Here is a 112,807-nt window from a genome sequence, read left to right as displayed (position 1 = left end):
TGACGCTGCTGAAGCCGGACGAGGGCACCATCAAGCTCAACGGCGAATACCTCACGCACGAGGAGAAGGGCGGCAAGCTCGTCCCCGCGAGCGACCGGTACAGCCGTGAGGTCCGCAAGAACATCGGCATGGTCTTCCAGCAGTTCAACCTCTTCCCCAACATGAAGGTGCTGCGGAACATCACCGAGGCGCCGGTGCACGTGCTGGGCCTGGAGAAGGACGCGGCCGAGGAGCGTGCCCGGGAGCTGCTCGATCTGGTCGGCCTCACCGAGCACCTCGACAAGTACCCGAGCCAGCTCTCGGGCGGCCAGCAGCAGCGGGTCGCCATCGCGCGGGCGCTGGCGATGCGGCCGCAGGTGCTGCTGCTCGACGAGGTGACCTCGGCGCTCGACCCGGAGCTGGTGGCCGGCGTGCTGGACGTCCTGCGGGATATCGCGCACACCACGGACATCACGATGCTCTGCGTCACGCACGAGATGAACTTCGCCCGCGACATCTCCGACTGCGTGATGATGTTCGACGCCGGCCGGGTCATCGAGTTCGGGCCGCCGGAGCAGATGTTCACGGACCCGGAGCACGAGCGGACCCGTGAGTTCCTGAGCGCGGTGCTCTGACACCGCACGCCCGCCGGAGCCCGGCCCCCCACGGTGGGGGGCCGGGCTCCGGCGCGTGGGGAAGGTGCCGGTTGCGGGCACTCCCACGGACACCGTTCGGCGACGCCCGCCGTCCCCCGAAGGGGTTTACCGTGCCATGGTCATATGCCAGGGTGGCGCGCGCCTGGACAGACGCGTGTCCGCCCACGCTTTTCGGTCAAGACCCCCTCCATCGAGGGCCGTTGACCGCTATCGTGAGACGAGCCCCGTTGTACGGGAACGGTCGCGGGCCAAGCGTCGACCGCGTCCAGTACGACGACGGTCACGACGCAAGCGGTAACAACCTGCTAGGGGGACACCGTGGCGCTGAAGCCCGAGCCGACCGCGCCGTTCCATTCGGTGCAGTACGCCCTTCGCGTGCTCGAAACGATCTCCAGGCACGCCCACGGCGTGACCGACGTGCAGATCGCACGCGAAACAGCCATGTCCCCGGACCACCTCTCCCACATGCTGTCGATGCTGCAGCGCGAAGGCTATGTGGAGCAGGTCGGGGACGGGGCGTATGTGGTCGGCGATTCACTGCTGCTGTTGGGATCGGGCGGTGAGCGCACCCAGGCCCTTCGGGACAAACTGCAGGTGACGCTCGACGAACTGCGGGACTCCGTGGGCGCGGCGGTCTACATCAGCCGGTACATCGACGGCGAGGTCAAGATCCTCCACTACGCCGACGGGCCGCTCGCCCCGAAGGTCAACGAGTGGGCCGAATTCCGCCGTACGGCACATGCCAGCGCGGTCGGAAAATGCCTCCTCGCGCAGCTCGACCACGACGGCCGCAAGGACCACCTCTCCCGTCACAAGACCGCCCGGCTCACCTCCCGGACGATCACCAACGAGAAGGTGCTGTTCCACAAGCTCGACAGCCAGCCGCCGACGGTCCCGGTTCTCGACCTCCAGGAGTACGCCGTCGGTACGGTCTGCGCCGCCGTACCGATCACGGCAGGCTCGACGGTCGGCTGCCTCGCGCTGTCCATGCCGCTGGAGCATGCCCACCGTCTGCGGCAGGCCGCCGATGCCCTCAACCGGCGTGCCGCTCCGGTGCTGCTCTCGCTCGCGATCTGACCGGCGCCGCCGGGGGCGGCCCGGCGTGGTCCTCAGCACCCTTTCGGACCAGGTAGTATTTCTTTCGTCAGCGCGCGCCGCTAGCTCAGTTGGTTAGAGCAGCTGACTCTTAATCAGCGGGTCCGGGGTTCGAGTCCCTGGCGGCGCACCTGTGAAGTGGGCGTTCTCGGTTCTCCGGGGACGCCCACTTCGTCGTTGCAGGGACCGGCCTCGGCCTGGGCACTCACCGGTCCAGCAGATGGTCCCGTTCGTGGTCGCGGTAGAGGGTCAGGAGCGCGGCGCGGTCCCCCGCGGTGAACGGCCGGTACCTCCACCCCGTCGCCCCCGGGGATTCGCCGCCTCCCGCTGCGCCGCCCCCTTGTGGCGACCACCACACCGGCTCGGGGCAGCGGAATCCGGCCCGGCGCAGCGCGACGCGGTGCACCTTGTTGGTGGCGGTCACCGGCAGCGCGGCCACCGGCCGTACGAAGCGCGGCGCCATCTTCGTCCCCAGGTCCGGCTGGGCGGCGAGGAATGCCGCGAAGTCGTCGGGGTCGAAGGCCGTGCCCTCGCGCAGGGCGAGGGCCGCCATCACCTGGTCGCCCGCGATGGGGTCGGGCACGGCGTACACGGCGACTCCGGCGGCCGGGGCGTAGCGGGCGAGGATGTTCTCGATCATCGCGGCGGCGAGATTCTCACTGTCGACCCGCAGGCGGTCGTCCGTGCGTCCGGCGAAGTGGAAGAACCCCTCGGCGTCCCGGAAGAAGAGGTCGCCGGTCCAGTACCAGCCCGCGCCCCGGCCCGCGGCGCGGCCCCGGGTACGGGCGGCGGTGGCCTCGGGATTGCGCCAGTACCCCTCGAAGGGACTGCGGCCGCGGTTGACCAGCTCCCCTATGGCTTGCTCGCCGTTGAGCAGGCGCCCTGCCGGGTCCAGGCGGGCGGGCGGCAGCTCGACGCCGGTCTCCGGGTCGACGACGGCGAGGTCGTCCCCCGGTGCGGGCCGCCCGATGGCGCCCGGTGGGGTGTCCGGCGAACGCTGGAGCGCGGCGCCGCCCTCGGACGAGCCGTACCCCTCGGTGAGGCGCACACCGAAGCGTTCGGTGAAGCGGGCGGCATCCACGCTGCCGGCTTCGGTGCCGAACCCGGCGCGCAGCCGGTGGTCGCGGTCGTCGTGGCCCGGCGGGGTGGCGAGCAGGTACTGCACGGCACGGCCGACGTAGGTGAAGTAGGTGGCGCCGTAGCGGCGGACGTCCGGGAGGAAGGCGGACGCGGAGAAACGGCGGCGCAGCGCGACGGCCGCGCCGCCGGCCAGCGCGGGGGCCCAGCCGGCGATGACGGCGTTGCCGTGGAACATCGGCATGCAGAGGTAGTGGACGTCGTCCCGGCGCACGCCGAAATATCCGGCCAGCGAACGGCCGGCGGCCGCCAGTCGGCCCTGGGTGCACAGGGCGGCCTTCGGCGCGCCGGTGGATCCGGAGGTGAAGCACAGCAGCATCCGGGTGGCCGGGGTGGGCGTTCCTCTCCGGCCGGTGCCGGTGACCTCGGCGGGGCGGACCCCCTCGTACGGCGCGAGCAGGTCCCGGTAGGCCGGATCGTCCACGACGAGCACCCGGCCCGGCGGGACGGGCAGTCGCAGCCCGGTCAGCAGCGGGAGGTGGGCGCGTTCGGTGATCACCAGCGCGCAGTCGGTGTGGGCGATGTCGCGGGCGAGTTCCGGGCCGCGGCGGGTGGGGTTGATGCCGGCCACGGCCGCGCCGGTGAGCGCCGCCGCGCTGAGCCACAGCGGGTATTCGGGGACGTTGTCCAGCAGCACACCGATGTGCGGTGGTGCGGCGGGTGGCAGCAGATCGCCGAGCAACGCCGCTCGGGCGGCGGCTCCGGCGGCCAGCTCGTGGTGGGTCAGGGTGCGATCGCCGCAGAGGACGCCGGGCCCGTGGTCGTCCCACTGCGCGAGCACGAGTTCCGCGACGGTGGCGGCGCCGTCGCCTGCGCGGGAGGCGCCGCCGCTGCTGGTGCCGTTGGCTGCCATGGCGCCGCAGCGTAGCTGACGTATCGTCAGTTGTGGAGAGTGATGCGGGGGAGAGACGGTGCATGCCATGGGCGGTACGGGACGCGTGCGGGCGTCGGGGCCGGGACGCGGCGAGGGCCTCCCCGGGGGAAGGCAGGGAGGCCCAGCGGTACCGCGCCGCCACGGTCGGGCGGACCGGACGTCAGGAGACGTCGACGTCCGAGCAGGCGTAGAAGGCGTTGCCCGTGTCCGCGACGTTCCAGACACCGAGGATCAGGTGGCGGCCGGACTTCTGGGTGGGCACGGTGCCCTGGTGCTGGACCGTCTGACCCGGCTGCGCGCCGCCCATCGGGACCGTCATGAACGGCTCGGGTTCGAGGTCGGCACGGGTGAGCGGCTTGCTCGGGTCGTAGCCGTCCTTGGTGATGAAGTACTGGAAGTCGGCGGTCGAATGACGTGCGGTCAGTCGCCAGGTGAAGGTGTAGCCCTGCCCTGCGGAGAGCTTGGTGGCGGGCCAGTCGCCGCCCCGTGGGTCGTCCAGCTCGGCGAAGTTGTCGTGTCCGCCGGAGCAGATCTTGCCGTCGGCGGGGCCGGCGGCGGGGAAGCCCTTGGGTGCCTCGACGCTCTGCGGTTCGTACTGGATCGCACCGCAGTCCTTGACGGTGCCGTTGGCGCAGAGCGCCTGCCGGCTCGGGGGCGCGTCGCTGTAGCCGTGGCTGGAGGCGCTGCCGGTCGACAGGAAGGAGACACCGACGATGCCGAGACCTATCACGGCGGCACTGAGCTTTTTGCGCATGCTTCGCTCCTGAAGAACGTGGGGGGAGTTCCGTGAGCTGGAAGTGCGGTCTAGACCAAAACGCAGACTAGTGAGCGGTGTTGGACATGTCCAGACCAATAACAACCGGACTCCGGGCTCCCCCTGTCGCTCTCCTCAGCCGCCCCGCGACCCGGCCGCTGCCCACGGCCCCACCGGCAGAGGTCAGGCCGCCGCGGCGAGGGGGCCGGATTCCGGGCGGGCGGCCGTGTGCACCAGCGCGGTGTAAGTGCGTCGGAGCGCGATCAGCGACTCCTGGGCCTCGCGGTAGACCGCGGCATCGGGACCGCCCCGGTGCGCCAGGGTGCGCACCGGCGCACAGTGGCGGTCCATCGCGCTGAGCCAGGCGCGGTGCTGCGCCGGAAGGTGTCGGCGCTGGTACTGGCGCCCGCCCTCACCCACGCGTCGCCCGCCGATGCCCAGCACCGCGTCCGCGGCCTGCAGGACCGGCGGCTCCAGGGCACCCTGTTCGGCGAGCGCCGCGAGCACCGCACTCTGCGGCGTGGTGGCCGCCGGAGCGTCCGCCAACTCGGCTGTCTCGGCGCGCAGCTGGGCACGCAGGGCGTGCTGGATGCGGACCAGGCGGCGCAGCGCGGTGGGCGTGGAGGAGTCGTCGGGCGAGCGACCGGCCAGGGTCTCGGCGAGCCGGAAGAGCCAGATGCCGTGCGCCTCCAGCCGGGTCGCTGCGAGCATCAGCCGGTCCAGGCGGCTCAGCGGCTGCCCCTCCGGCGCCCAGCGGACGATCGGTACGAGCGGTTCCGTGCGGGCCAGCTGGTCGATGGGGATGTGCCGGCGCGGCTTCCGCTCGGGGGCCCAGTTGTGCAGCGCGAGGGTGGGCAGCGCGACGAACTGGTCATGGTCGATCCGCTGCGCGATCGCCGCCCACAGGTCGAGGAACGCCTCGTCGGCGACCTTGCGCGCGGCCGGCGCGAGCGGGTCGAGACCGCCCCAGCCGCAGGCCACCGCGATCACCGCGACCCGCATCGCGGCGGCCTCGGCGTTGCGCGGCGAGAGTCGCGAGACACGCTGTCGCAGGGCACTCAACTCCTGGGCGTGGTGAGCACGTTCGACCAGGTCGACGGCGCTCTCGCGGCCGGGGGCGAGTGCCGCGGCGCGGGCCATGGCGTCCAGCCGCGTCCACGTACCGATCATGGAACGGACAGGGGGCCGCTCGGGGAGGAAGCCGTGCGCCCGCGGGTCGTGCGGCGCGTTCGGGGAGAGGGCCTGCCCGTCATCGGCGGCGGTGTGGACCGGGGCACCGCGGGGCGCTCGGGTCCGCCCGTCCTCCCCGGGCGCGGCGGGGGGCGCGGCCTGCCGAGGGGACGGCACGACCGCGCCGGGACCGGTCACCGTGGTCAGGGACGTCATCAGCACTTCCCCGCGAGCAGCCGGGCCAGATGGGTGTCCATGTCGAGGTAGTCGTCCTCGTGTCCTGGCGGCACGATCGCCGCCGTCTGCTCCAGCCATGCGGTCAGCTCCGTCGCGCGCACCGACAGCTCGCAGACGCTGTCGTCGGTGGACAGTTCGATATGCGCGCGCCGCCGGCCGCCCGGCTCCCCGGAGGGCCACACCCGTACGTCCCCCTCGCCGGCTTCGCCGCACAGCCCGGCAAGGAGCAGGTCGCGGGCGAACAGCCAGGTGGCGATCGTCCGGCCGCGACTGAGGAAGGCGACCTCGACCTCGTACGGACGGTCACTGCGGTAGCTGAAGCGGCCGGCCACCGGAACCGTTTCGTCCGGCCCGAGGAGGAACTGCATCTCAAGGGTGCGCTTGGCTGTCGACACCACGACGATCAACCTTTCCGAGGGAGGGGACGGGTCCCGGTGGACCCGGGCCTGGGCGCGCGTCCTACCAGACGCCGCCGTGGAGGTCGGGGTTGCGGGGGGTGAAGAAGGAGTGACGGACGCCATGCCGGGGCGGCCCGCGCCGTCACCTCCGGACCGGGTCCGGGTTCGGCATGCGGGCTCATGCGCACGCGAGGGCACACGAGGTGTCCCAGCACCGCCATCTCGGGGCCTCCTGTGTTCCGGAACCCGTCGGCTCTCGCCTCCGCGTTCACCTGAAGCCTCTCAACCGGCGGGAGATACCGCATGCTGACGGGGCATCTGGTTCACAACAGGATGGATCAGAGTGTTCCGGGCGATACCGGTCGAGTCGTCACCCAAGCCGCACCCTTCAGTCGGAACGTACGTTCGTTTCGTCGCCGGGTGGGCCGTTCGGCAGGGGCGGGGTGGTACCGAGAACCCGCGCACGTGTGCTGAATCACACTGCTCGACCGCGTGAGCAGCCCGGTTGTGGGTACGGGGCACGTCCGGAGTTCGTGTAAAGTTCTTCAGGTCAGCGCGCGCCGCTAGCTCAGTTGGTTAGAGCAGCTGACTCTTAATCAGCGGGTCCGGGGTTCGAGTCCCTGGCGGCGCACGTAGCACTGAGGCCCCTCGCCATGCGAGGGGCCTCAGTCGTTGTCGGGCCCGGTTGCGGCAGGGGCCGTTCCTTGCGCGGAGCAGCCGGGTACCCCGGGGCCGAGAACCCGGGACCCGGGCCCCACCGTCGTCAGGCGGCCGGCTCCCCGGCCACCACAGACTTGGTCTCCGCCGCCTTCGCCGGGGCGAGAAGACCGCCGAACATCCAGACGAAGAATGGCGCGGCGACGGCCGCCATGGCCGTCCAGACCCGCCAGCCGCCGTCCGCCGGAAGCAGCAGCGCGCCCGCGGCGGCGACCGACACGAGAAGGCCGAGCAGCACGGACACCGGAACCGTACGGGGCCAGAGACTGCCGAATTCCAGGAGCCGGACCTGTCGGCCTGCGTCGATCGCGACCGGCCCGCGCGGAGGGGCGGCGACCCGCGCGGCCTCGGCGCCGGGGACGCGGCCGGGCAGCTGCCAGCCCTCGTCCGCGACGTAGTCCGCGGTGACCTTCTTCCCGGTCGCGGCCGGGTCCCACACCAGCCAACCCGCACGGCCGACGAGCAGCGGGGTCGCGCGCTCGTGCGACGCGGCAAGGCTGAGCGGCACATCACCCGCCTCGGTGTTCAGGGTCAGGCACTTGTAGCGCGAGGTGCTCTTCGCGTCCTTCCCGGCGTCGCTGCCGGACGGCGGTTCGACGTGCTCGGCCGCGCCGGTGACGGTGGCGCGGAGGGCGACCCAGTCGCTCCGGACGCGCCGGGACCCGCGCGGCGGGGACGCGACACAGAGCATCGCGAGCGCGACGACGGCCCATCCCACCGCGGCGAAGAGGGAACTGCCCCGCGACAGCGTGCGGCCCGCGAGCTGTGCCTCGACCTCGGTCGGCGTGAGGGCGCCGACGGCCCCGAGGCGGGGCTGCTCGGGCACGTAGGCGACAGGGAAGGTGCCCCCCACCTCCCGGGGGCCCCTCCTGGTCTCCGTGTGGAAGGTCGCGGAGACCTCCTTGGCGTCTTCGGCCGACGGCAGCCTCACGGTGTAGTCGGCGGTCGCCGCGGAACGGCTGCTGCTTCCGGCGCGCACCACATTGCCGACGGCGGCCACCGGCAGTTCCTTGATCACGTAGTGCGCGTCGGCGATCCGGGCGGCGGTGGGGCTGCGGTCCGGGTCGGCCGCGCCCAGGCAGACGGACAGCACCAGCGCGGTGGGTACCGCGACCGCTACGGCCGTGATCCTGGCCCAGGTCCAGCGGGAGCTGTGGAGGACCGCGGGCACCGGAGCACCCGGACGCCCCGCGGCGTCGCGCACGGCGTCGAGCGCGCGGGCGTACGCCTGTTCCGGAGAGGTCCGGCCCGCGGTGAGGACGTAGCCGATGAGCGTCAGCACGCACGCGGCCACCACCGCCAGGGCTCCCCACACCACGCCCGTACGGACCGGGCCGGCGCCCAGGAACAGCCAGCCACCGGTCAGAACGATGAGCGCGGACGGGCCCACCACCGTGACGCAACGACCGAGCCGCATCACCCCGGCGCTCATCCGAAGGCCCCGAATTCGCTGGTGCCCTGCTTGTCGTTCACTCGCTCCGCGCCCTTCTCGTTGCCCTCGGCCGGGTCTTCCCGCGCGTCCTTGATGTCGTTGCCGGCCTCGCCCGCGCCCATGTCGAGAGCCCCTGGCGCGTCCCCATCTCCACGAGAAACGCTGCCACTTGCCGGCCAGGGCGAAAGATCTGGACGCCGCGGCACCGTGGGTGTGCAGAGCCGGGGGCGGAGGTCGCGGGCCGGGCCCTTCGGGCGATCACCTCGACACCGAGTTCTCCGTCCTGCACGCCGTCCAACTCAATACGGAAGGAGGCGTTTTCTTCGGATTCGGCGAGAATTCCGAAATCACCGTGGATCCTCCCCATTCCGCCGACCCGCCGCTCCGCGACGCCATTCGGGGCGTCACTTTACCAATTCGGGAGCACCGCTTTACCCGCCGCGTTCCTTTTCATCCGGGCCGTATCGCGCGACGAAATGCCGTCATATCGCTGGTCAAATCGCCGTCCCCGGGGCAGAGTCACCGCATGGCGCGCGACATTCAGAACCGCATCAAGAGGCTGATCATCGATGAGCGGCTGCCGTCCGGCGCCGCGCTGCCCACCGAGCCGGAGCTGATGGAGCTGCTCGGGGTGAGCCGCAACTCCGTACGAGAAGCGCTCAAAGGGCTGCAGGCGATGGGCATCGTGGAGATCCGGCACGGGTTCGGCACCTATGTCGGGCCGATGACGATGGCGCCGATGAGCGAGGGCCTGGCGTTCCGTACGGTCGCCGGGCATCTGCGCGGTGAGGACAGCCTGCGCCAACTGCTGGAGCTGCGCGAGGCGGTGGAGGCCGGGCTGATCGCGCGCCTCGCGGGTCAGGTGCCGCCGGAGGATCTCACCGAACTGGACGGGCTGGTGGCCCGGATGGAACGGGAGGCGGCGGCCGGGTCGGTGGCGGCGGAGACCGACCGGGCGTTCCACGCCGCGCTGTACCGGGGGCTGGCCAACCCGCTCCTCAGCGAGGTGCTGGACGCGTTCTGGGAAGCCTTTCACCGGGTGCGGACCGATCTGGCGGACGCGACGGCGGACCCGCGGGCCACCTGGCGAGAGCACGGGGAGATCGTGGCGGCCGTACGCGCCGCAGACGCGGGGCGCGCGGAACGGGCCGTGCGCAAGCACTTCGACAATATTCGCCGGAGGCTGCGTAGTTCCTGAGCACCTGTGCCACTGCGCGCCTGCGGTGGGTCAGCCGGCCACCGGGCGGGCCGGCTCGAATCCCGTCAGATGGGCGGAGACGACCACGTTCGTGGGGCTGTCGCCGGTCGCCGGGTCGGTGGTGCCGCCGGTGGCGATCAGCCGGAGTTCCGACCGGCCCGGCTCGTGCGCGCCGTAGGCCCTGCGGGCGTCGAAGTGCGTCCGGTCGTAGAGCTTGACGTCCTCGACGGTGAACTGGGCGGTGCTGCCGTCCGAGCGCTGCACCTCCACCAGGTTTCCGGGCCTGATGCTGCTCAGGCCGTTGAAAACAGCTCGGTCGGACGGAGCGGCGACCCGTCCGAGGAGCACTGCGGCACCCTTCTCGCCCGGTGGTGGCCCCCCGGCGTACCAGCCCACCACGTCCGGCGCCGTCGGGGGCGGTGGGGTCACCGCACCGTTCGTGGCAAGGCCGCGGGCGATGACGTCGGCCCCTACGCCCAGGGCGCCGATGGTGAGGTGGGTGGGCCGGACGGTACTCGATGCGGCCACCGGGGCGTGGGCGTGCGCCGGCGCGCCTGGCGGACGGCCGACGGCGGCGACATCGCCGGTGGTGGGCAGTCGGCCCGCGACCTCGTCCGTCAGGTCACGGCCCCACACCCACAGTCCCAGCAGCAACAGCGCCCAGGCAACACCGGTCAGCAGTTGACCATGGCCGGTGCCGAGCCGTTTCGCCCGGCTGCCGTCAGCTCTCATCCGTACCGCCCTCAGCTCTCATCCGTACCGCCTTGCCGTTCGCGCCGGAGGCGCAACCGCAGCCGCAGCAGCTGCCCCGCGATGACCAGGAGAACGCCCCCCGCGAGCACCAGCCCGACGGCGGAGGTGCTGCTCAGCTCCCCCGCGGGCGGGGCCTTGCCGTCCGGGTCGGCCTGTCCCGGTGGGGTCTCCCGGGTGGCCGGCCGGGCGCCGCCCCGTCCGGCCGCGCTCGGGGCGACGGGCGTGCTGACCTGCATCGTCCCGGTGACCTTGGTGGTCCGTCCGTCCGCACCGGGGCACGCGACGGTGACGGGGTGCGTGCCGGGCTGCGCGTCGGAGCCGATCCGGGCGTGGCCCGTCAGGTCGCCGGCGACCCGGGCGAGCGGAACGGTGCCGGCGAACGCCCCCGACAGGGCGGTGGCTTCGGCGGCCGGACAGCCGGTGACCCGCAGGATGACGTCTCCGCCGGGTACGGCGGAGACGGGGGTGACGGAGACCGTTCCGGTCCCCGCGCCGGGTTTCTCCCCGGCGTGGGCGGGCGCCGCCGTCACCGCGCAGGCCGCCACAGCGGCACAGAACGTGAGTTGCGGTGAGCGCATGGTGAACCTCCGATACTTCCGAAGGTCCGCCCGCGCGGGGCCGGCCGCATCCGGTGCGGCCCGCCACTGCGCCGTTGCGGTGAAGGGCCCGGGCCGCGGCGGTCCGCCGGGGCCCGGACGCGGCGTCAGACCAGGTCGACGATGTCCGCGATGGAGTCGACGACGCGGGACGGCCTGAAGGGGTGCCGTTCGACGTCTTCGGGGCGGGTCAGTCCGGTGAGCACGAGGAAGGTCTCCATGCCCGCCTCCAGGCCCGCCAGCACATCGGTGTCCATCCGGTCGCCGATCATGGCGGAGGTCTCGGAGTGCGCACCGATGACGTTGAGGCCGTGGCGCATCATCAACGGGTTGGGCTTGCCGACGAAGTACGGCTCGACGCCCGTCGCCTTGGTGATCAGGGCGGCGACCGAGCCGGTGGCGGGCAGTGCGCCCTGGGCCGAGGGGCCGGTCTCGTCGGGGTTGGTGGCGATGAAGCGGGCACCGGCGTTGATCAGCCGGATGGCCTTGGTGAGCGCCTCGAAGCTGTACGTACGGGTCTCGCCGAGCACGACGTAGTCCGGCTCGTGGTCGGTCAGGACGTAGCCGATGTCGTGCAGGGCGGTGGTCAGACCCGCCTCGCCGATGACATACGCGGTGCCGCCGGGGCGCTGGTCGTCCAGGAACTGGGCGGTGGCCAGCGCGGACGTCCAGATCGACTCCCACGGCACGTCCAGCCCGATCCGGGACAGCCGGGCGTGCAGATCGCGCGGAGTGTAGATGGAGTTGTTGGTCAGCACCAGAAAGGGCCGGCCCGATTCGCGCAGCCGCTTGATGAAGGCGTCCGCCCCGGGGACGGGGATGCCCTCGTGCATCAGGACGCCGTCCATGTCGGTGAGCCATGACTCGATCGGCTTGCGCTCTGCCACTGCCGGACTCCTGCCGTACGTGTTGACCAGGGCCGTCGTCCGTCCCGTACCGGGCGCGGGTCGCTGGGGGTGACCCGCTCCTCGTACGTACGGCCGACGCCCCCACCCTAAGTCAGCCCGTGACGGCGATACCCCGCCCGGCGGGGTGCGGTGCCGCAGGGGTCAACGCCGCAGGCGGCGGGCCCACGCCAGCAGCACGCCGCCGCTCAGGAGCAGGCCGGCGCCCAGCGCGCCGAAGCCGAAGACGGGGGCATGGCCGGTCGTTGCCAACTCCGAGGGCGGGGTGGGTTCGTGCGGTGCGGGGGTGACGTCAGGGGACGCGGGGGCTCGGGGCGGCAAGGACAGCGGGGGCGATGTCGGGGCTTTGGGCAGCAGGGGCAGCCCTGGGGCAGCGGAGGCGGCGGGCGCGGTGGGGACGCCGGGGGCAGGGGCGGGCGAGGCGTCGCGCGGCCGGACGGCGAAGCGGTAGTCGTCGGACTGCCCGACCCATTCACCGTCACTGCCGCGACGCTGCATGGTGGTGACCTTGGCGGTGAGATCGCCCTGCGGGGTGTCCGGGGCGAAGCGCATCCGGACGGGCAGGACCGTGGTGCCCTTCGCCGGTACGGTCACCCCGCGGCCCGCCGCCCGCTCCGCCGGGCTGCCCCCCGCACCGCCGTCGGCACCCTTGCCGAACACGCCGACCTGTTCGTCACGCTCGGTGGACTCGAACGGCACCGGACGCCAGCCGCCGCCCGCCGGGTCGCGGAACTCCAGGTGGATCTGACCGGAGCGCAGGCCCCGGTGAGCCGCGAGGACGACGACGACGGGGTGGACGTCCTTGCAGGCGGCGTCGGTGGTGTTGCGCAGCTCCAGTTTCCAGGTCTGCCAGTTGCCGCCGGCCGGGTAGGCACGCTGCCCGCCGGTCACTCGTGAATCGATGGGGAAGTGGACGCTGTCGGGCCGCCCGCAGGAGACGGAGGGGACCGGGGCGTGGGCGGCGGTTTCGCGGGCGGACGCGGCGGCGGGGGTCGCGTGGGCGGCGGCCGGCGCCGCGCCGAGCGTGGCGGCCACGCCGGCCAGCAGGGCGGCCGAGAGCCCGGTGGTGAGCGCACCGCGTGCGGGGCCGGCACCCCGGACGCCGCGGCGGCACCCGGCGCGTCCGGGATGCGCGGTGCCTGTGCGGCGAACGGTGGCTACGGTGCGCGTGAGTGCGCCGGACGGATGCATCGCGGTCCTCCGCTGCTCGGTCGGCGGGCAAGGGCGTCGGCCGGGCCGCGGGCGGAGGGCCCGCGAGCCCGGGCTGCTGGGCAGCACGACCTTCAGGACCCTGCCACGCACGCCTCGCCCTGCCGGAAGGTCCGGCCCGTGTGCACCCGACCAGCCGCCGATTCCCCCCTTATCAGCTGACTTTCCGCTCATCGTGATTAGCCGCCGTACGGGGCCCTCAGGGGTTCTCGCGGCGGCCCGCGAGTACGGAGCCGGACGCCCCGAACAACGGCGCGAGCACCAGTTGCGCCGCCCCGTCCGCCACCACCCGGGCGCCGCCCCGGGCCGGGGCCACCTGGACCGGCGGCCCGGCCCTGCCCCGCGTACCGGACTCGGCGGCGAGCACATGAGCCACACCGCCGAGAAACTCCTCCGGGCTCCCCAGTACGGTGCGCCCGCCGAGCAGCACCCGGTCGATGTCCAGCAGCTCCACCAGGTTGGCCGCGCCTACGCCGAGCACCCGGGCGGCCTCCGCCAGATCACCGCGCGCCACCGCCGCCAGGCAGAGCGCCTCGATGCAGCCGCGCCGACCGCAGTCGCAGGGCGGGCCGTCCAACTGCAGGACCTGGTGTCCGAATTCGCCGGCGCCGGTGCGCGGGCCGCGGTGCAGGGCACCGTCGAGCACCAGCCCGGCGCCGAGCCCGGTGCCCAGGTGCAGATAGGCGAACGAGCCCCGGCGGGTGCCCTGGGCCAGACCGAGGGCCGCCGCGTTGGTGTCCTTGTCGAGCACCACGGGGAGGCCGAGACGGTCGGCGAGAGCGTCCCGGAGGGGGAAGCCCTCCAGGGCGGGCGCGCCGGTGACACGGCCCAGCACGCCGCGCGTGTGGTCCAGCGGCCCGGGGCAGGCCACGCCGGCGCCCAGCACCGGGGGCCCGCCGGCCGCCGCGCGCAGCGCCGTGACCTCGCGTTCCGCGGTGGCCAGTACCTCCGCGGCACCGGCCTCGAAGGCGAGCGGCGCGCGGCGGACGGCGACCGCTTCGCCGGCGAGGTCGGCGAGCACCGCGGTGAGTTCGTCGCGGTCCAGGTGCAGCCCGACGGCGTGCCGGGCGCCGGGGACCAGTCGCAGGACGGTGCGGGGCTTGCCGCCCGTCGAGGCGCGGCGGCCGGCCTCGGCGGCGAGCCCTTCGGCGCGCAGCCGGGCGGTGATCTTGCTGACGGCCTGCGGGGTCAGCCCGGTGTGCTCGGCGAGCTCCAGCCTGCTGACCCCGCTCGCGCCCGCCGCGCGCAGCAGGCCGAGCACCAGCGCGGCGTTGTGGCCGCGCAGCGCGGGGAGATTGGCGCCGGGGTTGCCGGCCGGGGGGTCCGTACGGCTCGGCCCCTCCGCCGCAGGGGCGGCGCGGTGAGCGGGATCGTTGCTGGTCACCCACCCATTGTCCGCATAGCTTGCACTTTAGCAACAGCGTTGCTTAAGTGGGAGCATGAGCGACTCCACCGGCACCCCCGACCCCCACGCCCCGCTCCGCGTCGGCCTCCTCGGCTACGGCCTGGCGGGCTCGGTCTTCCACGCCCCGCTGATCGCCGCCACCGACGGCCTGGTCCTCGACACCGTCTCGACCGCGAACCCCGAGCGGCAGGCGCAGGCCCGCGCCGAGCACCCGCAGATCCGCGCGGTCGACACCCCCGAGGCCGTCCTCGACCGCGCCGCTGACCTCGATCTGATCGTGCTGGCCACGCCCAACAAGACGCATGTGCCGCTCGCCACCGCCGCGCTGGAAGCGGGCCTGCCGGTGGTCGTCGACAAGCCGCTCGCCGCGACCGCGGCCGAGGCGGAGAAGCTCGCCGCCCTCGCCGACGACCGCGGCCTGCTGCTCTCCGTCTTCCAGAACCGCCGCTGGGACAACGACTTCCGCACCGTCCGCAAGCTGATCGAGGACGGCGCGCTGGGCGAGGTGCAGCGTTTCGAGTCGCGCTTCGAGCGCTGGCGGCCGCAGCCCAAGGGCGGCTGGCGCGAGTCCGGCGACCCGGCGGAGATCGGCGGGCTGCTCTACGACCTCGGCAGCCACCTCGCCGACCAGGCGCTGGCCCTCTTCGGCCCGGTCGTCTCCGTCTACGCCGAGTCCGACGTGCGCCGCCCGGGCGCCGCCGCCGACGACGACACCTTCCTCGCCCTCACCCACGCGAACGGGGTCCGCTCCCACCTGTGGATGAGCGCCACCACCGCTCAACTCGGGCCGCGCTTCCGGGTGCTGGGCAGCTCGGCCGGCTATGTGAAATACGGTCTCGACCCGCAGGAAGCGGCTCTGCGCGAGGGCCTGCGGCCGGGCGAGGACCGCGACGGCTGGGGCGTGGAGCCGGAGTCCGGCTGGGGCCGGCTCGGCTCCGGCGAGTCGCCGTTGACCGGCGGCGGCGAGCCGGTGCCGACCCTCGCGGGCGACTACCCCGCGTACTACGCCGCCGTCGAGCGGGCGTTGCGCGAGGGCGGGCAGCCGCCGGTGACGGCGACCGAGGCCGCGGCCGCGCTGCGCGTACTGGAGGCCGCCAAGCTCTCGGCCGCCGAAGGCCGTACGGTCCGGATCGAGGCCGCGGCATGAGCGCCGGCGGCGGGACGGGCGGTGAACTCGCCGAGCTGGCCGCCCAGGAGGAGCGGCTGGTCTTCGACGCGTTCGGCCACGACGACGCCTGGCGGCTGGGCTCGCTGCTGGTGGAACTGGCGCGCGATCGCGGCGCCGCGGTGACGGTCGAGATCCGGCGCGGCGCCCAGCAGCTCTTCCACTTCGCGCTGGAGGGCACCTCCGCGGACAACGACGCCTGGCTCGCCCGCAAGTGCGCCGTCGTCGAACGCTATGCGGAGTCCTCCTTCCGCGTCGGCGCCCGCTTCCGCGCCAAGGGGAGCACCTTCGAGGAGTCCTCGCGGCTGGATCCGGACCGCTACGCCGCGCACGGTGGCGCCTTCCCCATCCGGCTGCGCGGCACGGGCGTGGTCGGGGCGGTCGCGGTGTCCGGACTGCCCCAGGCCGAGGACCACGCACTCGTGGTCGAGGCCCTGGAGCGCTTCCTGGCCGGCTGACCCGTCCGCAAAACGCGTACGGCCGGCGGCCCGTGGGGGTCCGCCGGCCGTACGTCCGGCAGGTCAGGCGTCCTTGAGCTCCTGGCGCTGGCGGCCGAGCCCGTCGATCTCCAGCTCCACGACATCGCCGGCCCTGAGGTAGGGCTTCGGCTCCGGCTGCCCCATGGCCACACCGGCCGGGGTGCCGGTGTTGATGACATCGCCCGGGTACAGGGTCATGAACTGGCTGACGTAGCGGACGACTTCGGCCACCGGGAAGATCTGCTCGGCGGTCGTGCCGTCCTGCTTGAGTTCACCGTTGACCCACAGCCGTACGCCGAGCGCCTGCGGGTCGGGCACCTCGTCGGCGGTGACCAGCCACGGGCCCAGCGGGTTGAACGTCTCGCAGTTCTTGCCCTTGTCCCACTGGCCGCCGCGCTCGATCTGGAAGGCGCGCTCGGAGACGTCGTGGGCGACCGCGTAGCCGGCGACGGCCGCCAGGGCCTGCTCATCGCTCTCCAGGTAGCGGGCGGTTCGGCCGATGACGACGGCCAGCTCCACCTCCCAGTCGGTCTTCACACTGCCGCGGGGTACCAGCACGGTGTCGTCGGGGCCGACGACCGTGTCGGGGGCCTTCATGAAGATGATCGGCTCCTCGGGGGTCGCGGCCCCCGTCTCCCGGGCGTGGTCGTGGTAGTTCAGCCCGATGCACACGACCTTGCCGATCCGGGCCACCGGCGGGCCCACGCGCAGCCCCGTGGTGTCGAGTGCGGGCAGCTCGCCGGAGGCGGCGGCGCGGAGGGATGCCAGCGCCTCGTCGTTGGCGAGCAGGGCCCCGTCGATGTCCGGCGCGTGGCCCGACAGGTCCCGCAGGACCCCCGTCTCGTCGAGCAGCGCCGGGCGTTCCGCCCCCACCGTTCCGACACGCAGCAGCTTCATCGGTACAACTCCCGTGGTCGAAGGGTCGGCCCTGGAAGGGGTCTTCCGGGCCGGCCGATGGGGGACGGCCATCGAGCGATTTGGCTGATCGTCCAAGAACGGGGTCCACTCCGCAAGACCCCGTTCACGGACTGGACCGTTACTGAGCGGTAGTAACGACCTCTCCCTCCGGCCCCGTTCCGCGGGCAGGACCGGAACGGGAGGCCGCGGAACCTGCTCCGGCCTGCCCCGTACGCGCCCTCGCCCTGGCCGCGCGCTGCCGCGCCGCCCGGGTCTTCGGCGCTCGTTGCCGTGCGGCGCGCGGCTGCGCCTTCGCGCTGTCCGGTTCCGCCCCGGACGATGCCGGCTCGGCGCCCGGCGCGGTCCCGGCCTCCGTGTCCGGCGCGCTCCGGCCGCGGTCACGGTGCAGCAGGGCCCGCTCGCAGGCCGTCCACGTCGTCGTCGTGACCATGTAGAGGCCGGCCGCCAGCGGGACCACAGCCACGGTGATCAGCGTGCCGAAGCACAGCAGCGGCATCATCTTCGCCACCCCGGCCATGCCGGGCACCGCGGCACCGCCGGCAGCGGGCTGCGGGGCCGCGGCCATGGAGGCCCGCGCGCGCCGGTAGTTCCAGGTGGCGACCGCCGCGATCAGGGCGAACAGCGCGAGATAGACCAGGCCGTGCGGGCCGAACACCCCGCCGTCGGCGAGTGCCTCGCTCCAGTGGCCGCCGAGCGGGGCGCCCAGCAGCGTGTGGTCGAGCAGCCCCCCGCCGCCGGTGGAGAAGAGGTGGTACATGACGAAGAAGACCGGCAGCTGGATCAGCGTCGGCAGGCAGCCTGCCAGGGGCGAGGAACCGGTTTCGGCATAGAGATCGGCCATCGCCTCCTTCAGCCGCTCGGGGTGGTCCTTGTGCTTGCGCTGCAGTGCGGCGAGTTGCGGGGCGAGCGCGGTGCGCGCCTTCTCACCGCGGGCCGCTGCGCGGGCCAGCGGGTGCAGCGCGGCGCGGACGATGAGAGTGAAAAGGACGATGGCGACGGCCGTGGCCGCGGCGCCGAACAGCGGGTCGATCGCCGCGGCGCCGCGCGCCAGCGCATCGCCGAGAAGGCCGAAAACGGACATGGATGAGCCCTCCACGGGTCTCGTCGTGCCGGAATGCGGATCCCTGCCGGCAGGGATCAGGGGAATTCGGCGTGACGGGCCGCGTGGGCGCAGCGGGACAACGAGGTTCGCCGGGAGGGCGGGATACAGCGGTGCCGGGAGCGCCTACGCGGCCGTCGGGAGGGGACGGCCCGGTGCTCGCGGACGCGGCCGGCCGGCGGCGTCCGGGTCCCGTTGCGGGAGGAAGGCGGTGCGCCGTTCGCGGTCGCGGATGGCGGTGCGGACCCGGCCCGGTGGCACCGGGCGGGCGTGGGCCGCGATCAGGAAGGCGCGGCACACCAGCACGACCGCCGCGGTGGTGGCTGCGGCGGTGAGGGAGGTCGCGAGGCCGCTCTGGGCGAGCAGCAGACCGGCGAGCACACCGGCGAGCAGGACGAGGAGCGCGGAGGTCCGGCGGACGCCGGTGGACGCCCTCCGGACGCGGCCGGGGAAGGAAGCGGCGATGCGGTGCATCCGGCGTCCTCCTTCCGTCGACTTCCGTTCAGCGTCCTGCGCGGACATGCGGTGGCGCGCCCGTCGCGATCATCTCGCGGCGGTCCGCGCCCAAGACTTGTCGTCTTCCGCTCAAGAGTAGCCGCACGCCTGGGCAGAGTGCGGACCTGCCGGTAACTTGCCCTCCCTGCCGCCGGGGCGGCGGCGGATCAGGGGGAACACCTAGGAGGTGCTGTGCGCGATTTCAGCGTCCCGGCCCTGGCGGCTCCGCTGCGCAGCGGAGGTCTCGCCGATTCCGTCTTCGACACCGCCGAAAGGCACCCGGACTTCGCCCAGCTCGCCCGCCGGGACCCGGCCGCTCCCGGCACCTGGCGGGAGGTGTCCGCCGCGGAGTTCCGCGACGAGGTCATGGCCCTGGCCAGAGGGCTGCTGGCCGAGGGTGTCCGGCCGGGGACCAGGGTCGCGGTGATGTCCAGGACCCGCTACGAGTGGACGCTGTTCAGCTATGCGGTGTGGGCGGTCGGCGCGCAGCTCGTGCCGGTCTACCCGACCGCCTCCGCCGAGCAGCTGCGCTGCATTCTCTCCGGGGCGCGGGTGGCGGCGATCGTCGTGGAGAACGAGGCGCACGCCATGACCGTGGCGGCGGCCTGCGACGAGGGCTCGGGGCTGCGGCGCATCTGGCAGCTGGACCGGGACTGCGTGCGCCGGCTGGGCGAGGAGGGCACCCGGCTGACGGACGCGGACGTCCACCGGCTGCGCCGTACGGTCACTCCCCAGGCCGTCGCCGCGATCGTCCACACCTCGGGGACCACCGGCCACCCCCGCGGCTGCATGATCACGCATGCCAATCTCGCCGCCGAGTGCGACACCATCTGCACCGGCTGGGGCGATCTGCTCGCCCGGCCCGGGGAGCGGCCTTCGCTGCTCGCCTTCCTGCCCCTGGCGCACGTCTACGGCCTGATGGTGCAGGTGGCCTGTCTGCGGGGCGGGGTGCTGCTCGGCCACCAGCCGGACCTGTCGGCGCACCAGCTGCTCCCGGCCCTCGCATCCTTCCGGCCGACGTTCCTCTTCGGGGTGCCGTACCTCTTCGAGAAGATCTGCGACCAGGCCCGCAGGGCGGCCGAAGAGACCGGCAGACGGCGGCTGTTCGACACCGCGATGGCGGTTGCGGTGCGCCACGCGGAGGCCGTCGCGGACCGGACCCACCGCTCCGGACGCGGCCCCGACCCCTTTCTGCGGGCCCAGCACGCCGTCTACGACCGGCTGGTGTACTCCCGTATCCGCGAGCTGCTGGGCGGCCGGGTGCGTACCGCGATCTCCGGCGGCTCGCCGCTGCGCCGGGAGCTGGGGCTGCTCCTCGCGGGCGCCGGGATCACCGTCTACGACGGCTACGGCCTGACGGAGACGACCGGGGCCATCACCGCGCAGCCGCCGGGCCGGGTACGGTTCGGGACGGTGGGGCGGCCGCTGCCGGGCAGCGCGGTGCATTTGGCGCTGGACGGCGAGGTGTGGGTGCGGGGCGCGGTGGTCTTCGCCGGCTATCTCGACGACCGGGGCGCCCCGGGCAGCGGGCTGTACGACGGCTGGCTGCCGACCGGGGACCTCGGGCACCTGGACGAGGACGGCTACCTCGTCATCACCGGCCGGAAGAAGGACATCATCATCACCAGCAGCGGCAAGAGCGTGGCCCCGCAGGCTCTGGAGCAGCGGCTGCAGGCCCATCCGCTGATCTCGCAGTGTGTGGTGGTCGGCGACAACCGGCCCCATGTGACGGCGCTGATCACGCTGGACCCGGAGTCGCTGGAGCACTGGCACCGGCTGCGCGACGGGCAGGGGCCCGAGCATCCGGAGCTGTCCCCGCAGGAGCAGGTGCGGGCGGAGGTGTGGCGGGCGGTGGACCGGGCGAACTCCTCGGTGTCGCGGGCCGAGTCGATCCGCGCGTTCCACATCCTGCCGGGCGAGTTCAGCCAGGAGGCCGGACTGCTGACGCCGTCGCTGAAGCTGCGGCGGGCGGCGATCGTGCGCGCCTACGCGGCGGAGATCGACGCCCTGTACGCGCCGGAGCGGCGCGAGGTCCGCCCGTCGCGCGGACACCGTCGCAGGCCGACGGCGGGCCACGCCGCGCGCTGAGCGCACGCGCCACCCGGGCACTCCCGACGTACGGGCCGCCCGTGCACCGTCCGGGCCCGCTCGCGGCACCGTAGCAGTGCCGCGGCGGGCCCGGCCGTTATTTGTCCAGGGGTGAGGACCCGGGGCCGCGGGCGCTTCGCGGCCCTTAGCGTCCGGTGACATTCCCGTGGGCGGCTGTCGGCCGTCCCACCGGGAGGAACCCAGTGGGACGAGAACCGGGAGGCCGTGTGCGGTCGTTCGTCATCAACTCCGCAATGTCCGGACGCACCATCGCGACCGGGCTGGTGGTCTGCGCGCTCGTGGCCACGCTCGCGGCCGTGCTGTTGCCGGTACAGCTGTTCGGGGAGAACGCGTCGGCCGCGAGTGCACCGGCCTACGAGGACGACGGCGGCGGCACCGTGTCCACCCGGTACGGCCCACTGACCGCGATGGACCGCGACTTCGTGCGCAAGGTCCGACTGGCCGGCCTGTGGGAACTGCCGGCCGGCCGGCAGGCTCAGGAGCGCGGCAGGAGCAAGGCGGTGAAGACCGCAGGCGACCATCTCATCGCGGGTCACACCGAGTTGGACCGGCGGTCGATCGAGGCCGGCCGGGCGCTGGGCATCCAGCTCTCCAACCAGCCCAGCGAGCAGCAGCAGGGCTGGCTGGCCCAGCTCGACGCCGCGCAGGGCGCCGCCTTCGACCCGCTGTTCGCGCAGCTGCTGCGCAGGGCGCACGGCAAGGTCTTCAGCTTGGTGGCGCTCGTACGGGCGAACAGCGGCAACACGATGGTGCGGAGTCTGGCGTCCCGGACCAACTCCGTCGTCCTGGACCACATCACGGTCCTGGAGAAGACCGGGTTCGTCGATTTCGGCAATCTCGCCGCCCCCGCGCCCGGCAGGCGCGCCGGATCGACGACATCTCACATCGGACGAAGCGAAGTGATCTCATGAGGCAGAAACAGCAGGCTCATAAACGCTCGCGGCTGACGAACAGAATGCTGGTCGCCGCGGCCGCCCTCCTGCTGGGCGGCGGCGGACTCGCGGTGGTCGCCACGACCGCTCTGGCCGGCAACTCCGGCACCGACACGGCGACGGACCAGCAGCGCACCACGGCGGCGACCACCGTGAAGTGTCCCGATGTGGGCGACCGGCTGCGGGAGGTGCCGCGCGGAGCCCAACTGCAGGTCTCCAAGGGGCTCGCCGCATTGGACGCCCAGGTGGCCGACGCCTACCAGCGGATGACCGAGGGCGGTGGCAGCACCGTCCTGAGCGATCTGAAGCAGAAGCGGCAGCGGACCCTCGGGACGATGGCCGACGCGATCGACCGGTCGGCGAAGCGGCCGGACTACCTGCTGCGCATGAGCGGCTGCACCTACCAGCCCACGGGCGAGGAGGGGGCGGCCGACCAGGACTCCGCGAAGTCCTACCAGAGCGGCCAGTACCCGAACAGCGACCAGGACCAGCAGCAGGACCAGGGGCAGGACCAGGGGCAGGATCAGGGTCAGGACCAGGGCGGCGACCAGGGCGACGGCGGACAGGGGCAGGTGGGCGGCCCCTCCCCGGAGGACTTCGTCGACATCACCTCCGTCCAGCCCAACGCCGGCGGGCCGCCGTTCGCCGCCCCGCAGGGCGACGGCGCCTCCACGGGCACCTTCGTCACCGAGTGCGGGCGCAACGAGGAGGGCCACTTCAACTCCGACAACGTCATCGTCACGCCGGGCGTGAGCAACGGCGCGCACCACGTCCACGACTACGTGGGCAACGTCTCCACCGACGCCTTCTCCGACGACCGCAAGCTCTCCGAGTCCGACACCACCTGCAACAACGGCGACCAGTCCACCCACTACTGGCCGGTGCTGCGCAAGCTCGACGGCACCTCGGTGCACGAGCCGGGGGCCGGGCACGACGGCAACATCGGCTCGGTGCTCCAGCCGGCCTCGGTGACCCTGCAGTTCCGCGGCAGCCAGCAGGGCCAGGTCCAGGCGATGCCGCGCTTCCTGCGGATCATCACCGGTGACGCGAAGGCGTTCACCAACGGCACGGCCAACGCCAACGCCTCATGGAGCTGCGAGGGCTTCGAGGACCGGCAGCTGAAGGACAAGTACCCGATCTGCCCCGACGGCGCGAACGTCGTACGGACCTTCGCCTTCCAGAACTGCTGGGACGGCCGCAGCACCGACAGCGCCAACCACCGTACGCATGTGACGTTCTCGGACGAGAACGGCGCCTGCCCCAACGGGTTCACGGCGATACCGCAGCTGGTGCAGCGGATCACCTACGACGTCCCTCAGGGCAACAGCTTCGCGGTGGACAGCTTCCCCGAGCAGCTGCACAAACCGGTGACCGACCACGGTGACTTCATCAATGTCATGCCGGACGACCTGATGAGCAAGGCGGTCAACTGCATCAACAGCGGCCGCAACTGCACCTGACGGCACCGGCACACCGACGCGGCGGCCCCGAACCGGGATTCGGGGCCGCCGCTCCGTGCTGTACGGGCTGTTCCGGCTGTTCCCGGCTGGGCCGGTCGAGCTGAGCCGGTCGGGCAGCTGCCGTACGGGTGCCGGCGGAAGGCAGCGCTTCCGCCGGCTCTCTCAGAGCCCGTTGACGCGCGCCTCGCGGGCCATGCCGAGCGGACGGATGGCGGAGGTGACGCCCCTCGCCCGGCGGCCGGCCCGTGCCCGGAAGCTGCGCACATGCGCCATCAGGCGGCGGCTGCGCAGCGCCATCTCCAGCTCGAAGCGGGTGCGTGGGTCACGCAGCGCCGGGCCGAAGAGCTTCTCGATCTGACGCAGGCGGTAGCGCACCGTCTGCGGGTGCACATGCAGCAGTTTCGCCGCCTCCGGCGCACCGCCGCCCTCCAGCCAGGCCAGCAGCGTCACTTCGAGGCGCTCGCTCTGCCGGGGCGTCAACTCGTCCAGCGGGCCGAGCCAGCGAGCGGTGAGCGCGTCGGCGAGGGACTCGTCCTGGAGGAGGAGCAACGCCGAGAGGTGGTCGTCGACGAACGCAGGCCGTACGTCGGGGCCGACCCGGCTGGGCGCCAGGGTCAGCAGATAGCGGCCCCAACGCAGCGACGAGGCGGCCTCGGTGGCGGACACGACGTGTCCCACCGCCGCCGCCCGGCCCTTGAGCGCCGCCTCGAGCCGGGCCCTGGTCTGGGTGGCCGGGTCGGGGACGAACAGGCAGGTGTCGCCGTCGACGGTCCCGATGAGCGCATGGCCCAGTGCGGCGGCGAGTTGGGGCGCCTCGGCGGGAGTGCCGAGGACGACGGCCTGGAGGGTGTCGGGGATCGGCCAGCCGGCCGCACGGGCCAGTTCGGCCAGTCCACCCTCGGGGACGTCACGTCGTCCGGCGAGCGCGTCGAAAAGGTCCTGGCGGGCCCTTGCGACGGGCATCGGCGTGACCACGGACGATACGGCCGGCCGTTTACTTTCCGATGTTGTTTGATAACCAAGGCATGTCAGCAGGGCCTGTTCAAGGGCCCATTGTGCCTCTTCCACGGGTGTATCCCCGAGAAGTGCGGACAATGCGGGAAATCCGCGTTGCAACTCCGCGACCACCTTCTCTGCGAGGCCCGGAAGTTCCTTTCTTACTATCCGGTTCCACTCGCCTCGGGGACGCGACCCGATGCGGTTCAGGAGATCACACATCGCTACCTCGATCCTGGCGGGGATGCGGCTGGGACAGGGCTTGGATACCGCCCTGGCGCTGAGTCGGCATCATCCGGAGTCTCCCTGCGCGACCGCGATGCCGGTGCAGGAATTTGTCACAGCGCGATAAACCTTACGAAATCTCGAACGTGTTCGTAGATGCTTTTGCACATCCGGATTACGGCCGTGTGTATCCACTTGGTGACAGAATGTTGACTGTTACCGGGGGTCACCCGAACAAATGCCCCGGTGCAAATACCGCCGCCGGGAGATTTCATCGAAATTCGGATCCCGCACCCGTGCCCTCCACCCCCGGGAGGATCGATGTCCGCACCCAGATTGCAGAGCCGCCACGCACACCGCGCCCGGCCCTCGCCCCCACCGCCCCGCCCCCGGCGACCACCCCACGAACCCGGCACGCCCCCGGCCCGGCCGGGTGGCGGCACCTCAACTGCTTTACTGCGACCGGCACTTCCCGCCGCGCTGCTGCTCTTCCTCGCCGTCACCCTGCACTCCGGCGCGATGAACACCGCAGTGCAGTTCCTGGACTTCGGCGCCGGCGTACTCGCCCTGGTCTCCCTGTCGGTCACGGTGCTCTGGGGACTCGCCGCCACCGACCGGATGGTGCTGCACTCCGGACACCGGCTGCTCGCCCAGGCGGTGCACCGGGGCACCGCCATGGCCGGACTCGGCTTCCTCGGCCTGCACATCTGGGTCAAGGTCGCCCAGGGCCACACCGGCGCCCTCTCCGTCGCGGTGCCCTTCACCGACGGCGCGCGCCCGTTCCTCATCGGCCTCGGCACCCTCGCCACGTACATCTTCGTGGCCGTCGCGGTGACCGGCGCGGTGCGCGGCGCGTTCACCGGCCACACCGCCTCCCGCTGGTGGCGCGCCCTGCACATGAGCGCCTATGCCGCCTGGGCGCTGGCCCTGGTGCACGGGCTGAAGTCCGGCCGGGAGGCAGCTGGTTGGGCGACCGCGGGCTACGCGATCTGCCTCGTGGCGGTGGCCGTACGGCTCGCCCTGCGGCTGCGCGGCCCGGGCCGCATTCCCGGAGGGCGCCCGTGACCGCCCCGGCCCCCACCCGTCCGCTGCCGGCCGTCCCCGGAGCGGACCCCGTACCCACCCTTGCCTCGCTGGGCCCGCCACGGCTGCTGGCCGGCCTCGACGAGATGCCGCGACTGGACCGGGTGGCACACCTGGCCCGGCACGGCACCCCGCCCCAGCTGAACCGGCAGGAGCTGGTCGCGCTGGCCGAGGACACCGATCTGCGCGGCCGCGGCGGTGCGGGCTTCCCCTTCGCCCGCAAGCTGAACGCCGTCCTGGACGGCATCCGCCGCTCGGACGGCAAGGCCGCCGTGGTCGTCAACGGCAGCGAGGGGGAACCCAGTTGCCTGAAGGACACCGCACTGCTGCTGCACGTACCGCATCTGGTGCTCGACGGCGCCCTGCTGGCGGCCGACGCGATCGGCGCGCAGGAGGTCGCGATCGGCGTGACCCGCCGGGACGTGGAGGACTCGGTACGCCGCGCCATCGACGAACGCGGGCCGGTACGCCCGGCCCTGCGGGTGACGCTGCTGACCGAACGGTTCGTCACCGGCGAGGGCACCGCGCTGACCAACGGGCTCAACGGCGGCCCCGGCCTGCCCTCCGGCCGCAAGGTCCGCTCCAGCGAACGCGGCCTGAACGGCGTGCCGACGCTGTTGTCCAACACCGAGACCTATGCCCAACTCGCCCTGGCAGCACGGCTGGGAGCACTCGGCTACCGCACCACCGGTCTGCCCGCAGAGCCCGGCACGCTGCTGCTGACCGTCTCGGGCCACCAGGTCGTGGAAGTCCCCTACGGCGTTCCCCTCGCCCGGGTCCTCGCGCTCTGCGGCTCGGGGCCGGGCCAGGGCGTCATGCTGGGCGGCTACCACGGCACCTGGCTGTCCCCTGAGGACGCCCGCACCGCGACCCTGTCCCGTGACGCACTGGCCGACCACGGCGCCGTCCTCGGAGCCGGGGCGGTGCTCCCGCTGCCCGACGACACCTGCCCTGCGGGCGAGACGGTGCGCGTCGCGCGCTGGATGGCCGCCGAGTCCGCGGGCCAGTGCGGCCCGTGCGTACTGGGCCTACCCGCCCTCGCCGACGCCCTCGCGCACGCCGTCCGGGGCGGCGGTGACACCGCCATGGACGCGGTCCGCGCCCGGATGGGCGCGGTGCGCGGCCGGGGCGCCTGCAGCCACCCGGACGGCACCGCCCGTTTCGTGGCCTCGGCTCTCGCCGCCTTCCCCGACGAGTTCGAGCGCCACGCACGGGGGTTCGGGTGCGGCCGCCCGGTGACCGGGGCCCTGCCGGTCACCGGGCACCTGCCACCGCCACCCGTCAAGCCTCCGGCGCCGCCACAGGAGCGGCTGCTGGTCGACTGGACGCTCTGCCGGGGCCACGGCCTCTGCGCGGACGTGGTGCCCGGCATCGTGCGGCTCGGCCCGGACGGCTACCCCGAGGAGGCCAGCATGCCGATGCCGGCCCGGATGCGGCGCCGCGCCCAGCTCGCGGTACGCCGCTGCCCCGCCCTCGCCCTGCGCATCCAGGGCGCCAACTGACAGAGCTGGCCGGGTTTTTGACCGCTGGGGAAAATCTGCGCGCGGATTGAACGGGGGCACCCCGCACCGCGTAATCCCCGGCAACACACCCGGCCGGCACCCGGACGCAAGCCCGGCCCGCCACCGAGCAGCACCGGCCGGGACCGGACAGCGGACCGGACCCACCACCGGACAGGCAACCGACTCAAGGAGACATCATGAGCACTCGACGTCGTGTGGGACTCGCGACCGCGGCCGTCGCCGCCCTGGCACTGACCGCCGGCTGCGGCAGCAGTGGCAACCAGGGTGCAACCACCCCCACCACCGACACCGTGCAGCCCGCGGGCCAGGGCACCAGCGACTACGGCTCCTCCGGATCCGCGGGAGACGGCGGCGGATACGGCCAGGCCGGCGGCGACGAGGGCAAGGAAGCTGCGGCCGGGCCCAGCGCGGGCGAGCTCGCCCTGCGCCAGGCCGACGAGCTCGGCCCGATCGTCACCGACGCCAAGGGCATGACGCTCTACCGCTTCGACAAGGACACCCCGAAACCGCCCAAGTCCAACTGCTCGGGCTCCTGCGCCACCACCTGGCCGCCGGTCCCCGCCGACGGCGCCGAGGCACCCGCTGGCATCGACAAGAGCGCGCTCGGCTCGGTGGCCCGCGCCGACGGCACCAAGCAGCTCACCATCGGCGGCTGGCCCGCCTACCGCTACGCGAAGGACACCAAGGCGGGCGACACCAAGGGCCAGGGCGTCGGCGGCACCTGGAACGCCCTGGCGGCCGACGGCAAGAAGGCGGGCGCCCAGGAGCCTGCCGATGTGTCCGTCTTCCCGCACCCCGATCTCGGCGAGATCCTCGTCGACGGCAAGAGCCGGACCCTGTACCGCTTCAACAAGGACAGCGCCTGGCCGATGAAGTTCGCCTGCAACGACGCCTGCCTGGAGACCTGGAAGCCCGCCAAGCCCGCCGACCGCTCGAAGCTCACCGGGATCCCCGAGGAACTGATCACCACCGTCACCCGCCCGGACGGCATCCGGCAGCTGGCCGTCGACTGCTGGCCGGTCTACTGGTTCACCGGCGACAAGCAGCCCGGTGACATCAACGGGCAGGGCAAGGACGGCCTGTGGTTCGCGGTCTCCAAGGAAGGCAAGAAGATCACGTCGACGCCGGAGGGCTGACCGCGCCCTCCCGGGGGAACTCGTCGTCCAGCGCGAGCACCTCCGAGTCCGGCCGCTCATCCGTGGCACGCGGCCCCAGCCAGGTGACCGCGAGCGCCACGACCAGATTCACCGCGAGGGCCACGATTCCCGCATTGAGTCCCCATACCGGGTCGTGACCGCCGAACACCAGCACACAGACGAGCGCGAAGCCCACCACGAGGCCGCTCACCGCGGCGTGCAGCGTCAGCCGCCGCCACACCAACCCCAGCAGCAGCATCGGCACGAGCTGTGCCATGCCCTCGTACGAGATCAGCGACAGCCGGACGAGGGTGTTGGGGGCGGTGTAGGTCAGCAGCAGCGCCAGCGCACCCGCGGCGACCACCACCAGTTGCGACCACAGCTTCTGACGGTGGGCCAGGCGGGGCACGGCGCCCAGCACGCTCCTCCCCCACATCGTGCCGATGACCAGCATGAAGACGGCCATCGGCACGATGGAGGAGAGCGCGGCGGCCACCCCGGTCACCCCCACGGCCCAGGCCGGCAGGGAGTCCACGACCAGTTTGAAGAGCGCCAGATTGGAGTCGGCGCCCACCAGTCCCGGCACCACGAACAGTGCGGCCAGGCCCAGCAGCATCGGGACGAACAACAGCACGTTGTAGAAGGGGAGGTACATGGCGTTGCGGCGGAGCGCGTCGGCGTTGCGGGCACCGAGGTAGCCCGCCACGGTGGTCGGGAAGATCACCACGGTGAGGGAGTTGACGAGGGTGGTGGTGATGAACCAGATCTGGCCGAGCCCGCCCGACGCGTGGCCGGGGAACGTCAGCCACTGCGGCTTCTCCGCCACGACGCGGTCCAGGAAGGGCCCGTAGCCGTCGAAGTAGTGCAGCGGTACGTAGATCGCGAGGAAGGCGAGGGTGACGATGACGAGGACGTCCTTGAGGACCGAGACCCACGCGCTGCCGCGCAGCCCGCTGACCACGACGAAGCCGGTGGTGACCGCGAAACCGATGAAATAGGCCCAGTTGAGGCTGATGGCTCCGTAGGAGATGGTCGAGACGACCACGCCCATGCCGGTGATCTGCAGCTGGATGTACGGCAGCAGGCAGACGGTGGCGAGGACGGCGACCGCGGCGCCGAGCCAGGGCCGTCCGTAGCGGTGCGCCACCATGTCGGTGATGCCGACCAGACCGTGCCGGCGGGCGTAGGCCCACAGCATCGGCCCGACGACGTACCCGATCGCGTACCCGCAGGACATGTAGGCCACGACATAGAGCACCGGGGCGCCGAAGTTGTAGCCCCAGCCGGCCGCGCCGAGGTAACTGAAGCTCGTATAGCTCTCCCCGGCCATCAGCACCCAGATGAAGACGGTGCCCAGGCTGCGACCGCCCACCGACCACTCCGTGAGGCCGCCGCCGGAGCCCCGGCCACGCACCGCGAGCAGGCCGAGCACCACGGTCAGCACCATGAAGACGCCGAAGACGGAGGTGGCGACCGCGGCGTTCACGCGCGGCCCCGCTTGAGGTCGGCGCGCCGCGCGAGCCACACCGAGACCGGCGTGAGCAGGGTGGCCACCAGCATCCAGAAGAACAGCAGCGGCAGGCCGAGCACGGTCGGCGTCACCCGGTTCACCAGCGGCAGAACCGCCAGGAACAGCACATAGGGCGCAAGCAGCCACAGCAGCGCGGGGCGCTTTCGAGAGCCCGGGGATCGCCCACCGGGGAACTGGTTTCGCACGGGGCGAGAGCCTAGAGGAGCACCCTCGGGCTCCTCGATCCGGCCTGAGCCGAACGAAAGCCCTGGGGCGGGTCCCCCTAGGGGACGCCGGTGCCTTCTGTGTTCGACTGTGTCGACCGCAACACCGCCCAGACCACCAGCCGGTAGGCGGAGCTGTACTCAGGCGTGCAGGTGGTCAGCGTCAGATACGCACCCGGCGCGCTGAAGCGGTAGCCGGGATGCACGCTGCTGTACGGCACTTCCGCGAGGACCGTGCCGTCCCGGGGAGTGGTCCGGGGCAGGATCTTGCGGACCACATAGGTGTGGCGCGCCTCGGCGGTGTCCAGGCGCACGGTGTCCCCGGGGCGCAGCCTGTCCAGCCGGCGGAACGGCTCACCGTGGGTGTTGCGGTGCCCGGCCAGCGCGACATTGCCGGTTCCGCCCGGCTGGGCCGTCCGCGGATAGTGCCCGACATAGCCCCTGTTGAGGACCGCGGCCTTGCCGACACCCTGCGCGACGGGCGCGGTGACGCCGATCCGCGGGATGCGCAGCACCGCGTACGCCAGGTCCGGCTGCGGCCCGGACGCGGTACGGGCGGGGCCGCCGCGGCGCGCGCCGTCCGGGGTTGCGCTCGCGCCGTCCCGCTGCTCGGAGCCGCCGTCGTCGGGCGCCTGGACGGCGGACCGCCGAGGTGCCGTCTCCCATTGCCGCTCCAGACGAGCCACCCGGTCGCGCGCGTCGCCCTGCGCCTGACGGTTGGTCCACCACAGCTGATGGACGACGAGCAACAGCAGCACCGCGCCGAGTGTCACGGCCAGCTCGGCGACGGTCCACAGGGCACGCGCCACGGGCGGGCGGCTGGTGCGCCGCCCCTGCACGACTACCGGTATCCGCTCCCGCACGCGGGCACCGTAAGCCCTGCGGGCGCAGGTCACCAGAGCCAGCGGCGCCCCGGCGTCACCGGGCGGGCGGGCCTCCCGGTCACCGGCGCCGGGTCAGCCGCCGAACGCCCGGGAGACGGAGTAGATGCACAGGCCGGCCAGCGCGCCCACGACCGTGCCGTTGATGCGGATGAACTGCAGGTCCCGGCCGATGTGCGCCTCGATCTTCTTCGAGGTGTGCGTCGCGTCCCAGCCGGCGACGGTGTCGGTGATCAGGGAGGTGATCTCGCCCTGATATGTCGTCACCACATAGACGGCCGCGCCCTCCAGCCAGCCGTCCACCTTGCGCTGCAGCCGGTCGTCGACCGCCAGCCGCTGCCCCAGGGACAGCAGCGCCGCCCGCACCCGCAGCCGCAGCTCGCTGTGCTCGTCCTCGGCGGCGGCCACGATCATGGCCCGCACCGAGCCCCACGCGGAGGCGATCAGGTCCTGCACCTCGCCGCGCCCCAGCACCTCCGACTTCAGCCGCTCCACCTTCTGCCGCGTCTCCGGGTCGGTCTGCAGATCGCCCGCGAAGTCCGTCAGGAAACGGTCCACCGCGCCGCGCGCCGGATGCTCGGGCATGTCCCGCATCTCCGTGACGAACCTCAGCAGTTCCTTGTAGACCCGGTCGCCGACCCTGCGGTCGACGAACCGCGGCGTCCATCCCGGCGCGCCGCCGGAGACGGCCGCCATGACCGAGTCGCCGTGCTCGACCAGCCAGTCGTGGGCGCGGCCGCACACCAGGTCCACCACCCGCCGGTGGCCGCCCTCGGCCACGACCCTCCCCAGCATCGCGCCGATGCCCGGCGCGATCTCCTGGGCGTCCGCCCGCCGGGTGATCGCCTCGCCGACGACCGCCTGCACATCGGAGTCACGCAGCACGGTCAGCGCGCCGCGCAGCGCGGTGGACAGCTCCGCGGTGACCCGGTCGGCGTTCTTGGGGTCGGCGAGCCAGCCGCCGAGCCGGGCGCTGATGCCGACCTGCCGCAGCCGGCTGCGGACGACATCACTCGACAGAAAGTTCTCCCCGACGAAATCGCCGAGACTCTGACCCAGTTGATCCTTTTTGGTAGGAATGATGGCAGTGTGCGGGATCGGCAGCCCCAGGGGCCGCTTGAAGAGTGCGGTCACGGCGAACCAGTCGGCCAGCGCACCGACCATGCCGGCTTCCGCGGCCGCCGCCACATAGCCGGTCCAGCCGCCCGCCCCGGAGGAACCCGCCCATTTCGCCAGCACGTAGACCAGCGCCACCACCAGCAGCAGGCCGGTGGCGAACGTCTTCATCCGCCGTACGCCGCGCCGCTTCTCCGCGTCGGCCTCGCTGTAGCCGAAGCCGCCGCCCGGCGCGCCCCGGCCCGCCGAGGGCGCGTCCGGCGCTCGATCCGCATTCGTTCGTTGCATCCGCTCCACCGTTCCCACCGAGCCCCGCCATCCCTGCGGCCGTACCCTGTGCCGCACGGCCGGCCCGCGGGGCGGTCCGATCCGGCCGTCCGCCGGCCGCCGGTTCAGCCGTATGTCCAACTGTGACCTACTCCCGGAACGAACCACGAGTTCCCCGCGTCCACGTCATGGGGGACATCGCCAGGGCGCCGGGCGGCCTCCCGAAGGCCCGTGGGATCATGGAGAACCGATCGGACCGCAACGGTGCCGCTGGTCATTCGCTGCCCTTGCCCACCCGGAGCGTGCCGCTCCGCCTTCCCCAGGAGACCTCTCCCGCATGAACAAAAGTGTGGGTTACGCCCTGCTCGCCGGCCTGGCGGCAGTGGTCGTACTGATCTCGACCGCGATATTCGTCGGCTTCGGCGGCGATGACGGTGGCCTGGGCGATTCCCCGCGCAAGCCGCGTGACCCCGCGAAGCCGGCGGTCTCCGGACAGTGGGTCGGCACCTGGGCGGCGTCCGCGGCGGCCGCCGAACCCGGCACCCTGGACGGGTACGCCGGCATGTCGATACGGAACGTCGTGCACACCAGCGTCGGCGGCTCCAGCGCGCGCATCCAGCTCTCCAACCTCTACGGCACGCGCCCGCTGCCGGTCAGTCACGCCTCGCTGGCGCTGGCCGCGGCGCCCAGCAACCCGACCGCCGCGGCCGGAACCATGCGCCGGCTGACCTTCGGCGGGCGGCCCGCAGTGAGCATCCCCGCGGGCGGCGCGGTCACCAGCGACCCCGTGCGCCTCGACGTGCCGCACGACGCCGATCTCCTGGTCACCACCTACTCCCCCTCCCCCTCCGGCCCCGCCACGTATCACCCGTATGCCCGTCAGACCTCCTACCTGGCACGGGGGGACCGCACCGAGGACGCCACCGGAGCCGCGTACACCGAGCAGAGCCCGTACTGGCGCTATCTGACCGGCGTGGACGTCTGGAGCACCGAGGCGCGCGGCACGGTCGTCGCCATCGGCGACTCGATCACCGACGGCATCACCTCCACCGCCGGCGCCAACCACCGCTGGACCGACTTCCTCGCGGCCCGGCTGCGCAACGAACCCGGCGCCCCCCGCTACGGCGTCCTCAACCAGGGCATCAGCGGCAACCGGCTGCTGGTCAACGGCAGCCGCTTCTCGCCCAACAACGGCCCCAGCGTGCTGTCCCGCCTGGAGCGCGACGCGCTCTCGCGCACCGACGTGAAGGCGGTCGTCGTCGAGATCGGCCTCAACGACCTGTTCAAGTCACCGCGCCAGCTCGACCCGCAGAAGATCGTCGCCGGCATGCGGCAGATCGTCCGCCAGGCGCACCTGCAGGGCCTGCGGGTGACCGGCAGCACCCTGACCCCGTTCGGCGGACACCGGGGGTACTCCACCCTGCTGAATTCCGTCCGCGAGCAGGTCAACCGCATCATCCGCTCCGGCACGGTCTACGACGAGGTGGTGGACTTCGACAAGGTGCTCCGCGACCCGGCAGCGCCCGTGCGGCTGCGCCCCTCCTACGACTCGGGCGACCATCTCCACCCCAGCGACGAGGGCTACCGGGCGATGGCGAACGCCCTCGACCTCGACCACCTCAAGCGGTCCGCGCCCGCCTCGCTCTGAGCGGGCCGTGCGCGGACGCCCCGCCGCGTCAGCCCAGTTCCCCGCGCCGCCCGCGCTCGTCCTCCAGGCGGCGCGCGTCGGCCTTGCGTGCCTTGCGCTCGATACCGACGCCGCCCATCAGCGCCAGCCCCCTGACGATCACCCGGGGCGCACCGGGATCGCCCGGCACCCCGTCCTCGCCGGCGTCGAATCCGCCCATGATGCCCAGTCCCCGGACATCGACCTCGACGCCCGGCGGCACCACCAGCTGCACCCCGCCCATGACGGCGTAGCAGGTGATGACGATCTCCGCTCCGGCGAAGTCCGCCTCCCGCAGGTCGATCTCACCGCCGCCAATGCAGCAGACCGCCGTGAAGCGGCGCCCGATCGTCCACCGCCCCTTGCGCTGGAAGCCGCCGAGGACGCCGACGCCGGTCGTGGAACCGTGCGCGCCGCTCACGATCCGCCCGGCCCAGGACCTGGCCCCGCCTTCCTTGCGCAGCGAGAGGGGCCCCGGAGCCGTCGGTGCGGTCGCGGCCGGCAGGTCGGCGGTGATCGGCTCCAATTCGCCGTACGTACGCGCCGCGTACGTCGCCTCCAGCCGCTCCTGGAACTCCTCCATCGCCAGCCGGCCCTCGGCGACGGCGTCGCGCAGGATCTCCGCCACCCGCTCACGGTCGGTGTCGGAAGCACGCAACTCGGGGCGTCTGTCAGTCATACGAACAGGTTAGGTCGTGTCCGGCGGTCCCGGGCGGATCCGGGGCAGCTCATCGCACACCGGGTCGCGCGCCGGGCACGGCAGGAGCCCCGGCCGGCCCGCCCTTGGCGTACAGCCGCGCGATGACGTCCTCGATGTCCGCCTCCCGCACCGAGAGGTCCACCAGCGGATAGCGCTCGGCGACTGCCGCCACCAGCGGCGCCGCGCTCTGCGCCGCTGGAAACGCCAGCCACTGCCGCGGACCGTCCACCTTGACCGTACGGGCCCCCGGTACGCCCTCGATCGGCGGCAGCTCCCGCTCCAGGTCCACCACCAGCGTGCGCTCCCCCTCCCCGGCCGCCCGCAGGCCGGCGAGCCCCCCGTCGTAGACCAGCCGACCGTGGTCGATGACCATCACCCGGCGGCACAGCTGCTCGATGTCGGTCAGATCGTGCGTGGTCAGCAGGACCGTGGTGCCCCGCTCGGCATTGACCTCCCGCAGGAAGGAGCGCACCTTCGCCTTGCTGATCACATCGAGGCCGATCGTCGGCTCGTCCAGATAGAGCACCTCGGGTTCGTGCAGCAGCGCCGCCGCGATGTCGCCGCGCATCCGCTGCCCCAGCGACAGCTGACGCACCGGCACCTCCAGCAGCGGTCCCAGGTCGAGCAGTTCCACACACCGCTCCAGCTGGTCGCGGTAGGCGGCGGACGGGATGCGGTACATCCGCCGCACCAGTTCGTAGGAGTCCTTCAGCGGCAGGTCCCACCACAGGGTGGTGCGCTGCCCGAAGACCACCCCGATCCGCCGGGCGAGGCGGGTCCGCTCGCGCGCCGGGTCGATGCCGGCCACCCGCAGCCGGCCCCCGCTGGGCACCAGAATGCCCGTCAGCATCTTGATGGTGGTGGACTTCCCGGCGCCGTTCGGCCCGATGTAGCCCACCATCTCCCCGCGCGGCACCTGGAAGGTGATGCCGTCCACGGCCCGCACCTCGTGTCTGACGCGCCGCAGCCGACCCGCCTTGCGCCGCACCGAGAAAACTTTCTCGATGCCCTCCACCTCGATCAGCCGCTCCGCCGCCGTACCGCTCACCACATGCCTCCCGCTGTCCGCCCCCGTGCCGATGCCGTGCCGTTCCCGGGCCGCTCCCTCCCGCTGCCGCGCCGCGCCGGGCGGGCCCCTGCCGGCCGCGTTCCGCCGGCCGTCAGCTCCCCGTACTGCGGTACGCCCGCAGCCCGTACCGCCACGCCACCCCGACGCCCGCCCACATCACCACGGCCACCACCGGCCCCAGGAAGTCCACCCAGCCCGGCAGCCCCAGCGGATCCGGATGCCCCAGAAGTCGCAGTGCGGGCAGCCAGTTCACGAAGGCCAGCGGAATGACGAAGGTGACCCCGCGCACCAGGTCCTTGGCGAAGACCGTCGGCGGGTACTGCAGCATGGCGTTGCCGCCGTAGGTGAAGGAGTTCTGCACCTCGGCGGCGTCCTGCGCCCAGAACTGGAAGGACGCCCCGGCGGTGAACACCGCCGCGAAGATGGCCGCACCGCACACCACCATCAGCGGCACCATCAGCACCCGGCCCGCCGTCCACGACACGTCGAGCGCCGTCAGCGACCAGCCGAGGACCAGCAGCGCCTGGGTGATCCGGCCCAGCCTGCGCAGCGCGAAGCGGTCCGCGGCGACCTGCGCGAAGACCGGTACGGGGCGCAGCAGCATGACATCGAGCGTGCCGTCCCGGATGCGGCCGCCGATCCGGTCCATGCTGCCCAGCAGCAGATCGGCCAGGCCCAGGGACGCGCTGGACGTGCCGTAGAGGAAGGCCACTTCGGGGAGGCCGAAGCCACCGAGCGCGTCGATCTGCGAGAACATGAGCATGATCGCGACGAAATCCAGGCCGCTGGCAGCGAAGTTGCCGACCGCCATCATCACGAACGACGCCCGGTAGGCGAGAGTGGAGCGCACCCACATCCGCACGAGCAACCCGTACGCGCGCAACCCCGCCGCCCATGGCACCGCTGCCGCCCTGTCGGCGGCCACCTGCCCTTCCGCCTTCGAGGTGTCAGCCACCGTGCACCACCACCTTGCGGGTGGCGGCGCGCTGCACCAGCCGGCCCAGCGCCAGCAGCGCCACGCCCCAGGCCGCCTGGAAGGCCAGGCCCTCGGCCAGCGTCCCGCCGGTACGCGCACCGAGCAGGACGTCCGCCGGCACCTGGAGCACGGCGGCCCACGGCAGCAGCTGGGCGACCTCGCCGAAGCCGCCGGGGAACACCCGCAGCGGCAGCACGAGACCCGAGAAGAACATGCAGGCCAGGCCGCTGATCATGGCCAGGCCCGCACCGTCGAGCAGCCAGAAGGACGCCAGCGCGACGAGATAGCGCAACGCGAAGCTGACCACCACCGCGAGCGTCACCGAGAACACGAAGCAGCACCAGGTCAACACGTCGCCCGGCAGTGCCAGTTCGAAGCACAGCGCGCCGACCGTCATCGGCACCGCCCCGCGCCCGATCAGCTGCAGCGCGGCCCGGCCGAGATCCCCGGCCAGCCACCACAGCTGCAGATCGGCCGGCCGGTAGAGGTCCACGGCGATGTCGCCGCTGCGGATCCGCTCCTGGAGCTCGTCCAGCCCCCCGCCGGAGAGCAGCGCGACCGCCGCGAGCAGCGCCTGCCCCACCCACACGAAGGTCAGCGCCTGCGCCTGGTCGTAGCCGCCCAGGTGCGGCCGCTCGGCCCACAGGGCGAGGTAGGCGTAGGCGACGATGAAGCCGAAGACGGTGTTGGTGAAGACGCCCGCCGCGGTGGCCATCCGGTAGGTGGCGTACCGCCGGAAGCTGCCGACCGCCACGGCCACCCACCACATGCCCGCGTCCCCCCGGCCCCGTCGTCGTCACCTGGCAAAACACCGGAGCTTAGCCCCGCCCCCGGGGACCGCACCATCGGTTTGTCACCGGTTCGGGTGAGCCCCGGGCGCCATTCAGCCGGTCACGTCGCGGTCACAGGAGCGCGCCAGCCCCCTTGACGACGACGCATGATGCGACAGTTTCTTATCGGGCGACAGTTCCCCTCCAGGCCCGGGGGATGCACCCCAGACCCGACACCGCTCCGCCGCACAACCATCGGCGGTGGCCGAGGAGTCCATACAGACATGAGCGACGATCCGCAGCACGACGGCCCGGAGAACACCGGCCCCCCGGAGTGGGGACCGCGTCCCGAGGCGCCGACGACGAGCGGTAAGGGCGCCGAGGGGAAGAAGCCCCGCCCCCGGCGCACCGGCTGGCGCCGTGTCATCCCCACCTGGCGCACGGTGCTGGGCACCGTGCTGCTGTTCCTGCTGCTGCTCGCGGGCGGCATGGTCGCCGGGTACCTCATCGTCGACATCCCGCCCGCCAACAGCGCGGCCAAGGCGCAGAGCAACGTCTACCTCTACTCCGACGGCTCGGAGCTGGCGCGCGACGGCGAGGTCAACCGCGAGAACGTCTCGCTCAGCCAGATCCCCAAATCCGTTCAGGAGGCCGTACTCGCCGCCGAGGACCGCGACTTCTACTCCGAGTCGGCGGTCGACCCCGCCGCGATGCTGCGGGCCGGCTGGAACACCCTGACCGGCAAGGGCAAGCAGTCCGGTTCGACGATCACCCAGCAGTACGTCAAGAACTACTACCTGGGCCAGGAGCAGACGGTCACCCGTAAGGCCAAGGAGTTCTTCATCGCGATCAAGCTGGACCGCGAGGTGAGCAAGGCCGACATCCTGGAGGGTTACCTCAACTCCAGCTACTACGGCCGCAACGCCTACGGCATCCAGGCCGCCGCGCAGGCGTACTACGGCAAGAACTCCGAGGACCTCACGACGGCCCAAGGGGCCTACCTCGCCACCCTCCTCAACGCCCCCAGCGCCTACGACATCACCGCCCACCCGGAGAACAAGCCCCGTGCGAAGGCGCGTTGGGACTACGTGCTGGACGGCATGGTGACGAAGAAGTGGCTGAGTGAGGCGCAGCGGTCGTCGATGAAGTTCCCCGCCCCGGGGCCTGCCAAGGCGTCCGCCGGTCTCTCCGGCCAGCGCGGCTACCTCGTCGAGGCGGTCCGGGACTACCTCATCGGCAACGAGATCGTCGACGAGGACACCCTGCGGGCCGGCGGCTACCGCATCACCACCACCATCGACAAGGACCGCGAGGACGCCTTCGTCGACGCGGTCGACAGCCGCATGATGGACAAGCTCGGCGACTCGCGGAAGGTCGACTCCTACGTCCGCGCCGGCGGCGCCTCCATCGACCCCGAGACCGGCCGGGTCGTCGCGCTGTACGGCGGCATCGACTTCGCCAAGCAGTACGTCAACAGCGCCACCCGGCACGACTACCAGGTCGGCTCCACCTTCAAGCCGATCGTCTTCGCCTCCGCCGTCCAGAACAACGCGACCACCCAGGACGGCGCGCGGATCACCCCGAACACCGTCTACGACGGCACCAACAAGCGCATGACGGTCAACGACGGCTCCCCCACCGGCTTCGCGCCGGCCAACGAGGACGACCGCTCCTACGGCCCGATCACCGTCACCGAGGCGACCGACAAGTCCGTCAACGCCGTCTACGCCCAGATGGGCATCGACGTCGGCCCCACCAAGGTCAAGAACACCGCCGTCGACCTGGGCATCCCGGCGGACACCCCCAGCCTCGCCTCGTCCCAGGGCGCGGTCTCGCTCGGCACCGCCACACCCAGCGTCCTGGAGATGACGCAGGTCTACGCCTCCTTCGCGCAGCACGGCAAACAGCGGCCGTACACCCTGGTCGACAAGGTCTCCAAGAGCGGCGAGGACCTGCAGCTGCCCGAGCGCGCCGAGGCGACCGCCCTCGGCCGGGAGGCCGCCGACACCACCACGTCGATCCTGCGCAGCGTCGTCGACGGCGGCACCGGCACCGCGGCGCAGGCCGCGGGGCGGCCCGCGGCCGGCAAGACCGGTACCGCGGAGGAGGACAAGGCCGCCTGGTTCGCGGGCTACACGCCCGAACTCGCCACCGTGGTCGCCGTGCTGGGGCAGAACCCGGTGAGCGCCGCACAGGAGCCGCTGTACGGCGCGGCGGGCCTGCCCCGGATCAACGGCGGCGGCTTCCCCGCCGAGATCTGGGCCGACTACACCGCCGCCGCCCTGGAGGACGAGCCGGTCCGCGACTTCGACCTGGAGCTGGAGGAGGGTGCCGGGTCACCGGTGCCGCAGCCGACCACCACCGCGCCGGTGCCGCCCACCGACACCGCGTCCCCGACGACGGAGCCGACCGGGGGCCCGACCATCACTCCGCCGACGGACTTCCCGACCCCGCCGACGATCGAGCCGCCCACCCCGACCTTCCCCACCGAGCCGACGCCCCCGGAGCCCACCGAGGACTTCCCGACGGTGGGGCCGGAGGACGGGGCCCTTGCGCGTCAGCCGAGGTGGGGCGGCTGAGTCCGCAGCGGGCGGCCGGGGCACGCCGGTCCGCCCGGGGCGTGAGTGACCAGGTCAGTGGCCGGACGTCGCCTTGAGGCCGACGACCGCCACCAGCAGCAGACAGATGAAGAAGATCCGGGCCGCGGTGGCCGGTTCACCGAGCACCATCATCCCGACCACCGCCGCACCGGCCGCACCGATGCCGACCCACACACCGTAGGCCGTACCGATCGGCAGGGTCCGGGCCGCGTACGACAGCAGCATCATGCTGACGACGATGCCCGCGCCGGTGAACACGCTGGGCCACAGCCGGGTGAAGCCGTCGGTGAACTTCATACCGATCGACCAGCCGACCTCCAGCAGACCGGCGACGACAAGCAGGATCCATGCCATGACGGCACCTCCGTGAAAGAGCTTCAACAGGGGTGCGTCGTCTTGTCGTGGCCCGGTACGGCGCGTCTCGTCGGGTACATCCGAGGCTAGCAAAAGACAGGAAAACGGGCGGTGACCCCGGTCACCGCCCGCCAGGCCCACCCGGCCCGCAAAGGGCCCGGGGCCGAAGTCACCGGGCCAAGAGATGCCGGAGATCTAGAGATACAGCCCCGTCGCGTCCTCCGCGCCCTCCAGCCGCTCCGCGGCCACCGCATGCAGATCGCGCTCCCGCATCAGCACATACGCCACGCCGCGCACCTCGACCTCGGCGCGGTCCTCGGGGTCGTACAGCACCCGGTCCCCCACCTCGACGGTCCGTACGTTCTGCCCGACCGCGACCACCTCGGCCCAGGCCAGGCGGCGGCCGACGGCAGCGGTCGCCGGAATGACGATGCCCCCGGAAGAGCGGCGCTCGCCCTCGGGGATGTCCGTCCGGACCAGCACACGGTCGTGCAGCATCCGGATCGGCAGCTTGTCATGGGTGTCGTGGGTGTTTTTCGGGCTCACGGCAAGACCGTACCTGCCCCGCACCGCGCCGCACGCACCGCCGCCCGAAGCCACCGATCCCGAGGGGCACCACCCGGGCGGCAGCGGGCACTGCGGGCGTTCGCGAACACCCCTAACGACGCCGCTGGAGGCGCAGCGCCAGCAGGCCCACCACGGCCACACCGACCACGGCCACCGGGACGATGCGCTCCAGGCGCGGCGCCCCGTCCTCCGACACCAACTGGCCGCGGGTATCCGAGATCACGCGCTGCACGGTCACATACGCCCGCCCCGCCGTACGGTCCACCGCCGCCGCGGTCTTCGCCTTCGCCTCGCCGATGATCGTCCTGGGGTGCAGCCGCACACCGATCTCGTCGAGCGTCACCGCGAGATCCTGCCGCCGGCGGACGATGTCCGCCTCGATCTGCGCAGGGGTCCTGGCTTCCGACACCGCGCTGCCTCCGTCGTCTCGGGCCGATGCGTACGAGACCGGGCACGAGGCCCCGTACGGAAACCGGCCACATATCCGTACCGGTTCGTGATGGACAGTCTGTCAGCTCCACCCCGCCCGCGCCCCGCAGCACCCCCGTTTCGCCCAGCCGCGGCGCCCCCGGGCCCGCCCCGCCGCCCGGCTGCGTAATCTCGGGGCAGACGGATCCACCCAGAAGGAGAGCCATGAGCGAGCGACTGCAGACCGGCGACACCGCACCCGCCTTCACCCTCCCCGACGCGGACGGCAAGCAGGTCTCGCTCGCCGACCACAAGGGCCGCAAGGTCATCGTGTACTTCTACCCGGCCGCCCTCACCCCGGGCTGCACCAAGCAGGCCTGCGACTTCACCGACAACCTCGAATTCCTCGCCGGCCACGGCTACGACGTCATCGGCATCTCCCCCGACAAGCCGGAGAAGCTCGCCAAGTTCCGCGAGAAGGAAGAGCTCAAGGTCACCCTGCTCGGCGACCCCGACAAGGAGATCCTGGAGGCCTACGGCGCCTTCGGCGAGAAGAAGCTCTACGGCAAGACCGTCACCGGCGTCATCCGCTCCACCGTCATCCTCGACGAGGAGGGCAAGGTCGAGCGCGCCCTCTACAACGTCAAGGCGACCGGCCACGTCGCCAAGATCATCAAGGACCTGGGACTGTAAACCGCCCCGGACCCGGGCCGACGCGCCCCGGCCGAGGAATCCCGGCCGAGGACTCCCGGCCGAGCGACCCGCAGCCGGCGCGCCCCGGGCATCAACCCCGGGACATGCCCTGGCCCACCGACCCCGCAGGCGCCACCGCCGCCCGGTCCGGCAGCTCCAGCACGGCCTCGGCGCCGCCCTCCGCGGCGGCGCCGAAGTCCAGCCTGGCCCCCAGCACCTCCGCCTGCCCCGCCGCGATCGTCAGCCCCAGGCCGTGCCCGGTGCCCCGCTCCGGAGCCGCCGTACGAAACCGCCGCGGCCCCTCCGCACACAACTCCGCCGGATAGCCCGGCCCGTGATCACGCACCACGATCCGCGCGCCCCGCACCACCACCTCGATCGGCGGCCTGCCGTGCTTCGCCGCGTTCGCCAGCAGATTCACCAGGACCCGCTCCACCCGGCGCCGGTCGGTCTCCACGATCCGCGGCTCCCCCTCGACCGTCACCGACACCTCGGCGACCCCCCGCTGACGGGCCGCCCGCCGCACGATCCCCCGCACCAACGACGGCAGCTCACAGGCATCCAGATCGGCCCGCTCCACCCCCGCGTCCAACCGCGACACCTCCAGCAGATCCTCCACCAGCCGCCGCATCGCCTGCGCCCGGTCCTGCACCATCTCCACCGCACGCGGCTGCGGCAACAACTCCGCCGCGGCCACCAGACCGGCCACCGGCGTCCGCAGCTCATGCGCGACATCCGCGGTGAACTCCCGCTCCGCCTGCGCCTGCGCCGCCAGCGACGTCGCCATGTGATGCACGCTGCGCCCCAACTCGGCCACCTCGTCCCGGCCATGACTGGCCAGCGCGTCCGCGTCCGGCGCCGCCCCCGCCGCGATCCGCCGGGCCGCCGCCGCACTCAGCCGCAACCGCCGCGACAACCGCTGCGCCACGAACCACGACACCACCGCCATCAGCACGACCGTGCCGCACCCCGCGATCAGCAACGCACGATCCAGCGCCACCCGCGCCGGATCGTCGTCCGGGAACGCCGCCGACACCGACAGCGAACGCCCCGGATCCTGCCCGCCCCCACCGCCGACCCCCGTCGCCGCCCACACCCGCGGATCCTCGCCCCCGCTCAGATACGTCCCCGACCTGCCCCGCAGCACCGCGTCCCGCAGCGGAGGCGGCAGCGTCGCGTCGTCCAGCTGCGCCCCCAGCGCCAAAGTGCCGTCCCGCTCATAGATCTGCAGCGCGGAACTCAGCCGGTCGTCCTGATACGACCGCGCCGACCGCTCCCGCTCCGCATCCGCGATGTGATGCACCGCGAACCCGAGCACCACCACGGCAAGCGCCGTCATACACGAAATGGCCAGTGCGATCCGGCCCCGTATCCCCATCACGCGAGGTTGTACATCTCCGTCGTGTCACCGAGCGGCGTGGAGCCCTCGTACGTCACCTCGAGCCCCGTGAAGGCCCGCCCGCCGGCCACCGGCTCGGGGCCGTAGAGCCGGAACGTCGCCGGGAACCCCGCGTCCGCACCCGCCCCCGCGGTCCGCTCCACCTGCACCACGCCCGTACCCTCCGCCTCCCGCGATCCGTACCGCTCCCAGGTGATCGCCGTCGCCACCATCCCCGCGTCCGCACACGTCAACGTGATCACCTGAGGCTTGATCTGCGGCTCCCCGATCCCGCAGTCCCGCACCCCCGGCAGACCCCCCGAGGGCTTACCGGGCGACTTCACGTCCTGCACCGCCGACGTCTTGGGCGCCGCATCCACCGCCGACGCGCGGTCCGCCCCCTGGCTCCACCACACCCCGCCCGCGGCAACCGCCGTCACCAGGGCAAACGCCACCAGAGCGGTACGCCCACGCGCCCAGCGGAACCGTTCACGCTCGGTCATCACGTTCTCCTCCCGGGGCCCGCGCCCCGTACCCCCACCCAGCTCACACCAACGCCGACACCTCCACCCGAAGGGGCCCGGCGCACAGCGACGCCTCGACGGAAACGAGCGGGATTCGACACGTCACTCTCCCGCCCCCGCCCCACGGGCTGATTGCCCGAACACTGCGATGACCGCGCGGCTGTGTACCAGTCCTGTAACAGCCCGCGTCGCGCCTCTGGCGCGCCGGAAAACCTCCTCCGTACGGCCCAGCGTCGCGTGACCTACATCGCGTTATCCGGCCAGAGTGGTTTGATCCGCGCTCCACTGCGCAGGCGCACCTGTCGTACCCCACCGCGCACCGCGCGCTGACAGACCGAGAGGACCGCCTCGTGCCGACCGGCAGCACCGAAGCAGACCAGGCTTCCGACAACGATCCGGCAGCGCGCAAGCGTCATCGGGCGCTCTTCCGTGCCGTCGCACGGCGCCGGAACCCCAAGCTACGGCGCACCGACATCACGATCACCGACGAAAAGGTGGTCAAGCGGGCCGTCAAGGCCGCCGCGCTCGGTAACGCCATGGAATGGTTCGACTTCGGGATCTACAGCTATCTCGCCGTCACCATCGGCAAGGTCTTCTTCCCCGGCGGCAGCGACACCACCAGCCTGCTGTCCTCCTTCGCCACCTTCGCCGTCGCGTTCCTCGTACGGCCACTGGGCGGCCTCTACTTCGGCCCGCTCGGCGACCGGATCGGCCGCAAGAAGGTCCTCGCCCTCACGATGATCATGATGGCGCTCGGCACCCTCTGTATCGGCCTCATCCCCTCCTACGCCACCATCGGCTTCTGGGCCCCCGTCCTGCTGATTTTCTTCCGCCTCATCCAGGGCTTCTCCACCGGCGGGGAGTACGGCGGCGCCTCCACCTTCATCGCCGAGTACGCCCCCGACAAGAAGCGCGGCTACTTCGGCAGCTTCCTGGAGATGGGCACCCTGATCGGCTACACCGGCGCCGCCGGCATCGTGCTGCTCCTCAACACCACCCTCGGCGACGACGCCATGCTCCACTGGGGCTGGCGCATCCCGTTCCTGGTCGCGGGCCCGCTCGGCCTGGTCGGTCTCTACCTCCGGATCAAGCTGGACGAGACCCCCGCCTTCCAGAAGCTGGAGGCGTCCCAGACCCACGTCGCCACCGGATCCGCCACCGAGGCCGATGCCGAGTTCTCGCACCTCTCGGAGAACGCCCCGAAGAAGAAGATCAGCGAGATCTTCATCCAGCAGTGGCCGACGCTCATCCTGTGCATCGCCCTGGTCGGCGCGTACAACATCACCGACTACATGCTGCTGTCCTACATGCCGACGTACCTGACCGACACCCTCAAGTACGAGGAGTCGCACGGCCTGCTGATCCTGCTGGGCACCATGATCGTCCTGATGTGCGTCATCAGCAGCGTCGGCAGGCTCAGCGACCGCTACGGCCGCAAGCCGCTGCTGATGGCGGGCATGCTCGGCTTCTTCGTCATCGCCATCCCCGCCTTCCTCCTGGTCAAGCAGGGCAGCGTCCCGGCGGTCATCAGCGGCATGGCCCTCCTCGGACTCTCCCTGGTCTGCCTCCTGGGCACCATGTCGGCCGCCCTTCCCGCCCTCTTCCCCACCAGCGTCCGCTACGGCTCGCTCTCCATCGGCTACAACCTCGCCGTCTCCCTGTTCGGCGGCACCACCCCGCTGGTGATCACCGCCCTCATGGACGTCTTCGACCAGAACGTCATGGTCCCCGCCTACTACACGATGGGCGCCGCCCTCGTCGGCGTCATCGCGGTGGCCTGCATGAAGGAAACCGCCCAGCAGCCCCTGGAGGGCTCCCCGCCCTCGGTGGCCACCAAGGAGGAAGCCGTCGAGATGGTCACAGCCCAGACACCCGACCCCAAGTTCTGACGCGCGACGGACACCTCAAGGGCCCCGGGGACTCCCCGGGGCCCTTCCGTTTCCATCCCCGTCCCTTTTCTCGCCACCCGGCGTAACCGACTCGACGTTCGATCGTTCTCCAGTTCGAGAAGGTCAAGAGCGCACGGGGAGGGCCCGGCGCGCGGGACAGGGGGAATCGATGCCACGCAAATACACCCGTGAGCTGCTGGCGGAGGCGGCTCGCGTATCGACCTCGTACGACGAGGCAGTCCGGTGGTGCGGCGGACGACCGACCCCGGGCAGCAGACGCCATATCCGCACCAGGATGCGCGAAGCGGGCATCGACACCACGCATTTCCCAACCGCGGGTGTGCGCCACACCGAGGCCACGCTCCGCGACGTCGTCTCCGGCTCGCACAGCATCGCCGAGGTCGTGCGCCGCCTCGGCATCAGCCCGGTCGGCGGCAACCACGCCCACATCGGCCGGCGCATCGCCGAACTCCGCATCCCCACCTCGCACTTCATTGCCGCGCCCCCACGAGGTCCACAGGTGGCGATCAGCGAGCGGCTGGTGCGCGGAACTCCGGCCGACGGCCGGATCAGCGGCAGCCGGCTGCGGCGCGAACTGCTGCGGCGGGGCGTCCCGGAGCACTGCGCGATGTGCCGGACGCCCGCGGAATGGAACGGTCGGCCCTTACGGCTGGAGGTCGACCACCGCAACGGTGACCGGTGGGACAACCGCCCGGAGAACCTACGCCTGTTGTGCCCCAACTGCCACGCCGCCACCGACACCTACCGCGGCCGCACGCGGCGCCGGAAGTAGGCACCGCGGATGGCCGGACGCCGACGTTATCCGCCCGACCTGCTCGCCCGTACGGCCGCAGTCTCCACGAGCGTGGTCGACATGCTCCGTCGCCTCGACGCGCCCCTGTGCAGCGCCACCCGCAGATACCTGCGCACGCGCCTGGAGCACCACGACATCGACACCTCCCACTTCGTCGACGAGCCGCCGCCGCACCGGCCGCGCCAGTCGTACTCCAAGGAGCGTCTCGCGGACGCCGCCGCGCGCTCCCGCAGTGTTCGTGAGGTGATGACCCACCTCGGCTGCCCGCCGCACGACAGCGCGTACAGCCACATCAGAAACCGCCTCAGCCGCTGCGGCATCGATACGTCGCACTTCACCGACACCGCGAAGGGCTCGCATCTGCTGCCCCGGGAGGAACTCACCGCGGCCGTGGCCGCTTCCGCGAGCCTGGCCGCCGTTCTCCGGCTGCTGAACATGCCCGTCAACACCACCTCCCGCAGAATCCTCCGGCGCAGCGTCGCGGCGTACGGCCTGCCGACCGCGCATTTCACCGGTCAGGCGCATGGCCGTGGCAAGCCGTCGCCGCACCGCAGAACAGCGCAGGAGATCCTGCGGCGCCTCGCGCCGGGCTCCGCGCGGACATCGACCGCGCTGCTGCGTCGCGCGCTCGACGAGAGCCGGGTACCGCGCCGGTGTGCCGCGTGCGGGACCGGAGAGACCTGGCAGGGCAGGCGCCTCGTTCTGGAAATCGACCACATCAACGGCGACCGGCTCGACAACCGTCGCGCCAACCTCCGCCACCTGTGCCCGTCTTGCCACAGCCAGACGAGGACCTTCGCCCGCGGGGGCCGCAAGAGGCCGGTCCGCACCGTCGCACGGCGCGGCACAGTACAGTAGTCGCCGCGGGCCCGTACCCCAGTGGCTAGAGGGCGCCGGTTTAGGTCCGGTGTGTCGTGGGTTCAAATCCCACCGGGCCCACCAGCAAGAGCAGCCTCTCCCTTCCCAGGGAGAGGCTGCTCTGCTTGGCTCCAGGCCGGGTGCTCGGCCCCGTACGTCTTCGGACCTCAGCCCAACAACTCCCGCACCACCGGCGCCAGTGCCCGGAAGGCCTGGCCGCGGTGGCTGATGGCGTTCTTCTCGTCCGCGGTGAGTTCCGCGCAGGTGCGGGTCTCGCCGAGGGGCTGGAGGATCGGGTCGTAGCCGAAGCCGCCGTCTCCGGTAGGGGCGTGGCGGAGGGTGCCTTCGAGGCGGCCCTCGACGACGCGTTCGGTGCCGTCCGGGAGGGCGAGGGCCGCGGCGCACGCGAAGTGGGCGGCGCGGTGTTCGTCGGCGATGTCGCCGAGCTGAGCGAGGAGCAGGTCGAGGTTGGCGCGGTCGTCGCCGTGCTTGCCCGCCCAGCGGGCGGAGAAGATCCCGGGGGCGCCGCCGAGGACGTCGACGCAGAGGCCGGAGTCGTCGGCGACGGCGGGGTGGCCGGTGGCCTCGGCGAGGGCGTGGGCCTTGAGGAGGGCGTTCTCGGCGAAGGTGACGCCGGTCTCCTTGACGTCCGGGACGTCGGGGTAGGCGTCAGCGCCGACGAGTTCGACGTCGAGTGCGGCGGCGTTCAGGATGGCCCGGAGTTCGGTGACCTTGCCTGCGTTACGGGTGGCGAGGATCAGTCGACGGGGGGATGCGGGTCGCCCGCCAGTTTGAGGCTGCATGGGCAGTGATTATCCCGGTGTGCAGATCGAGGTCAGCTCACCGGCCGCGTCGACGATGGGGGTGACGTCCGGGGCCTTGTTGTTGTCGAGGGCGGTGCGGGCGTCCTTGACCCCGTCGTTCATGTTGCCGATGGCGCGGGTGAGCTCGGGGTCGTCGGCCGTCGCCTTGACCTTGTCGAGGTTGCGGTCGATGTCGTCGAGGGCCTGTTGGGCTTCCTGGGGGTTGTCGACGTTGCGGGTGGCCCGCTGGAGTTTGTCGACGCTGTCGACGACGGCGGTGGCGGTGTTCGCGCAGTCCATGGCCTTCTGGACGGCTCCGCAGCCGGTGAGGAGCGGTATCGCGACCGTGACGGCGGCGAGGCCGGCGAGGGCGGCGGCGGTACGTCGGTGCGGGCGGGCGTTGCGCGGGACCATGGTGGGGTTCCTCCCCTGGAGGGCGTGCTCGGACAAAGGAAGAAACGCTGTACGGCCCGCCGCGGTTGCCGGGGCGCCCGGTCGGGGGCGTGGTCCGTCGAGCGGAACCGTGCCAGAGGGGTGCGTCTGCTGCGAAAAGGGTCACGGGGGCGGGGCTGGGCCCGGTGCGCCGGCGGAGGGCTGCCGATGGGGTTTCGGCGGCCCTCCGTGCGCTGTTGCTTCGCGTAACGGTCGCTTCGCGTATCCGTCGCTTCGCTGCGCTCCGGCCGGAGCTGGCGGGCGGGTCAGAGGGTGCGGGCGAGGGCCTCGCGCTGGGCGGTGTCGAGTTCCGCGCATCCGGCGACGGCGAGGTCGAGGAGGGCGTTGAGCTCGTCGCGGGCGAAGGGTTCGGCCTCGGCGGTGCCCTGGACCTCGACGAAGCGGCCGTCGCCGGTGCAGACGACGTTCATGTCGGTGTCGGCGCGGACGTCCTCTTCGTAGCAGAGGTCGAGGAGCGGCACGCCGCCGACGATGCCGACGCTGACGGCGGAGACGGTGCCGGTGAGGGGCTGCCGGCCGTGCTTGATGAGCTTCTTGCCCTGGGCCCAGGTGATGGCGTCGGCGAGGGCGACGTAGGCGCCGGTGATGGCGGCGGTGCGGGTGCCGCCGTCGGCCTGGAGGACGTCGCAGTCCAGGACGATGGTGTTCTCGCCGAGTGCCTTGAAGTCGATGACGGCGCGCAGGGAGCGGCCGATGAGGCGGCTGATCTCGTGGGTGCGGCCGCCGATCTTGCCGCGCACGGATTCGCGGTCGCCGCGGGTGTTGGTGGAGCGGGGGAGCATCGAGTATTCGGCGGTGACCCAGCCTTCGCCGCTGCCCTTGCGCCAGCGCGGGACGCCTTCGGTGACGGAGGCGGTGCAGAAGACCTTGGTGTCGCCGAAGGAGACGAGTACGGAGCCTTCCGCGTGCTTGCTCCAGGCCCGTTCGAGGGTGACGGGGCGGAGCTGTTCGGGGGTGCGGCCGTCGATGCGAGACATGGCGTAGACCCTATCGGCAATGGCGAGGGCCCCGTCCGGGGCCGTGTCGGCGGCCGGTGAGGGGCCCTGGTGGAGCGGGGGTGTCAGCTCACATCATGTCTTCGATGTCGGCGGCGATGGGGTCGGCGTCGGTGCCGATGACGACCTGGATCGCGGTGCCCATCTTGACGACGCCGTGGGCGCCGGCGGCCTTGAGCGCGGCCTCGTCGACGAGGGAGGCGTCGACGACCTCGGTGCGGAGACGGGTGATGCAGCCCTCGACCTCTTCGATGTTGTCGAGGCCGCCGAGCCCGGCGACGATCTTCTCAGCCTTGCTGGCCATGTCCACTCCTGCTTGTCTCGGCCGCCGACGGTTCCGTCGCGCGGTTTTCACACCGTAACGCACGTTTAGCCCAACTATCTGAGCGTTTGTCCGCTACGTGACGAAGGATGGCGATCACCCGGAGTGCGCGCCGGGGAACCGGAATCGCACCCACAAGTGGTCTACACCACCAGTATGCGGCACGTGCCAGGTCGGCTGTCGACGGGCCGACACGCGGGAGGGCCGAGATGAGTTCCCAGGCAGCATCGGAGGCGCCGCGGAAGAAGTGGGCGTCCACGCTCTTCCAGGGCATGCAGAAGATGGGTCGCAGCCTCCAGCTGCCCATCGCCGTTCTGCCCGCGGCCGGCATCCTCAACCGTCTCGGCCAGCCTGATGTGTTCGGCGCCGAGGGCCTGGGCTGGGACGACGTCGCCAAGGTCTTCGCGGGCGCGGGCGGGGCGCTGCTGGACTCGGGGCTGGGGTTGCCGCTGTTGTTCTGCATCGGTGTCGCGATCGGTATGGCGAAGAAGTCGGACGGTTCGACGGCGCTGGCCGCGGTGGCCGGATTCCTGGTGTATTTCTCGGTGCTGCACCAGTTCCCGGAGGAGTGCGACGCGGTTCAGAAGTACGTCCAGGCGGGTCCGTGGGGCGGGGTGTGCGTGGACCCGGAGGGGACGGCGGCGGCGGCCGAGTTCCAGAACCCCGGGGTGTTCGGCGGCATCGTGATGGGCTTTCTCTCCGCCTGGTTCTGGCAGCGCTTCCACCGCGTGAAGCTGGTGGACTGGCTGGGCTTCTTCAACGGCCGCCGCCTCGTGCCGATCCTCATGTCGTTCGTCGGCCTGGTGTTCGCCGTGCTGTGTCTGTGGGTGTGGCAGCCGGTCGGTGACGCGCTGACGAGCTTCAGCGAGTGGCTGACGGATCTGGACTGGATCGGCTCGGGCCTCTTCGGTGTCGCCAACCGCGCGCTGCTGGTGATCGGCCTGCACCAGTTCCTGAACACCTTCGTCTGGTTCCAGTTCGGTTCCTTCACCGAGCCGGACGGCACGGTCGTGCACGGTGACGTCAACCGGTTCCTGGCGGGTGACCCGACGGCGGGGCAGTTCACCTCCGGGTTCTTCCCGATCATGATGTTCGCGCTGCCGGCCGCGGCGCTGGCGATCGCGCACTGCGCCAAGCGGCATCGCCGCAAGGAGATCGCGGGCATGATGCTGTCGGTCGGCCTGACGTCCTTCGTGACGGGGGTGACCGAGCCGCTCGAGTACTCGTTCCTCTTCGTCGCGCCGGTGCTGTACGTGCTCCACGCCCTGCTGACGGGTGTGTCGATGGCGGTGACGTGGGCGCTTGGGGTGCACGACAGCTTCAGTTTCTCGGCAGGGCTGATCGACTACGTCATCAACTGGGGGCTGGCGACCAAACCCTGGCTGATCATTCCGATCGGGCTGTGTTTCGCGGTGGTCTATTACGCGCTCTTCCGGTTCGCGATCACGAAATTCGATCTGCAGACTCCGGGGCGCGAGCCGGACGAGGTGGGGGACGCGATGGAGCAGGAGAACGTCAAGTAGGCGCAGGCGCCGGGCCCGGAAGGCCCCGCCGTACCGCCCTCACCAGGCCCGACCGTCTGGTTTCGCCGGCCCCCCGGTCCATGGACCGGGGGGCCGGCCTTCGTGTGGTCCAAACCACTTGGAAGAATGGATTCCTTTATGTCGGGGCGACATGCTAAGAATGGTCTAAACCACTGAGTGGTGTAGACCAACAAGCGGGCCTTCCCCCCTTCGAGTGCCCGCCTCACCAGGAGGAATCCGATGAGTTCGGCCACTGCCGCCAAGGCGGCCCCCGCGAAGAAGCGGGGCTCCGGCCTGTACCAGGGCCTGCAGAAGATCGGCCGCAGCCTCCAGCTGCCGATCGCCGTCCTGCCCGCCGCGGGCATCCTCAACCGACTCGGCCAGGACGATGTCTTCGGCGAGAAGGGCCTGGGCTGGATCGACGTCAGCAAGGTCTTCGTCGCCGCCGGCGGCGCGGTGTTCGACAATCTGCCGCTGCTGTTCTGCATAGGCGTCGCCATCGGCTTCGCCAAGAAGGCCGATGGCTCCACGGCGCTCGCCGCCCTGGTCGGATTCCTGGTCTACAGCAACGTGCTCAAGGCGTTCCCCGTCGAGGAAGGCCACATCAAGGACGGCAAGTGGGTCGAGCCCGTCGTCAACAACCCCGGTGTCCTCGGCGGCATCATCATGGGGCTGCTCGCCGCGGTCCTGTGGCAGCGCTTCCACCGCAAGAAGCTGGTGGACTGGCTGGGCTTCTTCAACGGCCGCCGGCTCGTCCCGATCATCATGGCCTTCGTGGGCACCGCGGTCGGCGTGCTCTTCGTGCTGATCTGGGAGCCGATCGGCAACGGCATCTCCAGCTTCGGCGAGTGGATGACCGGCCTCGGCGCCGGCGGTGCGGGCCTGTTCGGTCTGATCAACCGCGCTCTGCTGCCCATCGGCATGCACCAGTTCGTCAACACCGTCTCCTGGTTCCAGATCGGTGACTTCACCGACGCCGCCGGCAAGGTCGCGCACGGCGACATCGGCCGCTTCTTCGCGGGCGACCCGTCCGCGGGACAGTTCATGTCGGGCTTCTTCCCGATCATGATGTTCGGCCTGCCGGCCGCCGCCCTGGCCATCGCGCACTGCGCCCGCCCCGAGCGCCGCAAGGCCGTGATGGGCATGATGATCTCGCTGGCGCTGACCTCCTTCGTCTGCGGTATCACCGAGCCGATCGAGTTCTCCTTCATGTTCATCGCCCCGGTCCTGTACGCGATCCACGCCGTGCTGACCGCCATCTCGATGGGCCTGACCTGGGCCCTGGGCGTGCACGACGGCTTCACCTTCTCGGCGGGCTTCATCGACTACGCGCTGAACTGGAACCTGGCCACCAAGCCCTGGATGATCATCCCGATCGGCCTGGTCTTCGCGGTCATCTACTACGTGCTCTTCCGGTTCGCGATCACCAAGTTCAACCTCACCACCCCGGGCCGCGAGCCCGAGGAGGAGATCGAGGACCTCACCAAGGCATAGACAGCGGCGCCGCACGGGCCGCTCGGCTCACGCTCCGTCAGCGACGCGGAAGGACCCCGGAACCAGTTGGTTCCGGGGCCCTTCGGCATGCACCGCGAAGAGCGGCGCGCCCTCAGATCTCGTACGACGCCCCCGCCTTGGCGACCTCGACCGGGCCGTCGTAGACCTTCTGCGCGTCGCGGAGGCTGATCTCCGGGTCGGTCCAGGGGGGAATGTGGGTCAGCACCAGGCGGCCCGCGCCGGCACGGCGGGCGTGTTCGCCGGCCTCCCGGCCGTTGAGGTGCAGATCCGGGATGTCTTCCTTGCCGTGCGTGAAGGACGCCTCGCACAGGAAGAAGTCGGTGCCGGCGGCGAGCCTGTCCAGCGCCTCGCAGGTGCCGGTGTCGCCCGAGTACGTCAGGGACCTGCCGCCGTGCTCGATCCGGAAGCCGTACGCCTCCACCGGGTGGCTGACCAGTTCCGTACGGATCGTGAACGGACCGATGGTGAAGGTGCCGGGCGTCAGGGTGCGGAAGTCGAAGACCTCGCTCATCGCCGACTCGTGCGGCACATCGGCATGCGCGGCGGTCAGCCTGCGCTCGGTACCGGCCGGCCCGTAGACCGGCATCGGCTCGCAACGGCCGCCGTCCGGGCGGTAGTAGCGCACGACGAAGTAGCCGCACAGGTCGATGCAGTGATCGGCGTGCAGGTGCGACAGGAGTACGGCGTCCAGGTCGTAGAGACCGGTGTGGCGCTGCAGCTCGCCGAGGGCGCCGTTGCCCATGTCGAGGAGCAGCCTGAAGCCGTCGGCCTCCAGGAGGTAGCTCGAACAGGCCGATTCCGTGGAGGGGAACGACCCCGAGCATCCGACGACGGTGAGCTTCATGCGGGCGTGAACCTCCGTGGGCGGGGGCGGCGGAATAGGGGCCTCCCCTGCTCGAACGCCGTGAGAGCTCGGGGAAGGGTCCATGCGGGTTACTCGGCGGTCCTTGCCGGTTTCTTGCCGGGTCCTGCTGGTCTTTACGGTGCCCACGAGCGTAAGGCGCAAAAGGTTGTGTGGCTCCTCCAGCGGGCCGAGCTGTGGGCGGAATCACCAGTCCGGGTGGGCTGTATCGGGCGCTGTTCCCCCGTGCCGTACGCGCGGTCGGCCGGTACGGGCGCGAGGGCCTCCGGGGGAGCTCACCGGGCGTGGCGTGCCCGTGGTGGCAGGGCGTGGCGGCGGTGGTGACATCGCCGCTGGTCCGGGCGCGGGACGCGGCGGTTGGCGCCACGCGTCTGCCGCATCGAGGAGTCCCGTCACCGGGTCCCTGCCGGACCGCGCCGGCGCCGGGCGCGACCTTCGCGCGGCGCGCCGGGCCGTCTCGCGGGGAGCGGCCCATCTGCCGACCTCCGGCGTGGCGCTCGCTCCCCGCCCTCGTCCACCGGAACGAGCGACGGGGGCAAGCGGTCCCGCCGCCGCATCACCCGACGGTGAGGGTCGCGGACTGGTCACGGACCATCGCCCCGCCGCCCTCGAACGCAAGACGCCGGCCGGTCCGATGGTGCGGTCCGGCCGGCGGAGCGGCGGGGGGGCCGGGGCGGCCCGGTGGTGCGGAGGGCTGGGTCCTGTCCGCGATGTCCCGTCGTCCGCCGGCGGGGCGGACGGGACGTTGCGGATACGACCTAGGCCCAGAGCTGGCCGTGCAGGGTGGCGATCGCCGCTTCGGTGGACTCGGCGGTGTAGACGCCCGTGGAGAGGTACTTCCAGCCGCCGTCGGCGACGACGAAGACGATGTCCGCGCTCTGCTCCGCGCGTACCGCCTTCCTGCCGACGCCGATCGCGGCGTGCAGTGCCGCGCCGGTGGAGATGCCGGCGAAGATGCCTTCCTCGGCGAGGAGTTCGCGGGTGCGGCGGACCGCGTCCTCGGAGCCGACCGAGAAGCGGGTGGTGAGCACCGATTCGTCGTAGAGCTCGGGGATGAAGCCCTCGTCGAGGTTGCGCAGGCCGTAGACGACGTCGTCGTAGCGGGGTTCCGCGGCGACGATCTGCACGTCGGGCCGCTGCTCGCGCAGGTAGCGGCCGACGCCCATGAGCGTGCCCGTCGTGCCGAGGCCGGCCACGAAGTGGGTCACGGAGGGGAGGTCGGCGAGGATCTCGGGGCCGGTGGTGGCGTAGTGCGCACCGGCGTTGTCCGGGTTGCCGTACTGGTAGAGCATCACCCAGTCCGGGTGCTCGGCGGACAGCTCCTTGGCGACCCGGACGGCGGTGTTGGAGCCGCCGGCCGCCGGCGAGGAGATGATCTCCGCGCCCCACATGGCGAGGAGTTCACGCCGCTCGGACGAGGTGTTCTCCGGCATCACGCACACGATGCGGTAGCCCTTGAGCTTGGCCGCCATGGCGAGGGAGATGCCGGTGTTGCCGCTGGTCGGCTCCAGGATGGTGCAGCCGGGGGTGAGCCGGCCGTCCTTCTCGGCCTGTTCGATCATGTGCAGCGCGGGCCGGTCCTTGACCGAGCCCGTGGGGTTGCGGTCCTCCAGCTTCGCCCAGATGCGGACGTCGTCGGAGGGCGACAGGCGCGGCAGCCGGACCAGGGGCGTGTTGCCGACCGCCGCGAGCGGGGAGTCGTACCGCATCTCAGACCATGCCGCCGGCGACTGCCGGGAGGATCGTGACGTTGTCGCCGTCGGCGAGCTTGGTGGAGATGCCCTCCAGGAAGCGCACGTCCTCGTCGTTGAGGTAGACGTTCACGAAGCGGCGCAGCTGCTCACCGTCGACGAGGCGCTCACGGATACCGCTGTGGCGGCTCTCCAGGTCGGCGAAGAGGTCGGCGAGGGTCTCTCCGTTGCCCTCGACGGCCTTCTGACCGTCGGTGTAGGTGCGCAGGATGGTCGGGATTCGGACCTCGATGGCCATGGGAGTGCTCCTGTCGGAGTGTGGTGGCGGGTGCTGTGCGTCCCGTGTGCACGGCGATGGGTGCGTCGGGTGACGCGGAAGTGCGGGGTGCGGACCGGCGGGCGCCGCGGCCGGTGTGGGGCAGCTCAGGCTGCGGCGCAGCGCGGACAGATGGCGCTGGAGAGGCGGCACAGGTCGATGTGCAGCCGTGCGGTTCCGCAGCCGAAGGCTCCCAGCAGGGCGGATGCGGAACGACGCGTCGCGAGGGGAGCGCGCAGCAGCATGCCCGTCCTCTTCTCGCTCACGTCGTGGTCAACCATGCGGTCATCGTATCGATTCCCGGTCCGGGTATTGGAACCTCGTCCCAAGATGCGGACGATTGGTGTACGCCAGATGGGACGCCGCGCCGGGCGGGCGACCGGCGGATGCGGCGGACGACCGGATACGCGCAGGTCAGCGCCGGATGCCCGGGCGTCGGGCGGGCCGGAGACCGGTCGGCCTGGGGCATGTGTCACTCGCGACGCCACCGGCACGGCCGCGGCCCCGCGCCGCACCCGGCCCCTCGCCGCGGCCCGCGGCGCCCGTCGGACTCATCGGACCCGTCGGACCCGTCAGGCGTACTCCGCCACGACCTCGACCTCTTCCTCCGTGACCACGCCGTCCACGATGCGGAACGAGCGGAACTGGAAGGGCCCGGCGTCGTCGGTGTCGGCGGTGGAGACCAGGACGTAGTGCGCGCCGGGCTCGTTCGCGTACGAGATGTCCGTGCGCGAGGGGTACGCCTCCGTGGCGGTGTGCGAGTGGTAGATGATCACCGGCTCCTCGTCCAGGTCGTCCATCTCCCGGTAGAGCTTGAGCAGGTCGGAGGAGTCGAACTCATAGAACGTGGGCGAGCGGGCGGCGTTCAGCATGGGGATGAACCGCTCGGGGCGGCCGCTGCCTGCGGGGCCCGCGACCACGCCGCAGGCTTCGTCGGGGTGGTCCTGGCGGGAGTGCTCGACGATCCGGTCGTAGAGGGCCTTGGTGAGGGTCAGCATGCGGAAAGGATAAGAGGAGCGGGTGCGGCGCTCCGTCGAAGGGGGCACACGGGCGGACGGCAACGGGCCCGTACGTACCGAGGAATGGTACGTACGGGCCCGAATGCTGGACAGCGGGCGGAAGGCCCGATCGGCCGTGGTGCGGCCGTCAGCCCTTCTCGGACGCCTTCGGGGTACCGGCCGCCAGGGCCTCCCCCGCGTCCCGCCGCTTGATGCAGAGGTAGCCGACGGTCAGGATGAGCGCCCAGACGGGGGCCGCGTAGAGCGAGATCCGGGCGTCCGGGTCGATGCCCATCATCACGATCACCATGCCGATGAAGGCCAGCGCGAACACCGAGGTGTACGGGCTGCCGGGGGCGCGGAACTCGGACTGGGGCAGCTCGCCGCGATCGGCCTTGGCGCGGTAGCGCAGCTGCGAGAGCAGGATCACGATCCAGGCCCACATACCGGAGATGGTGGCGAAGGAGACGACGTAGTTGAACGCCTCGCCCGGCCACTGGTAGTTGATCCAGACGCCGACCAGCATCATCGCGACGGAGACGCCGGTGCCCCAGATGGGCAGGCCGTTCTTGCTGAGCCGGGTGAAGAACTTCGGGCCCTGGCGGTTCAGCGCGAGGTCACGCAGCATCCGGCCGGTGGAGTACATGCCGGAGTTGGCCGAGGAGAGCGCGGCGGTCAGCACGACGAAGTTGACGATGCCGGCGCCGGCGGGCAGGCCGATCTGCTGGAAGGCGGCGACGAAGGGGCTGACGCCCGGCTCGAACACCGTCCAGCTGACGACGGACAGGATGATGATGAGCGCGCCGATGTAGAACAGGCCGATGCGCCACGGCACGGTGTTGATCGCCTTGGGCAGGACCTTCTTGGGGTTGGTCGCCTCGCCCGCGGTGACGCCGACGAGCTCGACGGCGAGGAAGGCGAACATCACGATCTGCAGCGTCATCAGCGTGCCGCCGATGCCCTTGGGGAAGAAGCCGCCGTGGGACCACAGGTTGGTGAAGGAGGCGGTGTCACCGGCGTCGGAGAAGCCGAGCAGGATCACGCCGAGGCCGATCAGGATCATGCCGATGATCGCGGTGACCTTGACCATCGAGAACCAGAATTCCAGCTCACCGAAGATCTTCACGGAGATCAGGTTGATACCGAAGAGCGCGACGGTGAAGACCAGCGCCGAGAGCCATTGCGGTATGCCCTCGTTCCAGTAGTGCACATAGGTGGCCGCGGCGGTCACTTCCGTGATGCCGGTGACGACCCAGAACAGCCAGTACGTCCAGCCGGTCACGAAGCCGATGAACGGGCCGAGGAACTCACGGCCGTACTCGGAGAAGGAGCCGGAGACGGGCCGGTACATGAGCAGTTCGCCCAGGGCCCGCATGATGAAAAAGATGACCAGACCCACGATGGCGTAGGCCAGGATGATGCTCGGTCCGGCCTTGGAGATGGCCTTGCCCGCGCCGAGGAACAGCCCCGTACCGATGGCGCCACCGATGGCGATCATCTGGATCTGGCGGCTCCCCAGACCTCGCTGGTAGCCCTCTTCCGAGGCATTCCCAGCAGCCTCACTGCCGTCGTGCTGCTTGTCGACCTGCACAGAGGTCATGAGTGGTGCGCCTTTCTCCATTCCGACCCGGTCTGTCCGGGTCGGGTCCCGACCCCCCGGATGGAGTTCCTGCACGCCGACGGTCGGCCGGCTCAGCGCTCCCGTGGCGACAGGGGTGGCGTCGCGCACGGCAGGTCGTGAACATTTATCACGGTCGTTACGAGATCAACTTCTGGAGAAGTGAGCCGGGTCACAGCGAAATTAGGACAAAAAAATGGAAGGCATCCCACAACACACGGGCGCGTTGATGCGATCGTTATCCGGATTTGAGCGTCCTCTGAGCGAACGTTCCGGGTGGTACGCCCGAAATTCAGCCCATCAGTGCTTCGACGAGGGTTTCCTGGAGGCCGCCGAGCCAGAGGTAGGCCATCACCATCGGCTTGCGCGGGTCGGTGTCGGGCAGCCGCAGCAGCTCTCCGCCGTCCTCCTCGTCGGTGACCTCCAGGCGGGTCCCGATGGCCAGCCGCAGGTCATTGAGCGCGCCGAGCCACTGGCGGCACTCGTCGGGCTTCAGGCGCAGCTCCGCGCCGCCCTCCTCGCCGGGCGCCAGCGCGTCCAGGGAGCGGACCAGCGCGAGGGCGTCGTCGCGCTTGCGGGAGCGGAGGTCGTTCTCGGTGTAGCGGCGGAATTCGGCCGCCGCGGCGCGCACGTCGTCGTCGGGGACGAGGTCGGGGCCGCCGTAGGCGTCGGGGAAGAGCCGGGCCAGAACGGGATCGGCGGGCGGCTCGCTGGGGCCGTCGTTGAAGACCGAGGCGAGCAGGTCGTCGCTCTCGCTGTCGGCCGGCTCATCGCCGGGTCCGATGAGCTCCAGCAGCTGCACGGCGAGGCTGCGCAGGATGGAGATCTCGACCTCGTCGAGGGGGACGACGGCGCCGCCGCCGGGCAGGGGCTCGAACTGGCCGCTCATCAGCGGTCCTGCTGGAGGGTCGCCCACAGGCCGTAGCCGTGCATGGCCTGCACGTCGCGCTCCATTTCCTCGCGGCTGCCGCTGGAGACGATCGCGCGGCCCTTGTGATGGACGTCGAGCATCAGCTGGTGCGCCTTGTCCTTGGAGTAGCCGAAGTACGACTGAAAGACGTACGACACATAGCTCATGAGGTTGACAGGGTCGTTGTGGACGATCGTGACCCACGGGACGTCGGGCTCGGGCACCTCGGCGGGTGCCTCGCTCGACTCGGGACGCTCGATCTCGACCGGAACACTGAGGGTGCAGCGGTGCGGCCGGAGAGTGATCGTGGGTGACGGGTGGGCGCTCACAGGCCCCATGCTGCCACCCGGGGGCGGGTGGCGCACAAACGGCCCTCCCGCGGCCGCGTCGACAGGGCCCCGCGGTACGGGTTCCACGGGCCCGCCCGGGAACTGACCGTGGAAATCGTCAGAGTGACGAGTATTCGGGGTAGCATCGCTTGCATGCCGCATCTCCCGGGGGTGGTGACATCGGCGGCTGCCGCCGTGCGCCCCCGGAAAACCGTCCACTGCCCGGTGCGGCGCGCATGGATCGAATTGCGAGGTATGCCGAAGTGAACGTTGCAGACCTGGGACTGCCGGTGGCCGTGCCGTCGACTGCGCTCTTCACCGACCAGTACGAACTCACCATGCTGCAGGCCGCGTTGCGGTCCGGGACGGCGGACCGGCGCTCGGTCTTCGAGGTGTTCACCCGCCGGCTGCCCGAGGGGCGCCGCTACGGGGTCGTCGCCGGCACCGGCCGGGTACTGGACGCGGTGGAGAACTTCCGCTTCGACGCGACGATCCTCGACTTCCTCGGCGAGCGCGGCATCCTCGACGAGCCGACGCGGCAGTGGCTGGCCGATTACCGCTTCCGCGGCGACATCTGGGGCTATCCCGAGGGCGAGGTCTACTTCCCCGGCTCGCCGATCATGCGCGTGGAGGGCACCTTCGCCGAGGCGGTGGTGCTGGAGACGGTCATCCTGTCGATCCTCAACCACGACTCCGCGGTGGCCGCGGCCGCGTCCCGGATGTCGGTGGCGGCCGGCAGCCGCCCGCTGATGGAGATGGGCGCCCGCCGCACCCACGAGCTGGCCGCGGTGGCCGCCGCGCGCTCGGCCTACGTCGGCGGCTTCCACACCACCTCCGACCTGGCGGCCGGCTTCCGCTACAACATCCCCACCGTCGGCACCAGCGCGCACGCCTTCACCCTGCTCCACGACAGCGAGCGGGACGCCTTCACCGCCCAGGTGCAGACCCTCGGCAGCGGCACCACGCTGCTGGTGGACACCTTCGACGTCACCGAGGCGGTGCGCACCGCCGTGGAAGTGGCCGGCCCCGGCCTCGGCGCGGTGCGGATCGACTCCGGCGACCTGCTGCTGATCGCCCACCGGGTGCGCCAGCAGCTGGACGAGCTGGGCGCGACGAAGACCAGGATCGTGGTCACCAGCGATCTGGACGAGTACGCCATCGCCTCGCTGGCCGCGGCGCCGGTGGACGCGTACGGCGTCGGCACCCAGCTGGTGACCGGCAGCGGCCACCCGACGTGCTCGATGGTCTACAAGCTGGTCGCCCGCGCCGAGAGCGACGCCGCCGACGCCCCGCTGCGTCCGGTCGCCAAGAAGTCGATGGGCGCGAAGACGTCGGTCGGCGGCCGCAAGTGGGCCGCCCGGCGGCTGGACGAGGAGGGTGTCGCGGAGGCCGAGGTCGTCGGCACCGGCCCGGTGCCGCCCGAGCTGGCCGACCGGCAGCTGCTGGTGCCGCTGGTCCGCGCGGGCGAGGTGGTGGCCCGCGAGCCGCTGGACGCCGCCCGCGACCGGCACATCGCCGCACGTGCAGGTCTGCCCCTGTCGGCCACCCAGCTTTCCCGGGGCGAAGTGGTCCTGCCCACCGAGTACGTGTGACCGGACGGCCGTCGCCCGGCCCCTGGCGGCCCGCGGTCCCGACCGCGGACGGGTGCCCGACCGGCGCCCACCAGGGGGCTCCCCGCCCACTCCCGCAAAGTGCGCCAAGTGGCTACCCTCGGTCACACACGCCGCGCCCCTCTCCCGATTCCCAGCCGGAAGGCACGCACCATGCACCGGGCATTGATCGTCGTTGATGTGCAGAACGACTTCTGCGAGGGCGGCAGCCTGGCCGTGGCGGGAGGTGCGGATGTCGCGGCGGCCATCACCGATCTCGTGGGCCAGGCGGCCGGGGGCTGCTACCGCCATGTCGTGGCCACCCGGGACCACCACATCGACCCGGGCGATCACTTCTCCGACCACCCGGACTACGAGCACTCCTGGCCGGTCCACTGCGTGGCGGGCACGGAGGGCAGCGGCTTCCACCCGAACTTCGCACCCGCCGTCGCCTCGGGGGCGATCGACGCGGTCTTCGACAAGGGCGCCTACACCGCCGCGTACAGCGGTTTCGAGGGCACGGACGAGAACGGAACACTGCTCGCCGACTGGCTGCGCGAGCGCCAGGTCACCGAGGTGGACCTGGTCGGTATCGCCACCGACCACTGCGTGCGCGCCTCGGCGCTGGACGCACTGCGCGCCGGTCTGCGCACGCACGTCCTGCTGGACCTGACCGCGGGCGTGGCGGCGCACACCACCGAGCGGGCGCTTGCGGCGATGCGGGCGGCGGGCGCCGAGCTGTCCGGCAAGCCGGTGGTCGCGGGCGGCTGACGCCGCCGGCAGCGGCCCGCCGGCGGCCCGACCGCCCGGGAGCCCGCCGTGCCGCCCGTCAGGCGCCGGCGGGCCGTACGACGGCCATCCCGGGCAGCGTGGGCACCGCGACCACCGTGGGAACCGCCGACGCCGCGGGCTTCGCGGGTGGCGAGCCGGCCGTGGCCGCCGCGGGGAGCGCGGAGGCCACGGACCCCGAGACCGGGGACGCCGCGGGCGCCGGGGGCCTGAGCAGGGCACGTATGGGGTGCCAGGACTCGGTGTCGTCGTCCGGCGCCGCGCGCCAGACCAGGCCGTCCGGGTGGTGCAGGACGGCTGTGACCTCGTCCGGCGTCGGCGGCTTGCTGTTGCCGCGCAGGTAGACCGCCCGCAGACCGAGGTTGCGCAGCCTGGTCAGGGCGCGCGGTCGGTTCACGGCGTGGACCAGGACCCGGACCCGGGAGCCGCCGTCGTACGGCCCCGAGAGCGGTCCCTGGCCCGGTCTGGGCAGTGAGAGGGCGACCACCACGCTTCCGCCAGGAAGCCTGATGAATCCGCCACCGGTCATCGTCATATCTCCCCCGTGAGACTCTTCGTCAACAAGGAACTGATGAACGCATCTAAACGCGAATCGGCCGCCGCCCGCTAGGGGCGACGGCCGATTCGCTTTTGACCTGCGGTTTTACCTTTTACTTACCGGCGGGGCCCACCAGGAGGGTCACGGTGGAGCCGTTCGAGGACTCCTTGGTGATCTTGATCCGGGTGTTGGTGTCAGGAACGAGGACGCCCCCGGTCGGGTTCGCCTTGTCGTAGTAGACGCCGTGCCGGTCGTCGAAGAGGGTGACGCCCTTCTTCGAGGTGATCTTGACGAGCTTGCCGTCCTTGTGGAGCTTCAGCGCGTCCGTGCGGTAGCGCGTGAAGGTCGAGTCGTAGGACTGGAAGCGGTTGCGCATCAGCTTGCCGTCCGCCCACTTCTCGGCCTTCGGGTGCGCGTCGACGGGGAGGATCTGCCCGTGGCCGGGGTGCTGACCGACGTTGTTGTCCGCCTGCGAGGTGTCCCACAGCCAGATCAGCACACCGTTCTGGTACGGGAAGTGCTCCACCCAGCCGGGCTTGGCGGTGGTCCAGCCGAAGTTGTACGGACCGGACTTGAGGGTCTTGTCGTAGGAGACGTACTGGCGGTTCTCGGCGATGTAGTACTGCGGGTAGTCCTTGGTGAAGGACGCGCCGATCCGCGAGAAGCCCTTGCTGCTCCAGCCGTTGTCGTCGCCCTCGGCGTTGTCGCTGAACAGCGGCTTGCCGTCGGCGACCACGCTCAGGGTGTCGGCCGCGAAGCCCTTCTGGGCCACGCCGCCGTCGCTCTGGTAGCGGAAGCGGACGTCGATCTTCTTGCCCGCGTAGGCGTCCAGCGGGAAGACGAGGTCCTGGTAGGCGCTCACGGTGCCGGTCAGCGCGGGCTTGTCGCCGCCGTCGCGCGGGATGGCCTTGCCGCCCGCGGTGCCGTCGATCGGCGTCCAGTTGCTGCCGCCGTCGGTGGAGACCTCGGTGTAGAGGTAGTCGTAGTTCTCCTCGATGTCCCACCAGCCCTTGAGCGTCAGCGACGCCTTGGACTTGCCGGTGAGGTCCACCGGGCGGGCGAGGGTGTTCTTCAGGTCGTCGCCCATGCCGCTCCACCACTGCTTGGTGCCTTCGGCGGGCTGGACGATGTCCGTCTTCACCGCCTTGGCGGGCAGTTCGACGACGACGGCCTGCTTGTTCTTGGTGTTGTACTCCGCCACCCCCAGCTTGTGGGTGGACTTCTTCGCCGCCTTGGCCTTGCCGTAGTTGAGCCAGCCCAGCTGCAGCTTGTCCCAGGCGCTCATGTCACCGGGGAGGTCGCCGATGGAGTCCTCGCCGCGGCCCAGCCAGGAGCCGGAGGACATCAGCGACCAGAAGTCCACCGAGGACTCGCCGGTGCCGGTGGTGTCGTACTCGTCCGGCAGGCCCAGGTCGTGACCGTACTCGTGGGCGAAGACGCCGAGGCCGCCGTTCTCCGGCTGCATGGTGTAGTCACCGACCCAGAGGCCGGTGGCGCCGATCTGCGTACCACCCGACCTGTTGTCGGCGGGACCGGTCTTGCCGGCGTCCGTGCCGTAGGCGTACCAGCGGTGCGCCCAGATGGCGTTGGTCCCCTGCGCGCCGCCGCCCGCGGACTCGTCCTCACCGGCGTGCACGATCTGGAAGTGGTCGATATAGCCGTCGGACTCGTTGAAGTTGCCGTCGGCGTCGTAGTCGTAGCGGTCCCACTGGTCGTACTTGGCGAGATCGGTCTTGATCTGCGCGTCGGTGCGACCGGCCGCCTTCTGGTCCTTCGCCCACTGGTTGACGCCGTCGCGGATCAGGTCCCAGGCGTTGGCGCAGTTGGTGTCGCCGCAGTAGTTGGAGCCGTAGCGGGCCTCGTTCCAGTCGACCTTGACCCAGTCGGAGACCTCACCCTCGACGGAGTAGCGGCCGGAGGACTGCTTCTCGTAGTACTTGGCCAGCGACTCCTTCTTCTTGTCGTGCGAGAAGTAGAGGTCCTGGAAGTGCTGACGGTTGTAGTCCTTCTGCCAGGCCGTGCTGTTGTCCTTCGCACGGTCCGGCTCGGCTATCTCGTTGTGCGCGGGGCCGGGCTCGCCGCCGTACTTCTTCACCGGCGGCTTGGGGCCGTCGCCGTCCGGATCGAATGTCGTGGCGTCGTCGACCTTGCCGCCGAAGTCCACCAGGACCGTGAAGATCTTGTCGGTCTTCTGCCGGGCGAGTTCGACGTACTTGCCCTTGTCCAGCTTGACCACGCGGGACCCGCCGCGGTCGGAGGCCGTGGCGTCACCGGAGATGACCTGCTGGAGCGCTTCCTTGCGCTGAGCGGCCTGCTCGTCGCTGAAGGGGCCCTTCAGGTCGTGGTCCACCGTCCGCTCGGGGGCCGGGTCGTGGCGCTTGGCGACGGGCGACGGGGGCGTGTCGGCCGCGGCCGCCCCGGAAGACAAAGCGGCCGCCCCGATCGCGGCTATCGCCGTGGCCAGGGCGGCCGATCTGAATACCCCTCTGTTTGCTCTCACTTGGCGCTTTCCTCCCCTTCGAACGGTCACTGTTCGAGGGCATTCGACCGGAAGCGCGGGGGAAAAGACAGATCTTGACTTGCTCACGTCACCGAAGTACGTTACTCGGTCCGCGAGTTACGGCTATCGGACACCGCCATATCGCCCATTCTGGACGGAAGGGCCGGTGTGCCGCGCCGCCTGACCATGCCGTACGCCTATGCCGCCCGCGCTTCCAACGGGCATACGACCGCGTCCAGTTCATCCATCCGGTGACCCTGTGCGCCCCTTGTGCATCGGGACCGTGGGTAAGGTCACGCTTACTTGGCGTTCCGCTCGGGAATTAAGGTCCGTAGGCTCGCTTGACGGCGCGCCCATGACCGACACCCCTGCCGACCCCCGAGGGCGGATCCCACCATGCCTCGTCCGACTGTCACCCAGCTCGTCTACGGCTCGGCCACCGTCTTCCTCTCCACTCTCGCGATGCTGCTGCTCTCGCAGACGCAGACCGGGATCGGGGTCGCGGTCATCGCCCTCGCGGGGCTCGGGCTCGGGCTGCTCGTCGCCATGACGGTGCCGATGCCCCGCATGTCGCGGGTGGTCCGCCGCCATGTCGTACGCGCCAAGTCGCCCGCGCGCACCCCGTTGAGGGCCGTGCCCCCGCCGGCCGGCCGCATACCGGGCCCCCGCGTCTCGCACACCACCGACACCCGGGTCGGCCAGCACTCGCGCTAGGCCCTGGCCGCAAAGCCCCGTCCGCCGGACACGACCCGGCACCACGGCCGGGCGGCCGGTCACTTCCGTTGCACGCACGAGGAGTGGCCGCCCGCCCGGCCGTTCCCGCGCGCCCGGCCCGCTGCGCGACGCCTCCACCGCCCGGGCCGCCCTCATGCCGCGGACACCACGACTGTCTTGGCCGCCTTGTCGTGCAGACACTGCTGATACGGCTTGTCCCAGGTGCACCACAGGACGTTGACCAGCCAGAAGAGGAAGCCGCAGCACGGCACGATCTCCGGCAGCGTGTAGACCGCGGCCCGTACCCAGGCCGCCTGAGGGGTCGGCACCGCGCCGTTGGAGAGCATCGCGACCCGGACCTTCATCGCCATCTTGCCGACGGTCTGACCGTTCCTGCTCAGCATCAGTCCCTCGTAGATGAGGTACGCCAGCATCGTGACGCCCGATACCGTCGCCTGCTTACCGGTCTCGCTGTTGCTGGTGCTGGTGTAGTCCACCCATCCGACGATGGCGTTCATGATCAGGGTGACCGGTACACCGATGAGGAGCGCGTCGATGATCCGCGCGACGAGCCTGCGGCCGCGGTTGGCCAGCGGCGGCATACCGGCGAGCGGATCGGCCGCGCCGTACTGCCCGCCGTAAGGGTTGTCCGCGTAGGGGCCGCCGCGGTACGGGTCTTCCCCATAGGGCGGTGGGACGTCCCCGGGTGGCGGCGGGGGCGGCGTACCGCCGGGCGGCGGTGGAGGTGGCGTGCCGCCGGGCGGCGGGGTGCCGCCCTCGCCCTGGCCCGTGCCGCCGCCGTAGGGAGAGCCGTTGCGGGGAGCGCCGTCGGCCGGCGGCTCCTGCGGCTTCTTCAGGAACGGATCGTCCTCCGGCGGTTCACCGGAGCCGGGCCCGGGCTGATCGGTACTCATGGCCCGAGTCGACCCCTTGCGGGGCCGGGCCGCATCCGGCCAAGGCCGTTCGGGGGATCCGGGCCACCGGGGCGGGGGCGGCCCTCAGCCGCCCGCCCCGGGGCCCGGCCTCGGCGTCAGTCCTCGGTTCGGTCCGCGGCGACGAACGTCCGCGCGACCTTGTCGTGCCAGCACTGCCGCCACGGCCGGTCGAACAGGCACCAGGCGGCGTTGACCACGCCGACGACGACGAGGCCGAGCACGCTGTAGACGAACCAGCGCTTGAGCGCCGCGCCGAGCATCGGGGTGTCGTGGCTCTCGATGTCCAGCACCCGCACCCCGCACAGCTTCTTGCCGAGGGTGCGGCCCCACTTCAGGGTCGGCAGCGCTTCGTAGAGCCCGCCGCCGATCAGCAGGACGGCCAGCAGCACGGCGAAGACCGGGGCGGTGGTGCCGTCGATCAGATAGACCGTCACCTCGCGGCCGGACTGCCTGGCCGCCTCGACCTTGGCGTCGATGTGGTCGGTGACCGTGCCCCACATCGGGACGGCGACCGCGGCGGTGACCGCGCCCAGCACCAGCGTGTCGATCAGCCGGGCCGCGAACCGGCGGCCGAGACCGGCCGGGTGGCCCTGCGCGGCCTGCGCCGCCGCGAAGAAGACATCGGCGGACGGCGGCTTCCACGGGATGACGCCGTCGGCACCGGCACCCTGGGCGCCTGGCCCGGCCGCCGCTCCGTCCTGCGGCGGGAACCCGGCCGCGGGGCCGGATGCCTGCGGAGCGGGAGCCTGCTGCGGCACGGGGGCCTGCTGGGCAGGGGGTTGCTGGGCAGGGGGTTGCTGGGCAGGGGGTTGCTGGAGCGGGCGCTGCGGTGCGGACTGTTGGACCGGGCCCTGCTGCGGAGTGCCTACGGAGGGCAGCGACTGCGGGGCGTCGCCACCGAGGGACGGGGTCCGGTCCCCGCCGCCGGGCGCGATACGGATCGCCATCGTCTCGTTGGCCTTGGCGTTCTTGTCGCCGCCGGGGCGGACCGCGCGGATCGCCGTCGTGCCCTGATCGGCGGCGTTCCCCCGGCCGGTGTCGCGGCGTGCGGCCGGGTTGACGGCGCGGATGGTGACCGTACCGTCGGCCGGGGCCTCCGGGTCCCGCGGGGCGGGAGTGCCGGACGAGGACGTGGCGGAGACGTCACCGGAGCCGGGCTCCGCGGACGCCTGTTCGGATCCCTGCTCGCGCTGGGGTGGCACCGCGCCCCACGAGGCCGCGCCGGACGGCGCCGAGGACTGGCCCTGTTCGGGTGAGCCCCAGGAGATGCGCCGGTCCACCTCGCCGCCGAAGCCGGTCTGCCGGGAGGCGTCGGCCTGCCAGGCGGAGGCTGGTTCCGGGCTGCTGCCGTGCAGCCGGGACGGGTCGTCCCAGCTCGTGGCGGCAGCGGGGAGGTCGACCTCGCCGCTCTGGCGTACGGCGGGCGCCGTGCTGCCGCCGCCCTGGGCCTGCTCCTCGTCGAAGAAGACCGGACCGGTCTCCTCCACGGCGGGCGGGACCTGGGCGGGCGTCGGCGCGACCGCGGCCACTCCGGGGGGCGGTGCGGGCATCGCCTCGCCCTCGGCCGGTGCCGGCCTGCTGGTGCCCGGCACCCATGCGGCACCGTTCCAGTACCGGATGTAGCCGGGGATGGACGGGTCCGGGTAGAAGCCTGGCGTGGGGCTGCCGCCGGCGGATCCTGAGGTAGGGGCGCTCATGTCCGAAGTCCCGTATCTGTACTCGGCCTGGTGGGTGTGGGATGCAGTCTGCCGCAACGCGGCGTCCACATCTATCAGACCCCCGGTTGCATCCGTGCCGCTCCCCGGCCACGACCACCTGGAAGAGGGCCGCGAAAAAAGTTGTGCGAAGCCGTGTAAGGATCCCCGGCCCGCCTGCTCTCTGTCTGTGCGGGCCCGTTCCACGGACCCGCACAGGGAGAGCAGAGAGGTGGATTTCATGCACACCGTCGTGGAACGAGAACTGGAGCTGGGCCTGGTCCTGTCTCCGGAGCGCAGCATTCCGGTGCCGGCCCGGCTGACGTACCGGACGGACGACCCCTACGCCGTCCACGTCACCTTCCACATCGGCTCCGACACCCCCGTCGACTGGACGTTCGCCAGGGAACTGCTCGTCGAGGGCGTGTTCCGGCAGAGCGGCCACGGGGACGTGCGGATCTGGCCGACCAAGCAGGACGGCCGCAGTCTGGTCTGCATCGTGCTGTCCTCCCCGGACGGTGACGCGCTGCTGGAGGCGCCGGCCGCGGCGGTCTCCGCCTGGCTCGAGCGCACGTTGCGGGCCGTGCCGCCGGGGTCGGAGCAGGAACATCTGGGCCTCGACAAAGGGCTGAGCGAACTGCTGGCCATGACACCGCGCGACGACCTCCGGCCGACCGACCCCTCGGACGGGTCGCCGGAGCCGGGAGCGTAGGGGAATGTTCGAAATTGCCGGGGTGTTGTGCCCGGTATGACCGAAAGCCACGAGGAGCGCCCGACCCGGCGGCACGACACGGGGCACGACGGCTCGGCCGCCGCGCCCCGGGACCGGGCGTATGAAGCGAGCTACTACGGGCACGGCAGCGCCGCCGACCGCTGGGCCCGCGCCCAGCTGTTCTTCGAGGCCAAGGAGTTCACCGCCGCGGCGCGCATCCTGCGTGGCCTGGTGGACGAGGAACCCGGGCCGGTCGCGCCACGGCTGCTGCTGGCCCGCGCCTACTACCACTCGGCTCAACTGCAGCGGGCCGAGACCGAGTTGCGGGCCGTCCTGGAGCGCGACCCGGTCGAGGAGTACGCCCATCTGATGCTGGGCCGCACCCTGGAGCGCCAGGGGCGCGCCGCCGAGGCCGCCCCGCAGCTGCGGATAGCCGCGGCCCTCGGCGTGGACACCGACCCGCCCCAGGGGCGGTAGCTCTCCGGCACACGGCTCGACGCCCACCGGGGCCCCATGGACCGGCCGTTGGGGCCTCTGCCTTCTCGCGGCGGACGGTACGCCGCTACTCGCGAAAGCTCTCCAGCAGCCGCAGCCACACCTCGCTGATCGTCGGGTAGGCCGGTACGGCGTGCCAGAGGCGCTCGACGGGGACCTCCCCGGCCACCGCGATCGTCGCGGAATGCAGCAGTTCGCCGACGCCGGGGCCCACGAAGGTGACGCCGAGCAGCACCTCGCGGTCGAGGTCGACGACCATCCGGGCCCGGCCGCGGTAGCCGTCGGCGTACAGCGAAGCGCCGGCCACCGCGGCGAGGTCCTGGTCGACCACGCGGATCCGGTGCCCGGCGCGCTCCGCCTCGGCCGCGGTCAGGCCCACCGAGGCCACTTCGGGGTCGGTGAAGACGACCTGCGGAACGGCGGCGGTGTCCGCGGTGGCGGCGTGCGCGCCCCAGCGGTCGGTCTCCAGGATCGGCACCCGGCGGGCGCGGGCGGAGATGGCGGCACCGGCGATCCTGGCCTGGTACTTGCCCTGATGTGTCAGCAGGGCGCGGTGGTTGACGTCGCCGACGCCGTAGAGCCAGCCGCCCGAAACCCCCGTCACCCGGCAGCTGTCGTCCACCTCCAGCCAGGAGCCGGGCTCCAGGCCGACCGTCTCCAGGCCGAGGTCCTCGGTGCGCGGCGCCCGGCCGGTGGCGATCAGCAGTTCGTCGGCGATGATCTCGTCGCCGGAGTCGAGCACCACGGTCACCACTCCGCCGGGCGCCTCCCGCCGCACTTCGCCGACCTCGACCCCGGTGCGCAGGAACACGCCCGCCTCGGCGAGGCATTCGGCGACGAGGTGTCCCGCGAAGGGTTCCATCCGGGGCAGCAGCCCGTCGCCGCGGACCAGCAGCGTCACGGAAGCGCCCAGGGCCCGCCAGGCGGTGGCCATCTCCACGCCGACGACGCCGCCGCCCACGACGACCAGGCGGCCCGGTACGGACCTGGCGCTGGTGGCCTCCCGGCTCGTCCAGGGCTTGGCGGCGGCCAGTCCCGGGATCTCCGGCAGGACGGCGCGGCTGCCGGTGCAGACCGCGACCGCGTGGCGTGCGGTGAGCACCGGGCCGCCGTCGACGACCACCCGGCGCGGCCCGTCCAGCCTGCCCTTGCCGCGCACCAGGTCGATACCGGCGGAGTCCACCCACCGCACCTGGCCGTCGTCCTTCCAGTGGGAGGCGAAGGCGTCCCGGCGGGCGAGGACGGCGGCGGCGTCCAGGGGGCCGGCCACCGCCTCGGGGAGGCCGGGCATCCGGCTCGCCTCGGAGCGGGCGGTGACCGGGCGCAGCAGGGCCTTGCTGGGCATGCAGGCCCAGTAGGAGCACTCACCGCCGACCAGTTCGCTCTCCACGAGCACCGCGCTCAGTCCGGCGGCGTGCGCGCGGTCGGCGACGTTCTCCCCGGTGGGCCCGGCCCCCAGCACGATGACGTCGTAGGGGTCTTCGGTCGCTGCGGTCGCTGCCATCGGCTCATCGCTCCCTGAGTGGCCATGGGGCGGCCCGGAAGGGCCTCCGCGGGTCCTTGGGCCATCCTCCGCCCCGGGGGCCGTCAGCGCATCCGGCGTTCCACGGCTTCCTTGGCCTCCAGGAGGGAGGAACCGGTCAGTTCGCGGTGGAGCTTGATCGCCTGCACCGTCTTCCCCCGGACGAGCAGCTCGTCCATCTCGGCCATCCGGGGGTCCTCCGGCTCCTCGGCGCCGACGTGCGCGAGCAGCAGGTCCACCTTCCGCTCCAGGCGCTGGATCCGGCGGTCGAGCAGCTTGGTGCGGCGGTCGCCGGCCGAGGCCAACAGGGCGACGGCGAGCACGAGAAGGCCCGTCATGGGCAGCAGGGAGTCCATCTGTGAGAGCTTACGAGGCGGCGGTCCGCGCCATGAAGACGACGGTGGCGGCGGGGCCGCGCACGCTGCCGCGGACGGCCGGTGCGCCGTCGGTGAGGATCTCGCACTCGGCGTGCGCGTCCGGCCCTTCGAGGGTGAGGGTGAGCATCGGCATGGCGCCCACCCCGCGGGCGTCCACCACCGCGAACCAGGGCAGCTCCGGTCGGGTGACCTGCTGCTCCTCCCCGGCACCCGGGGCCTGCACGGCGTAGGTGATGTCGTCGACGCCCTGCCCGGTCACCCGGAAGGTGACCGTGCCCTCCACCAGTCCGCGGGGATCATTGATCGTCATGGGCTCAGTCAATCGCCCCGTGGACGGCGCCGCACATCCGGGGTGCCGTTCGGCGGCCGGGCCGGTCGGTCCCGGCCGCTCCCGTGCGGTCCCTGGGCGGGGGATCAGAAGAGTTTGCCGGGGTTGAGCAGGCCGAGCGGGTCGAAGACGTCCTTGATGCCTCGCTGCAACTCCAGGCCCACCGGGCCCAGTTCACGCGCCAGCCACTCCTTCTTCAGTACGCCCACGCCGTGCTCCCCGGTGATCGTGCCGCCCAGTTCCAGCCCCAGCGCCATGATGTCGTCGAAGGACTCGCGGGCCCTGCGGGACTCGTCGGGGTCGGCGGCGTCGAAGCAGACGGTGGGGTGGGTGTTGCCGTCGCCGGCGTGCGCGACGACGCCGATGGTGAGGTCGTGCTTCTCGGCGATGGCGGCGGTGCCGTCGAGCATCTCGGCGAGCCGGGAGCGCGGTACGCAGACATCGTCGATCATCGTCGCGGACTTCACCCGCTCCAGCGCCGTCAGCGTCAGCCGGCGGGCCTGCAGCAGCATGTCGGACTCGGCGGCGGTCTCGGCGGGGACGACCTCGGTGGCGCCGGCCGCGGTGCACAGCTCACCGACGGCCGCCAGGTCGGCGGCCGGGTCGGGAGTGTCGAAGGCGGCGAGCAGCAGCGCCTCGGTGCTGTCGGGCAGCCCCATCTGTGCCATGTCGTTGACGGCGCGGACGCTCGTACGGTCCATGAGCTCCAGCAGCGAGGGGGCGTGGCCGCGGGCCATGATCTGGCAGACGGCCTCGCAGGCAGCCGCGGTGGAGGGGAACTCGGCGGCCAGCGCGAGCTGTTGGGGCGGCTCCGGCTTGAGGGCGAGGACGGCGCCGACGACGATGCCGAGGCTGCCCTCGGAGCCGACGAACAGGCGGGTGAGGTCGTAGCCCGCGACGCCCTTGGCGGTGCGCCGCCCCGTCGTAAGCAGCCGCCCGTCGGCGAGTACGACGTCCAGGCCGAGGACGTATTCGGCGGTGACGCCGTACTTGACGCAGCACAGGCCGCCGGAGGCGGTGCCGATGTTGCCGCCGATCGAGCACTGCTCCCAACTGGAGGGGTCCGGCGGGTAGTACAGCCCGTGCTCGTTGACCGCGCGCGAGAGGACGGCGTTGACGACTCCGGGTTCGACGACCGCGATCCGGTCGACGGGGTTGATCTCGATGATCCGGTCCATCTTGACCAGCGACAGCACGATGCAGCCGTCCGAGGCGTTGGCGGCTCCCGACAGTCCCGTACGCGCGCCCTGGGGCACCACGGGGACGCGCAGCGCGGTGGCGGTGCGCATGACGTGCTGGACCTGCTCGACGGTGCGCGGCAGCACCACGACGGCGGGCGTGCCGGCCTCGCAGAAGCTCGCCATGTCGTTGGCGTACGCGCCGGTGATGTCGGGGTCGGTGAGAACCGCGTCCCCGGGGAGTCCCGCGTGCAGCTGTGCGATGAGGTCCATACCGCCCAGCGTCGCATCCGTGGGCCGTACACGGAAGATCGCGGAGCCGTCGATGACGGGCCGGGCGGCAGGCCGCGGGCCGGCCGGGTCAGGTCCGGCGGGCCCGCGGCCTGCGGGTGGCTCCGGGCCGGCCGGGGAAGGATGAGTCGCGCCGGCCGGGACCACCGGGTCAGAGGTTGCCGCGGCGCTCCTGCTCCCGCTCGATCGCCTCGAAGAGGGCCTTGAAGTTGCCCTTGCCGAAGCCCATCGAGCCGTGCCGCTCGATCATCTCGAAGAAGACCGTCGGCCGGTCCTGGACGGGCTTGGTGAAGATCTGCAGCAGGTAGCCGTCCTCGTCGCGGTCGACGAGGATCTTCAGCTCGCGCAGGGTCTCGACGGGCACCCGGGTCTCGCCGGCCCACTCGCCGAGGGTGTCGTAGTAGGAGTCGGGGGTGTCCAGGAACTCCACGCCGGACGCCCGCATCGCGCGGACGGTGGCGACGATGTCGTTGGTGGCCAGTGCGATGTGCTGGACGCCCGCGCCGCCGTAGAACTCCAGGTACTCGTCGATCTGCGACTTCTTCTTCGCGATCGCGGGCTCGTTGATCGGGAACTTCACCTTCAGGGTGCCGTCCGCGACGACCTTCGACATCAGGGCGGAGTACTCGGTGGCGATGTCGTCGCCGACGAACTCCTTCATGTTGGTGAAGCCCATGACGTTGTTGTAGAAGGCCACCCACTCGTTCATCTTGCCGAGCTCGACGTTGCCGACGCAGTGGTCGATGGCCTGGAAGCGGCGCGGGCCGGTGTCGGCGAGCGGCGCTGCGGCGACGAAGCCGGGCAGGTAGGGGCCGTCGTAGCCGCTGCGCTCGACGAGCGTGTGCCGGGTCTTGCCGTAGGTGGCGATGGCGGCCCGTACGACGGTGCCGTGCTCGTCCTTGACCTCGTACGGCTCGTCGATGCCGGTGGCGCCGTGGGCGACGGCGTAGGCATAGGCGGCGCGGGCGTCGGGGACCTCGATGGCGAGGTCGATGACGCCGTCGCCGTGGGCGGCGACGTGCTCGGCGAGGAAGTGGCCCCAGTCGGTGGTGGGCTTGATGACGGAGGTGAACACGAACCGGGCGCCGCCGGATTCGAGCACGTAACTGGCGGTCTCGCGGCTGCCGTTCTCCGGTCCTGAGTAGGCGACGCGCTTCATGCCGAAGGCGGTGGAGTAGTAGTGCGCGGCCTGCTTGGCGTTGCCGACGGCGAAGACGACCGCGTCCATCCCCTTGACCGGGAAGGGGTCCGCCTGCCGAGCCGTGCCGGGGGTGGGCTGGGTGTGCATCGTGGTGTCTGCCATGGCCGCAGAGTCCCTCCGATCCACAAGGTGCGCAATAGTTTGTGTAATCGCTGGGCATTATGTATAGCGAGTGCGCAGTCTTGCCGGGCTATCTGTACAGGATGCTCAAGGAAAACGGAGGAACGGGCGATGGCGATCGATCATTTGGACGGCGCGCTGCTCGAGCTGCTCGCCCGGGAACCGCGGATCGGCGTCCTGGAGGCGTCCAGGCGGCTCGGGGTCGCCCGGGGGACGGTCCAGGCGCGGCTCGACCGCCTTCAGTCGAATGGCGTGATCAGGGGCTTCGGGCCGGATGTGGACCCGGCGGCACTGGGCTATCCGGTGACCGCTTTCGCCACATTGGAGATCAAACAAGGCCAGGGCCGGGACGTGCGCGCACACTTGTCGACCGTTCCCGAGGTGCTGGAGCTGCATACAACGACCGGACATGGGGACATGCTCTGCAGGCTTGTCGCCAGATCGAACGCGGATCTGCAACGGGTGATCGACCGTGTTGTGGGTTTTGATGGCATCGTGCGGGCCTCCACGGCAATCGTCATGGAGAACGCGGTTCCGCTGCGGATCATCCCGCTGGTGAAGCAAGCATCGGGAGACTGACCGAGGAGAGCGCCGAGTGAGCTTCTGGGAGTACGTCGGCACCCGGCACGCCCAGCTGCTGACGGACACGTATCAGCACGCCAGCGCGGTGTTCCAGTGCATGGTGCTCGCCACCGTGCTGGGCGTCGCCCTCGGTGTCCTGACGTACCGCAGCGAATGGGCGGGCGCCCTCGCCACCACGTCCACCGCCACGATCCTGACCATCCCCTCGCTGGCCATGATCGGTCTGCTGATCCCGATCGTCGGACTCGGAGTGGCCCCCACCGTCATCGCGCTGACCCTCTACGGCCTGTTGCCGGTCGTGCGCAACGCCATCGTCGGGCTGCGCGGGGTGGACCCGTCGCTGGTCGACGCGGCCACCGGCATCGGCATGTCGCGCACCGCCAGGCTCCTGCGGGTCGAACTGCCGCTGGCCTGGCCGCCGATCCTCACCGGTATCCGGGTCGCCACCCAGATGCTGATGGGCATCGCCGCGATCGCCGCGTTCGCCTCCGGCCCCGGGCTCGGCAACGAGATCTTCCGCGGCATCGCCTCGCTGGGCAGCGCCAACTCCCTCAACCAGGTGCTCTCCGGCACGCTCGGCATCGCCATCCTCGCCCTGCTCTTCGACGCCGCCTACGTCCTGATCGGACGCCTGACCATCCCCAGGGGGATTCGTGCCTGAGACGTCCGAGCCGCCGGCCACCTCCGGCGCCAGGATCGAGCTGGAGAACCTGACGAAGATCTACCCGGGCCATCGGGTCCCCGCGGTGGACAGCGTCAGCATGGAGATCAAGGCCGGCGAGCTGGTGGTCTTCGTGGGCCCCTCGGGCTGCGGCAAGTCCACCACCCTGAAGATGATCAACCGGTTGATCGAGCCGACCTCCGGGCGCATCCGGATCGGTGACGAGGACGTGACCGACATCGACCCGGTCAGGCTGCGCCGCAAGATCGGCTACGCCATCCAGTCCTCCGGGCTCTTCCCGCACATGACGGTCGCCCAGAACATCGCCCTGGTACCGAAGATGGCGGGCTGGTCCCCCGCCAAGGTGAAGGACCGGGTCGCCGAGATGCTGGACCTGGTCGGCCTGGACCCGGGCGAGTTCCACGGCCGCTACCCCCGCCAGCTCTCCGGCGGCCAGCAGCAGCGCGTCGGCGTCGCCCGCGCGCTCGCCGCCGACCCGCCGGTGCTGCTGATGGACGAACCGTTCGGCGCCGTCGACCCGATCACCCGCGACCACCTCCAGGACGAGCTGATCCGGCTCCAGCACGAACTCCACAAGACCATCTGCTTCGTCACCCATGACTTCGACGAGGCGATCAAGCTCGGCGACCGGATCGCGGTGCTCCGCGAGCGCTCGCACATCGCCCAGTTCGACACCCCGGAGGCCATCCTCACCAACCCGGCGGACGACTTCGTCTCCGGCTTCGTCGGCGCCGGCGCCGCCCTCAAGCGCCTCAACCTCACCCGCGTCCGCGACGTGGAGATCGTCGACTTCCCCACCGCCCAGATGGACGACCCCCTGCAGTCCATCTTCGACCTGCTGCGCTCGGGCTCCAGCAACGAGCTGCTGCTGCTCGACCGCAACCGCCGCCCGTACAAATGGCTGCGCCGCGGCGACCTCGCGCGCGCGAAGAACTCCCTGGCCCGCGCCGGCACGCCGGTGAACGACACCGTCACCCGGGACGCGACACTGCGCGACGCCCTGGAGGCGGTGCTCACCGACAACACCGGCCGGGTCGCTGTCACCGGCCGGCGCGGCGAGTACATCGGCGTGGTCGACATGGAGACGCTGATGCACAACGTCCACGAGCTGCTGGAGGCCGACCGCCTCGACGCCTTCGAGCATCAGCACGAACTCCAGGAGCAACGCTCCCGCAGGCCCCACCACGAACAGGAGGGCACGGAAGCCGACGGCGGTGCGGCGGGCTCCGAGGGAGTCACGGCATGACCCCTCGCGACGACGGCAGCCCCCGCCGGGACGAACGGCCCCCGGGCCGCGGCGGATCGTCCGGACTCACCTACCGCGAGGAACACCAGGTCGAGGAGCGCGAGGAGCGGGAGATCGCGACCGGTGAGGCGCCCACTCCCTCCGGCCGACCCGGCGGCCGCCGGATCAGCTGGCAGAAGTGGACGTTCATGCCGGTCTTCCTGGCGGCCGCACTGCTCGCCACCTGGCTGTGGTTCCGCGGCGCCCGGCTGGACTCCATCGCCCACCAGGCGGTCGACGACGGCAAGGTGTGGCTCGCGCTGCGCCAGCACGTCCAGCTCACCGCGATCTCCACCTTCTTCGTCCTGATCATCGCGATTCCGCTGGGCATCGCGCTGACCCGCGCCAAGCTGCGCCGGGCCACCCCGCTCGCGATGGCCTTCGCCAACCTCGGCCAGGCCGTGCCCGCGCTCGGTCTGCTGATCCTGCTGGTGATCTGGATCGGGATCGGCGCCCGGTCGGCCATCGTCGGCATGGTCATCTACGCCGTGCTGCCGGTGCTGGCCAACACCATCGCCGGTCTGCGCGGCATCGACCCCACGCTGACCGAGGCCGCCCGCGGTATCGGCATGTCCCCGATGGGCGTGCTGGCCAAGGTCGAACTGCCGCTGGCCGTACCCCTGATCCTGGCGGGTGTGCGCACCGCGCTGGTGCTGAACGTCGGCACCGCGACGCTGGCCACCTTCGGTGGCGGCGGCGGTCTCGGCGACCTGATCTCGGCGGGCATCGTCACCCAGCGGATGCCCGTACTGGTGCTCGGCTCGGTACTGACCGTGGCGCTCGCCCTGCTGGTCGAATGGCTGGCATCGCTCGCCGAACTGCTGCTGCGGCCACGCGGTCTGGAGGGGACGACGTGAGCATCCACCAGCGCCCGGCCGGGCGCCGGCGCACACCGCGCCAGGCCGCCCGCTGGGCCGCCGCGACGCTGAGCGCTCTCGCACTCGGCGGCTGCGGCCTGGTCAGCGGCAGCGCGATGAGCGACGACGTGAGCCCCGGCAGTGAGGCCGGGTACCAGGGCCGGCCGCTGTCGGGCGCGCAGCTGACGGTGACCTCGAAGGAGTTCACCGAGCAGATCGTGCTGGGCCAGATCATGGGGCTGGTCTTCGAGGCGGCCGGTGCCTCGGTCATCGACAAGACCAGCATCCAGGGGTCGATCGGCGCCCGCGAAGCGGTCAAGTCCGGCACGGCGGACGCCACCTACGAGTACACCGGCACCGGCTGGATCACCTACCTCGGCCACGCGAAGCCGATCGTCGACCCCCAGGCGCAGTGGAAGGCCGTACGGGACGAGGACCTCAAGAACGGCATCGTCTGGCTGCCGCAGTCCACGCTCAACAACACCTACGCGCTGGCGCTGAACGCCGCCAACCAGAAGAAGCTGGGGGTGCGCGACCTGTCGGACGTGGCACGGCTGTCGAAGAAGGACCCCGGCTCGGTGACGCTCTGCGTGGAGAACGAGTTCGCCGCGCGCAACGACGGCCTGCCGGGCATGGCGCGGGCGTACGGGATGCAGGTGCCGTCCGGCAACGTCCGCAAGATGACCGGCGGCGTGATCTACACCGAGACCGCCAAGGGCGGCAGCTGTGCGCTCGGCGAGGTGTTCACCACCGACGGCCGGATCAAGGCCATGAGCCTGCACGTCCTGGCCGACGACAAGCACTTCTTCCCCAACTACAACGCGGCCCCCGCGATCAACGCCAAGACGCTGAAGAAGTACCCGGCCATCCCCGAGGTGCTGGCGCCGATCACCAAGGCGCTCGACAACACCGTCGCCCAGCAGCTCAACCGCAAGGTCGACGTGGACGGCGAGGACCCGCACAAGGTCGCCCTGGACTGGCTGGTCCAGGAGGGGTTCATCAAGGAGGACTGAGGGCGCCGGGGACGGACCGTCCACCGCGGGGCGGCCGCCCGCGCGTACCGGGCGCGCTCGCGTGTACGGCGCTCAGCAGCTGGGGACCCTGCCCCCGGTCCGCAGAGCCTTGAGCGCGTCCACCGCGCCGTCGAGGGTCGTGGCGGGGATCAGCCGCATGCCCGGGGGAAGCTCCGCGCGGGCGTCCGCGCACTCCTGCCGGGGGACCAGGAAGACGGTGGCGCCGTCGCGGTGCGCGGCCTGGGTCTTCAGCGGGACGCCGCCGACGGCGCCCACCTTGCCGCCCGCGGTGATGGTGCCGGTGCCGGCGATCTTCCGGCCGCCCGTCAGGTCGTGTCCCGCGCCGTCGCCGTCCAGCCTGTCGACGATGCCGAGGGCGAACATCAGCCCCGCGCTGGGCCCGCCGACGTCCGCGAGGCTCAGCCGCACCCGTACGCCGTCGGCGCTGCGGTGCAGGTGGCGCAGCGCGGCGCTGGTGGCGGCGTTCTGCGACTGGTCCATCGTCTCCGCGTTGTGCCGGGCGATCTCCTCGGTGCTGTCACCGACCGGGTAGACCGCCTCACGCGGCATCACGGCCTCGTTCGTCCGGAACCAGCCCTTGACGACGTCCGCCAGGCGGATGGATGCCTCGGGCCCGGTCGCGGCGATGGTGGTCATCCGCAGTTGGCCGCTGGTCCGACGGGTCTCGGCGCCGGTGATGGTGATCACCGGCTTGCCCTTGTCCGCGCCGAGGACGTTGACCGTCACGCCGGGGTAGGCGACGGAGAAGGGCAGCGGCACGAGAGCGGCGGTGACGACGAGGGCGAGGACGAGCGCGGTGCAGATCGCCAGGGCGCGGGTGCGTGCAGACACCCCGCCACCCTAGTTGAACCTTGCCCCACCGCAGCCGTCCCGGCCCTCCGGCCCCACGCGCGGCGCCGGACGCGGTGCCCGGCGTCAGCGCAGCGCCTCGGCCACCTCCCGGGCAGCGTCGACCACCCGCGGTCCGATCCGCTCGGAGACGGTGTCGGTGAGCATCACCACGCCCACGCTGCCCTCGATGCCGCTGACCCCCAGCAGCGGGGCCGCCGCACCGCTGGCGCCGGCCTCCAACTCCCCGTGGGTGAGGGCGAGTCCGGCGTCCTGGGTTCTGCCCTGCCGGGCCTTGAGGATCGCCCGTCCGGCGGCCCCCCGGTCCAGCGGGTGGCGGAATCCGGCCCGGTAGGCGACGTGGTAGTCGGTCCAGGTCGGCTCCACGACGGCGACTGCCAGCGCCTCGGTGCCGTCGACGAGGGTGAGATGTGCCGTCGCCCCGACGTCCTCGGCGAGCGAGCGCAGCGCGGGCAGTGCGGCCTCCCGGACGAGCGGGTGCACCTGGCGGCCGAGGCGCAGCACGCCAAGGCCCACCCGGGCGCGGCCACCTATGTCGCGACGGACCAGAGCGTGCTGCTCCAGGGTCGCGAGCAGACGGTAGACCACGGTGCGGTTGACCCCGAGCTTGTTGGACAACTCGGTGACGGTCAGGCCGTGATCGGTGTCGGCGAGCAACTTGAGGACACGCAGTCCTCGGTCGAGCGTCTGGGAGGTCTCCGCGGTCACGACGCCCCCTCCTCATGTGAGTGGCGGCGCTCGGACGCGACGCGCTGCCAGTCCCGGAGCAGCGCGCGCAAGAGGCCGCCGGCCGCTTGGCACCGGCTGCGCTCCGCGGCGGCGCTGCCACGGGGCGTGTGCGTGACCGGGACAGTAGCGAGCCGGTCCGGTCAGCGGAAGAGTCCGTCCAGAATCCGGTCTCCCGTGCCTGCTATATCCCGTTTGGTCCGTACGGAGTGCCCCACTCGGGTTTCAGCGAGGGCCACAGCGTTACGTGGGCGTTACCACCGCGGACACCGGCCGGATGCCGGTAAGGGGTCCGACAGCCGGGCTCGCCGGCACCTCACGACGCGCCGAGGGCGGCACACCGTTCACCGGTGTGCCGCCCTCGGCATCCAGAACCGTCGGGGGCCGTGACCGGCCCCTCGGATCACCGCATCCGGGTGGCCCACTCCTGTACCTTCTTGATCCGCTCGCGCAGCTGCCCGGCGGTGGCCTCCGCGCTCGGCGGGCCGCCGCAGACCCGCCGCAGCTCGGTGTGGATCACGCCGTGCGGCTTGCCGCTCTGGTGGACATAGGCGCCCACCAGCGTGTTCAGCTGCTTGCGCAGCTCCAGCAGCTCCTTGTGCGTGACCACCGGGCGGCGCTCGGCGGGCAGCTCGAGCAGGTCGGCCTCGGCGTCCGGCCGCTTCTTGCTGTGCGCGATCTGCCGGGCCTGCCGCTTCTGGAGCAGCATCTGCACCTGGTCCGGCTCCAGCAGCCCGGGGATGCCGAGGTAGTCCTGCTCCTCCTCGCTGCCCGCGTGCGCCTGCATGCCGAACTCGGCGCCGTCATAGAGGACCCGGTCGAAGACCGCTTCGGACTCCAGCGCCTCGAACGAGAACTGCTCCTGCTCGCCGGTGTCCTCGTCCTGCTCCTTGTTGGCCTCGTCCATCTCGGCCTCGGACTCGGCGTACGGGTCCTCCTCGCCGTCCTTCTTCGGCTTGTCGAGGACGTGGTCGCGCTCGACCTCCATCTCGTTCGCGAACTCCAGGAGCATCGGCACGGTCGGCACGAAGACGGAGGCCGTCTCGCCGCGCTTGCGGGACCGCACGAAGCGGCCCACCGCCTGGGCGAAGAACAGCGGCGTGGAGATGGTCGTGGCGTACACGCCGACCGCCAGCCGCGGCACGTCGACGCCTTCGGACACCATCCGGACCGCGACCATCCAGCGGTCGCCGGAGTGCGCGAAGTCGTCGATGCGCTGCGAGGCGCCCGAGTCGTCGGAGAGCACCAGGGTGGCGCCGTCACCGGTGATCTCCCGGATCAGCTTGGCGTACGCGCGCGCCTGTTCCTGATCGGAGGCGATCACCAGGGCGCCGGCGTCCGGGATGCCCTTGCGGACCTCGGTCAGCCGCTGGTCGGCGGCGCGCAGCACATTGGGCATCCAGTCGCCGCGCGGGTCCAGCGCGGTGCGCCACGCCTGCGAGACGGCGTCCTTGGTCATCGGCTCGCCGAGCCGGGCCGCGATCTCGTCGCCCGCCTTCGTCCGCCAGCGCATGTTGCCGCTGTAGGAGAGGAAGATGACCGGCCGCACGACGCCGTCGGCGAGGGCGTTGCCGTAGCCGTAGGTGTAGTCGGCGGAGGAGCGCCGGATCCCGTCGTTCCCCTCCTCGTACGTCACGAACGGGATCGGGTTGGTGTCCGACCGGAACGGGGTGCCGGTGAGCGCGAGACGCCGGGTGGCCGGCTCGAATGCCTCCAGGCACGCCTCGCCCCAGGACTTGGAGTCACCGGCGTGGTGGATCTCGTCGAGGATGACCAGGGTCTTGCGCTGTTCGATCCGGTTGCGGTGCAGCATCGGCCGTACGCCGACGCCCGCGTAGGTGATCGCGACGCCGTGGTACTCACGGCCCAGCGGACCCGCGCTGTACTCCGGATCGAGCTTGATGCCTATCCGGGCCGCGGCCTCCGCCCACTGCTTCTTCAGGTGCTCGGTGGGCGCGACGACCGTCACCTGCTGCACGACGTGGTGGTGCAGCAGCCACGAGGCGAGGGTGAGGGCGAACGTGGTCTTGCCGGCGCCCGGCGTCGCGACGGCGAGGAAGTCCTTCGGCTGCGTCTGGATGTACCGGTCCATGGCCGCCTGCTGCCAGGCCCGCAGCTTGTTGGCGGTACCCCAGGGGGCCCGGCCCGGGAAGGCCGGGGACAGGTGATGGTTGGTGGTGGCGCTGGTGGTGGTAGTCACGGTCTCCGTCGGCTGGCTCGGCGATCGGCAACCGCGTCAGCCTACCCGTGCCCGCGCCGCCACTTCGGGCCGCGGCACCGGCTCACCCCGGGGTGGGACCCAGCTCACATCCGGAACGACGGGAGGCTGGTGGTTCGGGTGAAATGGGAGCACGCCGCGGGCGGCCGCGTCCGCCGCTCGTTGCCCTGTTGCTCCCCGTTGCGGTCACGTACGTTCCGGCCGCAGCCGGCTCGCCACCACCGCGCCCAGCACCGCCACGAGGGCCATCGCGGTGAAGACGGCGGCGAAGGCCGCGGGGTGGCTCGGTGCCGCCGAGGCGGCAGCCGCAGGGCCGCTCGCGGCGATCGAGCCGCCGCCGAACGCCACGAACAGCACCCCGCTGACCGCGACGCAGGTGACATTGCCCAGCGCGTCGGACATCTGCAGGGACGCGGAGTTGCTCCCCGCCTCCCCCGGTCGCGACAGCTGCAGCAACAGCACACCCCCGCTGGAGATGTTCAGGCCCATCCCGAAGCCGCCGAGCGTCCAGGCCGCCGCGACGATCCCCACCGGCACCCCGTCGGCCAGCGCCAGCGGCACCATCAGGACGGCCACCGCCAGGAACGCCATCCCCAGGCACATCAGCCGCTCCCGGTACGGCTCCAGCCGCGGCAGGCTCTGCACGTACGAGCCGAGCGCCCAGGTCAGCCCGCCGCCGGTGAGCGAGAGACCGGCCAGTGTGGGCGACAACCCGCGCTGGGTGACCAGCATCAGCGGGATGAAGCTCTCCGCCGCGACCAGCGCCCCGGCGGCCAGCCCGCGCATCAGCACCACCGACGGCAGCCCGCGCGCCGCCCGGAACGTCCCCGGCGGCAGCAGCCGCACGATGGCCGGGACCAACAGCGCCGCGCCCACGGCCGCCGGCAGCAGGGCGACCCAGGTCGGATGCCGGCCGGCGTACTGCAACAGCCCCGCACCGGCGGCGACGGCCAGCGCGAGGCGGCAGCGCCGGCTGCCCAGGACCTGCCGCGCACCGCTGCCCGGACCCGGCTTCGTACGCGGCAGCGCGCGCAGCGCCGGGAGCATCACCGCGAGGGGCAGCAGGATCAGCACCGGGATGGACAGGAAGACCCAGCGCCAGCCGAGCTGTTCGGCGACGGTCCCGGCGACCAGCGGTCCGACGATGACGGGCACCACCCAGGCCGCCGAGAAGGACGCCATGATCGCCGGACGCAGCCGGTCGGGATAGGCGTGCCCGACGACGACGTACAGCGCGACGATCACCAGCCCGCCGCCGAGGCCCTGCACCCCGCGGCCGGCGACGAAGACCCCCATGCTCTGGGCGCCGCCCGCGATCACCAGCCCGGCTCCGAAGGCGGCGATACCGCTGAACAGCGGCGCGAGCGGACCGCGTCGGTCGCTCCACTCCCCGCAGAGCGCCATCGCGAACAGACTCGCGGTGAAGAACGCGGAGAACGCGAAGGCGTACAGCCCGATGCCGTCCAGGGCGCGGGCCGCGACCGGCATCGCGGTGTTCACCGCGCTGGCCTCGAAGGCGACCAGCGAGACGACGGAGATGATGCCGAGGGTGAGCGCGCGGTGGGCACGGCCGAGCACGCCCCCGCCGCCGTCCGCCGGGGACGGTGCGGGTGCGGCGTCGGTGTCGGCGACGGCGTCGACGGAGGTGTCGGTGTCGACGGTCGTCCCGGTGTCGCTCCGGTCGTCAGCGGTCATCGGGCCAGCGTAAGGGTCGTGCCTGGCCCGTACCCCTGTCGGGAGACCGGTATCCGCCCCGCCTTTCGGTCCTCCGCCTCCGGTCTTACGCCGCCCGCTTCGGGCAGGCTGTCCGTATGCCGACCTTTCGTACCTACGACGACGCCGAGCTCCACTACCGGGTACTCGGACCGGCCGACTCGCCGCTGGCACCGCTGCTGTGCCTCGCCGGCGGCCCGGGCCGGGACGCCGCCTACCTCGGCGATCTCGGCGGCCTGTCCGGCCGGCGCCCGCTGATCGTTCCCGACAGTCGCGGTACCGGCGGCTCCCCCACCGCCGCCGACCCCTCCCGCTACGCCTTCCCCCATCTCGCCGAGGACATCGAGGCACTCCGCGCACACCTGGGCCTGGAGCGGTTCGCGCTGCTCGCGCACAGCGCCGGCGCCGCCGTCGCGCAGGCGTACGCGGCGGCGCACCCGCAGCGGCTGACCCGGCTCGTGCTGGTCTGCCCCGGCTCCCGGCTGCAGGGGGAACTCCCCGACGACGCCCGGGAGATCTTCGCCGCACGCCGGGACGAGGAGTGGTGGCCGGAGGCCGCCGCCGCGGTGCGGCAGCTGGCCGAGGCCACCGATCTGGACGAGGTACGCCGGCTGCTGCTCACCGCTGCGCCGCTCGGCTACGGGCGCTGGGAGGAGCCGCAGCGGGCCCACGCGGCCACGCAGGGCGAGCAGTTGGGGCCGGTGCCGCGGGCCGGCTTCTGGCAGGGCGTCGACGAGCAGGCGATGGGCGCGGTGCTGGAGGGGCTGCGCCGGGTGGAGTGCCCGGTGCTGGTGGTGACCGGGGACCGGGACGGCATGGCCGGGATGCGGGCGGGCGAGCTGGTCGCCGAGTCCTTCCCCCACGCGCAGGTGCGGCCGCTGCACGCGGTGGGCCACTATCCGTGGGTGGACGAGCCCGAGCTTTTCGGCCAGGTGGTCGAGGAGTTCCTGCACGCGTCCTGAGCCGGCTGCGAGGTCTCCGAGCGGGACCGGCCGGGCGCTCTGTGAACAGCACATGCCAAGGCTTCCGCAGCCATGGACTCCTCGGCCTCGCCGTCCTACCGTCGTCCGCTCTTGCCGACGGACGAAGGAACTCCCATGCGCCACTGGTTATTCGGGCCCCGCGACAAGGATGCCGAGCGCCCTCGCGGACGCCCCCGCCCGCTCACCGCCCGCGCGATCGCCACCCTCGCGATCGCCGTCGTCGCGGCCCTCGCCCTGCCCGCCGGCGGCGCCCAGGCGGCACCGATACCTCCTGCCCCGGGGCACCGGCTCGTCCCGCAGTACGAGGGCGCGCCGGCCACCGCCGCCCCGCTCCCGGCCGACCAGGCCCCACCCCGCCACCCCTACCTGGCGCCCAACGGGCGGGCCGGCATGCACGGGGACGGCGCCGGCAGCGATACCCACCCCTTCCCAGGACCGCTCGGCGCGCAACCGGCCGTCCGCAGCGAGAAGATGGCCGCGCTCGGCGGCGAGTGCGCGACCGTCACCTTCGACGCGGGTGGCCGGATCCTGACCGTCTGCGGCACCTTCCGCGGCTTCCGGCTCAAGCTGCTGGACCCCGGGAGCCTGGCCACCCTCGCCGAATACAAGCTGCCGCAGCGCCCGTCCACGATCGAGGCGATCACCCGGCTCGACTTCTCCAAGATCTTCAAGGACACGTCGGGAGGCGCGTACTTCTACCTGGACGACAAGGACCGTGTCGTCCTCGCCGACTCCCGCGGACACGTGCTGCGCCTCGGTCACTCCCGGACGGCCGACGGCACCTGGCGCTTCACCCTCGAAGACGACTGGGACCTCACCCCGTACGTCCCCCACGACTGCGTGAGCTGGCCCGACCCCTTCCCCAGCGGCGAATGCGACCCGGTCACCGCGGTCCAGCCCGACTGGCAGGGCCGCATCTGGTGGGTCACCCGGCACGGCAGGCTCGGCACCGTGACGCCGGGCACCGGCGCGGTGCGCACGGCGCGGCTGCCGGGCGAGGAGATCCAGAACAGCTTCTCGGCGGCCGAGGACGGCGTCCACATCGTCTCCGACCACGCCCTCTACCGGCTGCGCGCGGACGCCGACGGCACCCCGCGGGTGCTGTGGCGGCAGACCTACGACCGCGGCACCGGCCCCAAGCCCGGCTCGGTCAACCAGGGATCCGGCACCACCCCCACCCTGCTCGGCCGCGCCGGACAGGATTACGTCGCCATCACCGACAACGCCGACGACCGGATGAACGTCCTGGTCTACCGACGCGGCGGCCCGGACGCAGACCGGCTGGTCTGCAAGGTCCCGGTGTTCGGGGCCGGCGCCTCGACCACCGACAACTCCCTCATCGGCTACGGAAACAGCCTCGTCGTCGAGAACAACTACGGCTACGAGAACGTCACCTCGCTGGTCGGCGGGAAGTCGGTGCCCGGCGGCCTCACCCGCATCGACATCCGGCCCGACGGCAGCGGCTGCGACACGGTCTGGGAGAGCGCGGAGCGCTCACCGTCCACCGTCGCCAAGCTCTCCACCGTCAACGGGCTGCTGTACTTCTACACGAAAGGGCCTCACCGCCTGGGCATCGACGCCTGGTACCTCACCGCCGTCGACTTCCGCAGCGGCCACACCCGCTTCAAGCGCCTCACCGGCACCGGGCCGGCCTACGACAACAACTGGGCCCCCATCACGCTCGGCCCGGACGGCACGGCGTACGTCGGCGTCTTCAACGGCCTCGTCGCCGTCCGCGACACCGCCCCGCCGACCTGACCGGCCCTCTCCCCCGCAAGGGCCGTCCACACGCGACGGCCCGTGCGTGAACGCCGTATTGCAGCCTCATGGCAGCCCGCCGGAAATGCTTGCCCCGCCCCCCACACCCCGGCCTACAGTCAGGTCAGCACCTCATCCCGGCCGTGTGCCCGAGTGGTTCAGGGGCTCGCCTGCAAAGCGAGTTACGTGGGTTCGAATCCCGCCACGGCCTCCACAGGCTCTGATCAGGAGCTTTAGACGGGCTGGTCTCTCCGAGGAGAGGTCAGCCCGTCACCGTTCGTCTCAGTTCCCGTCTCAGTTGGCCGGTGCGAGCGCTCCGGCGGCACCGCCATCATCGTCGTCCGGCAGGCTCTTCTCGGGCTTCCAGATCAGCCCGTCCACCTGCTTCGCGACATCGGTCCGCACCGCGTCGACCATGTGCTGGTACCGCGCGGCCATGGCCGTGGTCAACCATCCCCTGCTCACTATCCTCACCGCGTGCAGCATGGCTCCAACGTCGCGCTATCCAAGGCAAGTACGCATACCGCCAGACGAGCCGAGAAGATTAGGGGATCGTGATCACTTGCGACAGAGCAGCTCCGGTTCCAAACCCTCAACCGACCTACGACTTCGAGTCAATGGCGCCTCCATGTCAGAGTACAAGAGTTCCACACGCAGATAGTTCTGCGCGAACTGCTTATCCTAGCCAGCGCATATTCGTAGCACGCGGCCCACGAATATTCTCATCGTCAGGGGTAAAGGCGACATCCACCCCAGGCGCCAGATAACCCCATTCCTCTTCCGACTGAAGGTCACTCAGGTGAAAGAAGTAGTCTCGCCCCCACGACTGAACAAATCCGAACGCCCTGTCCTGGATGATGTTCTTGAGCATCCCGACTCGCCTGTTGAGTAAAGTTGGATCAATGGACCGAAGGCGATCTTTCAGGCGCGACGCAAAATTGTCACAACTAGATGCTATATATTGCTCGTCCACCTTCTCACTCAAGTCCGCACTAAGCTCACTAAGCTGCAAAAGGCGGTCCGCGGATTCTCCAGTCAGCATCTCCACCTTTCCATTTTCTGCCAGCTCGACAGCTGATTCGATCATCTCGACTGCTGCACTGATGTCACCGGCTTCAAGACTCTTCTTCGACCCATATACGGCAGCTCGCAGTCCCATGACAAGCGCCACCGAACCATCCGATGTGCTGGCCCTGAGGGTGAGCGCGTGGGCTGCACTTGCGATCGCAGAATCGAAATCAAAAAGCTGGATATGAGCCCAGGCAATTTGAATGATTACGACAGGGGGGACCTGCTCCGCATGCACAGCCTTCTGGAGGAGATCGAGCCCTAGGTCAAGATCCATTCCCTCATCCACGAGAAAGGAGCCGTAGAGATAGTTGAGGGTCGGCGAATCCGGTGCAAGCTCGTACGCACGCTCATAGGCCGCACGAGCCGAAAGGGTGTCTCTTCTTACCGCCTGAATGAAGGCCTCGACCCGCCATGATTCGTGATACCCAGGCGCGAGCTTCTGGCCCTCGCGACAACTCAACAACGCTGCGTCGAATTGACCTCGCTCATAGTGACGCAGAGCCTCCCTGAGAAGACGGGCAACGCTGAAGTCACCCGGACCTCGAATATCGATCGTATTCGGGTCGTACGGCGAAGCTGTACTTTCAGCCTGAAGCGTCACACCAAGGGACGTAAGCTGCTTACTTCGATTCTCGAACCAGAGACGCTCGGGTGACTTGACCGCATGGCGCTTGTCGAGATACTGCTTACCAAAATCAGTAAGCTCGTAAGTCGTCTCAGATGTTTGCCCGACAGACGCTCCCTGCATTTGGACGAAATTTGTCGTCATTAGCTCAAGGAGACTAGACTGAATCGAGCTGGCCGAATAATCGTTGAAGAACGCAAGCTCCGCCTGACTACGACGCCCAGGCAATACCTGCATCGAGCGCAACACCGACTTGGCGTCATCGTTCAGGTACTCATAGACGTTCGACATGCAGAAGTCTAGGACAAGGTCGTTCTTATACAAGAGTTCTTCAGGGCGCCTACCAGCCTGCACTCCCGCGACGAACCATCGAATATACGCAGGGTGGCCCTTCATCGACTTCACCATCGGAGCGATGGCAGGAGCAGGGATGCCTTGCAATGCCTGCACTCCGCGTACACGCGCCAAAGCGCGAAGAAGCCGCACCGAGTCCTCATCTGATAACGGTTCTAGAGAGACGGGGTTCTCAATCCCAAGACCGATCCTGCTCGTGATAATTACTTTGCTCCCCATAGGGAGATCAAGTAAGAATTCTCGCAGACGCTGATCCAGAACGGTCTCTAGATTATCGAGGATTAGGAGAACTCGAAAGTGCTCCAAGTAAGATAGCACTTCCTCCATCGGTTCACTCGACTGGCCCGCCCCTTGCCCTCCTAGTTGTTCCGCTGCGGAAGCGAAGAGGCCCAAAGAATTCTCGATGGCTCCACTAATTCGCTGAATTTCATTGACCGTCAGGATGGTGGCCTTGGCGGTGACCCAAACGAAGGCATCGAACTTACTCTTCGGATCATCCAGTAGCTCATAAGCCGCTTTTAGGGCAACGGAAGTCTTGCCAATTCCTCCGTCTCCAAGGATAGAAACGACCGGATATGCCCCTTTGATGGCCTTCTTGATTCGATCGACTTCTTTCCTTCGACCGAAAAATCCAGTCTCATCAAACTCGGGGGCTGGCAGATTGTGCAGGGGGGCTTCATCTGGGTCTGCGACGAGACTGATCGTCAGCCCGAGAACATAAGCCGGGTCGAGTTCCAGTCGCTGGAGTGTCTCGCAGACCCGAGGCCAATCCCCTCTAGAATCAGCACAGATGTCCTCGGCGACGTCGTAAACGGTTGCCAGGTCGTCAATTTCCATCGGTCGCGTATGAGCAACTCGATTGCGGATCTGCGTAACTTTAGCCAAGTGAGGAGAGAACAGTCCCAGAGAGCGTTGAAGAGTATCCGGCACTCGATTCTTGATTCCGCTGAGAACTTCATATGAGTCTGCAAAATCCAGATAGGGAACTAGCGATGAAACTGTAGGCGACGATGAGCCAGGAACTTCACGTGCGCGCCTTTGTTGGGTCTTTTCGTATCGCTCGGCGTGAAATAATTCCAGGGGGTTATCGCTCTCGTCAGTAGCGGCCAGGATCGCATTGCGCAAATCTTCTTCGATTGCCGAAAGCAATGCGAAAGACGTCAAACGCGTGGCTGTAGAACTCATGGCGCCCCCTGGTTGTTCCCACCAATGGGGACTGAGCCCCTGCGCTAAATTCTATGCACAGCTCGGTGCCGCAGGGGAGGCGTTCAGCCGAAAATGTGATGGCTACCCAAGGGTAGCGAGGAGGTGAACCCTCACATTGGCGCATACTCGGCAGCCCCATAAGAAGAGGCGGACTACCCCGGTCACCGCCGACGGCTTCGGGCACATGGACGACGCAGGCAACACCCGCCTCATCCCTCCCGGGGAAGAGTGGAACGCTCGCCCAAGTCACTTGTGTCTGTGCCTTCTCACTCAGCCGCGTTCACGGCCATTCACTCGGGAGCCCCAGCACGGTCCATAAACGCAGGTGAAGGGCCCGTGCCGGCTCCCTCCCCACTGGCCGGGTCGCCCTAGGTACCGGTAGTCGCGGTACCAGTCCTCCGCCAGCCGTCAAACGGGATCTCGCCGACAGGACGTCTCGCTCGCAGGTGCAGCGCCGCGGCCATGGCCCCGACCGTCACCTGGTGACGGTCCGGGCCGCGGTTAGTCGCCCGAGCTGCCTTGTCGGTTCGAGCTTCTGCCCCTGCTCGCCGTGTCGCTCACCATTTCGCACACCACCAAGGTCACCGCGGACACCGCGCGCACCCAGCGTGGACCGCCCCGCGCCGCCCACACGACGCAGACAGACGCGCCGACGGCGAGCACGAGGACGCCCACCAAAACGAGCACGGCCATGATCGTCCCCCTCTTTCCGTTGCGGTCAGCGCAGGCCGGCCGGGGGCGCCGCGTCGGCGGCGCCCCCGGCCGGCTACTGCTGCTTGACCTGTGCGACCGCCGCCTGTGGGCGGATCGGGAGGCGGCCGATGGGGCGGCCGGTGGCGGCGCGGACCGCGGAGGCCACGGCGGCGGGCGCGGTGACCACCGGGACCGCGCTGGCGGGCTTGGCGCCGAAGGGGGCGACCACATCGCGCTCCTCGACGAGCTTGACGATCCGGATGTCCGGGGCGTCGAGCGCGGTGGGGAGGGCGTAGCCGGTGAGATCGGGGTGGCGGACCTGACCGCGGGTGGTCCGCAGGTTCTCCATCAGAGCGGCGCCGAGCCCCTGGGTGACGCCGGCCTCGATACGGGCCCGCAGCTGGCGCGGGTTGAGCACCCGGCCCACGTCCTGGGCGACGGTCATCTCCACGACCCGGATCGTGCCCAGTTCGATGTCGACATCCGCCACGCACCGGATGGCGCAGAAGGCGAGGCCGACGAAGGCATCGCCCTGGCCGTTCTCGTCCAGCGGCTCGGTGGGGTGCGGCCGGCACTGGGCGGTGGCCCACAGTTCCTTGCCGTCCAGTGCCTCCGCGACGGTCGTGCTGAGCACCCCGTCGTAGGAGGTGATCTTTCCGTCGGTGATCTGCAGCAGCTCGGTGGACATCCCGAACTTGTGCGCCAGCGGCTGCAACAGCTGCGTACGGACCATCTTCGCGGCGCGCTCGACGGCGCCACCGGAGACCCAGGTGTGCCGGCCGTGGCAGGCGGGGCCGGCCGGCGGCTGGTCGGTGTCGACGGCCGCGACATGCACCTCGTCGATGCCGAGCGTCTCCTGCACGATCTGCCGCGCCAGGGTGGAGAAACCGGAACCGGTCTCGACGGCGGCGCAGATGACCGTGGCCACCGAGCCGCTGACCTTGACCGTGGCGGTGGACACCTCGTCGGCGCCCTCCGCACCGAGCATGTGCACCATGCCCAGGCCGTAGCCGACACCGCGGCGCACCGCGCCCGGCTCGCCCGCGCCCTCGGGGCCGCCCGGCAGCAGCCACTCCGCTTCCGGGGTGTCCTTGGGCAGTTCGGGGAGCGGTGCTTCCTTCACGGCGCGCAGCAGCTCGGCGACCGGTGCCGGGCAGGTGACCGTCTGACCGGTGGGCAGCAGATCGCCGGTGGCCATGACGTTGCGCAGCCGGATCTCGTCGGGCTCCATGCCCAGTTGGGCCGCCAGCTTGTCCATCTGGCCCTCGTAGGCGGCGCAGACCTGCAGGGCGCCCTCGCCGCGCATGTGCCCGGACGGCGGGTTGTTGGTGCGCACCGCCCAGCCCTCGATGACGGCGTGCGGGACGACGTACGGGCCGCAGGCGAAGGAGACGGCGGCGGCCAGCGCCTCTGCGGAGGTGTCGGCGTAGGCGCCGGCGTCCATGAGGATCTGCGCCTCGACCTTGACCAGCTTGCCCTCGGCGTCGGCGTGGTGGCGGTAGCGCAGCAGGGTGGGGTGGCGGTGGGCGTGCGCGAGGAAGGACTCCTCGCGGGTGGCGGCGAGCTTGACGGGGCAGCCCGTGCGCAGTGCCAGCAGGCCCAGGGACAGCTGGATGCCCGGGTCCTCGCGGTCGGCGGTGGCGCCGGGGACACCGGTCACCACGACCTTGACGCGCTCGGGGTCGAGGCCGAAGGAGGCTGCGGCGAGGTCACGGTCGGTGTGCGGGTCCGTGGAGGCGGTGTAGATCTCCACGCCGCCGTCGGGACGCGGCACCGCGAGCCCGGCCTCCGCCCCGATGGGGGCGGGGTCCTGGCGGCCGATGCGGTAGAGGCCCTCGACCATGACCGCGCCGATCGCCTCGGGGTCGCCGAAGCGCAGCGGGATGTGCCGGATGAGGTTGCCGTCCGGGTGCAACGACTCGGCCTCGAAGGCGAGTTGCGGGTCGGTGACCGCGTCGAGGAGTTCGTACTCGACGGCGATGGCGGCGGCGGCGAGCCGGGCGGTGTCGGGGTGTTCGGCGGCCACCGCGGCGATCGGCTCGCCGTGGTGGCGGACCTCGTCCTTGGCGAAGACGGGGCGGTCGGGGGTGCCGCGGCCGTGGCCGGCGTCGCCGGGGACGTCCTCGTGTGTGACGACGACGCGCACGCCCGGCATCTCGGCGGCGTGCTTGGTGTCGATGGACAGGATCCGCGCGCGGGGGTGCGGGGAGCGCAGGACCGCGGCCCACAGCAGCCCCTCGGCCCACAGGTCGGCGGCGTAGGGGAAGGTGCCCTCGGTCTTCGCCGGCGCGTCGGCGGACGGCAGGGAGACACCCAGGCCGTGCGGCGGCGGCTCGACGGGCACCGGGACGCCGGCCGCGGGCGTGTCGGTGACGGCGCCGTCGGTCGTACCGCTCATGCGGGGCCTCCCGTCTGCGGATCGGCGCCGGGTCCCTCGTGGTGCGCTCCGTGCGTGAGCGGGTCGTGGGGGTGGTGGCCGGATTCCGGGTCGTGCGGAGCGGGGCCGGTGGGGTCGGCGGGGCCCGCCTGGTGGGGGATGAGGACGGTGTCCGCAGGTCCGGAGGCCGCCGCGTCGGCCGCTTCCGCACGGGCCTTGACGACCTCCTCGACGGCGTCCAGCACTCCTCGGTAGCCGGAGCACCGGCAGAGGTTGCCGCACAGTGCCTTGCGGGTCTCCATCTCGCTGGGGGCGTGGTTGCCCTCCAGGAGGTCGTGCACGGTCATCGCCATGCCCGGTACGCAGAAGCCGCACTGCACGGCTCCGGAGGCGGCCAGGGCGCGCTGCACGTCGGAGGCGGTGCCGTCCTGGGCGAGCCCCTCGACGGTGCGGACCTCGCTGCCCGCCGCGGTGGCCGCGGGCACCAGGCAGGAGGCGACGAGCCGCCCGTCCACCTGGACGGAGCAGGCCCCGCACTCGCCCTGCGAGCAGCCGTCCTTGGCGCCGGCGAGGCCGAGGCGCTCGCGCAGGACGTAGAGCAGCGATTCGCCGATCCAGGCGTCGGTGACCGGCCGGTCGGTGCCGTTGACGCGCAGGACGTAGGAGGCGGCCGGGTGTTCGTCGTAGGCGTCGAAGACGGGCTCGACCGGCTCGGTGGCCTCGACGGCCTCGTGCGGGCCGGTCTGCGCCTCGGACTCCGCTCCCCCTGCGGGGGCGTCGGCGCCCTCGGGGTCGGGGGCGCTCTCGGGGTCGGGGGCGCCGGCTGCCGGTGCCGGCTCCTCAGGGGCGGGAGTGGACGTCCCGGCCTCCGGGTGGGCCTGGGGTTCCTGCTGTGCGCCGGTCCCGGCGGCCTGCGCCTCGGCGTCCTCGACCTGCGGACCGGCGGCGTGCGCCACCGGCTCGCCGTCGATGGCCGGGGAGCCGTCGTACGTCTCCTGGGCGCCGTAGGCGGTGCCCGCGCCGTTGCCGTCACCGGCTGCGAGGGCGAACGCACCGGACTCGTCGGACTGTTCGCCCGGGGCCACGGGGACCGACCAGCTGTCCGCGGAGTCTGCGCCCGGGGCGGCGGGCCCGGCGTCCGTGCCGGGTGCCTCCTCGCCTCCGTGCGCGTGCGGGTCGTGCGGATGCGGGTCGTGCGGATGCGGCTGGTGGGCGTGGCCCTGGTCGTGCGGCGTGCCGTGCTGCGGCGTATCCGTGGCGGGCGGCCACTGGGCCAACGCATCGGCCGGCAGCGACCAGTGCCCGGTCGCGCCGCCGTTCGCCGTACCGCCCGCGCCGGCTCCGTACGGGTCGCCGCCCTGGAGACCGCCCGCCCCGTCGTCGTGGACGGGCTGTCCGCCGTGCGGCGCGTACGGGTCGTCGACGGGGCCGCCGAACGGATCGTTCGCGGTGCCGCCGTGCGGGGTGTCCTGGCCGCCGCCGAGGGCCTCTGCGGCGCCGTAGCCGTCGCCGGCCGCGCCGCTCGTCGCGGTCAGTCCGGTGGCGAAGTTCCAGTGCCCGGTCCGGCCGGCTTCGCCGGTGTCGGCGGCGCCTTCACCGGCGCCGTATCCGCCTCCGTAGCCGGCGTCCTGGTATCCGGCGCCCGGTCCGGCCAGGCCGGGGTGGCTCGGGTGGCCCGAGTAGCCCCCGTGTCCGGGAAGTCCGGCATGTCCCGACCGGTTCTCGTCACCGACCAGGTACTCGCCGGACTCCTCCTGACCGTCGTCCGCCGCCGGCACCGACCACGGTCCGGCCGCGGCCTCCGCACCGCCGGCGACCGGCCATTCCACCCGGTCGCCCCACGGCTGCGCGGCCTCGGGAGCGCCGCCCTGATAGCCCGCGGAGTCCGCGGCGTGACCCTGATGGGCATCGTGCGTCTGCTGCTCGGCGTAACCGGCGGACGGGTCGGCGTAACCGGCCGAGGAGTCCGCGAACGGCATCGTCCACTGCCCCGTCCCCGAGGGGTCGGTGCCCGCGCCGGGGATGGGCGGCGTGGAGGCGTACCGGGTGAAGGAGGCGGGCGGGGTGTAGCCGTGGCCGGGCGCGGCGAGCGGATCGGCACCCGGGGTGCCGTAGCCGGACGTGCCGGCTCCGTAGGCCCCGGTGGTGAAGCCCTCCGGGAGCTGCACGAAGGCGGTCGCCTCCGACTCGTACTCGCCGCCCTGCGGCAGCGGCTGCCAGCCCTGATCGGGGTACGGCTGCTGCGGGTTGCGGTGGTCTGCGTCGCTCATGCCGAGCCCTCGCTTCGCTCGGCCTCGCAGTCGCGAGGCGCGCACCTCCTGATGATTCCCTCACTGCGCTCGCTCATGAGAGCGCCCTCCCGAGTGCGCGGCGGGCCAGAGCTGCCACCGTACGTCGCAGGTGCAGGGCCGCCGGCGGCAGGGCCACCGGTTCCGAGCCGTCCTGCGGTGGTGCCGGGTCGGGGATGCAGGCCGCGGCAACGTAGTCACCGAAGGCCGTCAGCGCCTCCGGCACCAGGCCGCGTTCGCCGTCCCAGTCGATGATCGAGGCGACCCACTGCTCGGCCTCCAGCGGGCGCAGCGGCATGGCGGCGACCGCGCCCACGGCGCAGCGCACCCCGCGCCGCGCCGGGTCCATCACCAGCGCCACCGAGGCGGTGGCGCGGCCGGGGCCGGTGCGGCCGGTGGCCTTGAGGAAGGTCTGCGGGGCGTGCAGGAGCGGTACCCGCACGAAGCCGACGAGTTCGCCGGGCCCGAGCATCTCCCGGCCGGCCAGGAGGTGGCTGACCGGGATCTCGCGGCGGGCGCCCTCGGGCCCGGCGATGATCACCGTGGCCTCCAGGGCGGCGAGCACGGGAAGGGTGTCACCCGTAGGGGCGGAGGTGACGATGTTGCCGCCGAGCGTGCCGGCGTTGCGGATCTGCGGCGGGCCGGCCGCGCGGGCGGCGGCGGCCAGGCCCGGGATCAGCGCGGCGAAGTCGGGGCGTCCCATGCGGGCGAGGTTGAGGCCGGCGCCCAGCAGGGCATGGCCGTCCTGGTATTGCCAGCCGCGGATCTCGCTGATCCGGCCGAGGCCCACCAGGGCCGCGGGTCTGAGGAGTCCGGCGTTGACGGCCGCCATGAGGTCGGTGCCGCCCGCGACGGGCACGGCGGCGGGCATGGCGGTGAGCGCCGCCACCGCCTCGTCGAGCGAGGCCGGCAACGTCACCGTGTGCGACGCGTGCGGTGCGTGCGTGGTCAAGCCAGCTGCCCCTTCCCCGGTTTCCCGGCTGTTCCGCTCCGCCGTACGGTACGTGCTCACAGCCCGGACGTGGCAACTCTGGCACATCTTCCCGGACCCACGACGCGAGGGTCCACGAAGCGACGTTCCGTCCCCGAACGGGCCGCTGGTCCACTTTCGCCCGCTGCGATGGATGTGCGGGGAAAGCCGTGGATTGCCGTGCCTTGCGTCGTGGCGGGGCGAACGGTGTGCCTTTCGAGGGGTGCTCCTCGCCCGTGTGGCGGTGCGGGGCACCACCGTCCCAGGGTCCGGCCCGGCGGGCGCCCTCCTTGCACCATGGCTCACACGTTTGGGGGCGCCCCGTCGATCGGGCGTCCGAGCACGCCGGGGCGTTTCTGCCAGGGGTGGGGGCCACCCGGCGGGCGGTAGTCGACGCCGAGGGCGTCCAGGCGGGCGTAATGGGTGGTCATCCGCCGGGCGAAGTCGTGGTGGTCGCGGGCGGCCGGCGGCGGCAGCTGCGACCAGGCGACCTCGGCGAGTGCGGTGAGGCGCGGGAAGACCTGGTAGTCGACACGCTGCTGACTGTCCATGACCTCGGTCCACACGTTGGCCTGGGTGCCCAGGACGCGGGCGGCGTCCTCCCCCGCCAGCTCCGGGGGCACCGGCTCGAAACCGTAGACGTCCTCCAGGGTCCTCACGTACCCGATCGGCACCGGCTCCTCGGGGGACGCGTGCTGACGGTGGTCGAGATACACCTGCTGCTCCGGGCACATGACGACGTCGTGGCCCGCGCGGGCGGCGGCGATGCCGCCGGCGTACCCGCGCCAGGAGGAGACGGCGGCGCCCGGGGCGAGGCCACACGCCGTGGTGTCGCCGCCGGGTGCCGGGCCGCCGCCCTCCAGGATCTCGTCCCAGCCGATCAGGCGCCGTCCGCGGTCGGCGAGCCAGCGGTCGAAGTGCCGGATGAACCAGCTCTGCAACGCGTCCTCGTCGGCCAGCCCCAGCTCGGCGATCCTCGCCCGGGCGGTGGGCGAGGCCCGCCACTGGTCCTTGGGGCACTCGTCGCCGCCGATGTGCACGAACGGCGAGGGGAAGAGCGCCAGGACCTCCTCCAGGACGTGCTCGTAGAAGCGCAGGGTGCGGTCGGTGGGGGCGAGGACGTTGGGGTTGACGCCCCAGGTGTCCCAGACCTTCAGCGCGCCGGTGTCGAGGACGTCGGTGTTGCCCAATTCGGGATATGCGGCGATGGCGGCCTGTGAGTGGCCGGGGATGTCGATCTCGGGGACGACGGTGATGTGCCGCGCGGCGGCGTGGGCGACGATCTCGCGGAGGTCGTCCTGGGTGTAGAAGCCGCCGTGCGGACGCTCGTCCCAGAGCGGCGAGGCCCGGTGGCCGAGCTTGGTGCGCTCCCGCCAGCCGCCGACCTCGGTCAGCGCGGGGTAGCGCGGGATCTCGATGCGCCAGCCCTGGTCGTCGGTCAGGTGCAGGTGCAGGACGTTGAGCTTGTGCGCGGCCAGCAGGTCGAGGTAGCGCAGCACCCCGTCCTTGGGCATGAAGTGCCGGGCCACGTCGAGCATCATGCCGCGCCAGGCGAAGCGTGGGGTGTCCTCGATCCGCAGCGCGGGCAGCGGCCACTTCCGCCGCCCGCCGTCGACGGGCGCGCGCCGGAAGGCGGCGGGGCCCAGCAGCTGACGGAGTGTCTGGGCGCCCCAGAACAGCCCGGTCCCGGTGCCGGCCTCGATGAGGACCCCGGGGCATTCGGTGACGAGCCGGTAGCCCTCGGGCCCCAGCTGCCATTCGGCCTCCGGCGACAGGCGCAGCACCACGCGGTTCTCGGCGGCCGCGTAGGGCGGCAGCGGCAGGCCGGTGGCCGCGCCGATCGTGGCGCGCAGCCACTGCGCGACATCCTCGGTCCCGGGCAGCGCCTCGATCTCGGTGTCCGCGTCCAGGACGCAGCCCGCTCCGGTCACCGGCCGGACGGTGCGGGGCAGCGGAATCAGGTCGGTCAGCACATCGGTCACGACGTCAGTCCTTCACCGCGCCGCCGAGGCCCGAAACCAGGCGGCGCTGCACCAGTAGGAAGAAGACCAGCACGGGCAGGGTCATCACGGTCGAGGCGGCCATGATCCCGCCCCAGTCGTTCTCGTCCGGTTTGAAGAAGACCAGCAGCGCCATGGGGAGGGTGGAGTTCTCGGTGGCGCTGATGATGAAGGACTTCGCGAACAGGAAGTCGTTCCAGGTGGAGATGAAGGAGAAGACGCTGGTCGCGACGAGGCCGGGGAGGACGAGCGGGAAGAGGATCTGCCACAGGAAGCGGCTGCGGCTCGCACCGTCGAGGTAGGCGGCCTCCTCCAGGGCCTCCGGTACGGCCCGTACGAAGCCGCGCAGCATCCAGATCGCGAAGGGGAGGGAGAAGGCGAGGTGCGGCAGGATCAGCGAGCCGAGGGTGTTCAGGCCGATGCCGGGGGCGATGTGGCCGGCATCGCGCAGCAGGAAGAACAGCGGGATGGTGAGCGCTTCGACGGGCACCATCTGGGCGATCAGGAACATGATCAGCAAGGTGGTGCGGAACCGGAAACGGAACCTGGTGACGGCGGTGGCGGCGAGGAAGGCGATCAGCGCCGAGGCGACGACCACGACACCGGCGACGAACAGGCTGTTGAAAAAGTAACGGCCGAAATCCTGCTGTTGGAAGACCCGCCGGAAGGCGTCCAGCGAGGGTTGCAGGGTCCAGGGCCGCGGTGCGGTGGACTGCACCTCGCCGGCCGGCTTGAAGGCGGAGAGCACCATCCAGTAGAGGGGGAAGGCGACGGCGGCGGCGAGGAGCAGCGCGCCGCCCTCCGCGGCCAGTCGCCGAGGCCGGCGCGGCCGGCGGAGGGCGAGGGGTCGCAGACGGCTCACAGTTCCTCCCCCTGGCGGCGTATCAGCCGCAGGTAGCCGAGCGTGACGACGAGCAGGATCAGCAGCATCACGACGCCGATGGCCGAGCCGAGGCTGTACTGCGAGGACGCGAACGCCTTCTGATAGGCGTAGACGTTGAGCACGAGGTTCGCTCTCGCGATGCCGCCGCCGTTGGTCATGACGTAGATCTGGGTGAAGACCTTGAAGTCCCAGATCACCGACTGGATGGTGACGACGACGAGGATCGGCCGCAGCATCGGGGCGAGCACGCTGCGCCAGATCCGCCACTGCGAGGCGCCGTCGAGCGCCGCGGCCTCCAGCACCTCCCCCGGTACGGCGCGGATGGCCGCATAGACGGTCACCATCACGAACGGGAAGGAGCACCAGACCACTTCGAGCAGGACCAGGGCGAAGGCGCTGTAGCGGTCATAGGTCCAGGAGTAGTCCTCGAAGCCGGTCATGCCCAGCGCCACCAGGACCTTGTTCACCGGCCCGAAGTCGGGGTCGAAGAGGAAGACGAAGACGGTGGATCCGGTGATGGCGGGGGTCGCCCAGGCGCCGAGCCCGGCGAGCATCAGCGCGAGCCGGGGCAGCGCGCGGATGCGGGTGAGCAGCACGGCGAGCGCGCAGCCCAGCGTGACGGTGGACAGCACACAGGCCGCGGCGAACAGCACGGTCGCCAGCAGCACCCGCCAGAACTCACCGTCGGCGAACAGCTCGGCGTAGTTCCCCAGGCCCTGGAAGGTGGTCGGCTCGCCACCGGTGACCTGCGCCTGGGTGTATTCGAGGAAGGAGATCAGGCCGAGTTGGTAGACGGGGTACACCAGCAGGCCGCCGAGGACCACCAGGGCGGGGGCGAGATACAGCCAGGGCGTCCAGCCGCCGCGGCGGCTGCCGCTGCGCGGGGTGCTCACTTCCGGAAGGCCTCGTCCATCTTGCGGGCGGCCGCGTCGGCGGCCGCGTCCACGTCCTTCCGGCCGCTGACGATCTCCTGGAACATCGTCGGCAGCACCAGTGAGGAGTCGATCTCGCCCCAGCCGGGCGCGGCCGGGACGAACTTGGCGCCGGCGTCGAGCGTCTTGACGAACGGCGCGACGTAGGGCTTGCGCCGCGCGGCCTCGGCGCGCACGTCGCGGTACGTCGGCAGGAAGCCCATCGCGTCGAACAGCCGCCGCTGGGTCTTCTTGCCCGCCAGTTCCTTCATCAGGCCGACGGCGAGGGTGCGGTGGCCGCTGCTGTTGAGGACGCCGATGTTGTTGCCGCCCGCGAACGCCGGGGCGATGCGGCCCTTGGTGAGGCCCGGCAGCGGCACCACGGCGTACTTGCCCTTGACCTTGCCGTCCTCGACGGCCTGGTGGTTGAAGTCGCCGCCGATGGCCATGGCGGCCTTGCCCGAGGCGAAGGCGGTGACGGTGTCGTTGCCGCCCATGTCGGCGCACTTGGCGGCGGGGCAGTTGTCGTCGCCGAAGAGATCGGTGTAGGCGGCGATGCCCTTCCTGGCCGCGGCGCCGTCGAGGGCGGCGCGGTAGGTGCCGCCCTTTTCGGTGGCGAGTTCGCCGCCGGCCGCCCAGATGAACGGCAGTGCGCCATAGGTGTACGCGCCGCCGACCGCGAGGCCGTAGAGCTCCGGGCGCTCCTTGCGGACCTTCTTGGCGGCGGCGACGACCTCGGCCTGCGTGGTCGGCACGCGGATGCCGAGGTCCTTGAAGACATCGGTGCGGTAGTACAGCGCGCGGACACCGACGAACAGCGGTGCCCCGTAGACCTTCCCGTCCACGGTCACCGACTCCTTGGCCGTGGCGTCGGTGTCCTCGGCCTCCGGCCAGGCGCCGAACTCCCGGGTGACGTCCGCCAGTCCGCCGTCCTTGACGTACCCGGCGGTGTCGGTGTTGCCGTACTCGATCACATCGGGCGCGCTGTCCGGGTCGTTGAAGGCGGCCTTGATCCGCTGCGCGCGGGTGTCGACGGGTATGTAGTCGATGTCGATGTCGACGCCCTCGTGGCCGGCCGTGAACGCCGACACGGCCTGCCGCACCGCCCGCTCCTTGGGAGCGTTGTTGACCTCCTGGAAGAGCCAGACCCGCAGCGTGCCGGTCTTCGCGTCCCCCTTGGCGCCGGTGTCGGCCGTGGACGGTGCGCAGGCGGTGGCGGTCAGCGACGCGAGGACAACGGATGCGGTGGCGGCGGCGATGCGGGCAGGGAGCTGCATGGAAGGACCCTCCGAGGCATGGTTGCAACATGCGCAACGAGCGTTTCGCACTGAGCAATTGACCGGAAGATTAAGCGCGGCGGCAGGGCCTCACAAGAGCTCCCCAGTGGTCTCAACCACTCCGTGACCATCGGCTCCGCTCAGGCGGTGGCGGACGGCCGGACGACACCCCATCAGGGGGACGCAATCGGGCGGAAATCGCCCGATGGGGCGACGGGCCGTTTCACGAGAGGTACCCCACGAGGGCGCGAACGGGGCCGCGGAGGGCTCAGCGGCCGGCGCGGGAGAAGACAAAGGGCCCGGGTCCCTGAGGACCCGGGCCCGTGCCCGCGGTGGGGTGGCCCGCGCAGCCGTCGGCTGCGTCGAACCGCTGGTGCGCTCCTGCTCGGCGGTCGGCCGCGGCTACTTCTTGCCGCCGTCCTTACCGCCCTTGTCCTTGTCGCCACCGGCGCCCATGGACTCGAAGATCTCCTTGCACATGGGACAGACCGGGTACTTCTTGGGATCCCGCCCCGGGACCCAGACCTTGCCGCAGAGTGCGACGACGGGGGTGCCGTCGAGCGCACTCGCCATGATCTTGTCCTTCTGGACGTAGTGGGCGAAGCGCTCGTGGTCGCCGTCGCCGTGCGACACCTGCGGTGTCGGCTCTACGAGGGTCCCCGTACCTGCCCCGCGCTCGGGCTCAACAGTGCTCATAACTGCCAAGGGTACTCACGCGCGCGGAAAGCGGGGAGCCTCGGCCCGCAGCCGTCCGCGGGCCCGCCCCGAGGCCGCGGGGCGGGCCCGACCACCCTCCGCACCCCGGGTCCCGCCCGGCCGCCGTCAGGACGCGACCGGCACGGCACCCCGGTCACCGGCTGTCAGCCCCAGTTCGGCGGCGAAGGCCAGCGCGGCCTGCGGGCGGACTTCGTACCAGGAGTCGCGGTCGACGACCGCGTCCAGGAGCGCGGCTATCTCCGCGGCACCGACCGAGCAGGTCTCGGCGGCGGCGAGGAATGCCCGGACGGCCCGGACGGCGTCCACGGGCTCGACGTCCGCCTCCGTCCACGCCACGAGATCGTCGACGATCCGCTCGATGGCGGCTTCGCCGGTGCCCGCCCAGCTCACGGCCATCTCCAGGCCGTCGTCGAGCATGGTCGCGGGATAGGGCGCGCGGCCCCATGCGCCGTCCTGCCACCAGTAGACGAACCCGAAGAGATTGCCCTCGGCCTCGTGGCGCAGCCGCTCCCAGGGCAGCCAGTCGGGACCGCCGGCCAGGAAGTCGATCTGCCGGCCCCTGCTGTGGGTGTAGCTGCCGTCGGAGTCCTGACCGCACAGCAGCGCGCGGCCGCCCTCCAGGAGCCGCAGGCGCCACCAGTAGCTGCCGCCGCCGTTCCAGCACTGGAGCCCGGCGGGACTCCAGGTGAATTCGTCCCGGTCGTCCATGGCGGCCGATACGACGGCCAGCGTCGCGGCCCGCGCCCACAGCAGACGCGGATGGTCCAGATCCTCGGGCACGCCCGGCCTGTGCATGAGGCTCCCCGTTCGTCCCGCGCGGGCCCGCCGTCGCGTCCGCGCACCTCCCCTGACCTCTCGAAGCCTAGCGACGGGCACTGACAATTCCCCATGACGAAGCCGTAACAAGCTGCCCGCGGGGAGGGTCAGTTCAGCGACGGGTCGTCCGGGTACGTGGCGACCATGGCGAGCTCGTTGCGCTGCCGCCGCAGCACCGCCCGCCACAGGCCCTCCGGGGCCGGCGAGGAGACGTCGCCCGGCTCGGACTCGACGACGTACCACGCGCCCTCGACCAGCTCTTCCTCCAGCTGGCCTGGTCCCCAGCCCGCATACCCGGCGAAGATCCGCAGGCTGCCGAGCACCGCGGCGAGCAGCTCCGGAGGCGCCTCCAGATCGACCAGCCCGATCGCGCCGTGCACCCGCCGCCACCCCAGCGGCTCGTCGCCGGCCGTCATGTCCTCCGCCGCGTCCGTCACGGGCGCGCCGGCCACCTCCGCTTCGGCCCCGCCGGGCAGCGCGCCGCTCTCCACGGGCGGCCCACCGCCCTCCTTGGACAGCCCGCCGGGGACCACCGCCACGCCGAGCGCGGAGTCCAGCGAGACCGGTCCGCCCTGGAAGACGACCCCCGGCTCGCCGGCCAGCTCGGCCCAGGGCGCGAGGATGTCCCCGACGCCGACCGGCGTCGGGCGGTTGAGGACCACGCCGAGGGAGCCTTCCTCGTCGTGGTCGAGGAGGAGCACCACCGCGCGGTCGAAATTCGGGTCGGCGAGCGCGGGCGTGGCGACGAGCAGCCGGCCTGTGAGCGAGGACACCTCGGTCATGGCCACATGATCCCGCACTTCCGGCCTGAGCGGGGAGTCAACGGGCGGACCCGTGCGAGGGCAGGGCAGGGCGTACGGCGGCAGCACCGGCGCACGCGACACACCCGGATAACCCATTCAGGACATTTACCTGCATTTCAGCCAAATGGCGATTACAGATCAAAGCCTGATCGTAGCGGAGCGTGTTGTGACAAAGCCATTACATGCCCGAAGCACGCACACCTCTACGGAGACGCCCTCCGGCGCCCTTACCATTTCTCATTGGCCCTGCCCGTCTCCAGGAACGCGAGATCCATGACCGTCTCTACTGACGACGTACTGCTTGTCCACGGCGGCACCCCGCTCGACGGCGAGATCCGGGTTCGCGGTGCGAAGAACCTTGTGCCCAAGGCCATGGTCGCCGCCCTCCTCGGCAGCGGTCCGAGCCGGCTGCGCAACGTGCCCGACATCCGCGACGTCCGCGTCGTGCGCGGCCTGCTGCAGCTGCACGGCGTCACGGTGCGCCCGGGCGACGATCCGGGCGAGCTGATCCTCGACCCGTCGCACGTGGAGAGCGCCAACGTCGCCGACATCGACGCGCACGCCGGCTCCTCGCGGATCCCCATCCTCTTCTGCGGCCCCCTGCTGCACCGGCTGGGCCACGCCTTCATCCCGGGCCTGGGCGGCTGCGACATCGGCGGCCGGCCGGTCGACTTCCACTTCGACGTGCTGCGGCAGTTCGGCGCGACGATCGAGAAGCGCGCCGACGGGCAGTACCTGGAGGCCCCGCAGCGGCTGCGCGGCACCAAGATCCGGCTGCCGTACCCGTCGGTCGGCTCGACCGAGCAGGTGCTGCTGACGGCCGTCCTCGCGGAGGGCGTCACCGAGCTGTCGAACGCCGCCGTGGAGCCGGAGATCGAGGACCTCATCTGCGTACTGCAGAAGATGGGCGCGATCATCTCCATGGACACCGACCGGACGATCCGGATCACCGGTGTGGACAAGCTCGACGGCTACAACCACCGCGCCCTCCCGGACCGCCTGGAGGCCGCCTCCTGGGCGTCCGCCGCGCTGGCCACCGAGGGCAACATCTACGTCCGCGGCGCCCAGCAGCGGTCGATGATGACCTTCCTGAACACCTTCCGCAAGGTCGGCGGCGCCTTCGAGATCGACGACGAGGGCATCCGCTTCTGGCATCCGGGTGGCTCGCTCGACGCCATCGCCCTGGAGACCGACGTCCACCCCGGTTTCCAGACCGACTGGCAGCAGCCGCTGGTCGTCGCGCTGACCCAGGCGTCGGGCCTGTCCATCGTCCACGAGACGGTGTACGAGTCCCGGCTGGGCTTCACCTCCGCGCTGAACCAGATGGGCGCGCACATCCAGCTCTACCGCGAGTGCCTGGGCGGCTCCGCGTGCCGCTTCGGCCAGCGCAACTTCCTGCACTCGGCGGTCGTCTCCGGACCCACCAAGCTGCAGGGCGCCGACCTGGTCATCCCCGACCTGCGTGGCGGCTTCTCGTACCTGATCGCGGCGCTGGCCGCGCAGGGCACCTCCCGGGTGCACGGCATCGACCTGATCAACCGCGGCTACGAGAACTTCATGGAGAAGCTCGTCAGCCTCGGCGCGCACGTCGAGCTGCCGAACGGCGCGCTGCGCGACTGACCTGCCGCGCCCGCCGCACCACACGCCGAAGGGCGGCCACCCGGTCCGGGTGGCCGCCCTTCGGCGCTTCGTCAGCCGGCCCGCTCGGCCACCAGCACCGGGTTGTCGTGCGGGGTGAGGGTGCAGGGCGTGCCCGCCGTCAGGTCGCCGGCCTCCCAGCTGGGCAGGTCGGCCTTGATGTGCAGCCCGGCCCCGGTGGTCAGGTGCAGGCGGGTGGTGGCGCCGAGGAAGGTCGCCACCCGTACGGTCGCGGGCGCCCCCTCCGCGCCCGCGACCGTACCGGCGGCGACGGCGAGGCCCTCGGGCCGCACCAGCACATCGACCTCGCCGTCCTCGGCGCACGCGTCCGGAACGGTGCCGTGGACCGGCAGCCGACGGCCGAACAGCTCGACCGTCCCGCCCGCGCGCAGCGTGCCCGGCAGCCGGTTCATGGTCCCGACGAACTCCGCGACGAACGGCGTGGCCGGGCGCTCGTACAACTCCGCGGGGGCGGCGCACTGTTCGAGCCGGCCGTTCTGCATCACAGCGACGCGGTCCGCCATGGACAGCGCCTCCTCCTGGTCATGGGTGACGAAGACGGTGGTGATGCCGAGTTCGAGCTGGATGCGGCGGATCTCCTCGCGGAGGGTGAGCCGCACCTTGGCGTCGAGCGCGGACAGCGGCTCGTCGAGCAGCAGGACCCGCGGCCGGGCGGCGAGCGCGCGGGCGAGCGCGACGCGCTGCTGCTGGCCGCCGGAGAGCTGGTGCGGGTAGTGGCCTCCGCGTCCGGGCAGGCCGACCAGTTCCAGCAACTCGGCCGCCCGCGCTTCCCGTTCCGCGGCGGGGGCCTTGCGGACCCGCAGGCCGTAGCCGACGTTCTGGGCGGCGGTCATGTTCGGGAAGAGGCTGTAGGACTGGAAGACCATGCCGATGTCGCGGCGGTGCGCGGGGATCCGCGTGACGTCCTGGCCGTCCATGGTCAGCACGCCGCTGTCGGCGGTCTCGAAGCCCGCGATGATGCGCAGTGCGGTGGTCTTGCCGCAGCCGGAGGGACCGAGCAGGGCGACCAGTTCACCGGGGGCGATCTCCAGGTCCAGGCCGTCCAGCGCGGTGGTGGCGCCGAACCGGCGGCGCAGCCCCTTGAGCTGGACGGGCACGCCCGCCGTGGGGGCGCTCGCCGGGGTCACACTCTCTACGGACACACTCATGACGTCTTCCTTTGCTTGCGCGTGCGGTCGCGTCGGCCGCCCGCCAAGGTGGTGAGCAGAAGCAGCAGGCCCCATGTGATGAAGAGGCTCAACATCGCGGCGGCGCCGGCGAGTTCGGCGTCCGCGTCCCCGACCTCCACCATCCAGACGGCGAACGGCCGGTAGCCGAGCACGGAGGCGACGGTGTACTCGCCCAGGACCATCGCAAGGCCCAGGACGGCGCCTCCGACGACGGCGGCGCGCAGGTTGGGCACGACGACCCGGGCGAGGGTGGTGAGCCGCCCGGCGCCCAGGCTGCGGGAGGCCTCCACCAGGGTCTTGAGGTCGATGCCGCGCAGTCCGGCGTCCAGCGACCGGTAGAGGAACGGCAGCGACATGACGGTGTAGAGCAGCACAAGGACCAGCGGGAAGTTCTCGTCCTGGAGGACCATCAGGGTCTGGTAGAAGGGCGTCCGCGCCAGGTCGGGCGCCCAGGACAGGACCGTGTTGACGCCGGCGACCAGCGCGATCGGCGGGACGACGAGCGGCGTCATGCACAGGATCTCGACGACCGGGCGCAGCCGCGGCAGCCGCAGGTGGATCACCACCATGGCGGGGACGACCAGCAGCAGACCCAAGGCCACGGTGGCGAGCCCCAGTTCGACGGAGAGCAGCAGGCTGCCCAGCATGTCGCCGGAGACCAGGTGGTCGGTGTAGACGTCGAGCGAGAAGCCCTTGGCGGGGTCGTCGACGGTGAACCACAAGGAGGCGGCGACCGGGACGGCGAAGTAGAGCAGGGCGAGGAGGAGGACGGCGAGGCGTCCGTAGGGGCGCCGACCGCGGCGGGCCGGGGTGCGCTCGCCGGGCGCCGTCTCCTCGGGCGGCGCCACGGGCGCCTGCGCGGCGGTCGTCATCCCAGCCATCGGGCGCTCCTGCGCTGCAGCGGTATCTGTACGGCCATCACCAGCAGCGCGATGACGACCATGTTCAGGCTCATGGCGAGGGCGAGGTTCTCCTGGCCGACCAGTACGTTGCCGGCCAGGGCGTTGGAGATCTGGACGGTGATCAGCGGCACCGAACTGCCGACCATGACGGCGGCGGTGGCGTGCGAGGCGAAGGCGGTGCCGAAGAGCAGGACCGCGCCCCCGAGCAGCGAGGGGGTGAGCACCGGGATGCCGATGTGCCGCCAGAACTGGCCGCGGGTGGCGCCGCAGGACGCGGCGGCCTCCTGCCACTGGGTGCGCAACCCGTCGAGGGCGGGCAGCACGGTGACCACCATCAGCGGAATCATGAAGTAGAGATAGGCCAGCACCAGTCCGGCGGTGGTGTAGAGGCTGAAGCCGGTGGCGTCGAGCGACATGAGCCGGGTGAGGGTGCCGGTGGTGCCGAGGGTCGCGACGAAGGCGAAGGCGAGCGGGGCGCCGCTGAAGTTGGCGAGCACTCCGGATGCGGCCACCACCGCCCGGCGCAGGACGGGACGCCGTGAGGAGATCACGGCCTGCGCGATGAGCGTGCCGAGGACGGTCGCCAGCAGCGCGCACAGCAAGGAGAGCTGGACGCTGCCGCCGAGGCCGGTGGCGTAGATGCCCTTGAGCGACTGGCGGACGTTGTCGAGCGTGGCGTGGCTCGCTCCGGTGGCCGGGTCGGTGGCGGTGAACGCGCCGTGGACCATGGCACCGGCCGGCAGCCCGAAGCAGAGGACGAGGAACGCGAAGAAGGGCACGACGGCGGGCCAGGTGCGCCCGCCGGCCCGGGGTGGTCGGCGGCCGGCCGGGGCGGGCGCTGCCGCGCCGCCGGCGCTCGGGAGGGGGGTTCGGTCACTCATACGCGGAGGTTTCTCCAGGGAGCGGTGAGCAGGGTCGAGGGGCGGATCGCGGGGTCAGCCGACGGCCTTGCCCCAGCCCTCGTTGATGGCCACCTTCGCGGCGTCCTCCTGTTCCCCGGTGGGGAATTCGGGGGTGCCGTGGACCTTGGGCAGGCGGGCGGCGGCCGGTGCGTCGGCGGTGCCGTCCTTCGTCATCTCGTCCAGGAGGGCGGGCCGGGAGTAGCCCTTGAGCCAGATGTTCTGGCCGGTGGGGCTGTAGAGGAACTCCAGCCAGAGCCGGGCGGCCGCGGGGTGCGGCGCGTAGGCGTTGACGCCCTGGTTGTAGTACTGCGCGTAGGCGCCGTCCGAGGGCACCGTGACCTTCCAGTCGACGCCCTTGGCCTTGAGTTCCTTGCTGTAGCCGAGGTTGAGGTAGTCCCAGTCGATGGAGATCGGGGTCTCGCCCTTGCGGATGGTGGCGGGCGAGGACTGGACGGGCACGAAGTTGCCGCGCTCCTTGAGCTTCTTGAAGAAGTCCAGGCCGGGCCGCACGTCGTCGAAGGAGCCGCCGTTGGCGAGCGCGGCGGCGAAGACCGCGGAGAAGGCCGAGGAGGACTCCGCGGGGTTGCCGTTGAGAGCGACCTTGTTCCGGTAGCGGGGCTCCAGCAGTTCGGCGAAGGTGCGCGGGCACTTCTCGACGGCCTTGGCGTCGCAGCCGATCGAGATGTAGCCGCCGTAGTTGTTGAGGTAGGAGCCGTCGGCCTGCTTCTGCGTGCGGGGGATGTCCTTCCAGCCCCGCACCTTGTACGGCGCGAGCAGCTTCTTGCCGCGGGCGTTGCGCATGAAGGCGGTGCCCAGGTCCAGGGCGTCGACGGCCCGGTCCTGGCCGCGGCGCTTGTCGGCGGCGCCCAGGGCCAGCTGGCTGGTGCCGCCGGGGTTCTCGTTGTGGACCTCGATGCCGTACGTCTTCTCGAAGGTCTTGATCATCTCGCCGTAGTTCGCCCAGTCGGGGGCGAGCGCGTAGACGTTGAGCCTGCCCTCCTTCTTGGCGGCCTCGACCAGCGCGTCCATCCCGCCGAGGTCCGCGGCCGAACGGGCGGTGGCGGCCTTGCCGGTGACTGCGGCCGGAGCATAGCCGCAGCCCGCGGCGGTGGCGGCGGCCAGGGCGACCGCCACCGCGGTCACCGTCCGGCGCCTCGTCCGGGCCGGTTTCTTCGGCCGGGGGTCCGGGGGTCGCCCTCCGGGATGACACAGCACGATGGGTACTCCTGGGTCTTCGGCCGTCAACCTGTATGGACAAGCCGCTAGTCAGTAAGCCTCGGCAAGCTAACAGCAAGGAACCCCCCAAACAAAGCCCTGGGGGCAATAAAACCGCAGGTCATAAGCGTTATGAAAGAATAGGTTTAGAGTTCCGCCAGACGGTTAGACGCATACTTCGCACCAGCCGGGATGCGCACCACTGTGCACAGGTGGGATGATCGTCCGCAGGCACCGGGAAACCGCCGGCAAGCCTTCAGCACCAGGCCGCGAGGAGCCCTGTTGACCCGACGCCACCAGCAGATCGCCGAGACCCTGCGGCGTGCCATCACCGACGGCGCCCACCCCGTGGGCAGCACGCTGCCGTCGGAGAGCGAACTGGCCGCCGCGCACGGCGTTTCGCGGGGCACGGTCCGCCAGGCCCTCGCCGCTCTGCTCGCCGAGGGCCTGATCGGCTCCCGCCAGGGTGCCCGGCACATCGTGCTCAGCACGGCGCCCAGCCAGAGCTTCACCGAGCTGCGCAGCTTCGCCCAGTGGGCGCGGGCCGGCGGCCACTCCCCCGGCGGCCGGGTACTTCACTCCGCCCGGGGCGCCGCCAACGGCGAGGAGGCGGCACTGCTGCAACTCCCGCCGGGCGCGGAGGTGCTGCGGGTGCTGCGCCTGCGCACCCTGGACGCTGAACCGGTACTCCTGGAGCGCACCGTGTACGCGGCCTGGACCGCGGACGCGGTGGAAGCCCTGCCGCCCGACTGCGAGTCCGTCACGCAGGCGCTCCTGGACTCCTGCGGCCTGGTCTTCGCGCACGGCGAGCACCACATCGACGCCCTCGCGGCGGGCACGGTGGACGCCCGGGAGTTGCGGGTGCGACGGGGCAGCCCGCTGCTGCGCGTACGCCGCACCACGACCACGGCGGAAGGCCGCCCGGTCGAGACCTCGGACGACCGCTACCGCCCCGGTGCGGTCGTTTTCACCGTGCGCAACTCCACCCAGGCCAACCCCTTGGCGCGCACCACGGCCGACTGACCCGGCCTCATGCCCTCAGCCCTGCCCCCCACGGGCCCGTAAGGCCCCTTCCAGCGAACAGTGAGCCCGCATGCCCTCTCTGCCCGCCGCCACGCTCCCCGCAGCCCTGCTGTGCGACATGGACGGCACTCTCGTCGACACCGAGCACCAGTGGCTGGCGACCGTGGCCGCCTTCCTCCGGGAGCAGGGCGTCCCCGCCGAACAGGAGGTGCTGACCGCGTTCGCCGGGTCCCCGGTGGACGCGGCCGCCGAGCGCCTGGTGCGCGAGCACGGAGTGGCACTGGGCGTCGCCCGTACGACCGCCCTGCTCGACCGGGAATTCACCGCCCGGGTCGCCGCCGGGGTCACCGTGCAGCCAGGCGCCCTGCGGCTGCTGGACCGGGCCCGCGCGCTGGGTGTGCCCGCCGCGCTGGTCACCGCGTCCGAACGGCATGTCGCCGATCTGGTGCTGCGCACGCTCGGAGCGGACCGCTTCGCGCTGTCGGTGACCTCCGGCGAGGCGCCGCGTGGCAAGCCGCACCCGGACCCCTATCTGGCCGCCGCGAAGGGCCTGGGCGTCGATCCCGCGGACTGCCTCGCCGTGGAGGACACCCCGACCGGCGCGGCCGCCGCGCTGGCCGCGGGCTGCCGCCTGCTGGCCGTACCGACCGTGCCGGGCATCACACCCGGCCCCCGTACGTCCGTCGTCGCCTCCCTGGAGGACGTCGACCTGGCCGACTTCCCGTTCACCCGGGCGGCCTGACACGCCGCGGACCGCGGCCCTCCCCCGGGCATGCGAAAGGGCGGCCATCCCTGGAAGGGATGGCCGCCCTTTCGTGCCGTGCTGAGGGTGTTACTTACCCTTGGCGGCTTCCTTGAGCTTGGAGCCCGCGGAGACCTTCACGCTGTAGCCGGCCGGGATCTGGATCGGGTCGCCGGTCTGCGGGTTGCGCGCGGTGCGAGCGGCACGGTGGGTGCGCTCGAAGGTCAGGAAGCCGGGGATGGTGACCTTCTCGTCGCCCTTGGCGACGACCTCGCCGGTCACCTCGGCGAGGGCGGCCAGAACGGCGTCGGCGTCCTTGCGGGTCACCTCGGCGCGATCGGCCAGAGCGGCCACCAGCTCACTGCGGTTCATGTTTGTACTCCCGTGTTCTTCTTGCCAATGAGGCGTGAGATCGAAGCCGATGCTGCCAGGGCCCTTGGACAGTCCCCGGACCCGGGTCTGCTGACAGACCCTCGCGCCCGAATACGCATCCTGCCCCCACCTGCGGCGGTAAAGCCAATCCGGCACCCTGGAGGGTCACACGAAAAGCGCCACTGCCTCGTAGTGGTGACGTTTCGCACCGTGCCGCTCCGGGCCGGCCCCGCAGGGCTGTGGCCGTTTACTGCCAGCCACCCTATGGGGGCCTTGTGGACGGCGTGTCCTGCGACGCGCCGTACTCAGAGCGCCGTGGCAGCAGTCACAGCTTCGCCCGCCGCCTTGGCCGCCTCCCGGACCGCACCTGCCACCGCGCCCGCGACCTTGTCGTTGAAGACGCTGGGGATGATGTAGTTCGGGTTGAC

The 112,807-nt window shown here is 71.4% G+C and carries 102 protein-coding genes, 4 tRNA genes, 2 pseudogenes and 1 riboswitch (1 of these 109 cut by a window edge); of the genes and pseudogenes, 38 read left to right on the top strand and 70 right to left on the bottom strand.

The features are described from left to right. The 3 genes from ehuA to ACGFZW_RS24690 all read left to right on the top strand — a co-directional run. Window positions 1-614, top strand: partial view of an ectoine/hydroxyectoine ABC transporter ATP-binding protein EhuA gene (ehuA, locus tag ACGFZW_RS24700; RefSeq protein WP_393895389.1) — the 3' portion only. Its footprint begins 238 nt before the window's first position; 614 of the gene's 852 nt are visible here — the last part of the coding sequence; the start codon falls outside the window, past its left edge; its stop codon occupies window positions 612-614. Window positions 615-953: 339 nt separating this feature from the next. After that, window positions 954-1,712 carry an IclR family transcriptional regulator gene (locus ACGFZW_RS24695; RefSeq protein WP_393895388.1) on the top strand — a complete coding sequence of 253 codons (759 nt, stop codon included), beginning with the start codon at window positions 954-956 and terminating at the stop codon, window positions 1,710-1,712. A 74-nt stretch (window positions 1,713-1,786) separates the two neighbouring features. After that, a tRNA-Lys gene (locus ACGFZW_RS24690) sits at window positions 1,787-1,860 on the top strand. 75 nt (window positions 1,861-1,935) lie between these two features. On the opposite strand, the gene ACGFZW_RS24685 is transcribed toward ACGFZW_RS24690, so the two are convergent. The 4 genes from ACGFZW_RS24685 to ACGFZW_RS24670 form a co-directional block, all read right to left on the bottom strand. Further along, on the bottom strand, window positions 1,936-3,720 hold the full coding sequence (locus ACGFZW_RS24685) for an AMP-binding protein (RefSeq protein ID WP_393895387.1): 1,785 nt from the start codon (window positions 3,718-3,720) through the stop codon (window positions 1,936-1,938). 181 nt (window positions 3,721-3,901) lie between these two features. Continuing rightward, on the bottom strand, window positions 3,902-4,495 hold the full coding sequence (locus ACGFZW_RS24680; protein ID WP_393895386.1) for a lytic polysaccharide monooxygenase: 594 nt from the start codon (window positions 4,493-4,495) through the stop codon (window positions 3,902-3,904). A 183-nt stretch (window positions 4,496-4,678) separates the two neighbouring features. Further along, window positions 4,679-5,881 (bottom strand): hypothetical protein, encoded by a 1,203-nt coding sequence (locus ACGFZW_RS24675; RefSeq protein ID WP_393895385.1) that lies wholly within the window; start codon window positions 5,879-5,881, stop codon window positions 4,679-4,681. Further along, window positions 5,881-6,300 carry an SsgA family sporulation/cell division regulator gene (locus ACGFZW_RS24670; RefSeq protein WP_393895384.1) on the bottom strand — a complete coding sequence of 140 codons (420 nt, stop codon included), beginning with the start codon at window positions 6,298-6,300 and terminating at the stop codon, window positions 5,881-5,883. Before ACGFZW_RS24670 ends, ACGFZW_RS24675 begins: the two co-directional genes overlap by 1 nt. A 557-nt stretch (window positions 6,301-6,857) precedes the next feature. Here ACGFZW_RS24670 and ACGFZW_RS24665 point away from each other — a divergent pair. After that, a tRNA-Lys gene (locus ACGFZW_RS24665) sits at window positions 6,858-6,931 on the top strand. A 132-nt stretch (window positions 6,932-7,063) separates the two neighbouring features. Here ACGFZW_RS24665 and ACGFZW_RS24660 read toward each other — a convergent pair. Then, window positions 7,064-8,449, bottom strand: coding sequence for a hypothetical protein (locus tag ACGFZW_RS24660; RefSeq protein ID WP_393895383.1), 1,386 nt, complete (start codon window positions 8,447-8,449; stop codon window positions 7,064-7,066). Beyond that, window positions 8,446-8,571: a hypothetical protein gene (locus tag ACGFZW_RS24655; protein ID WP_393895382.1), complete on the bottom strand. Its 126-nt coding sequence runs from the start codon at window positions 8,569-8,571 to the stop codon at window positions 8,446-8,448. The genes ACGFZW_RS24660 and ACGFZW_RS24655 overlap by 4 nt, the downstream gene beginning before the upstream one ends. Window positions 8,572-8,975: 404 nt before the next feature. Between ACGFZW_RS24655 and ACGFZW_RS24650 the strand changes: the two genes are divergently transcribed. Next, a complete protein-coding gene (locus ACGFZW_RS24650) occupies window positions 8,976-9,647 on the top strand; it encodes a FadR/GntR family transcriptional regulator (protein WP_393895381.1) in 672 nt (223 codons plus the stop codon). Window positions 9,648-9,677: 30 nt separating this feature from the next. On the opposite strand, the gene ACGFZW_RS24645 is transcribed toward ACGFZW_RS24650, so the two are convergent. From ACGFZW_RS24645 to ACGFZW_RS24625, 5 genes are all read right to left on the bottom strand, one after another. Then, window positions 9,678-10,379, bottom strand: a complete 702-nt coding sequence (locus ACGFZW_RS24645) for a sortase domain-bontaining protein (protein WP_393895380.1) — start codon at window positions 10,377-10,379, stop codon at window positions 9,678-9,680. Window positions 10,380-10,390: 11 nt separating this feature from the next. After that, window positions 10,391-10,978, bottom strand: a complete 588-nt coding sequence (locus tag ACGFZW_RS24640; protein WP_393895379.1) for a hypothetical protein — start codon at window positions 10,976-10,978, stop codon at window positions 10,391-10,393. 125 nt (window positions 10,979-11,103) lie between these two features. Beyond that, window positions 11,104-11,883, bottom strand: a complete 780-nt coding sequence (locus ACGFZW_RS24635) for an HAD-IIA family hydrolase (RefSeq protein ID WP_393895378.1) — start codon at window positions 11,881-11,883, stop codon at window positions 11,104-11,106. Between the two features lie 162 nt (window positions 11,884-12,045). Then, window positions 12,046-13,092, bottom strand: coding sequence for a hypothetical protein (locus ACGFZW_RS24630; RefSeq protein ID WP_393895377.1), 1,047 nt, complete (start codon window positions 13,090-13,092; stop codon window positions 12,046-12,048). A 217-nt stretch (window positions 13,093-13,309) separates the two neighbouring features. Then, complete coding sequence (locus ACGFZW_RS24625) at window positions 13,310-14,494, bottom strand: ROK family protein (RefSeq protein ID WP_393895376.1); 1,185 nt, start codon at window positions 14,492-14,494, stop codon at window positions 13,310-13,312. Between the two features lie 55 nt (window positions 14,495-14,549). Here ACGFZW_RS24625 and ACGFZW_RS24620 point away from each other — a divergent pair, with 55 nt between their 5' ends. After that, the gene (locus tag ACGFZW_RS24620; RefSeq protein WP_393895375.1) at window positions 14,550-15,662 is read left to right on the top strand and encodes a Gfo/Idh/MocA family oxidoreductase; all 1,113 of its coding nucleotides are present in this window, start codon (window positions 14,550-14,552) and stop codon (window positions 15,660-15,662) included. Next, the gene (locus tag ACGFZW_RS24615) at window positions 15,659-16,138 is read left to right on the top strand and encodes a heme-degrading domain-containing protein (RefSeq protein ID WP_393895374.1); all 480 of its coding nucleotides are present in this window, start codon (window positions 15,659-15,661) and stop codon (window positions 16,136-16,138) included. The genes ACGFZW_RS24620 and ACGFZW_RS24615 overlap by 4 nt, the downstream gene beginning before the upstream one ends. A 63-nt stretch (window positions 16,139-16,201) precedes the next feature. On the opposite strand, the gene ACGFZW_RS24610 is transcribed toward ACGFZW_RS24615, so the two are convergent. The 3 genes from ACGFZW_RS24610 to ACGFZW_RS24600 form a co-directional block, all read right to left on the bottom strand. Beyond that, a complete protein-coding gene (locus ACGFZW_RS24610) occupies window positions 16,202-17,056 on the bottom strand; it encodes a fumarylacetoacetate hydrolase family protein (protein WP_393895373.1) in 855 nt (284 codons plus the stop codon). 139 nt (window positions 17,057-17,195) lie between these two features. Next, complete coding sequence (locus tag ACGFZW_RS24605; protein ID WP_393895372.1) at window positions 17,196-18,158, bottom strand: YidC/Oxa1 family membrane protein insertase; 963 nt, start codon at window positions 18,156-18,158, stop codon at window positions 17,196-17,198. Between the two features lie 144 nt (window positions 18,159-18,302). Next, the gene (locus ACGFZW_RS24600; RefSeq protein ID WP_393895371.1) at window positions 18,303-18,650 is read right to left on the bottom strand and encodes a DUF6412 domain-containing protein; all 348 of its coding nucleotides are present in this window, start codon (window positions 18,648-18,650) and stop codon (window positions 18,303-18,305) included. A 213-nt stretch (window positions 18,651-18,863) separates the two neighbouring features. On the opposite strand from ACGFZW_RS24600, the gene ACGFZW_RS24595 reads away from it, so the two are divergent. The 3 genes from ACGFZW_RS24595 (at window position 18,864) to ACGFZW_RS24585 (ending at window position 23,172) form a co-directional block, all read left to right on the top strand. Beyond that, window positions 18,864-20,759, top strand: coding sequence for an AMP-dependent synthetase/ligase (locus tag ACGFZW_RS24595; protein WP_393895370.1), 1,896 nt, complete (start codon window positions 18,864-18,866; stop codon window positions 20,757-20,759). A gap of 254 nt (window positions 20,760-21,013) precedes the next feature. Continuing rightward, window positions 21,014-21,691, top strand: coding sequence for a DUF4142 domain-containing protein (locus tag ACGFZW_RS24590; RefSeq protein WP_393895369.1), 678 nt, complete (start codon window positions 21,014-21,016; stop codon window positions 21,689-21,691). Next, a complete protein-coding gene (locus ACGFZW_RS24585) occupies window positions 21,688-23,172 on the top strand; it encodes a DUF1996 domain-containing protein (RefSeq protein ID WP_393895368.1) in 1,485 nt (494 codons plus the stop codon). Before ACGFZW_RS24590 ends, ACGFZW_RS24585 begins: the two co-directional genes overlap by 4 nt. A gap of 162 nt (window positions 23,173-23,334) precedes the next feature. Here the strand turns inward: ACGFZW_RS24585 and ACGFZW_RS24580 are convergent, their stop codons facing one another. Continuing rightward, window positions 23,335-24,135: a PucR family transcriptional regulator gene (locus ACGFZW_RS24580; protein ID WP_393895367.1), complete on the bottom strand. Its 801-nt coding sequence runs from the start codon at window positions 24,133-24,135 to the stop codon at window positions 23,335-23,337. 579 nt (window positions 24,136-24,714) lie between these two features. On the opposite strand from ACGFZW_RS24580, the gene ACGFZW_RS24575 reads away from it, so the two are divergent. The 3 genes from ACGFZW_RS24575 to ACGFZW_RS24565 all read left to right on the top strand — a co-directional run bounded on the left by ACGFZW_RS24575 (window position 24,715) and on the right by ACGFZW_RS24565 (window position 28,135). Further along, window positions 24,715-25,458, top strand: a complete 744-nt coding sequence (locus ACGFZW_RS24575; RefSeq protein WP_393895366.1) for a hypothetical protein — start codon at window positions 24,715-24,717, stop codon at window positions 25,456-25,458. Further along, window positions 25,455-26,978: an NADH-ubiquinone oxidoreductase-F iron-sulfur binding region domain-containing protein gene (locus ACGFZW_RS24570; protein ID WP_393895365.1), complete on the top strand. Its 1,524-nt coding sequence runs from the start codon at window positions 25,455-25,457 to the stop codon at window positions 26,976-26,978. Before ACGFZW_RS24575 ends, ACGFZW_RS24570 begins: the two co-directional genes overlap by 4 nt. 197 nt (window positions 26,979-27,175) lie before the next feature. Beyond that, on the top strand, window positions 27,176-28,135 hold the full coding sequence (locus ACGFZW_RS24565) for an SCO0930 family lipoprotein (protein ID WP_393895364.1): 960 nt from the start codon (window positions 27,176-27,178) through the stop codon (window positions 28,133-28,135). Here the strand turns inward: ACGFZW_RS24565 and ACGFZW_RS24560 are convergent. From ACGFZW_RS24560 to ACGFZW_RS24545, 4 genes are all read right to left on the bottom strand, one after another. Continuing rightward, window positions 28,113-29,621, bottom strand: a complete 1,509-nt coding sequence (locus ACGFZW_RS24560) for a sodium:solute symporter (RefSeq protein ID WP_393895363.1) — start codon at window positions 29,619-29,621, stop codon at window positions 28,113-28,115. The genes ACGFZW_RS24565 and ACGFZW_RS24560 overlap by 23 nt on opposite strands. After that, entirely contained in the window at window positions 29,618-29,851 is a 234-nt protein-coding gene (locus ACGFZW_RS24555; RefSeq protein ID WP_393895362.1) for a DUF3311 domain-containing protein, read from the bottom strand. Before ACGFZW_RS24555 ends, ACGFZW_RS24560 begins: the two co-directional genes overlap by 4 nt. Before the next feature lie 77 nt (window positions 29,852-29,928). Beyond that, a complete protein-coding gene (locus ACGFZW_RS24550) occupies window positions 29,929-30,732 on the bottom strand; it encodes a class E sortase (protein ID WP_393895361.1) in 804 nt (267 codons plus the stop codon). Window positions 30,733-30,825: 93 nt separating this feature from the next. Next, window positions 30,826-32,154, bottom strand: a complete 1,329-nt coding sequence (locus ACGFZW_RS24545; protein ID WP_393895360.1) for a DUF445 domain-containing protein — start codon at window positions 32,152-32,154, stop codon at window positions 30,826-30,828. 316 nt (window positions 32,155-32,470) lie between these two features. On the opposite strand from ACGFZW_RS24545, the gene ACGFZW_RS24540 reads away from it, so the two are divergent. Next, entirely contained in the window at window positions 32,471-33,781 is a 1,311-nt protein-coding gene (locus tag ACGFZW_RS24540) for an SGNH/GDSL hydrolase family protein (RefSeq protein ID WP_393895359.1), read from the top strand. A gap of 28 nt (window positions 33,782-33,809) precedes the next feature. Here ACGFZW_RS24540 and ACGFZW_RS24535 read toward each other — a convergent pair whose 3' ends face one another. The 4 genes from ACGFZW_RS24535 to ACGFZW_RS24520 all read right to left on the bottom strand — a co-directional run bounded on the left by ACGFZW_RS24535 (window position 33,810) and on the right by ACGFZW_RS24520 (window position 37,313). Further along, window positions 33,810-34,478 (bottom strand): DUF1707 domain-containing protein, encoded by a 669-nt coding sequence (locus ACGFZW_RS24535; protein ID WP_393895358.1) that lies wholly within the window; start codon window positions 34,476-34,478, stop codon window positions 33,810-33,812. Window positions 34,479-34,527: 49 nt separating this feature from the next. Continuing rightward, the gene (locus ACGFZW_RS24530) at window positions 34,528-35,550 is read right to left on the bottom strand and encodes an ATP-binding cassette domain-containing protein (protein WP_393895357.1); all 1,023 of its coding nucleotides are present in this window, start codon (window positions 35,548-35,550) and stop codon (window positions 34,528-34,530) included. A gap of 109 nt (window positions 35,551-35,659) precedes the next feature. After that, complete coding sequence (locus tag ACGFZW_RS24525) at window positions 35,660-36,424, bottom strand: ABC transporter permease (RefSeq protein ID WP_393895559.1); 765 nt, start codon at window positions 36,422-36,424, stop codon at window positions 35,660-35,662. 91 nt (window positions 36,425-36,515) lie between these two features. Continuing rightward, window positions 36,516-37,313 carry an ABC transporter permease gene (locus ACGFZW_RS24520; protein ID WP_393895356.1) on the bottom strand — a complete coding sequence of 266 codons (798 nt, stop codon included), beginning with the start codon at window positions 37,311-37,313 and terminating at the stop codon, window positions 36,516-36,518. A 285-nt stretch (window positions 37,314-37,598) separates the two neighbouring features. On the opposite strand from ACGFZW_RS24520, the gene ACGFZW_RS24515 reads away from it, so the two are divergent. Next, window positions 37,599-39,893, top strand: a complete 2,295-nt coding sequence (locus tag ACGFZW_RS24515; RefSeq protein WP_393895355.1) for a transglycosylase domain-containing protein — start codon at window positions 37,599-37,601, stop codon at window positions 39,891-39,893. 54 nt (window positions 39,894-39,947) lie between these two features. On the opposite strand, the gene ACGFZW_RS24510 is transcribed toward ACGFZW_RS24515, so the two are convergent. The 3 genes from ACGFZW_RS24510 to ACGFZW_RS24500 all read right to left on the bottom strand — a co-directional run bounded on the left by ACGFZW_RS24510 (window position 39,948) and on the right by ACGFZW_RS24500 (window position 41,244). Further along, a complete protein-coding gene (locus ACGFZW_RS24510) occupies window positions 39,948-40,268 on the bottom strand; it encodes a DMT family transporter (protein ID WP_393895354.1) in 321 nt (106 codons plus the stop codon). A 31-nt stretch (window positions 40,269-40,299) separates the two neighbouring features. Next, window positions 40,300-40,369, bottom strand: a riboswitch (guanidine-III (ykkC-III) riboswitch). Window positions 40,370-40,463: 94 nt separating this feature from the next. After that, window positions 40,464-40,766, bottom strand: coding sequence for a co-chaperone GroES (locus ACGFZW_RS24505; RefSeq protein ID WP_048828920.1), 303 nt, complete (start codon window positions 40,764-40,766; stop codon window positions 40,464-40,466). Between the two features lie 160 nt (window positions 40,767-40,926). Beyond that, window positions 40,927-41,244 (bottom strand): DUF3618 domain-containing protein, encoded by a 318-nt coding sequence (locus ACGFZW_RS24500; RefSeq protein ID WP_393895353.1) that lies wholly within the window; start codon window positions 41,242-41,244, stop codon window positions 40,927-40,929. Between the two features lie 224 nt (window positions 41,245-41,468). Between ACGFZW_RS24500 and bcp the strand changes: the two genes are divergently transcribed. Further along, window positions 41,469-41,936: a thioredoxin-dependent thiol peroxidase gene (gene bcp / locus ACGFZW_RS24495; protein ID WP_393895352.1), complete on the top strand. Its 468-nt coding sequence runs from the start codon at window positions 41,469-41,471 to the stop codon at window positions 41,934-41,936. 91 nt (window positions 41,937-42,027) lie between these two features. Here the strand turns inward: bcp and ACGFZW_RS24490 are convergent, their stop codons facing one another. Together ACGFZW_RS24490 and ACGFZW_RS24485 are read right to left on the bottom strand one after the other, a co-directional pair. Further along, complete coding sequence (locus ACGFZW_RS24490) at window positions 42,028-43,275, bottom strand: sensor histidine kinase (protein ID WP_393895351.1); 1,248 nt, start codon at window positions 43,273-43,275, stop codon at window positions 42,028-42,030. A 38-nt stretch (window positions 43,276-43,313) separates the two neighbouring features. Next, window positions 43,314-43,817: a hypothetical protein gene (locus ACGFZW_RS24485; RefSeq protein WP_393895350.1), complete on the bottom strand. Its 504-nt coding sequence runs from the start codon at window positions 43,815-43,817 to the stop codon at window positions 43,314-43,316. 371 nt (window positions 43,818-44,188) lie between these two features. On the opposite strand from ACGFZW_RS24485, the gene ACGFZW_RS24480 reads away from it, so the two are divergent. From ACGFZW_RS24480 to ACGFZW_RS24465, 4 genes are all read left to right on the top strand, one after another. Further along, window positions 44,189-45,727, top strand: coding sequence for an MFS transporter (locus ACGFZW_RS24480; RefSeq protein ID WP_393895349.1), 1,539 nt, complete (start codon window positions 44,189-44,191; stop codon window positions 45,725-45,727). A gap of 169 nt (window positions 45,728-45,896) precedes the next feature. After that, window positions 45,897-46,520, top strand: a complete 624-nt coding sequence (locus ACGFZW_RS24475) for an HNH endonuclease (protein ID WP_393895348.1) — start codon at window positions 45,897-45,899, stop codon at window positions 46,518-46,520. A 9-nt stretch (window positions 46,521-46,529) separates the two neighbouring features. After that, a complete protein-coding gene (locus tag ACGFZW_RS24470; protein ID WP_393895347.1) occupies window positions 46,530-47,399 on the top strand; it encodes an HNH endonuclease in 870 nt (289 codons plus the stop codon). A 7-nt stretch (window positions 47,400-47,406) separates the two neighbouring features. Then, window positions 47,407-47,483 (top strand) — tRNA-Leu (locus ACGFZW_RS24465). An 83-nt stretch (window positions 47,484-47,566) separates the two neighbouring features. On the opposite strand, the gene rdgB is transcribed toward ACGFZW_RS24465, so the two are convergent. The 4 genes from rdgB to ACGFZW_RS24445 all read right to left on the bottom strand — a co-directional run bounded on the left by rdgB (window position 47,567) and on the right by ACGFZW_RS24445 (window position 49,960). Further along, window positions 47,567-48,202 (bottom strand): RdgB/HAM1 family non-canonical purine NTP pyrophosphatase, encoded by a 636-nt coding sequence (gene rdgB / locus ACGFZW_RS24460; protein ID WP_393895346.1) that lies wholly within the window; start codon window positions 48,200-48,202, stop codon window positions 47,567-47,569. 9 nt (window positions 48,203-48,211) lie between these two features. Beyond that, window positions 48,212-48,616 carry a hypothetical protein gene (locus ACGFZW_RS24455; RefSeq protein ID WP_393895345.1) on the bottom strand — a complete coding sequence of 135 codons (405 nt, stop codon included), beginning with the start codon at window positions 48,614-48,616 and terminating at the stop codon, window positions 48,212-48,214. A 284-nt stretch (window positions 48,617-48,900) separates the two neighbouring features. Beyond that, entirely contained in the window at window positions 48,901-49,632 is a 732-nt protein-coding gene (gene rph, locus ACGFZW_RS24450) for a ribonuclease PH (RefSeq protein WP_393895344.1), read from the bottom strand. Between the two features lie 88 nt (window positions 49,633-49,720). Then, entirely contained in the window at window positions 49,721-49,960 is a 240-nt protein-coding gene (locus ACGFZW_RS24445) for a PTS glucose/sucrose transporter subunit IIB (protein ID WP_308409440.1), read from the bottom strand. Between the two features lie 221 nt (window positions 49,961-50,181). Between ACGFZW_RS24445 and ACGFZW_RS24440 the strand changes: the two genes are divergently transcribed. Then, window positions 50,182-51,495: a PTS transporter subunit EIIC gene (locus ACGFZW_RS24440; RefSeq protein ID WP_393895343.1), complete on the top strand. Its 1,314-nt coding sequence runs from the start codon at window positions 50,182-50,184 to the stop codon at window positions 51,493-51,495. 240 nt (window positions 51,496-51,735) lie between these two features. Further along, window positions 51,736-52,989 carry a PTS transporter subunit EIIC gene (locus tag ACGFZW_RS24435; RefSeq protein WP_393895342.1) on the top strand — a complete coding sequence of 418 codons (1,254 nt, stop codon included), beginning with the start codon at window positions 51,736-51,738 and terminating at the stop codon, window positions 52,987-52,989. 112 nt (window positions 52,990-53,101) lie between these two features. On the opposite strand, the gene ACGFZW_RS24430 is transcribed toward ACGFZW_RS24435, so the two are convergent. From ACGFZW_RS24430 to clpS, 8 genes are all read right to left on the bottom strand, one after another. After that, window positions 53,102-53,854: an MBL fold metallo-hydrolase gene (locus ACGFZW_RS24430; protein WP_393895341.1), complete on the bottom strand. Its 753-nt coding sequence runs from the start codon at window positions 53,852-53,854 to the stop codon at window positions 53,102-53,104. Between the two features lie 776 nt (window positions 53,855-54,630). Then, the gene (locus ACGFZW_RS24425; RefSeq protein ID WP_393895340.1) at window positions 54,631-55,581 is read right to left on the bottom strand and encodes a PLP-dependent cysteine synthase family protein; all 951 of its coding nucleotides are present in this window, start codon (window positions 55,579-55,581) and stop codon (window positions 54,631-54,633) included. A gap of 1 nt (window position 55,582) precedes the next feature. Beyond that, window positions 55,583-55,861, bottom strand: a complete 279-nt coding sequence (locus tag ACGFZW_RS24420) for a MoaD/ThiS family protein (RefSeq protein ID WP_393895339.1) — start codon at window positions 55,859-55,861, stop codon at window positions 55,583-55,585. 125 nt (window positions 55,862-55,986) lie between these two features. After that, entirely contained in the window at window positions 55,987-56,160 is a 174-nt protein-coding gene (locus ACGFZW_RS24415) for a putative leader peptide (protein WP_393895338.1), read from the bottom strand. Window positions 56,161-56,451: 291 nt separating this feature from the next. Then, window positions 56,452-56,877: a Mov34/MPN/PAD-1 family protein gene (locus tag ACGFZW_RS24410; RefSeq protein ID WP_393895337.1), complete on the bottom strand. Its 426-nt coding sequence runs from the start codon at window positions 56,875-56,877 to the stop codon at window positions 56,452-56,454. Between the two features lie 148 nt (window positions 56,878-57,025). Continuing rightward, entirely contained in the window at window positions 57,026-58,477 is a 1,452-nt protein-coding gene (locus tag ACGFZW_RS24405; RefSeq protein ID WP_393895336.1) for an amino acid permease, read from the bottom strand. Between the two features lie 310 nt (window positions 58,478-58,787). Next, window positions 58,788-59,384, bottom strand: coding sequence for a DUF2017 domain-containing protein (locus ACGFZW_RS24400; protein ID WP_393895335.1), 597 nt, complete (start codon window positions 59,382-59,384; stop codon window positions 58,788-58,790). Continuing rightward, window positions 59,384-59,734 (bottom strand): ATP-dependent Clp protease adapter ClpS, encoded by a 351-nt coding sequence (gene clpS, locus ACGFZW_RS24395; protein ID WP_393895334.1) that lies wholly within the window; start codon window positions 59,732-59,734, stop codon window positions 59,384-59,386. The genes ACGFZW_RS24400 and clpS overlap by 1 nt, the downstream gene beginning before the upstream one ends. 263 nt (window positions 59,735-59,997) lie before the next feature. Between clpS and ACGFZW_RS24390 the strand changes: the two genes are divergently transcribed. Beyond that, complete coding sequence (locus ACGFZW_RS24390) at window positions 59,998-61,326, top strand: nicotinate phosphoribosyltransferase (protein ID WP_393895333.1); 1,329 nt, start codon at window positions 59,998-60,000, stop codon at window positions 61,324-61,326. A 171-nt stretch (window positions 61,327-61,497) separates the two neighbouring features. Beyond that, window positions 61,498-62,094 carry an isochorismatase family protein gene (locus ACGFZW_RS24385; protein WP_393895332.1) on the top strand — a complete coding sequence of 199 codons (597 nt, stop codon included), beginning with the start codon at window positions 61,498-61,500 and terminating at the stop codon, window positions 62,092-62,094. 208 nt (window positions 62,095-62,302) lie between these two features. Here ACGFZW_RS24385 and ACGFZW_RS24380 read toward each other — a convergent pair. Together ACGFZW_RS24380 and ACGFZW_RS24375 are read right to left on the bottom strand one after the other, a co-directional pair. Then, window positions 62,303-62,641, bottom strand: a pseudogene (locus ACGFZW_RS24380) (hypothetical protein); the annotation flags it as partial. A gap of 121 nt (window positions 62,642-62,762) precedes the next feature. Continuing rightward, window positions 62,763-65,150: an immune inhibitor A domain-containing protein gene (locus tag ACGFZW_RS24375; RefSeq protein WP_393895331.1), complete on the bottom strand. Its 2,388-nt coding sequence runs from the start codon at window positions 65,148-65,150 to the stop codon at window positions 62,763-62,765. A gap of 396 nt (window positions 65,151-65,546) precedes the next feature. Here ACGFZW_RS24375 and ACGFZW_RS24370 point away from each other — a divergent pair, with 396 nt between their 5' ends. Next, window positions 65,547-65,864, top strand: a complete 318-nt coding sequence (locus ACGFZW_RS24370) for a hypothetical protein (protein WP_393895330.1) — start codon at window positions 65,547-65,549, stop codon at window positions 65,862-65,864. A 152-nt stretch (window positions 65,865-66,016) separates the two neighbouring features. Here the strand turns inward: ACGFZW_RS24370 and ACGFZW_RS24365 are convergent, their stop codons facing one another. Together ACGFZW_RS24365 and ACGFZW_RS24360 are read right to left on the bottom strand one after the other, a co-directional pair. Then, a complete protein-coding gene (locus tag ACGFZW_RS24365) occupies window positions 66,017-66,778 on the bottom strand; it encodes an RDD family protein (protein WP_393895329.1) in 762 nt (253 codons plus the stop codon). A 116-nt stretch (window positions 66,779-66,894) separates the two neighbouring features. Continuing rightward, on the bottom strand, window positions 66,895-68,496 hold the full coding sequence (locus ACGFZW_RS24360) for an RDD family protein (protein WP_393895328.1): 1,602 nt from the start codon (window positions 68,494-68,496) through the stop codon (window positions 66,895-66,897). A 238-nt stretch (window positions 68,497-68,734) separates the two neighbouring features. Between ACGFZW_RS24360 and ACGFZW_RS24355 the strand changes: the two genes are divergently transcribed. Next, complete coding sequence (locus tag ACGFZW_RS24355; protein WP_393895327.1) at window positions 68,735-69,205, top strand: SsgA family sporulation/cell division regulator; 471 nt, start codon at window positions 68,735-68,737, stop codon at window positions 69,203-69,205. 36 nt (window positions 69,206-69,241) lie between these two features. After that, on the top strand, window positions 69,242-69,682 hold the full coding sequence (locus ACGFZW_RS24350) for a tetratricopeptide repeat protein (RefSeq protein ID WP_393895326.1): 441 nt from the start codon (window positions 69,242-69,244) through the stop codon (window positions 69,680-69,682). 85 nt (window positions 69,683-69,767) lie between these two features. Here the strand turns inward: ACGFZW_RS24350 and ACGFZW_RS24345 are convergent, their stop codons facing one another. The 5 genes from ACGFZW_RS24345 to hppD form a co-directional block, all read right to left on the bottom strand. Further along, window positions 69,768-71,204 (bottom strand): dihydrolipoyl dehydrogenase family protein, encoded by a 1,437-nt coding sequence (locus tag ACGFZW_RS24345; protein ID WP_393895325.1) that lies wholly within the window; start codon window positions 71,202-71,204, stop codon window positions 69,768-69,770. 83 nt (window positions 71,205-71,287) lie between these two features. Continuing rightward, window positions 71,288-71,578 carry a hypothetical protein gene (locus tag ACGFZW_RS24340; protein ID WP_393895324.1) on the bottom strand — a complete coding sequence of 97 codons (291 nt, stop codon included), beginning with the start codon at window positions 71,576-71,578 and terminating at the stop codon, window positions 71,288-71,290. A 10-nt stretch (window positions 71,579-71,588) separates the two neighbouring features. After that, window positions 71,589-71,909, bottom strand: coding sequence for a hypothetical protein (locus ACGFZW_RS24335; RefSeq protein ID WP_393895323.1), 321 nt, complete (start codon window positions 71,907-71,909; stop codon window positions 71,589-71,591). A gap of 104 nt (window positions 71,910-72,013) precedes the next feature. Then, window positions 72,014-73,378: an FAD-binding oxidoreductase gene (locus ACGFZW_RS24330; protein ID WP_393895322.1), complete on the bottom strand. Its 1,365-nt coding sequence runs from the start codon at window positions 73,376-73,378 to the stop codon at window positions 72,014-72,016. 169 nt (window positions 73,379-73,547) lie between these two features. Further along, complete coding sequence (hppD, locus tag ACGFZW_RS24325; RefSeq protein WP_393895321.1) at window positions 73,548-74,699, bottom strand: 4-hydroxyphenylpyruvate dioxygenase; 1,152 nt, start codon at window positions 74,697-74,699, stop codon at window positions 73,548-73,550. Between the two features lie 129 nt (window positions 74,700-74,828). Between hppD and ACGFZW_RS24320 the strand changes: the two genes are divergently transcribed. The 5 genes from ACGFZW_RS24320 to ACGFZW_RS24300 are packed head-to-tail and all read left to right on the top strand — an operon-like array spanning window position 74,829 to window position 79,136. Continuing rightward, the gene (locus ACGFZW_RS24320; RefSeq protein WP_393895320.1) at window positions 74,829-75,296 is read left to right on the top strand and encodes an Lrp/AsnC family transcriptional regulator; all 468 of its coding nucleotides are present in this window, start codon (window positions 74,829-74,831) and stop codon (window positions 75,294-75,296) included. Between the two features lie 16 nt (window positions 75,297-75,312). Beyond that, window positions 75,313-75,960, top strand: coding sequence for an ABC transporter permease (locus ACGFZW_RS24315; protein WP_393895319.1), 648 nt, complete (start codon window positions 75,313-75,315; stop codon window positions 75,958-75,960). Beyond that, entirely contained in the window at window positions 75,953-77,227 is a 1,275-nt protein-coding gene (locus ACGFZW_RS24310; protein ID WP_393895318.1) for an ABC transporter ATP-binding protein, read from the top strand. Before ACGFZW_RS24315 ends, ACGFZW_RS24310 begins: the two co-directional genes overlap by 8 nt. Beyond that, on the top strand, window positions 77,224-78,123 hold the full coding sequence (locus ACGFZW_RS24305; RefSeq protein ID WP_393895317.1) for an ABC transporter permease: 900 nt from the start codon (window positions 77,224-77,226) through the stop codon (window positions 78,121-78,123). Before ACGFZW_RS24310 ends, ACGFZW_RS24305 begins: the two co-directional genes overlap by 4 nt. Continuing rightward, a complete protein-coding gene (locus tag ACGFZW_RS24300) occupies window positions 78,120-79,136 on the top strand; it encodes a glycine betaine ABC transporter substrate-binding protein (RefSeq protein ID WP_393895316.1) in 1,017 nt (338 codons plus the stop codon). Before ACGFZW_RS24305 ends, ACGFZW_RS24300 begins: the two co-directional genes overlap by 4 nt. Window positions 79,137-79,208: 72 nt before the next feature. On the opposite strand, the gene ACGFZW_RS24295 is transcribed toward ACGFZW_RS24300, so the two are convergent. The 4 genes from ACGFZW_RS24295 to ACGFZW_RS24280 all read right to left on the bottom strand — a co-directional run bounded on the left by ACGFZW_RS24295 (window position 79,209) and on the right by ACGFZW_RS24280 (window position 84,645). After that, window positions 79,209-79,988 (bottom strand): S16 family serine protease, encoded by a 780-nt coding sequence (locus tag ACGFZW_RS24295; protein WP_393895315.1) that lies wholly within the window; start codon window positions 79,986-79,988, stop codon window positions 79,209-79,211. A gap of 84 nt (window positions 79,989-80,072) precedes the next feature. Continuing rightward, window positions 80,073-80,714 carry an IclR family transcriptional regulator gene (locus ACGFZW_RS24290; protein ID WP_393895314.1) on the bottom strand — a complete coding sequence of 214 codons (642 nt, stop codon included), beginning with the start codon at window positions 80,712-80,714 and terminating at the stop codon, window positions 80,073-80,075. Window positions 80,715-81,135: 421 nt separating this feature from the next. Next, window positions 81,136-82,932 (bottom strand): DEAD/DEAH box helicase, encoded by a 1,797-nt coding sequence (locus ACGFZW_RS24285; RefSeq protein ID WP_393895313.1) that lies wholly within the window; start codon window positions 82,930-82,932, stop codon window positions 81,136-81,138. Between the two features lie 204 nt (window positions 82,933-83,136). Next, entirely contained in the window at window positions 83,137-84,645 is a 1,509-nt protein-coding gene (locus tag ACGFZW_RS24280) for an MFS transporter (protein ID WP_393895312.1), read from the bottom strand. Window positions 84,646-84,761: 116 nt separating this feature from the next. On the opposite strand from ACGFZW_RS24280, the gene ACGFZW_RS24275 reads away from it, so the two are divergent. From ACGFZW_RS24275 to ACGFZW_RS24265, 3 genes are all read left to right on the top strand, one after another. Then, the gene (locus ACGFZW_RS24275; protein ID WP_393895311.1) at window positions 84,762-85,625 is read left to right on the top strand and encodes an alpha/beta fold hydrolase; all 864 of its coding nucleotides are present in this window, start codon (window positions 84,762-84,764) and stop codon (window positions 85,623-85,625) included. Between the two features lie 135 nt (window positions 85,626-85,760). Continuing rightward, window positions 85,761-87,404, top strand: coding sequence for a hypothetical protein (locus tag ACGFZW_RS24270; RefSeq protein ID WP_393895310.1), 1,644 nt, complete (start codon window positions 85,761-85,763; stop codon window positions 87,402-87,404). Between the two features lie 139 nt (window positions 87,405-87,543). Beyond that, window positions 87,544-87,618, top strand: a tRNA-Cys gene (locus ACGFZW_RS24265). A gap of 80 nt (window positions 87,619-87,698) precedes the next feature. Here ACGFZW_RS24265 and ACGFZW_RS24260 read toward each other — a convergent pair. The 12 genes and pseudogenes from ACGFZW_RS24260 to ACGFZW_RS24205 form a co-directional block, all read right to left on the bottom strand. After that, window positions 87,699-87,860, bottom strand: a pseudogene (locus ACGFZW_RS24260) (site-specific integrase); the annotation flags it as partial. A 220-nt stretch (window positions 87,861-88,080) separates the two neighbouring features. Then, window positions 88,081-90,639: an NB-ARC domain-containing protein gene (locus ACGFZW_RS24255; protein WP_393895309.1), complete on the bottom strand. Its 2,559-nt coding sequence runs from the start codon at window positions 90,637-90,639 to the stop codon at window positions 88,081-88,083. A 787-nt stretch (window positions 90,640-91,426) separates the two neighbouring features. After that, complete coding sequence (locus ACGFZW_RS24250) at window positions 91,427-93,751, bottom strand: xanthine dehydrogenase family protein molybdopterin-binding subunit (protein WP_393895308.1); 2,325 nt, start codon at window positions 93,749-93,751, stop codon at window positions 91,427-91,429. Next, window positions 93,748-96,000, bottom strand: a complete 2,253-nt coding sequence (locus ACGFZW_RS24245; RefSeq protein ID WP_393895307.1) for a 2Fe-2S iron-sulfur cluster-binding protein — start codon at window positions 95,998-96,000, stop codon at window positions 93,748-93,750. The genes ACGFZW_RS24250 and ACGFZW_RS24245 overlap by 4 nt, the downstream gene beginning before the upstream one ends. A gap of 73 nt (window positions 96,001-96,073) precedes the next feature. After that, window positions 96,074-96,970: an FAD binding domain-containing protein gene (locus ACGFZW_RS24240; RefSeq protein WP_393895306.1), complete on the bottom strand. Its 897-nt coding sequence runs from the start codon at window positions 96,968-96,970 to the stop codon at window positions 96,074-96,076. Window positions 96,971-97,290: 320 nt separating this feature from the next. Beyond that, window positions 97,291-98,970 (bottom strand): beta-N-acetylhexosaminidase, encoded by a 1,680-nt coding sequence (locus tag ACGFZW_RS24235; protein WP_393895305.1) that lies wholly within the window; start codon window positions 98,968-98,970, stop codon window positions 97,291-97,293. A 4-nt stretch (window positions 98,971-98,974) separates the two neighbouring features. After that, window positions 98,975-99,850, bottom strand: coding sequence for a carbohydrate ABC transporter permease (locus tag ACGFZW_RS24230; protein ID WP_393895304.1), 876 nt, complete (start codon window positions 99,848-99,850; stop codon window positions 98,975-98,977). Next, the gene (locus ACGFZW_RS24225; protein WP_393895303.1) at window positions 99,847-100,764 is read right to left on the bottom strand and encodes a carbohydrate ABC transporter permease; all 918 of its coding nucleotides are present in this window, start codon (window positions 100,762-100,764) and stop codon (window positions 99,847-99,849) included. The genes ACGFZW_RS24230 and ACGFZW_RS24225 overlap by 4 nt, the downstream gene beginning before the upstream one ends. Beyond that, complete coding sequence (locus tag ACGFZW_RS24220) at window positions 100,761-102,059, bottom strand: extracellular solute-binding protein (protein WP_393895302.1); 1,299 nt, start codon at window positions 102,057-102,059, stop codon at window positions 100,761-100,763. The genes ACGFZW_RS24225 and ACGFZW_RS24220 overlap by 4 nt, the downstream gene beginning before the upstream one ends. 402 nt (window positions 102,060-102,461) lie before the next feature. Beyond that, entirely contained in the window at window positions 102,462-102,755 is a 294-nt protein-coding gene (locus ACGFZW_RS24215) for a DUF3039 domain-containing protein (protein WP_078568732.1), read from the bottom strand. Window positions 102,756-102,881: 126 nt separating this feature from the next. Continuing rightward, the gene (locus ACGFZW_RS24210) at window positions 102,882-103,571 is read right to left on the bottom strand and encodes a hypothetical protein (protein WP_393895301.1); all 690 of its coding nucleotides are present in this window, start codon (window positions 103,569-103,571) and stop codon (window positions 102,882-102,884) included. Window positions 103,572-103,699: 128 nt separating this feature from the next. Next, entirely contained in the window at window positions 103,700-104,374 is a 675-nt protein-coding gene (locus tag ACGFZW_RS24205; protein ID WP_393895300.1) for a YqgE/AlgH family protein, read from the bottom strand. 294 nt (window positions 104,375-104,668) lie between these two features. Here ACGFZW_RS24205 and murA point away from each other — a divergent pair, with 294 nt between their 5' ends. Beyond that, the gene (gene murA / locus ACGFZW_RS24200; protein ID WP_393895299.1) at window positions 104,669-106,015 is read left to right on the top strand and encodes a UDP-N-acetylglucosamine 1-carboxyvinyltransferase; all 1,347 of its coding nucleotides are present in this window, start codon (window positions 104,669-104,671) and stop codon (window positions 106,013-106,015) included. Window positions 106,016-106,086: 71 nt separating this feature from the next. Here murA and ACGFZW_RS24195 read toward each other — a convergent pair whose 3' ends face one another. Genes ACGFZW_RS24195 through ACGFZW_RS24180 form a run of 4 tightly spaced genes read right to left on the bottom strand, consistent with a single transcriptional unit; the run spans window position 106,087 to window position 110,170 of the window. Next, window positions 106,087-107,202, bottom strand: a complete 1,116-nt coding sequence (locus ACGFZW_RS24195) for an ABC transporter ATP-binding protein (RefSeq protein ID WP_393895298.1) — start codon at window positions 107,200-107,202, stop codon at window positions 106,087-106,089. Then, window positions 107,199-108,104 (bottom strand): ABC transporter permease, encoded by a 906-nt coding sequence (locus ACGFZW_RS24190; protein ID WP_393895297.1) that lies wholly within the window; start codon window positions 108,102-108,104, stop codon window positions 107,199-107,201. The genes ACGFZW_RS24195 and ACGFZW_RS24190 overlap by 4 nt, the downstream gene beginning before the upstream one ends. Beyond that, entirely contained in the window at window positions 108,092-109,006 is a 915-nt protein-coding gene (locus ACGFZW_RS24185) for an ABC transporter permease (RefSeq protein WP_393895296.1), read from the bottom strand. Before ACGFZW_RS24185 ends, ACGFZW_RS24190 begins: the two co-directional genes overlap by 13 nt. 54 nt (window positions 109,007-109,060) lie before the next feature. Then, window positions 109,061-110,170, bottom strand: coding sequence for an extracellular solute-binding protein (locus ACGFZW_RS24180; RefSeq protein WP_393895295.1), 1,110 nt, complete (start codon window positions 110,168-110,170; stop codon window positions 109,061-109,063). A gap of 354 nt (window positions 110,171-110,524) precedes the next feature. Here ACGFZW_RS24180 and ACGFZW_RS24175 point away from each other — a divergent pair, with 354 nt between their 5' ends. Beyond that, window positions 110,525-111,265: a GntR family transcriptional regulator gene (locus tag ACGFZW_RS24175; protein ID WP_393895294.1), complete on the top strand. Its 741-nt coding sequence runs from the start codon at window positions 110,525-110,527 to the stop codon at window positions 111,263-111,265. A 70-nt stretch (window positions 111,266-111,335) separates the two neighbouring features. Beyond that, window positions 111,336-112,007, top strand: coding sequence for an HAD family hydrolase (locus tag ACGFZW_RS24170; RefSeq protein ID WP_393895293.1), 672 nt, complete (start codon window positions 111,336-111,338; stop codon window positions 112,005-112,007). A 90-nt stretch (window positions 112,008-112,097) separates the two neighbouring features. Here the strand turns inward: ACGFZW_RS24170 and ACGFZW_RS24165 are convergent, their stop codons facing one another. Beyond that, a complete protein-coding gene (locus ACGFZW_RS24165) occupies window positions 112,098-112,379 on the bottom strand; it encodes an HU family DNA-binding protein (RefSeq protein ID WP_006605312.1) in 282 nt (93 codons plus the stop codon). Window positions 112,380-112,807: the final 428 nt, after the last annotated feature.

The organism is Streptomyces sp. NPDC048248, assembly GCF_043201875.1.
GTDB lineage: Bacteria > Actinomycetota > Actinomycetes > Streptomycetales > Streptomycetaceae > Streptomyces.
Note: the sequence above shows the minus strand (reverse complement) of the source record. Positions and strands in the feature narration are given on the sequence as shown.

Coding starts and splice junctions, on each gene's coding strand:
- ACGFZW_RS24600 (WP_393895371.1), bottom strand. CDS start 18,650: ATGCACCGCATCGCCGCTTCCTTCCCCGGCCGCGTCCGGAGGGCGTCC.
- ACGFZW_RS24190 (WP_393895297.1), bottom strand. CDS start 108,104: ATGGCTGGGATGACGACCGCCGCGCAGGCGCCCGTGGCGCCGCCCGAG.
- murA (WP_393895299.1), top strand. CDS start 104,669: ATGACCGTCTCTACTGACGACGTACTGCTTGTCCACGGCGGCACCCCG.
- ACGFZW_RS24675 (WP_393895385.1), bottom strand. CDS start 5,881: ATGACGTCCCTGACCACGGTGACCGGTCCCGGCGCGGTCGTGCCGTCC.
- ACGFZW_RS24610 (WP_393895373.1), bottom strand. CDS start 17,056: ATGAAGCTGCTGCGTGTCGGAACGGTGGGGGCGGAACGCCCGGCGCTG.
- ACGFZW_RS24220 (WP_393895302.1), bottom strand. CDS start 102,059: ATGCAGCTCCCTGCCCGCATCGCCGCCGCCACCGCATCCGTTGTCCTC.
- ACGFZW_RS24660 (WP_393895383.1), bottom strand. CDS start 8,449: ATGAGCGCCGGGGTGATGCGGCTCGGTCGTTGCGTCACGGTGGTGGGC.
- ACGFZW_RS24350 (WP_393895326.1), top strand. CDS start 69,242: ATGACCGAAAGCCACGAGGAGCGCCCGACCCGGCGGCACGACACGGGG.
- ACGFZW_RS24490 (WP_393895351.1), bottom strand. CDS start 43,275: ATGACGGCGCTTGCCGTGGTGGTGCTCGGGTTCGCGGTGCATCACATC.
- ACGFZW_RS24630 (WP_393895377.1), bottom strand. CDS start 13,092: ATGCATCCGTCCGGCGCACTCACGCGCACCGTAGCCACCGTTCGCCGC.
- ACGFZW_RS24355 (WP_393895327.1), top strand. CDS start 68,735: ATGCACACCGTCGTGGAACGAGAACTGGAGCTGGGCCTGGTCCTGTCT.
- ACGFZW_RS24320 (WP_393895320.1), top strand. CDS start 74,829: ATGGCGATCGATCATTTGGACGGCGCGCTGCTCGAGCTGCTCGCCCGG.
- ACGFZW_RS24415 (WP_393895338.1), bottom strand. CDS start 56,160: ATGGTTGACCACGACGTGAGCGAGAAGAGGACGGGCATGCTGCTGCGC.
- ACGFZW_RS24410 (WP_393895337.1), bottom strand. CDS start 56,877: ATGCTGACCCTCACCAAGGCCCTCTACGACCGGATCGTCGAGCACTCC.
- rph (WP_393895344.1), bottom strand. CDS start 49,632: ATGTCTCGCATCGACGGCCGCACCCCCGAACAGCTCCGCCCCGTCACC.
- ACGFZW_RS24645 (WP_393895380.1), bottom strand. CDS start 10,379: ATGAGAGCTGACGGCAGCCGGGCGAAACGGCTCGGCACCGGCCATGGT.
- ACGFZW_RS24385 (WP_393895332.1), top strand. CDS start 61,498: ATGCACCGGGCATTGATCGTCGTTGATGTGCAGAACGACTTCTGCGAG.
- ACGFZW_RS24620 (WP_393895375.1), top strand. CDS start 14,550: ATGAGCGACTCCACCGGCACCCCCGACCCCCACGCCCCGCTCCGCGTC.
- ACGFZW_RS24170 (WP_393895293.1), top strand. CDS start 111,336: ATGCCCTCTCTGCCCGCCGCCACGCTCCCCGCAGCCCTGCTGTGCGAC.
- ACGFZW_RS24605 (WP_393895372.1), bottom strand. CDS start 18,158: ATGTCCGTTTTCGGCCTTCTCGGCGATGCGCTGGCGCGCGGCGCCGCG.
- ACGFZW_RS24425 (WP_393895340.1), bottom strand. CDS start 55,581: ATGCGGTACGACTCCCCGCTCGCGGCGGTCGGCAACACGCCCCTGGTC.
- ACGFZW_RS24455 (WP_393895345.1), bottom strand. CDS start 48,616: ATGGTCCCGCGCAACGCCCGCCCGCACCGACGTACCGCCGCCGCCCTC.
- ACGFZW_RS24470 (WP_393895347.1), top strand. CDS start 46,530: ATGGCCGGACGCCGACGTTATCCGCCCGACCTGCTCGCCCGTACGGCC.
- ACGFZW_RS24685 (WP_393895387.1), bottom strand. CDS start 3,720: ATGGCAGCCAACGGCACCAGCAGCGGCGGCGCCTCCCGCGCAGGCGAC.
- ACGFZW_RS24520 (WP_393895356.1), bottom strand. CDS start 37,313: ATGTGGTGGGTGGCCGTGGCGGTCGGCAGCTTCCGGCGGTACGCCACC.
- ACGFZW_RS24615 (WP_393895374.1), top strand. CDS start 15,659: ATGAGCGCCGGCGGCGGGACGGGCGGTGAACTCGCCGAGCTGGCCGCC.
- ACGFZW_RS24440 (WP_393895343.1), top strand. CDS start 50,182: ATGAGTTCCCAGGCAGCATCGGAGGCGCCGCGGAAGAAGTGGGCGTCC.
- ACGFZW_RS24215 (WP_078568732.1), bottom strand. CDS start 102,755: ATGAGCACTGTTGAGCCCGAGCGCGGGGCAGGTACGGGGACCCTCGTA.
- ACGFZW_RS24580 (WP_393895367.1), bottom strand. CDS start 24,135: ATGCCCGTCGCAAGGGCCCGCCAGGACCTTTTCGACGCGCTCGCCGGA.
- ACGFZW_RS24365 (WP_393895329.1), bottom strand. CDS start 66,778: ATGAGTACCGATCAGCCCGGGCCCGGCTCCGGTGAACCGCCGGAGGAC.
- ACGFZW_RS24270 (WP_393895310.1), top strand. CDS start 85,761: ATGCGCCACTGGTTATTCGGGCCCCGCGACAAGGATGCCGAGCGCCCT.
- ACGFZW_RS24165 (WP_006605312.1), bottom strand. CDS start 112,379: ATGAACCGCAGTGAGCTGGTGGCCGCTCTGGCCGATCGCGCCGAGGTG.
- ACGFZW_RS24405 (WP_393895336.1), bottom strand. CDS start 58,477: ATGACCTCTGTGCAGGTCGACAAGCAGCACGACGGCAGTGAGGCTGCT.
- ACGFZW_RS24250 (WP_393895308.1), bottom strand. CDS start 93,751: ATGAGCGGTACGACCGACGGCGCCGTCACCGACACGCCCGCGGCCGGC.
- ACGFZW_RS24280 (WP_393895312.1), bottom strand. CDS start 84,645: ATGACCGCTGACGACCGGAGCGACACCGGGACGACCGTCGACACCGAC.
- ACGFZW_RS24275 (WP_393895311.1), top strand. CDS start 84,762: ATGCCGACCTTTCGTACCTACGACGACGCCGAGCTCCACTACCGGGTA.
- ACGFZW_RS24575 (WP_393895366.1), top strand. CDS start 24,715: ATGTCCGCACCCAGATTGCAGAGCCGCCACGCACACCGCGCCCGGCCC.
- ACGFZW_RS24340 (WP_393895324.1), bottom strand. CDS start 71,578: ATGGACTCCCTGCTGCCCATGACGGGCCTTCTCGTGCTCGCCGTCGCC.
- ACGFZW_RS24590 (WP_393895369.1), top strand. CDS start 21,014: ATGTCCGGACGCACCATCGCGACCGGGCTGGTGGTCTGCGCGCTCGTG.
- rdgB (WP_393895346.1), bottom strand. CDS start 48,202: ATGCAGCCTCAAACTGGCGGGCGACCCGCATCCCCCCGTCGACTGATC.
- ACGFZW_RS24565 (WP_393895364.1), top strand. CDS start 27,176: ATGAGCACTCGACGTCGTGTGGGACTCGCGACCGCGGCCGTCGCCGCC.
- ACGFZW_RS24255 (WP_393895309.1), bottom strand. CDS start 90,639: ATGAGTTCTACAGCCACGCGTTTGACGTCTTTCGCATTGCTTTCGGCA.
- ACGFZW_RS24535 (WP_393895358.1), bottom strand. CDS start 34,478: ATGACTGACAGACGCCCCGAGTTGCGTGCTTCCGACACCGACCGTGAG.
- ACGFZW_RS24510 (WP_393895354.1), bottom strand. CDS start 40,268: ATGGCATGGATCCTGCTTGTCGTCGCCGGTCTGCTGGAGGTCGGCTGG.
- ACGFZW_RS24370 (WP_393895330.1), top strand. CDS start 65,547: ATGCCTCGTCCGACTGTCACCCAGCTCGTCTACGGCTCGGCCACCGTC.
- ACGFZW_RS24680 (WP_393895386.1), bottom strand. CDS start 4,495: ATGCGCAAAAAGCTCAGTGCCGCCGTGATAGGTCTCGGCATCGTCGGT.
- ACGFZW_RS24400 (WP_393895335.1), bottom strand. CDS start 59,384: ATGAGCGGCCAGTTCGAGCCCCTGCCCGGCGGCGGCGCCGTCGTCCCC.
- ACGFZW_RS24185 (WP_393895296.1), bottom strand. CDS start 109,006: ATGAGTGACCGAACCCCCCTCCCGAGCGCCGGCGGCGCGGCAGCGCCC.
- ACGFZW_RS24640 (WP_393895379.1), bottom strand. CDS start 10,978: ATGCGCTCACCGCAACTCACGTTCTGTGCCGCTGTGGCGGCCTGCGCG.
- ACGFZW_RS24655 (WP_393895382.1), bottom strand. CDS start 8,571: ATGGGCGCGGGCGAGGCCGGCAACGACATCAAGGACGCGCGGGAAGAC.
- ACGFZW_RS24525 (WP_393895559.1), bottom strand. CDS start 36,424: ATGTGGGTGCGCTCCACTCTCGCCTACCGGGCGTCGTTCGTGATGATG.
- ACGFZW_RS24330 (WP_393895322.1), bottom strand. CDS start 73,378: ATGGACCTCATCGCACAGCTGCACGCGGGACTCCCCGGGGACGCGGTT.
- hppD (WP_393895321.1), bottom strand. CDS start 74,699: ATGGCAGACACCACGATGCACACCCAGCCCACCCCCGGCACGGCTCGG.
- ACGFZW_RS24335 (WP_393895323.1), bottom strand. CDS start 71,909: ATGACGATCAATGATCCCCGCGGACTGGTGGAGGGCACGGTCACCTTC.
- ACGFZW_RS24540 (WP_393895359.1), top strand. CDS start 32,471: ATGAACAAAAGTGTGGGTTACGCCCTGCTCGCCGGCCTGGCGGCAGTG.
- ACGFZW_RS24245 (WP_393895307.1), bottom strand. CDS start 96,000: ATGAGCGACGCAGACCACCGCAACCCGCAGCAGCCGTACCCCGATCAG.
- ACGFZW_RS24195 (WP_393895298.1), bottom strand. CDS start 107,202: ATGAGTGTGTCCGTAGAGAGTGTGACCCCGGCGAGCGCCCCCACGGCG.
- ACGFZW_RS24650 (WP_393895381.1), top strand. CDS start 8,976: ATGGCGCGCGACATTCAGAACCGCATCAAGAGGCTGATCATCGATGAG.
- ACGFZW_RS24435 (WP_393895342.1), top strand. CDS start 51,736: ATGAGTTCGGCCACTGCCGCCAAGGCGGCCCCCGCGAAGAAGCGGGGC.
- ACGFZW_RS24210 (WP_393895301.1), bottom strand. CDS start 103,571: ATGCACAGGCCGGGCGTGCCCGAGGATCTGGACCATCCGCGTCTGCTG.
- ACGFZW_RS24585 (WP_393895368.1), top strand. CDS start 21,688: ATGAGGCAGAAACAGCAGGCTCATAAACGCTCGCGGCTGACGAACAGA.
- ACGFZW_RS24515 (WP_393895355.1), top strand. CDS start 37,599: ATGAGCGACGATCCGCAGCACGACGGCCCGGAGAACACCGGCCCCCCG.
- ACGFZW_RS24430 (WP_393895341.1), bottom strand. CDS start 53,854: ATGAAGCTCACCGTCGTCGGATGCTCGGGGTCGTTCCCCTCCACGGAA.
- ACGFZW_RS24545 (WP_393895360.1), bottom strand. CDS start 32,154: ATGCAACGAACGAATGCGGATCGAGCGCCGGACGCGCCCTCGGCGGGC.
- ACGFZW_RS24305 (WP_393895317.1), top strand. CDS start 77,224: ATGACCCCTCGCGACGACGGCAGCCCCCGCCGGGACGAACGGCCCCCG.
- ACGFZW_RS24505 (WP_048828920.1), bottom strand. CDS start 40,766: ATGCTGCACGACCGTGTGCTGGTCCGGACGGACATCCCCGAGGGCGAG.
- ACGFZW_RS24420 (WP_393895339.1), bottom strand. CDS start 55,861: ATGGCCATCGAGGTCCGAATCCCGACCATCCTGCGCACCTACACCGAC.
- ACGFZW_RS24345 (WP_393895325.1), bottom strand. CDS start 71,204: ATGGCAGCGACCGCAGCGACCGAAGACCCCTACGACGTCATCGTGCTG.
- ACGFZW_RS24360 (WP_393895328.1), bottom strand. CDS start 68,496: ATGAGCGCCCCTACCTCAGGATCCGCCGGCGGCAGCCCCACGCCAGGC.
- ACGFZW_RS24475 (WP_393895348.1), top strand. CDS start 45,897: ATGCCACGCAAATACACCCGTGAGCTGCTGGCGGAGGCGGCTCGCGTA.
- ACGFZW_RS24205 (WP_393895300.1), bottom strand. CDS start 104,374: ATGACCGAGGTGTCCTCGCTCACAGGCCGGCTGCTCGTCGCCACGCCC.
- ACGFZW_RS24485 (WP_393895350.1), bottom strand. CDS start 43,817: ATGACCGAGCGTGAACGGTTCCGCTGGGCGCGTGGGCGTACCGCTCTG.
- bcp (WP_393895352.1), top strand. CDS start 41,469: ATGAGCGAGCGACTGCAGACCGGCGACACCGCACCCGCCTTCACCCTC.